We start from the raw sequence: 115,343 nt of genomic DNA, 5'->3' as shown, positions 1-115,343 counted from the left end.
ACACCCAGCCCGGGGACTTCGGGAACCAGTACTGCATCAAAAGCGCGGCGGTCGAGATATCGGTGGCGCCGGCGATGGCCCAGTTGAGCCAGTAGTCCCAGCCCATCGCGAAGCCGAGCGCCGGGTCGACGTATTTGGAACTGTAGACGGCGAACGATCCGGAGACGGGCATGTTGGTGGCGAGCTCGCCGAGGCTGGTCATCAAGAAGTAGATCATCACGCCCATGGCCGCGTAGGCCACGAGTCCGCCGCCAGGCCCGGCTTCGGCGATGGTGCCGCCGGAGGTCATGAAAAGGCCGGTGCCGATGCACCCGCCGAGTGCGATCATCGAGATTTGTCGGGTCTTGAGCTTGCGCAGGACGTGGTTGCCTCCGCCATGCTTTTGCGGTTTGCCGGTTTCCCCTGTGCCGTTCCCACCTTTTGTGGCGTTACCTATTATTGTGCCCGACTGACCAGTCATGTGGCGCTCCTCTTTCACGGGATTCCCTGCTCGTGTATTACGTGTCGCGCGTTTCGGCGCGGCGCTTTGACGGAAATAGACCACGCGGGTCGTTCGACCGTGATTGGCGGCTGGCGTGTGCGGCTCGTTTGAAAATTTCCCCAACATTTCGAAAGTCTAAGGCCGTAAGGGGATATTTGCGTTGGTTGGTTCGGGATTTGGCGAGAGCATTCTCGCGCTCCAGCAAGTAGACTCGTTTACTTGTCCCGTTCCGCTCGAGCTGTTTTGGTTTATTTGGAATATAAATTCTCATTTATGTTGTGGAATGGTCCACGTTATGAGACGGAGCCCAAAACCTTTGCATTTAGTCTGAAAGTGAGTGATAAATACTGAAATGTCGCATTGTCTAAGGGGGAATGTCGAATTATTTTCACTATTTTTTATCACATATTGCCATTTTGTGGGTAATAAATCCCTTCGGGCAGTGCCGTGAAACCTTGATGTCATCTCTCGCGGCGTACTCTATTCTCTATTGCGCGCATAAGCGGCAAGTAGCGAAGGAAGGATGATGACACAAATGGATGAAAGCAGGAATGCTGCAGCCAATGCCGATATCAACGCCAAAGCTGCAAACGGTTCGTCGGCGAACGCGGCGAACGACACCTCGGGCAATGTCGGCGGCGGTAGCGTCGGCGAAACCACCAACCAGCTCGAGCGTGGCCTGAGCAATCGCCACGTCCAGTTCATCGCCATCGGCGGCACCATCGGCACCGGCCTGTTCCTGGGCTCCGGCAAGTCGATCGCCTTCACCGGCCCCAGCATCATCCTGGTCTACATCCTCGTCGGCCTGATGATGTTCCTCCTGATGCGGGCCATCGGCGAGCTGATGTATCACGATCCGGACCAGCATACCTTCATCAATTTCATCGGCCGTTACCTCGGCTCCGGCTGGGGGCATTTCGCAGGCTGGACCTACTGGATCGTCCTTATCCTTATGGGCTTGAGCGAAATAACCGCGGTCGGCACGTATTTCGTCACCTTCTTCGACACATTCGGCTTCGATCTGCGCGCGTGGCAGCCGCTGATCGAGGTCTGCTTCCTCGCATTGCTCGCGATCATCAATCTCATTGCGGTCAAAGCGTTCGGCGAGACCGAATTCTGGTTCTCGATGATCAAGATCACCCTGATAGTCGGCCTGATCGTCACCGCCGTGGTTATGGTCATCGTCAACTTCCACTATCCCGCCGTGCAGGTCCACGGCGTCGACCATATCAGCCCGGCCGGCCATGCGGGCCTAGACAACATCTTCAACGGCCTGACCTTGGCGCCCAACGGCTGGGTCGCCTTCCTCATGGCTTTCCAGATGGTCTTCTTCTCCTACGAGATGATCGAATTCGTCGGCGTCACCGTCAGCGAGACCAAAAACCCGCGCAAGGTGCTGCCGAAAGCCATCAACGAGATCATCATGCGCATCCTGATCTTCTATGTCGGCGCGCTGATCGCCATCATGCTGATTGTGCCGTGGCAGTCGTTCAAGCCGAACAAGGACGGCTCCTTCGCCTCCCCGTTCATCATGGTCTTCCAGTACGCGGGCCTCAAGTGGGCCTCGGCGCTGGTCTTCTTCGTGGTCATCACCGCTGCGTCCTCCGCGTTGAACTCGCTGCTCTATTCCGCCGGTCGCCACCTCTTCCAGCTCGCCGAGGTCTCCACCTCGCCCACGCTCAAGAAGCTTGGCGTCGTCTCGAAGAACAGGGTTCCGGCCCGCGCCATCGTGGTCTCCGCCTGCTTCATCCTGCTTTCGCCGGTCATTAACGCGATTCCGCAGATTTCCAGCGCGTTCGTGCTCTTCGCCTCGGCCTCCAGCGCCGCGATCATCTTCATCTACATTCTGACGATGGTGGCGCACCAGTGCTATCGCCGTTCCGCCGATTTCGAGGCCGACGGTTTCGTGATGCCGGCCTACAAGCTCACGAATACGCTGACGATCTTCTTCTTCGTGTTCATCTACGCTACGTTGTTCTTGGCTCCCGACACCCGTGGTTCGGCTATAGCCGGGCTGGTCTGGCTGGTGCTTTTCGGCGGTTACAGCCTGATTCGGTATCGAGGGAAAAAGGCCGAGCTTTTAGTCTGAAAAACTGCCTGCGCCCTCGAATATGTTCAGTTGGAACGTTTGATGAGGGCGCCTCCGTCCTGTCTCAGGCTGATTATGCTGAGAGCATGATTTTTTTTTTTTTAAAAAGGTTTTACCTCCCAAAAGTATTGCAAATAATTTTACATTAGTGATATTTTTTATCGGAACGTGATTGCGAAAACCGTTGTGAGAATTTGGAAATCGGGCTGCCAAATCTGAATATTGTATTACTTTGAAATATAAAAACGTCGAGAAAAAACTTACATCAATGTCGTTTGTGCGGCAATAGTTGGCTTGCAATCGGCCTCGAATCTGTTTCGTCAGACGCCAAAGTGATACAATATTTTTATCTGTAAAGCAGATTTTCGCGAATAATAATGGAGGTAGGAAATGGCTAAGGCGGTTAAGGCACAGCATGGGGTTCGTCAGCTTCAAGAGCGTACTTGGTGCGTTCGTGCGACGTCGGAGCTCGCTGATTGGGTTCTTTCGGGAGCGGCGGATGAAGAGGTTCGTCCTTCTGTACTCATTCGTGAGGCGGTCGGTGAGTATCTCAAGCGTCATCATGCTGATCTTCGTCCGGTTGCAAAGGCCTGAGCTCGGATTCAGGTTTTATAAGATTCTGTGTCTGCGCCTGAAAACGTAGGCGCCTGCCACTCGTCGCTTATACGACGGGTGGTTTTTTATTGCCTACAGGCGGGTCGGTTCTTTTCCTCTAAATGCCGGGCCAAGGTTTGTTCAGTATTCATATGGCACGACCGTTTTCAGCATGGAGCAATAGCGATACCGGAACGATCGGATATTGTATCCAGAATATGATGTTTTTCACAATTAGTAGAATATTAATAGTGTTAGCTATTCAATGGTGTTAGCATTACGTATGCATTAATCGTCAGCATTAATTGTCAGAAACGGAACGGTCATGGGATTCGAACAGGAAGCGCTTCAATCGCTGCGTGATACGGTGCATGGCAGCAAATCGGCCATGTGGCATCAGGTCGAGGGCGCAGGCAAGGGCGAGCCCTTTGTGCTGCGTCATCTGCTCAAGCATGGCACCCAAACCCCCTCGCGTCTGGCCGAAGCGTTACATGCAAGCTCCGGCAGGATCTCGGCGTTGCTGGGTTCCATGGAGAAAAAGGGCTATATCACCCGGAAGATCGATGATCATGACCGACGCAATATCTTGGTCTCGCTGACGCCGAAAGGCACCGAGCAGGCCGAACGCGACCGCGATGACATCGATTCGGTCGTCCGCTGGATATTCTCGCAGATGGGGGAGCGCCGCACGCGCGAGTTCGTCGAGCTCTCCCAGGAGTTCATGACCTATATGTCAGTGTGCAAGCCTGGCGCTCCCAGGCCTAGCGCGGAAGAAGTCACCGCAGCGTTCGCCGCCAAGCGTGAGCAAAGCGAAAAGCGGAAGGCCGAGGCCTCTTCTTCACAGGCCGACGGGTAATGGGCGATTTTTCGCATAATTGAATAGGAGCGCTGAAAGTCGTCCGCTTGGCGATTTTCGGCGGCCACTTACTGGCATAACGAAGCAAATGCTATGAATCGGTCGCTTGGAGATTGTCGGTGACCGTTTTCTAGCGGAATTCGTGCTAAATGCTATAAACGGCGTTTGGTTCCGCGCGTTCCTACGCGTTGGGTGAAAAGCAGACACAATCCAGCGGCCGCGAGTATTGTACGTTCAGTCAACAAAATATTTAACATCGTTAATCATTATGGGTGCTCGGTAATTACGACTCCGAGGCCACAACAAATATGAAAGGGGATCCATGCTTCGTATCAGCAAATACCTCTCCAAAACGGAGATCGGTCAGATGCTGCTCAGCCTTGCCTTCATCGCCGGCCAGGTCTTTTTCGATCTGAAGTTGCCGGACTACATGTCGCAGGTCACGGCGCTGGTCGAGACGCCGGGCAGTAAGATGGCTGACATCTTCAAAGAGGGCGGCAAGATGCTGCTCGTCTCGCTGGGCTCGGTGGTCTGCGCCATCGCCGTCGGCTACTTCATGGCCCGCGTCGGCGCCTCGTTCAGCCAACGCCTGCGTTCGCTCGAGTTCCGTAAGGTCGAGTCCTTCGGGCCGGCCGAGATGAGCAGATTCTCCACGGCCTCGCTCATCACCCGTTCCACCAACGACATCACGCAGATCCAGATGTTCATCACTATGGGCGTCCTGCTGGTCTTCCGCGCTCCGATCATGGCGGTCTGGGCGGTGTGCAAGATCGCAGGTAAGGGCTTCCAATGGACGCTCGCCACAGGGATCGCCACCGTCGCGATGCTGGTGTTCGTCGTCATCATCATGACTCTGGTCATGCCGAAGTTCCGCTCGATGCAGCGCCTGACCGACAATATCAACGCCGTCGCCCGCGAGAACCTGACCGGCCTGCGCGTCGTCCGCGCCTATAACGCCGAGGACTATCAGGAGGCCAAGTTCGCCCGCGTCAATGACGACCTGACCCGCACGCAACTGTTCACCACCCGCGCGATGGCCGCGATGATTCCGGTCATGTCCAGCGTGATGAACGGGCTGGGCCTGGCGATTTACTGGATCGGCGCCTACCTCATCAAGGACGCCGCGCTGCCGGCCGACAAGCTTACCGATTTTTCGAATATGGTCGTCTTTTCCAGCTACGCGATGCAGGTCATCATGGCGTTCCTGCTCCTAAGCATGGTCTTCGTACTGTGGCCGCGCGCCGACGTCTCCGCCCAGCGCGTCATGGAGGTGTTGGACACCGAGCCTTCCGTCAAGTCTGGTTCCGTGCGCGAGGGCAAACCCGGCGAGACCGGCACCGTCGAGTTCCGCAACGTCGGCTTCGCCTACCCGGACACCCGCGACGAGATGCTGCGCGGCGTCAGCTTCACCGCCCGCCGTGGCCAGACCGTTGCCTTCATCGGCTCCACCGGTTCGGGCAAATCCACGCTGGTCAATCTCGTGCCGCGCTTCTATGACACCACCGAGGGCGAGGTGTTGATCGACGGCGTCAACGTCCGTGATTACGACATCAAGGCGCTGCGCGACAAGATCGGTTACGTGCCACAGCAATCGGTGATGTTCAAGGGCACTGTGGCGTCCAACGTCAGCTACGGCGACCAGCCCGGAGATGCCGAAACCGTCGAGGTGGCCGACACCTCAACCGCGGCTGGGCGCAAGCGCGAATTGGAGTTGATTGCCGGTGAAAGCCAGCGCGACGAGCTGAGCGCCGAGCAAAAAGCCGATGTCCGCGCCGCCAGTGAGGTGGCGCAGGCCGGCGAGTTCGTCGACCGCATGGAAGGCGGCTACGATGCGCCGATTGCGCAAGGCGGCTCCAACGTCTCCGGCGGCCAGAAGCAGCGGCTTTCCATCGCCCGCGCCGTCTACCGCCACCCCGAGATCATGGTCTTCGATGACTCGTTCAGCGCGCTCGATTTCAAGACCGACCGTGCGGTGCGCGACGCCCTGAAGGAGCACGCGGCCGACGCGACCAAGCTCATCGTTGCCCAGCGCGTCGGCACCATCATGGACGCCGACCAGATCGTCGTGCTCGATGATGGCAAGGTCGTCGGCCTCGGCACGCACAAGGAGCTGCTCGCCACCTGCGAGGTCTACCAGCAGATCGCCGAGTCCCAGCTGAGTCCCGACGAGCTGGCTGCGTAATGATTAAGGGACGGCAGAAATGTTGCGAAATTACGATATGCCAATAAATATCGGAATGAAGCGTTCGCCTTCCGCCCTCCCATCGTCAGCCAAACCGATTATGAAAACAAACAAAACGTTAGATTTATAGGAAAGTAGCCAAAATGCCAAGAATGAGGGGACCGGTCGAGAAGCCGGCCGATTTCGGCGGAGTGATGGCCAAGCTGGTGCGGTACTGCAAGAAGTACGTGCCCGCTATCGTCGTCGCGCTTGTGCTGGGCGCCGCCGGCACTATCTGCCAGATCATCGGGCCTGACCAGCTGAAGAACATGACCAACGCCATCGCCAAGGGGCTGCCCGCCATGGTGCACGGCAAGCCGGTGATGGGCGCGGTCGACATGGGCGAGGTCACGCGCATCGCGTGGCTGCTGGTCGGTCTGTACGCGGGGTACGCGGTGCTGGGCTACGTCCAGCAGTGGATGATGGCCACGGTCACCCAGCGCGTCGGCCAGAGCCTGCGCCGCTCGATTAGTGACAAGATCAACAAGCTGCCGCTCAAGTATTTCGACAAGACCAGCTATGGCGACGTGCTCTCGCGCATCACCAACGACGTCGACGCCATCGGCCAGACCCTGGGCCAGTCGCTGGGCATGCTGATCACCTCGGTCACGCTTTTCGTCGGCTCGCTGGCGATGATGTTCTACAACAACGTCATCATGACCGTCTGCGCCATCGTGGTCTCGATTCTGGGCATCGTGGTGATGATGCTCATCATGAAATACTCGCAGAAGTACTTCGCCCAGCAGCAACTCGCGCTCGGCGAGGTTAACGGCCATGTCGAGGAGATGTACGCCGGCCACACCGTCGTCAAGGCCTACAACGGTGAGGCCGACTCCATCCGCCGCTTCGAGAAGTACAACAACGACCTCTACGATTCCGCGTGGAAGAGCCAGTTCCTCTCCGGCCTGATGGGCCCGATGATGAACATGATCGGCAACCTGAGCTTCGTCGCGGTCTGCATTGTGGGCGGGGCGCTCGCCATCGACGGCAAGATCGAGTTCGGCGTCATCGTGGCCTTCATGATGTACGTCCGTCTCTTCACCCAGCCGCTTTCGCAGTTCGCACAGGCCTTCCAGAACCTGCAGCGTTGCGCCGCCGCATCCGAGCGCGTCTTCGGCTTCCTCGAGGAGCCCGAGATGAGCGACGAGAGCAAGAAGCCCGCGTTGCTCGGCCGCGACCCGAAGACCGGCAAGCCCGCGCGTGTGCGCGGCGACGTCGAATTCAAGGATGTCAACTTCGGCTACGAGCCCGGCAAGACGATTATTCACGACTTCTCTGCGTCGGTGAAGGCGGGCCAGAAAGTCGCCATCGTCGGCCCGACCGGGGCCGGCAAATCCACCATGGTCAATCTGCTGATGCGCTTCTACGACATCGACGGCGGCTCCATGACCATCGACGGCATCGACACCTCCACCGTGCCGCGAGCCAACGTACACGAGCAGTTCTCGATGGTGTTGCAGGACACGTGGGTCTTCCATGGCACCGTGCGCGAAAATGTCGCCTACGCCAAGAAAGGCGTCACCGATGAGCAGATCGAGCAGGCGTGCAAGGCCGTCGGGCTCGATCATTACGTGCGCTCGCTGCCGCAGGGCTACGACACCGTCCTCGACGACAACACCTCGCTTTCGGCCGGCCAGCGCCAGTTGCTGACCATCGCCCGCGCGATGGTGCAGGACGCGCCAATCCTGATCTTGGACGAGGCCACCTCGTCGGTCGACACCCGCACCGAGGAGCTGATTCAGCAGGCGATGGACGCGCTGACGGTGGGCCGCACGAGCTTCGTGATTGCGCACCGCCTCTCGACCATCAAGGACGCGGACATGATCCTGGTGATGAACCACGGCGACATCGTCGAGCGCGGTACCCACGGCGAGTTGTTGGCTGCCGGCGGTTTCTACGCCGACCTCTACAACAGCCAGTTCTCCGAGTTGGTCGAGTAAGATTCGTCGATAAATTCAGGGGTTTTGCAACAGTAAAAGGTAGCGGAGTTAAGTCCCATCTTAAAGGCCCATTCACTGCGTAGGACGCAGTGAATGGGCCTTCCGCGCGTGTAGATTTGTTTCAGTTTGGTCGGAATGTTCACAAATTGAAGTTATGGGTCAGAATATTTGGTTTATGATTCGGGTTTGACCTTGTGGGAGTAGCGTTTCGCTGTGTTATTTCTCGGCGGATTCTAAGCGAGCTTTCCCAGTAGGTCCGAACGGTGTGAGGGCGAGGTCGAGGCATGGCGGCGGGACCTCGGAGGTTCGGCAGCGCTGGTGCTGCCTGGAATGCTCGACCAGCCGGGTACCCCTCAACTACAAGGGCCATGCAACGCTGCGTCGCGAGCTGGATGTGTCCTCACGTGGCTGCTCGGCGGTCATATCTTTGCCGAGCAGGGTGATCGTTCCGGCACGGCCGCCGGTGATGACGGCGGGTCGGAATGGTGATCCCCATGCCCGCAGCGGGGTGGCTGGGAACTAGGTTGTGGCGCTGCCTAGGGCGCTCACAGCTACACGAATCTCAACCTTACCCACCAGCCCAGGATCCAGGCTGCCAAGGAATTGCGGAAGCTGTAATCCCGGCTGTTCAGGGTGCATGTGACCGAAAAGGCGGCGAGATTGGACGAAGGCCTCAATGCGTAGTACGAGCGGTGGAAGGGAACCGTCAATGAAGTGCACCATGGCGAAGGGCGATTCGGCGTATGCGGCTGGAAGGAAGCGGTGGTGGGCGCATGAGCGGCTCCTCCGCTGCTGTAAAAGGCCCGAGCCCCTTTTCTGCGGCCGGAGCCTGTTCCACCTCATACTTACCGCCGGCCATCGTTTCCTTTTCTTCGATCTCGTCCTCACACGGTTCAGGACTACCGGAAAAGCTCGTTAAAATCCGCCGGAAAATACCATAGCGAAATGTTTGCTCCCACAAGGTCAAACTTGAATTGTGAACCACATAGCCTGGCCTATAGCCCGCAAACTGATGTATTTCGTCTTAAGCGAAAAATGTGAACTTATCAGAATCTTCACAAATTTTTTTTGTCGCATTTCATTTAAACCCTTTGACGTAAGACCCTTGGTTTTTGTAGCTAATTTTCATGTCGAATAATTTTAATTATATTAAGATAATGTACATTTTAAATTTGTCTGTTTATTTTTGTTGAAAAATAAAGGGTTTTTGTTGTATTCATTGCTAAATTGATTTGTATTATGAGTGCTATTATTAAAAACGAATTACAGGAAAAGAAAGATGTCAAAGGTTTTCTTTTGGCATTGAGAAACTCGAGAATTGCACTAGTAAATAGGCAATGACAAGGTAACGGACTTCAACAAAGTCGGCAACTTTGTGATGAAAAGAATATTTAGGGAAGTTGATTGAATGAAGCGTCAGAGGCTCCTTACACGACTGATAGGGCTCGTAGCTGCCGTCGTACTGACGGTTACAGTTGCGATAGTCGCAGCGAAAGTACCCGTATCAGCTGATAACCTTGGGGTGAGCAGCCAAAGTGGCATGAGTGTCCGAGGCGGCGGGGTCGGGCCGCAAGCCAACAACGATTGGAAGTGGCAGTCCGTAGACCCGATGCACAACGGTGCGTCCCGCAAGCCTGTGTTGTATAAGCTTCTGGCTAATAACAATAAGATCGATACGTTGCGTGATGAAATGCGTATGGATTTCGTGGTCCGTGTTGCACATGGCGAAGTCGATCCCACAGTTGCGACCAGCGGCGATACTGGTCTGAGAATAATATACGATTACGGCGATGGTGGTGTCAGCAGTAACGGAGATCTTTATCCGAACTATGCTCATAAGGTCAGGTATCTAAATACCATTTTTAGGAGGCGACAAAAAAGCCGGAGCGACGAAATGGGCTGAAAATAACCAAGAATATTATACTATTCTTTCCGTGCAGAGCTCGGGTCCTTATGATTTCGTCACGGTTTCCATTGAAGGGGATATGAACATTCCCGATGAGCAGAGCACCTATTGGAACCGGGCCAATGCTCATGGAGCCGTATGGAAACAGCACGTTTGGGCTCTTGTAGGCCCGGTGGACAGGAGTCCTGATAGTTCGGGATCTAGCGCATATAATTGGCTCAACGCGTATGTCAGCAGCAGTCTTAGTGGCAGTTGGAGCGGCCAGAAGGCTTCTGCGATTAATACTTACCTCACTTCAGGTGACGGAGCGCCGTTTGCTTCGAATGTAGCTACGGATGCTGATCAGACTGCATACCCGGGCATTTGTTACAATGGTTCATACAATCATGGTTGCAATATTCCTCAATCGTGGGTTGGGTTCGATGAATGGCCCATGCTTTGGAGTGATGTCGGCGGCCAGGGTGGTGGGCAGTCGAACTGGGGACTTACTACCGATAACGGATTCTCGGAATCGCGTGCCGGTGTCTCTACCGGACCAGGAATTGCTCCGCCAAAATCTTTCTTTGTCCGTTGGTATGATTCAGCGCTCAACGGAAAAAACGCAAACGATCCATGTTCGAAGGTCAGTGGTTTCAAATACCAGTGGATAGGTTTGCAGGACGGGAAAAATTGGGTTCCGGTCAAAGACCTCACACCTACTGCTAAGGAAGTCAATAATGTGCCATTGGTTGGTTACTATCCAACGAGTGGTACGGAATTTACCATAGATGCTTATAACAATGGTACTCGGAAGCATATCGGGGATCAGCCTACTTTTACTGGACTGACTGCATTGAATTCTCCTAACAGTAATGGCAACACCCTGATGGTAGATGATGCCGGCAACGCGAATTCCGCGATGAAATCTGATGGCAGCATTGACTTTAAAAAAGCCAAGGACGATCAGAAGCTCGACGGTTATTTCAAACTGGTCACTTGGCCTGTTGTCGATTCCAGCTGCACTGCGACCGATCCTTTGGCTAATCCTAACCTTGAAGCCCACGGCATCGATGACACGATGGCCGTCAATAATCAAACAGCTGTTCAACAGCAGATTGATACAGGTTGGACTGTCGGCACTGCATTCTACAAGTTCGACGTCGCTCGTCCTAAAGCACCTACGATTCTTCAGGTCTCGGATGATAACGAAGATACAACGGCCCAGCGCCAGAACTTTGTAGATTTCCCTAGCGATTCTACAGATCCACAACTTTCATTGGGAGATAACAAAGCATGGTCGCATGCCAGCGAGCCGACGATTCGTGGTGATAACGCCGTGGCCGGTGACATTGTGCACCTTTATTATGACGTTCCCAATCGTACCGATTCAAGCGGGACCCTTACCAATAGAATCATGAAGAAGAATGAGAGTGGTTCTAACGATAACGGTGACCAATATGATAACCTTGGTACCGAAGTAGGCACGGCGACAGTCGCGGCGGATGGAACTTGGGCGATACAGGACACTACCCAGGTTGATAATACCAAAAAGGGCGAACGAGTGCGCCGTTATCATGCCTATGAAGTAGATCCCACTGACCAGATGCAAGTCTCTTCGCATGTGTCGGACATTTCGATAGTCGATTTCTATTCAGGTCCCGACGCCGCTCCGACGTTCAATGCAATCATATCGAAGCCGGATGGTACCCATCTCAACTCCGATGTGCCACATACGGTACTAAACACTTCGACTAATACGGCGGCTTTGCCCACGGGCTCCAAGGTAAAGATTTCCGGCACCGTTTCCTCGACGGACGGCGGATCTGCGTTGCATATCTATGCCAAAGGCAAGGTGAAACCATCGAGCAGTAGCCCAAACGGCACGGAGCTGACGGGTAATTCGAAGGTTTCGTGTTCGATCGGCAACACTTCGAGCAGCTACAGCATCAATAATCTTCCGCAGGGAAGCACTACTTGGCAGTGCGTCATCGACCCGAGCTGGTTCGCCGACAACGTGGGCACCGAAGGTGACCAGTGGACGTTCAGCGCGATTTCGAAGACTTCAGATGGTACCGAATCCGCCGCTGCCACCCAGGCCTCAGAAGTCAATGTTTTTGCGCCGAAACCGGGTATGATTTCAGCCGATTGGCGGGGTGTGATCGGCACTGCCGTCCCCGCGGACTCCAATGCCGTGACCGGAGGCGTCAATGAAGAAGGTGCGACGGTCACCGTCACTTGGCCCGACAATACAACGTCAACTACGACGATTGACAACTCCTCCAGTGGCAAACCCAAAGGTTATTGGCAGATTTCTTTGCCTGAAGGTATGCGCAAAGGTATTGTCAAGGTCAAGGTCACCGATAGCTCCACTAACCAATCCGTTGAGGAAGACCTCAGCATGAATCCGGAGCCGGCTCTCAGCAAGCTGCCGTTCACCGGTGGGTTCTCGCGATGGACGCTACTGCTGGCACTGGCGGCCGTGGTCATCGCAGTCACAGCTTATGTCGTCTTCCGAAAGGCGCATTCCCGTTTGGTCCATAAGGGGGTGCACGCGAAGTGACGTATGTGAATTCCGATCCCATGCAAGGAGGTAAACGACTTGACACTGGGTAAGTAATGAACTTATGCCTCGTCGAACCATCGCGTGGCACATACGAAAAAGAACAATTTTATTCGAGCAATCGAATGCAAAAAGGAAATAAAGGAAAAGGAAGGCATTCCATGAATAGGAAAGTCAGTCTTCGTGCGTTTGTAGGTGCAGCGGTATCCGCCGCCACCCTTCTCGCACTGGCACCTCTCGGCGTCGCAAACGCTGCCGAGACCAACATCGACATGGGTACTCAGGTAGACAACACCAAGAGCACGATTACCATCAATGGCAACGGCCACAGCATAACCGGACACAAGTTTGCCGCGGTCCAGATTGGCACTTACGACAACGCGACCGCCGATCTGAGCACAAACAAACTGACTTCTGTGTCGGTCGGCACTGTTGCGGGTGTGGAAACCGACGCGGCAGCCGCATTGGTTACCACTAAAAGCGATTTGGGTGTTTCAACGGATGAGGATGCTGGCTTTGCTGGCAACCCAGTAGGTGAAGTTGCCAACAAGTGGCTTGGCTACGGCAGTAGTGGCGAAGATACGGCTTCGAATACCGAAGCTAAAGCCTGGAACGGCAATCTTCGTAAGTTCGTCACCAATCTGACCGATACCTCCGGCTGGAACGCGAAGTTCACTGGGTCGAGTCTTACCACCGGACCTGTGGCTTCAACCGATCCTGCTACTACTGAGGCTACGATTACCGTGGGCACTCCTGGCATCTATCTGGTAGAGGACATCACTTCTGACTTCTCGGCGACCACCACCGCTCAGAAGAACTCGATCCCGATGTTGGTCAGCACTGGCATCACGACTAAGGCTGATCCTTCCACCTCTACGCCCAGTTACGTTCTCAACACGCTGGGCACCACCGAGCTTGGCAAGATCAACATGAAGGCCGATGAATCGTCGATTACCAAGAAGCTTGATACTTCCGCGACCAATGATCCCTCGATCGGCGGCAAGCTTCATTATGAGCTCGACAGCACTGTTCCGCTGACCACCGGTTATAAGCACTACATCTTCAACATGACTGATGCTACCTCGCAGGCCGGCCTGACCTATACCGGAACCGGCGACGTAACCGTGACCATTGGCGGTACCGAAGTACCTGCCACGGATTATGAGATTAAAGAAGTCAAGTATGATGCTCCGTCCACCAGCACCAAGCTGCTTGTCTTCGATTTCACCAAGTCCATTCGCTCCAAGACTTACAAGGATGCGATTGTTATCAAGTTCGCGATGCAGGTCAATGACGAGGCCAAGGGCGGCGCGCTCCTGAACGGCGCTGTGCTCAATACCTCGAATGACACCAACCATCAGCCCGATACCGACGCTGCTCCGACGCCGAACCCTGACGGTACTGATACGAACTGCGTCGTTTCTTCTTCCAGCTGCACCAACGGCACCATCAGCAACGAGGTCATCAGCGGTCAGGACAACTCCGCGTCCTCGGCCTACTTCCGTGACTTCGATCTGCAGAAGGTCGCCAAGCTCAGCGGGACTGGTCTGACCGGTGCGACGTTCAAGGTTCTTGACTCCCATGACAACCCGATTTACTTCAAGCAGGTCGGCAATGGCTCCTATAAGAAGTCTATGACGCAGGCTGCCGGGACCGGTATCTACACCGAACTTAGTGTGTTCGATGACTCGAGTAGCGTTGCTGCTGATCCTGCTACTGACGCTCCTTCGGTCAAGGGCCAGCTGAAGGTCGACGGTCTTGCCGAAGGCACTTACAAGGTCGAAGAAGTCACCGCTCCTAGCGGCTATTCCGCCACCTTCAAGCCCAGCTTCTCTGTGACCCTTGGACATGATTCCTCTCATATGGACGTGAACACGTTCACCAATACCGCTGATACCTGGGGTCTTGTTGACGCCACTGCCACTGCCCACTCGGTAAACTTCACCGACGGTTTCGCCAAGGTCAAGAACGTGAACTCGGTCTCTCAGCTGCCGTTGACTGGTGGTGCTGGTGTGGTGCTGGCGCTGCTCGTGGTCGTGGCACTCGGTGCCCTGACTGCAACGCTGATTGTTGTGCGCCGTCGTCTTGGTGCCAATGACAACGGAAACGCGAATGTCGCCGTTGCCGCGTGAGCGTGTGACCGTAAGACATATATGAGTTGAGGGCATTGTTCGTTCGGTCTGACTGAAGGTTCGATGCCCCGGACTCCCTAGCCGGTCGGTTTGGTGTGGTCTGCTTTCCGACTCGGTAAAAGTTGATGGGGTATGTCCTGTGTAACCGCAGGTCATACCCCATCCGCGGTCTATCCGTGAATAAATTTTGTAATAATAATCCATATAAGTCGATAATTCATGATTATTCGACATTGATTATTGATGCCTGATAGCAGATAACCAATAATCTTTTCATTCTTGATCGGTACATAATAATTAATTTTTATGCCGATGATAAATAATTCATAGTCAAGGAGCGACAGATGACGTCAACACAGGAAGAGGTCAAGCCTCAAACGGCTGTTGCGCCTTCGTTTGACGACATTGTTTCGGCGGGCGTGGGGAAGATTAACAAAACACGCAGGATTATCATCATCATCGTTGATGTCATGATTGTCATCTGCCTGATAGCGCTCCTCGTCGCCGCGGCATGGTTCCCGGCCCGCTGGATGTTCAATATGTATAAGGAAAGCACCCAGGTCCAAGATTCCATCAGCCGTGTCGCCCAATGGCCGCAAGGCAAGATTGCCGACGAATACCACCGCGCGCAGGCCTATAACGCCCGTATTGCTTCTTCAGGCCAGCCGCTGCTCGGCGAGTTCACCGATCCGTTCGATACCGGTAACCCCAACGCCAAGCCAAAATCTGAGAAAGACCAGGAATACCAGTCGCTGTTAAATGACGGCACCGGGGTGATGGGTGTCATCCGCATTCCCAAGATTTCGGTGAAGATGCCGATCTACCATGGCACCTCCGATGAAGTGCTGCTCCATGGCGCGGGCCATCTTTACGGCACGAGCCTGCCGGTGGGAGGCCCTTCGACCAACGCCGTGCTGAGCGGGCACACCGGCTTGTCGAGCGCACTGCTCTTTACCCGCTTGGACGAGCTGAAGCAAGGTGACGTCTTCTACGTGCAGACCTTGAACCGTACCATGGGCTACCGCGTGGTCGGCATCCATGTCATCAAGCCGAGCGACACCCATCTTTACAAGGTGGTTCCGGGCCGCGATCTGGTCACGTTGATGACCTGCACGCCTTATGGGGTCAACACGGAGCGTCTGATCGTCACCGGAACCAGGCAGCCGATTCCTGAACCGATTCCTGAGCCGGACAATGCCAAGGGCGATCCGGTGGTGTTCGGTGTACTCGTAGCGCTCGCCGGGTTGGTTCTGGGGCTTGCGGCGGTACGTTCGCTGCACCGTAAGCCGTGGCTGATTCAGCACTCCGAAAGCGCGATGCGGCCGCCATATACATGGTTGTGGTGGCTTTCCCAGCGTATGTCGCAAAAGAAGTTGCCTCGACACGAGGATTAGTACAGTCTTTTGTAGAGTCTTTTTGGGGTACGAAAGGCTGGCGAACTCCCTGCATGGTATGCGGAGCAGCGGGATTTTCCGGTGGGGAAGGCCGGCGGGATTTACTCCAGTTCGTCGGTTGGCGGTCTCGCTTTGAACTGATGTCCCGCTGAGATTCTGTAGTTAAGTATTCGAGACTGCGATTACTTTATTATTTGATTATCGGATTTAATTATTTATCGGTTTTATCGGTTTTATTTCTCCGATTTTCCGTCTTTTCGTTTTCCGAATTATCTTCTGATTCAGATTCCGAATCATGGTCCTTGTGGATGACCGGTTTAATGTTTTCCGGGCGCTGGGGGAGGGTCTGACCGACCGGAATCTCCACAGTGATCATAGGCATCGGCATGGTCGAAGTGTCGATCTTCGGGTTCTGCTCCTGGGTCAGCACCAACTCGCGTGCCTCTTCTTCGCTACCTACCGTCGGCATGGATCCGGGCAGCGGCGAAGCCGAGGATTCGCGCATCACGATGCAGGCGATGCCGCTGAAAATGGCGAAGAACATGATATAGAAACCAGGCATGTCGTGATTGCCGGTCAAAGTGATCAACGCCTGAGAGACCAGCGGCGTGGTGCCGCCGAAAAGCGAGACCGCGAAGTTATAGGAAAGTCCCATGCCGGAGAAGCGCGATTCGGTCGGGAACAGCGCCGGCAGCGTACTCGCCGAGACTCCGGCGTAGAAGGCCACGGGGATGGCGATCATCGCCAAAGCTCCCTGGATGGCCCAGAACGTGCCGTGATGCAGCAGCTGGAAAGCCGGGTAGATCAGGACGAACGTTGAGATCACGGCGATGGCATAGATGGGTTTGCGGCCGATGATGTCGGAAAGGTGGCCGATCAGCGGCAGGCACAGGGCCATGATGATGAGTACCGGCACGGTCGCAGCGGCGGCCATGGTGGGCGTGGTGCCGACTTCTTCACGCAGGTAGGTCGGCATGTAGCTGGTGAGCACGTAACCGGCGGTGTTGGTGGCTGCGACGATGGCGACGGCGATGAGCAAACGGCGCCAGTGGCGCTTGATGACGTAAAGCATGGTGCCGGGGCGGTCCCAAGGTGATTCCTGCCTCCACGCGGCTTCGCGGGCCTCGTGCGAGAGTTCGGCCTGTTCCTCTTCCTGGCGTTCCTGATGCGCCGCGAACTGCGGGGTTTCGGGGATATGGGTACGCAATGCCATGGCTAGAATGCCCAGCGGGATGGTCAGTAAGTAGGGGATGCGCCAGCCGCCGTTGACCATGGCGTCCGCGCCCCAGCCGTGTTCGGCCACGATGGTGGTGATGGCCACCATGGCCGCGCCGAACGCCGAGCCGATGTAGGAGCCCATGTCGAGCCAGGCGCTGTAGAAGCCACGCTTGCGATCGGGTGAGAATTCGGAGATGTAGGTGGTCGCCCCGGAGTATTCGCCGCCGGTCGAGAAGCCTTGCACCATCTGCAGCGCATAGAGCGGCACAATGGCCCAGGTGCCGATTTGATGGCTGGTAGGCAGGATGCCGATAAGCGCGGTGGAGACCACCATCATGCCCATGGTCAGGAACAATACCTTCTGCCGGCCCACGCGGTCGCCGAGCGGGCCGAGAATAATGCCGCCGAGCGGCCGGACGAGGAAGCTGACCGCGAAGCCGAGCAGCATCACGATCAGGCTCATGCTTTTCGGCAGCCCGCTGGTGAAGACGCTGGCCATCGTTACCGCCAGGTAGCCGTAGATGCCGAAATCATACCATTCCATGAAGTTGCCGACCACGGTGCCGGCGATGGCCTGTTTCAGCGTCTTTTCCTCAACGACGGTGATGTCTTTGGCACGCAGGAAGCGACGGCGAACATGGACCTTCTGCATCGTTGGCTTGTCGGTTTTGCCTTGCGGCGAGCCTGCTCCTATGTGCATCACCTGTTTGACGCTTTGTATCGGATGGACCCCGTGTGAGGCACGTTCCGCATTCGCCGCACTGCGGTTCCGGTTCTGCTTATTCGGTGATGACATGGCAAATCTGTCCTCTCGATGCGCGTTTCAAATCGCCTGTGAGCGTGAACGCCGATTACACCATGATAGCTCTTCACCTTTTTTATTCTCTTGTAGGGCTTAATCGTCAATCTGTCTATTGACGACGAGCGGATTCTAAAAACAGTATTGGACGGCTTTGAAGAACCGACGGGCTTGCGGCACATTCGGCCAGAAATGGTTCTTTTCGAGGATCGTGAGGCAAGCGGCTGGAGAGATATGGTATTCCCGCATAATCGCGCAGATCAGTTCCGAGCGACGCTTGCCCGGTATGGTGGCGCCGCTCATCAGCGCGATGTCGCATGCCGTTCTGGTCGGCGAGGTCACTTTCAGGCCCGCGATGGTGCTCATGTGCCCTTCGGGGACGCAGCGATCGTATGTTTTGATCGGACGGCCATAGGCCATCGAGCGGAAGTGCGATCCGGAGATGATGTCGATGACATCGGGGAAACCGTCGCCCATCCATACCCACAGGGCACTGCGGCCGCAGGCGATGGCGTGGCTCGGCACGACTTTGGTCATGATGATCCCTCTGCCGAAAAGCGTGTCCGAGTATTCGGCGAGATAAGCGCTGATGTCATCGAGACGGTGCAGGGCGCCGAAATCGTCAAGCCGGTTCATGCTTAACGGGCCCGGCAGATCGCGATTGCTCATGAGCATGGGCGTGCTGCGGTTTACGGGTGTCGGCGTCATGACCGTGCTGACGTTGGTGACGCCTATGTTCGGTTTGCGGGTGGTCGGGAGATTTTGCTCGAAACGCTTTCCTTCGAGGGCTGCGTCTTTGCGGTCCGGTTTGCGATTGCGTTGTCTGCGCCCAAGAATGCCGGGGCGGCCGTTGCTTTTGATTTGATACATGGACGGTCTCGCCGCGCTTGGCGGCGGCCGGCCGGTGCCGAAGTTCTCGCTGCGTTTTGCGGCCCCGCTGGCAGTGGAATGGTTGATGTGCTGTGTGGTTATGGTTGTAGTGTTCATGTTGTGCAATATAGATAGGTCGACCGGTATCGCCAAATCGGAAAATGCAAAAGGTGGACATGTGGACAGCTGGCTGTCGCATTGGCGCAATTGTGGATGACACGGTCAACAAGTGCTTCAGTTCCGCTTATCGCCTCGAATCTGTTGGCTGGCTTGAAGGCAAAAGCCCCTCGCTGTCCCCGCTGGGCCCAATAATCAGTAGTTATGACTCATATTTTGGTGAACGTTGCATGGCCGTATGCGAACGGTCCACGCCATATCGGCCACGTTGCCGGTTTCGGCGTGCCTTCCGACGTATACGCGCGTTACGAACGTATGAAGGGCAATGATGTCCTGATGGTTTCCGGCACCGACGAGCACGGAACCCCGATTCTGGTCGAGGCGGACAAGGAAGGCGTGAGCCCGCAGGAGCTGGCCAACCGCTACAACCGCGTCATCGCCAAGGATCTCTGCGATCTGGGCTTAAGCTACGACCTCTTTACCCGCACTACGACGGGCAACCACGAGCACGTCGTCCAGGAGCTGTTCAAGCAGTGCCTGAAGAACGGCTATATATATAAAGGTACGCAGAAGGTCGCTATCTCGCCTTCCACCGGCCGTACCCTGCCCGACCGCTACATCGAGGGCACCTGCCCGATCTGCGGGGCGGACGGCGCTCGCGGCGACCAGTGCGACAACTGCGGCAACGAACTTGACCCGGACGAACTGATCAACCCCGTCTCCAAGATCAACGGCGAAAAGCCGGAATTCAAGGAGACCGAGCACTTCTTCCTCGACCTGCCGGCGCTCGCCGAGGCGAACTTGGCGTGGCTCAAGACCCGCAAGGGCTGGCGTACCAACGTCATCAACTTCTCGCTGGGCCTCTTCAAGGAAGTCAAGCCGCGTGCCATCACCCGCGATATCGACTGGGGCATCCCCGTGCCGGTCGACGGCTGGATCGACAACCCCAACAAGAAGCTCTACGTCTGGTTCGACGCGGTCATCGGCTACTTGTCCGCCTCCATCGAATGGGCCCGCCGCAAGGGTGAGCCTGACGCATGGAAGAAATGGTGGAACGATCCGAAGTCTCCGGCCTATTACTTCATGGGCAAAGACAACATCACCTTCCATTCCCAGATTTGGCCTTCCGAGATGCTCGCCTACAACGGCGAGGGTTCCAAGGGCGGCGAGCCGGGCGAGTTCGGCAAACTCAACATGCCCGAGCAGGTCGTGGCCAGCGAGTTCATGACCATGGAGGGCAAGAAGTTCAGCTCTTCGCGCGGCATCGTCATCTATGTCAAGGATATTTTGGCGCGGTACCCGGTTGACGCCGTTCGCTACTACATTTCCGTGGCCGGCCCGGAGACCTCCGACGCCGATTTCACCTGGTCGGAGTTCGTGCGTCACAACAACGAGGAGCTTGCCGCCAGCTGGGGCAACTTGGTCAACCGCGTCGCCAACCTTATGTACAAGAACTTCGGCGAGATTCCGGTGCTTGACGAGGATTCCATGACCGCCGAGGATCGTGCGCTGCTCGAAGAGACGGCCACCGCTTTCGACACGGTCGGCGGGCTCATCGAGCATCACCACCAGAAGAACGCCCTGAACGAGGCGATGAAAGTCGTCGGCGACATCAACAAGTACATCTCCGCGGTCGAGCCTTGGAAGATCAAAGACGACCCGAAGCGTCTCGGCACCGTGCTGCATACGTGTGCGCAGGCGGTCTCGGATGCGAACCACCTGCTTGCCCCGTTCCTGCCGCAGGCCGCGCAGAAGGTCTGGGAGGCGCTCGGCGGCGTGGGCACGTTCTCGCCGTTGCCGCATATCGAGGAGGTCGAGGATCTCGACAAGCCCGGCTTCACCTATCCGATCATCACCGGAGACTATGAGCTTGGACGCACGGTTCATCCGTGGCGCAGCGAGCCGTTGATCGTAGGTACCGCGATTCCGAAGCCCTCGCCTATCTTCCAGAAGATTCCGAAAGAGGCCGTCGACGAAGAACTGGCGCGTTTTGAAGCCGATCTTGCCGCCCGCAAGGAGGCCGAAGCCGAACGTCTCAAGGAGGCCAAGGCAAAGCTTGCCGATGAAAAGAACGACAAGTAACGGTTTCTTGACGGCTGATAGCTCGGTAGGGGCTTAGAGCCTCATGATGCTAGATGGCAACCCCGTCCGCGACATGTGTCGTTGGCGGGGTTTGTGCTTTGAGCTGAGCTTTTGCGATTACGGTTTTCGTCGGTAAAGCGACAGTTGCTTTCCGTATGTCGATGAGTTGGGCTTGATTTATTCGGTTAAAGGCATATAAAGGTGTCCGCGGTCACATATTTCGACATATCGTTGCATAATTGTTACAATTTTCACAGGCTTCTTTGAGTTCCGGACATCATTTTCCCAAGGAAGATGCTGCTATATTAGAGGTGTCAGCGGTTCAACCGCTGGCGAGATTCTTCTCTGAATCCCATAATTGAACCTTCTTCTCTCTTCTCTCGCCCGGCGGCCTTCTCTCCGCCGGGCATCTCTTTTTTACACGCTTTCTTTGTTGGTTTGTCGGGTACCGTCAGTGTTTTCAGCGCAGTGGGGCCGTGACCAGGAAGAAAAGCGCCGGATTACCCTTAAAAAGGTGCTTTTCTGCGGTTGCCGTCTCAGTCGCAACGAGCGCTGAGCACCTGCCACGGTTCAAGGATGGTAGGTTCGCTGGCCGTTGCCTTAAGTGTGTTCTCGTCCAAGAACTCCTTGCGGATGATGACCTCGGTGACGAACTGGTCGAACCATTTGCCGTCGGCCACGTAGTAGCCGTCATCCCCGTTGTCTTTGCCCCAGCTGTTCTCGATCTTCCAGCGATTGGGCTGGCCGTCTTTGTCGAGATTGACCCCGGTGATGGTCATGGCGTGATTGCTCGGATAATCGCCGTATTCGAGGCCGTGTGCCTTGTCGATGCTGAAATCGGTTCCGAACAGCTCGTCGACCCGCACCGCGTCTTTGCTGAAATATCCGCTGTCGCGCAAACTGTATTGCATGCAGTCGCAAGCGAACCAGATCGGATGCCCGGCCTTCACCTGGTCGACGGCCGCCTTGCGCAGCACATCGATGGGGACGTTGGTGAAGTCGAGATTGCCGGTTTCGGCGACGTTGGTCGAATATTTGAGCTGGAAATGCGTATAGAACGGGCGGCTCGGCATCGGGTTGTTGCACACCGTCACAAAATCGTCGACATCGACCGGGACGTACTTGCGGTAGAACTCGAGCGGTGTGATGCCGATTTCCACGATCTGTTTGCGCTCGTCGATGCCGGATTCGCCCTTGGCGTCTTTGGCTGCGAGCGTAGTTGCGGATTTGTCTTCGCTCGATTTGGAATCGGTGCCGATGTTGGCAGCGGCCTTGCTATTGGCTTTCTTTTTATCGGCCGAATCCTTATCGTCGTCGCCGTCCTTGACGCGCGCTCGCCAATCGAACGTGGCAGGCGGCTCGCCGAGCGCAATCGCGCAGATACGATAGATGTCCTCCATGTATTTCTTCTTGAACGCACGCAGCTCGTCGATGCTGGCGCCCTGCTCGTGATGGTTGCGCAGTTCGATGGCAAACTGGCGCAGCTTGGTGGTCAGGTATTGCGTAAAAGCGTCGGAATTCTTGGAATTCGCGGATTCCGGATAGGCGGATTTCGGTACCAGCCCGTACTTGTCGACCAGATTGACGAACATCTGCCACCAGCCGCCGTCATCGGCCGGATAGCTGTTGATTGCCTCGAAGGTGCGGCTGTCGGTCGGCTCATCGAGTGTGGCCAGCACGTTTTCCAGATAGGTGTTCGACTTCTCGAACTTGTCCCAGAAGAACAGATAGGTCTCGGAGAACTCGAAGTTTTCCAGCTTGAAGCGGTGCATCAGCTCGTAACGCAGGGTGTTGAGCGCCGCGAACATCCAGCAGCGGCCGCTTTGGCGCTGGTTGGTGATGGTGCCCTGTTTCAGCTCGATCGAGAAATCGTGCGCAAGTTCGCGTGTGCCGGCGTAACTTGTCGCCGCTTTGATGACCCCGTTCTTGACTGCTGCATTCGCAGCGACATGGTTCGCTCGCGCCGCGCTGCCCGTGTTGTAACTTTCGCTATACTGACGCACGTCTTCAGCGTCTATCGCCTTGGCGTCATTGTCATTTTCGGTCACCTTGTCTGTGCTCATCATTCCTCCGTTTTCGTATGTTCATATTCTATCGTGACGTTTCTTCGGTCGGAAAAGTGTATGAAAATACATCGCGATGGGCATTTCGCGGTCACACCTTAGACTGGGGTTATTGACGAAATGCCAAGGAAGGTGCAAATAATGAAATATAGCGAACTTGGAACGTCGGGCGTGAAGGCCTCGCGCGTGGCCCTCGGCGCGATGCGAATGAATTCCAAGAGTGCCGATGAAGCGCGTGAAATCGTGGGTACAGTGCTGGATGGCGGCGTGAACTTCTTCGATACGGCGGATTGCTATACCGCCGGAGAGAGCAGCCGTCGGCTTGGACAGGCGCTTAAGGACGTGGGCGTGGACCGCGGCTCGATCTATGTCCAGACGAAGTTCGGCATTTACCGCGATCCGAAGAGCGACGACATCACCCGTTACAACTTCTCGAAAGACCATCTTCTCGCCGCGCTCGACAGCGAGCTGAAGAATCTGCAGACCGATTACGTCGATTCGGTGCTGCTGCACCGTCCGGACCAGCTGATGGAACCGGAGCAGATTGCCGAGGCGTTCGACGAGTTGCAGAACTCCGGCAAGGTGCGTCATTTCGGCGTCAGCAATTTCAGCCCGATGCAGGTCGAGATGCTGCAGAGCGGCCTCGATCAGAAGCTCGAGGTCAACCAGCTGCAGTTCGGTTTGGGCCACACCGGCATGGTGCGTCAGGAGATGCACGTCAACATGACCGATGCGCCGAGCGTCGACCATGACGGCGGGCTTATCAGCTACTCGCGTTTGCGCCACATGACCATCCAGGCGTGGAGCCCCTTCCAGTTCGGCTTCTTCGAGGGCGTCTTCATCGACAATCCGAAGTTCCCGGAACTCAACGAGGTGATGCAGCGCGTGGCCGATGCACACGGCGTGACCAAGAATGCGATTGCCGTGGCGTGGATTCTGCGCCACCCAGCGCATATGCAGGTGTTGCTCGGTTCGATGACGCCGAGCCGTCTGACTGAGATGGTGGCCGGGGCCGATGTCGAGCTGAGCGCGCAGGAGTGGTACGACCTCTACGTCGCAGCCGGTAACGACCTGCCGTAAAGCAATCAACTGTCAAGTGGACAACTGCCAGCTTGCAAAACCGTTCATCTGCCTCTGCGTAGTGAGCGGTTTCTTGCATTTTTGCGGATAGGACATATATGCCCGAGAGGTGTTCAGTTACCGTCGTTCAGTGACCGTTTTCTCGCGCATATGCGTGCGTAGATGCAAGAAAACGGTCAGTGCGCTGTAATCCCGCATTGCTAGGGTGGATACGTGCACTACTTCACGCCGAAACGTTGCGCCAGCTCGCGCAAGATCATCTACCACGACAAGGCCCAGGCCGAGCGCGCAGCTCGTCAGGCTTTTATCGAGCGTGATGCCGAGCTGTGGGTGTATCGATGCGAGTTCTGCGGTGGCTGGCACTTGACTCATCACGATCCCAAAGAGGAACAGTTCTTGCGTGGTGTCAGCGCGCAAGCTGCCGCGCGACGTGCGAAGCCTCATTCGCGCAAGCGTGGTTTCAAGCCGCGGCGACGGTAGAGCAGAAAAATCCGTATCAAAAATTTGCAGATTTGCAGATTTCGATACGGATTTTATTATGTCGGTTATCGATAATTTCAGCGGTCGAAGCGGAAGTGCTGGTCTTCGGCTACTGGAACTACCGAGCGGCTGAAGACGCCGCGGTCGACCGAGTTGTTGGCGATTTGGTCGCTGAAGGCGTCGACGGGGCGGTCGGTGTTGCGCAAATCGTAATACTCGTGGACGGTGTTGTCGAAGGCATCGAGCCCGTGGAGCAGTTGCGCGTCATCGGCAGGGTAGCGGTCGACGAAGAACTGGTCGTCACGCTCCATGCGTGGCTTCAGCGCAGGCGACTGGTCGGGCTTGCCGATAGCGAGGCCGAGCACCGGGTAGGTGAATTCCGGCAGGTGCAGCAGCTCGATGAGCTTGCGCGGGTTGTTCAGGACGGAGCCGAGGATCACGCAGCCCAGGTCCAGCGAATAGGCGGCCGTCTCCATGGCGTGCAGCGCGAGAACCGCGTCGTTCTGCGCCTGGGAGAAGCGGTAGCTGGAGTTCAGAGTGAATTCATCGGAATGGACGTCGACGCCCTTGCGCTCGGCGATGGCGGCGTTGCGATGCTCGTCGGCGACAAAGAGGTAGAGCAACGGGGCTTCGGCCACGTAGGTCTGGTGGCAGATCTCGGCGATGGCGTCCTTGATGGCCTGATCCTCAACGCGGATGGCCGACCAATCCTGCAGATACTGGCTTGATGCCGCGTGCTGCGCCACGATTTCCAGCGTCGCAACGGTTTGCTCGTCGATGGCATCCGACTTGAACTTGCGGATGGAACGGCGGTTGAGCAGCGTTGTGATGGTTTCGTTTCTATGTAGATTGTTGTGTGTTTCGGTCATAAACATATTCTTTCAAACGGAGACGAAGTGATCCGGCAATTTTTCGCTCTGAGTAACGCGACAAATGTGAGATTGGTATCTATCTGAATCAAGCGATATCTCGATGAGCGATTTCTTCTGTAAGTTGTTGGCGATATGGAAAGTCGTTCGCCAATCGGCTGTAAACGGGCGGTTTCCGACATGTTTAAAGATGTATGCAACGGACAGTTCCGCGGCCATTTGCCGGCGCATTTTTCTTGCGACTTACCGCCCCGTGTTTTAGCGGTTATTTCCCGCTGCGCCGATTGTGCCGGCGCGTGACCAGCGCATTCGATCCACGAACGCTGAGTTCGGAGATTACCGCTCCCAGCGCCGCCGAAAGTGCGGCAAAAATGATGCTGCCGACAAGACCTTGCTGTTGGGCGTCTTCCTCTGCCGCAGCGGTTCCCGCCGTGCGCTTACCGGACGAACGATCTTCCCAAAGACTCTTGAAAAGTTGGCCGGCTACGGTTCCGACGGTGAACGGGAAAATCATTTTGAAAATCTTGTCGCCCAAGGTGTCGGGGTCTTGCAGACGATGTTGGCGCATGGTTTCTACTTTCTTGTCGACGCGATGGAGGCTTTCAACGATGTGGTCGGCTGAGGAGGGGGACGATGAGGGTGAAGGCGTAGGCGACGAAGGTGACGGTGTGGGTGCTTGCGGCGCTGAGGGCAAAGGTGACAGTGCAGATGTTTGCGGCATTGACGATGAGGATGATGCCGAAACTGAGATGGGGGACGCAGACGGTTGCAACGCCGACTTCGGTGCCGAGGGTCCGGAAGCCGACGGTTCATGACCCGTGGAACCGGCTTCGGGAGATACGGAAGGCATAAAAGAATCCCATGCGGGTGTGCTTGGAACCTTCGTGGCTTCCTTTACTGCGGTTTTGCTGTGTCTTGCGTGCATCTTTCCATAATAGACGCGGCACTGTCCCTGATGCTCTCAACGCACTCAATGGGTTGAGGATTTTGCCGGTTCCGCCGGGTAGTAGGTAAATGCCGGTGACGGGGCGGTGGCGTGGGTGCGGTGGTGTCAACGAAAATATGCATTACAAATTATGGGTGGGATGATTAGCGGATTATGCCTGGTTGATTTTGCGCGTCTTGACGGCCTGCGTTAGAGTTGCACTATGAGTGATTATCTTACTTCAGGCGAGGATGCCTCGAAACCTGGTTACTTGGTGTTGCTGCGTCACGGTCAGACCGCATGGAGTGTCAGCGGGCAATATACAGGGCGCACGGACGTGCCGTTGAACGCAGAGGGGCGGCGGCAGGCAATGGCCGGCGGAAAACGATTGCGCGAGGCTTTCCCGGACGGTTTCGGGCGTGGGCATATTTTTTCGAGTCCGTTGCATCGTGCAAGCGAGACCGCACAATTGGCGGGTTATTCGGATTTCGAGACGCTTGACGATCTCGAAGAGTGGGATTATGGCCCCGCAGAGGGACGTCGGCGTGAGGAAGTCGGCTCGGCGATCGGACACGATTGGTGCGTGTGGGAAGAGGGGCCCGAAACGTTGCCTGCGCAATTGCAGGGTGATTGGGTCTGCAGCCTGCCAAGCAAGGAAGCAGTCAATGTTCACAGTGGTACTGGCGAAACGGTGGACGAGGCGGCCGCCCGCGCTCGACGAGTCATCGAAAAAGTGACGCCGTTGATGCTTGCTGGCCACAATGTCCTGCTTGTGGCGCACGCCCATATTCTGCGTATCGTCACCACACAATGGCTGCGTGCCGACCCACATTCAGGCCGTTTCCTGCGTCTTGACACCGCCCATCACTCAGTGCTCGGATACTACAAAGACGACCCCGTCATCATCCGCTGGAACGTCTGAAAGGTGACTGCAAAGAACCACGATCCTCTTGTCGTCGCCGCTGTTGCCGATCAGAAGACGAATAAGCAGCAGGTGAACTGAGACTTCACCATGATGCCGCCTCATGCTATTCCGTAGCATTTATGGTTGAGTGCTGATAGGATGAAGAACAGCATTTTTACGGAAGATCGTGCACCGGCGTTGTCTGCACAAAACCTGTCGGGTATGAGGAGAAGATAAGCAATGGTCACCATGCAGGATGTGGCGGATGCGGCAGGGGTCTCAAAGGCGACGGTTTCGTATGTGGTATCAGGCAGCCCTTTGATTTCCGAGAAAACTGCAAGCAGGGTACGTGCGGAAATGGAAAAGCTCGGGTACTCCATTAATCATGCCGCGCGTGTGCTTTCGACCTCGAAGACCGGGGCGATCGGGGTGTTGTCTTCGGCCGAGCAAAACGCGTCATTCTCCCTTTCCCTAAGCGCCTATTTGTATGGCATCGCTCGTGCCGCGGGCGATATGGGCTACGACACCATGCTTCTTGCGGGTGCTGATGGCGCAAGTGCTTTGAAATCCGCGGCGCTCACCAAGCGCATAGACGGCGCCATCATCCTCGACGTTCGCAACGGCGATTCGCGGATTCGCGCAGCCGTCCAATCCGGGTTGCCCACAGTCTTGCTCGGTGATCCGGAGGATTCGATGGGCCTTGATTCGGTGGACGCGGATTTTGAGGAAATCAGCACTACTCTGGTCAATCACCTGTACCGGTATGGCCATAGGGATTTGATTTTCATCGGTTGGCCGAAGATGACCTATGAAAGGCGGCTGAGCTACGCAATTCGTTTTAGGTCAGCGATGGTCGAACAGGCGCGCGGCGTTGGGCATGAAGATTCATTGCATCTACCCTGAAAACAGCATGGCCGATCTGTTGCGGCGATTGAAGCGTGCGGTGGAGGAATACGGCGATGCGACCGCCATACTGATTCATAACGATGCAGCCGTTATCGAGGTGTCCCAAGCTTTTTTGAGCCTCAATATCAAGATTCCCGAGGATTTCTCCGTTGTCGCCGTCATCCCCGACAAAGTGGGCGTTGGCATGCAGATTCCTTTCACCGCCATGAGTCTCGACATCAACGCGATCGTCAAGCGCACCGTGGGCACGCTTGTGCATCGGATAGAGTCACCGGATGGCCCGGCCAGGCGTGTGCTGGTCGGTCAGCATCTCCTGCTGGCCGATTCCGTAAAACGCATATCGCGATAAAAGATCCCGTGTCGGTTCGTTTTGCATAGGCCGACAGTTCGAGCCAGCTTGACAGCGCGGCCAAATCGAATGGATCAATCCAGCCAAGACCAGGCGATTGTGTGTAACCGCGATGGGTGTGAACGTTGAAGCGGACTTCCGCTTATGGGCCGGTTCCAGTCCCTTAGCGGCACTTTATTCAATGAATTGAATTTTTGAAAAGCATGGTATATGATGGTTATTGAACCGATTAAATAGCTGGTTTACTTTGACTTAGAAGTGACGGAACAAAGGGGTCTGAATTGCACGTGAATCAATTTTCAATGAGTTCCGACGGACATTCCCTGTTCTGGACGGGCGGGGGCGAATATCTGCGCATTGACGCGTGGGGCCCTAACAGTGTGCGGGTCCGTTCCCGCCAAATGCATGAGCCGATCGAAAACCTGGACTGGGCGCTTCTGCCCGTGCATGAGGGTGAGCCGGCTACCGTCACGATTGACGACGACGGTTGTGTGGCGACGTTGGTCAACGGCGATATCAGCGTTCGCGCAAAGTCTCACCATAACGTTTATGAAGGTGCCGGTTATGAGCAGTTCCATTGCGAGCTGAGTTTTTATAATGCCGACGGCAAGCTTTTATTCGAAGAGAAACCGATTGGCGGAAGCCTGAATCTCAAGGCCCGTGATTTTGAAGGCATCTGCGGAGGGGATTTCTCCGTGACGGCTTCCTTCGTGGCACCTGTTGACGAGCATCTCTATGGAATGGGCGAGTATCAGCAGAACGTCCTTGACCTGAAAGGCTCGACGTTCGAGCTGACGCATCGTAATTCGCAGGCATCGATTCCGTTCGTCGTCTCTTCACAAGGCTATGGGTTTTTATGGAATAACCCTTCCATCGGCACGGCGACGTTCAGCAAGAACGAGACGGTCTGGCGTGCGCAGTCTGCGAAGCAGCTGGATTATTGGGTGACTGCCGGCGGCACCCTGCGCAGATAGAGCGGCAGTATGCCGATGCCACCGGTCACGCCCCGGTCATGCCGGAGTGGGGTCTGGGATTCTGGCAGTCGAAACTGCGCTATTGGAATCAGCAGCAGGTGCTGGATGTCGCCCATGAATTCAAGCGTAAAGGCATTCCGCTCGACCTGATTGTCATCGATTTCTTCCATTGGCCCCACATGGGGGATTTCCGCTTCGAAACCGAGTTCTGGCCCGACCCCAAGGCGATGTGCGACGAGTTGCACAGCATGGGTATCAAGGTCATGGTTTCGGTATGGCCGCAAGTGGCTTTGAACTCCGAAAACTATCTGCAGATGAAGGCCGAGAATCTTTTGGTCGGTACGGATACCGGCGAAGATATCGGCATGATGTTCGAAGGCCCTAGCCAGTTCTTCGATTCCACCAACCCTGCCGCACGTGATTTCGTATGGGATACGTGCAAACGCAACTATACCGATTATGGCATTGACGCTTTTTGGCTCGATGAAGCCGAGCCGGAATACGGTACGTACGATGTCAAGAACTACCGTTATTACGCTGGTCCGGGCCAGCAGGTCGGCAACATCTATCCGGTCGATTACAACAGGTGTTTCTATGAAGGTCAGGTCGCGCAGGGCCGGCAAAACGACGTGGTCAATCTGACTCGTTGCGCCTGGGCGGGTTCGCAGAAGTACGGTGCTTTGGTATGGTCCGGCGATGTCGGTTCCACCTTCGAAGACCTGCAGTGCCAGATCACATGCGCGGTCCACATGGGCATGGCGGGCATACCCTGGTTCACCACCGATATGGGCGGGTTCCACGACGGCGATATCGACTCGGACTATTTCCGTGAGCTCTTCCTTCGCTGGGCGCAGTTTTCCTGTTTCAGCCCGATTATGCGCAACCATGGAAGTCGTTCGGGCCTGCAACCCGACGGTTCCATGAAGGAACAGGTCAGAAGCGCCGACGGAAGCCCGCGCTCGCTTTCCGGAGTCGGCAACGAGCCTTGGAGCATGGGCGAACAGGTTGAGGATATAGTCGTCAAGTTCATCAAGCTCCGGGAAGTGCTGCGTCCGTATACGCGCACGCTGTTCGAGACGGCCCACGAGGATGGCCAGCCCATCATCAGAGGGTTGTTCTACGAGTTCCCGGACGACGAGGCGGCGGCCGACATTGCCGACGAGTACATGTTCGGTCCTGATTTGCTGGTGGCCCCGGTGACCACGCTAAAGGCGAGGTCGCGTGAGGTCTATCTGCCCGGCGATGCTTCGGTTTCTTGGACCGACTTGCGTGACGGGCGGGCGTATCCGGGCGGTTCCACCATCGATTCGCCGGCTCCCCTTGATTCTTTGCCGGTGTTTGCAAAGGCAGGAAAGGATTGGGGACTGTTGAAGCGGTTGTGATTGTTCGGTGCTCGTGTCGTTTCCTGTTTGGGTTTTCGCTATTCGTACGCAAAAATAGGACATACGAATAAGAATTGTAGAAAGGAGTGTGAGCTACAAAGGGTTTCAAGCAAAGGGAGGACTATCCGGTGAGATCCAATGCGGCTTGTCCCTATGGATTACATTCATAAGGACCGTCGCCGAAGTCCGCTGGATATCCGTGTGGTAACGCTGAATATGGTTCAGCGACAATTCAGTAATCTCGATGAACGAGAGAAGGTACAAAGATGAACCGTAAAATCAAGTCGATAGCAGTGTCGTTTATCGCGGCCGCTGTATCTGTCGGAATGCTTGCGGGCTGCGGAAGCTCGAAGTCGTCCGACGACAATGGCAAAGGCAAAGTCTATTATCTCAATTTCAAGCCCGAAGTGGCGAAAGAGTGGAAGGCGTTGGCTTCCGAGTACACCAAGCAGACCGGCGTGCAGGTCACGGTTGAGACCGCGGCTTCGGATACTTACGATCAGCAGCTCAAGAGCGAGATGTCAAAGAGCGAAGCGCCCACGCTTTTCCAGATCAACGGGCCGGTGGGCTACGATGTATGGAAGGACTATACCGCCGATCTGAAGGATACTGAGGTCTATAAGCAGCTTCAGGATCCGAGTATGGCGATCAAGGATGGTTCGAAGGTTGCCGCCGTGCCGTACGTCACCGAAAGCTATGGCATCATCTACAACAAGAACATTCTCGACAAGTATTTCGCCATGAGTGGCGCGAAGATCAAATCCATCAAGGATGTCAATTCTTTCGCTTCGTTGAAGACCCTCAGCGATGATCTCCAAGCGCACAAGTCCGATTTAGGCATCAAGGGCGCCTTCACCTCCGCCGGTTTCGATTCCAGCTCCGACTGGCGTTTCAAGACCCAGCTCGCCAATGTCCCTCTGTATTATGAATTCCAGAAGGATCATATCACCAAGCAGCCCAAGACGGTGAAGGGCACGTATCTGCCGCAGTTCAAGGATATCTTCGATCTGTATCTGAAGGATTCCACGACCGAACCGTCGCAGCTGAGCTCGAAGACCGGTGATGACGCCAATTCCGAGTTTGCGCTTGGTGAGGCTCCTCTCTACCAGAACGGCACCTGGGCCTGGTCTGATTTGCAGAAGGCCGGAGTCAAGCCCGACCAGCTCGGCATGCTGCCGATTTATATCGGCGCCCCTGGTGAAAAGGATCAGGGCCTGACCACAGGTTCGGAGAATTATTGGTGCGTCAATGCCAAGGCTTCTTCGGCTGATCAAAAGGCTACCGAAGCGTTCCTGAAATGGGTGATTACCTCGAAGGACGGCAAGCAGGGCATCAGCAAGACAATGGGCTTCAACACCCCGTTCAAGTCCTTCAGCGACGTCAAGGCCGATAACCCGCTTATCGAGGCTGCAACCGAAAACCGCAAGGAAGGAAAGAAGCAGGTGGATTGGGACTACACCATGATGCCTTCCGAGCAGTGGAAGAACGATTTGGGCAACGCATTGCTCGAATATGCCCAGGGCACCGGAAAGTGGGATCAGGTCAAGACCAATTTCGTTGACGGTTGGGCCAAGGAGTATCAGGCGGCCCACTCCAAGTAAATGATTTGGTGATGGGATGATGCGAGGTGTTTGAAATGGTGTTTGCGGTTTTAACCACCTCGCATCACATAATGAAATGTCTCGAGACGTAATTTTTGATTTTGGGCGCTTGTAATCGAATGTAACAGTTATGAGAGAACGTTTTCATTTTCTGTTTCTTTTTTAACATATCGGTTCTATGCCCTATGTTTCGCTATTTTCAGGATTTTCCTAATCTCGACATTCTGATTTCAAAATGAGCTTGACTTGATAGCTGAAATATGCTAATGTAAGCGTTTACTGGTTTGATATGTTATCACGGACGCACATATTGGATGCAGCAATATCAAAAATTGAATCCGTTTGCAATTTTGCATGCGCACTCGAGGAGGAGAAAGTGGGCGTGAAATGATTTCAATGGCTGGAAAGACGATTCGCAGGTGGTGGGCGTTATTCGCATTGCCTACGTTTGCGGCTTTTGTTATTGGCTTTGTGATTCCGTTCGTGATGGGCATCTATTTGAGCTTCTGCAAGTTCAGTACGGTGACCGATTCGCAATTCATCGGTATGGCGAATTATTCGGCGGCAATCAAAGACCCCGAATTCTGGCACGCGCTGTGGTATACCGTGGCGTTCACCATCGTAACGGTGCTGATTATCAACATCTGCGCGCTTTCGCAGTGGCGTATATGCTGACCAAGGCGATCAAGGGCTCGACGATTTTCCGTTCGGTATTCTTCATGCCGAACCTCATCGGCGGCATTATCCTGGGCTATATCTGGCTGCTGCTTTTGAACGGCATCCTGGCTCATTGGAGCAAGTCGATCACCTATTCAGGAACATATGGTTTCTGGGGCATGGTTGCCTTGTACTGCTGGCAGCAGATAGGCTACATGATGATTATCTACATCTCCGGTCTGCAGTCCCTGCCTGGTGACGTCATCGAAGCGGCGGCGGTCGACGGGGCAAATTCCCGGCAGACGCTGTTCCGGGTGACGATTCCGCTGATGATGCCTTCGATCACCGTCTGCACATTCCTGACGATGACCAACGGCTTCAAGATGTTCGATCAGAACTTGGCATTGACCAATGGCGCACCTTCGAATACATCTGAAATGCTGGCGCTCAACATCTACCGTACGTTCTACGGACGTGCAGGGTTTGAAGGCGTCGGCCAGGCCAAGGCGGTGGTGTTCTTCATCATCGTCGCGATTCTGGCGATTATCCAGAACAAGTTGACCACGAGCAAGGAGGTAGAGGCATGAGCGACAAGGTAAAGCATTCTGGTCTGTGGACGCTGTTCTTCACGATAGTGAGCTTGATCTGGATCTTCCCGATCGTGCTCGTTGTTATCAACTCCTTCAAGCAGAAGGCGTATATTTCGCGTAATGCGTTCTCGATTCCTCGCGGTAGCGAGTTCGTAGGTCTGGAAAACTACCGGAGGGGCGTTGAACAGACTGATTTGTTCGCGAGCTTCGGGTGGACCGTCGTTGTTACTGTCGGTTCGGTTCTGCTGATTCTGGTGTGCACTTCGATGTGCGCATGGTGGATTGTGCGAGTCAACAACTGGGCGGCGAAGGCGCTGTATGCGCTCTTCCTGTTCAACATGATCGTGCCTTTCCAGATGGTCATGTTTACGCTTTCCAAGTTGGCCGATATGTTGGATCTCAACACTCCTTGGGGCCTGTGGATTATTTACCTTGGCTTCGGCGCGGGCTTGGCAGTGTTCATGTTTACCGGCGTCATCAAGGGAATCCCGCAAGAGCTTGAAGAGTCCGCCATGATCGATGGTGCTTCGGTTCCTGGAATCTTCTTCCGTATCGTGGTGCCCATTATGCGCCCCTCGATCATTTCGGTTGCGATTCTTGAGGCCATGTGGATTTGGAACGACTTCCTGCTTCCGTATCTGACACTGGATATGCGCAAGTACAAGACCATGTCGATCGCCATTCAGTACCTCAAGGGTGGCTATGGTTCGGTTGATATGGGTGCGATGATGGGCTGCCTGGTGCTGGCCATCATCCCGATCATCATCTTCTACCTCTTCTGCCAGAAGTACATTATTAAAGGTGTAATGGCTGGAGCGGTGAAGGGCTAACGCCCTTCACAAACAACAGCCCAGTGGGCTGTTGTTTAGCTCCAGCCTGAGCGAGGCCGAAAGGCCAAGCGAAGGTAGTATTGAGCGAAACCCGCCCGCAAGGGCGGGTTTCTCCGTAATTGCAGGGCCGGAGGCGGAGCGGTGAAGGGCGGAGTTGTTGACGGGTGACAGTCGTGTGGTTGTTGTCTTCCAGCCTAGTGAAAGGCCGTAAGGCCGGGCCGAAGGCGGTATTGAGTCGAAACTCCATCCGCAAGGGCGGGTTTCTCCGTAATTGCAGGGCCGGAGGCGGGGCGGTAAGGGGCGGAGTTGTTAACCGCTAGCAAGTCCTGTGGTTATTGTCCGGCTCCGGCTGATGAGAGGCCGCAAGGCCGAGCGAAGACTGTATTAAGTCAATTTCCATCCGTAAGGATGGATTTTCTGTAACTGCAAGGCCAAAGGTGGGGCGGTGAGAGTTGGAAGCCTTTCGCAATTAGCAGTCTTGTGGGTTCTTCTGTAATTGCAACGCCAGAGGCGAGACAGCAAGAAGGGCCGATCAGGTTTTTAAAAATATAAAAGAAGGGCCACCTACATATAGCGGGTGGCCCTTCTTGTGTTGTTTGCTTTATACGGTTCGCAGCAATTGCTCCGATACCGCGCGAGCCACGGTGTCTGGCAGCTGCAAGTCGCCGGGGGCTTCTTGCAATGCGTGCAAAGCGGTCAGGCCGTCCTTGCCGTATTGACGAATGGCGTCGTAGGCCTTTTCTTTGGCCAGATAGTTGATCTGCGCATCATAAAGCACTTTCATCGCATCATCGACCGTGTTTTCCGCGCAAGGGCGAAGCGGCGAATCGAAGTCGATGCTTACGTCCGAATCCCGCGCGATGCCCCGTAGCGCAACGGAAAGGCTTTGGCTCTCGTCATCATACCTGCATTCTGCAGTCTGGTATTTTTTACCGTCTACCGATACGGTCGGTGCCACGTCATCTTTGGCGACTCCGCGGAAAACAACGGTCCAGTCTCTTGTCGCCGGCAAGCAAGCTGTATTACCTTGTGGCCGACCGATGGTGAAGCGGGCGTTGTCCCCATTGCCGTTTCCGACGTTGAGCAGCAGGGTGGTGGTCGTGCGTGCACTGTCGTCAGCGTGTGCGCCGTCGTCTTCGATCAGATCAAATCGACCATCGTCACCTGGAAAGACCACAATCTCCAAGTGCTTCGGATTCTTTACATTGTTGACCGGTCCGTTGGCTTCGTCCAAAGTCTGCATCGGCACGATGGCCCCGGCCTTTGCAAAGACAGGAATATCGGCAAGATCGCGCCAGAGTTCGAAGTTTCTTCCAGCCGATGCGGGCGCATCGTAACGTTTGCCGGTGAAGAAGTCGAACCATTGTCCTTGCGGGAGCCATGCTCTGGCAGAGCCCTTCTGTACTTCACGTACCTGAGGGGTGACGATGGGGGCCACCACCAGTTGCGAGCCGAACCTGAACTCATCGGGGACGCGGTAAGCGTCATCGATTTCAGGGCTCTGCCAATACATCGGCTCGACGAGAGGCCTGCCGTCAACGTGCGCCCGCCAATTCATGCTATAGAGATAGGGGATGAGTTGTTGGCGCAAACGAAGCGCTTCGGTCATCGCAAGTCGGGTCTCCGTATGGAAGTTCCAGGGTTCCTTGCCGTTGAACGGGGAATCGGTGGAGTGCAGGCGGTTGATCGGGCTGAAGGTGCCGAGCTGGTACCAGCGCGCTTCCAGTTCTTCGTCTCGGTAGCCGAACATGTGCCCGCCGATGTCGTGGCTCCACCAGCCGTAGCCGATGTTGCTTGCGGTGGCGGTGAAATATGGTTGGAATTGCAGGGATTTCCAGGAGACGACGGTATCGCCGGAGAACCCGACGGGGTAGCGGTGCGAACCAGGGCCTGCATACCTTGAGAAGGTGATCGGCCAACGGCCGTCACGTCCGGAATCAAGATAGTGCAGGTGGTTAAGGATCCACAGGGGGTCGAGCCCCTTTTGCCGGGTCACGCCTCCCTGTTGCCAATCGATCCACCAGAAGCTGACGCCTTCGTCTTCAAGGTGATGGTGAAGGTTGAAATAGGTCTGCATGAATTTCGGGCTGGAAGGATCGAAGACGATCGGCTCCTCGCTTTTGGGGTCGACGCCCATCTCCTCGGCCACTTCGGGGTAGCAGTCTTCGAAGGCCCTGATGCCGTCGCGCGGATGGATGTTCAGCGTCACTTTCATCCCGTTTTGGTGCAATTCGTCCATGAATTTTCCCGGATTAGGGAAGAGTTTGTGGTTCCATGTATAGCCGGTCCAACCGGAACCGTATTTGGGATCGATGTCGTCGACGCGGTGCCAATCCATGTCGATGACCGCGGTGTTGAACGGTATCCCCTCCTTTTCGAAGCGCTGCATGAGGTTCAGATATTCATCGCTGCTGTATTTGTGGTACCGGCTCCACCAGTTGCCGAACGCGAAACGGGGAAGCAACGGTGTCTGCCCGGTAAGGCGATAAAAGTCCTGGATCGCTTCGATATAGCGGTGTCCGTATGCGAAGATGTAAAGGTCGATGCCCTTGTGATTTCTGGGTTCGACCCACATGCCGAAGGGGTTGGCCTGCCCTTGCACCGAGTCGGTCTCCACCAATTCGTTCGACGAGGAATCGTCGAGGAGTGCCCATCCGTTTCTGGAGATGATGCCTTGGCCCAGCGGTATCTCACCGTCGGCCTTGTCGAGGGTTCGGGCGGTTCCCCTGAGGTTCCCGACAGGTTCGGCGCCGAAGTTCCAAGTGTTCCTTTGGCTGTCCCGCAATCCTTTGACCACCACGCTCAGTCCCTCTTTGCTGAACGGTTGCATGTCGTAAGTCAGCCTCAAGTGGGGAGTTTCGACAATCAGTTCATCGTCTTTGATCCTCTTGGTGAATTCCGGTTTTGCATCCCAATTCCGGCACGTTACCGTCTGCGTGGCATGGTCTTCGAAAAAGCCGTCATCCTGCCATTCGAGACGGATCAGTGATTCCGTAATGACCCCGATGCGCCAATTGTCGCCGGCGATAGTAGTCGCTGGGTCCAGCGCTGGTCGAGTGGTCAATCTGGGGAAGGATGGCATCTTTGTTCTCCTTTGTGGTGCAATTTCTTGAACTCTTGTCGTATTAAGTTTAGTCAAGGGCCCTAATCTCTTTCGCTGTTTCAAACGGCAAAAAGAACAGCCCGTAAGCTCTCGAAATGAAGGCTTAAAGGCTGTTCTTTCAGCATTCTGGATTGATGTTAATCCTCGAACTTTGTGGCCTTGGGCAGCATGCCGGTGGCCTTCTGGTTATCGGCCCATTCGCTCTTCCAAACGTTCAAGTATGTACTCTTGACGTTGTCCCAGCCCTTGGTGCCCTGGGTGTATTCCACCAAGGCGTTACCGATGCCGTCTTCCCACTGCATGCCGGGAATCGCGAAGCTGCGTAGTGGCTTCTTGCCCTTGGTCTCCCATTGGCGGGCTGCGGTAGTGATCGGGTTGTCTGGCTGATACTTGGCATTGTCGAAGCCCTTGAAGGGGGCGGAGAAGCCCATTTCCTTGGAGAGGACCGACTTGCCCTGATCGCTGTTGACCATCCACTGATGAAGTCCAGCGTCGCTTTCCGGTCGGCTGCGCTGATGTTCTTGTTGACGGCCCAAGCGGCATCATAGATGGACGGCGGTGCGTATGCTTCTTCGCCCTTGATACCGGTGAAGTAGGAGGGCAGCATGCCGATGTCACTGTCCGCCACCTTGTTCTTGCGGATGTTGGTGTAGGACCAGACGCCGTTGGTGTAGAAGGCTACCTCGCCGAGTGCGAATTCGCCGGCGATGTCATCGGACGTTTTGGAGCTCAGCATCGTTGCCGGAGTCGGGCTATTCTGCACCTGCAGGTCGATCATGTTCTTGTAGTTGTCGAGATAGGTGCCTTTGAGTTCTGGCTTGAACGTGGTGTTCGAGTCCTTGTACTCGAAGAACAGCGGGATTCTCGAAAGATGTGCGGTGAAGCGGTATTGCGCCGAAGCGTCCAGGCCCGGGGTCGCGAACGCTCCCTTGATGCCCAAATCGCCCTTATGAGACTGGATGTCCTTGACGACCTTCGTGAAGACGTCCCAATTCTTGATATCGGCATCGCTCTTGATCACGGCATAAGGCTTCGAGCAATAGTCCTTGATGATCTTCTTGTTGTAGATGATGCCGTACCATTCGGCTGCATACGGCAGCGTGTAGGCGTTTTTGCCGTCGCGATAGGCGTTGGTCTTTCCGGCGTCATTGAGCAGTGAGAAGACTTCGGTGTCTTGCAAAGGTGCCATGTGGCTCTTGTATTTGGTGAAATCGTCGTAGCCGCTGATGCTGAACATGGTCGGCGGTTCCGATTTTGCCAGCTCGGAAGCCATCGTCTCGTCCATTTCCTCTGCGGAAGACGTGCTGATTTGTACTTCGACGCCTGTCTTTTCGGTGTATTTCTTGGCAAGAGCCTTGAACTGGTCGGCGACTTCGGTTTTGCCGTTCAGGAAGTAAACGTGGCCTTTGCTCGAATCAGTTTTGGATTTCCCGCCGCAGCCGGCCAAGCCGGTGGCGATAAGGGCAACGCTCAATACTGTGACTGTTGCCTTTTTTGAGAAATTCATAATGATTTCCTCCTTCTGTTTCTTCGATTATGCATAGTCGAAATGCAACTTGGGATAGTGATTATCTCGTTTGCCTTATTTGCTGCTGTGCAAACTCCTCTTCGGTGAGTCATGGAGCACGATCTGTGGTCCAAGAAAAGTCTCAACAAAAAGTTGAAGCTTCTAAATTAAATATAGCACTATTAGTAAATTCATGTGACTATTTTAGTAATTTTCCTTTGATTTCCGGTTTGATCATAGCCGGCAATGCCCTCAAGGCGTGTGATTGCAAGTCATGGGCATGGTTAGACTGTAAGCTAATTGTTCTACGACTGTACTTTTCCACATTCCAAGGGAGGGCCCGATGTCGAGAGAAAAAGATCAGCAGGCTCAAAGCAATGGCCAAGAGACCAATGACGATGAGCATGAAATGATACTTGCCGCATTGATGCAATTGGTCGATCCGCTCTCCCGTATTCTTCCTGATTCCGAAGTCGTGCTTCATGATTTGCGCAAGATGCCGAACACCATCGTCGCCATAGCGAATTCTCTGACCGGTAGGGGAGTGGGCGACCCGGCAACGGATCTCCTGCTCGCTGAAGCCGCGCAGGGCGACGTGCACACAAAGGTCTCCTATCGCACGACCTTGCCGGATGGGCGTGACTTGCAATCCACCACCATCGCGATTAAAGACCGCAATATGAAGACTTTTGCAGCCCTTTGCATCAACAGTGACGTCTATATCTGGCAAAAGCTCTCGAATATCTCCAGTCTGATGCTTGGCCAGACGGTCAAAGGGGAGCGGCCGGCCGAAGAGAATTTCGCGAAAAGTGTCGACGAGCTCGGCAACCTGATTATCGATGGGGCGATTGCCAAGCAGGGAATCCCGGTCGAGCTCATGCAAAAAGAGCACAAGATGAAAGTCGTTCAGGACGCCAAGAACGGCGGTGTTTTTCTGCTCCGGGATGCCGCCGATACCATGGCCCAAAAGAAGCTCGGTGTTTCAAGGTTTACCGTCTATAACTACCTCAAGGAACTGGACGCAGATTCAAACGGGGAGGACGCCGGAGCGTCTGAATCCGCATGATGCGCAACCCAAAACGGATGTGCGGAAACGGCTCGGCAAAAGCACGGGCGAACTGAATCCGTATGCATCTTGCCCGTATTCTTTTCTGGTTGGCGAAATATGAGCAATCAGCACCAACGTCATCGGAAAGGCCGCCTGTAGTTGGTCGGCAGGTGGCCTTTCCGATAGGTTCTGAGTCGTTTACTTGGTTGTCAGCAGCCAGACGGAGGCGTCCTGAGGAAGCTTGCCGTCGGCATCCAGATCGGCCGAGGCCATCAGCTGTGTCGCATTAGCGGGCAACGCGACAGGCGCTGCCCCGAAATTCGTGATGTTGACGAAGCTGTGTCCGTCGGCATCCGCGGCAGGACGAGAGTAAGCGATGACGTCGTGGCCCATGTCCAGCATCGTGATGGCATCGTGGTCGCCGGTGGCGGTGAGCAGCTGCGCGCGGTCCTTGAGGATCTCGCGGTAGAAGTTCAGCATGCTCTGCGGGTCGGCCGCTTCCTTGTCGGCGGCGAAATCCTTGAACCAAAGCGGTTGCGGCAGGTGCGGCTCGGCGCTCGCGCTGCCGTCGGCCTTTTTGGCCGGGGAGAAGCCGAACGAGGCGCCCTCACCGAAAGCCCCGTTCTCGCTCCAGCTGGCGGGCTTCGGCTCGTCGCCGGCAATCCATGGCAGCGGGACGCGGCAGCCGTCGCGGCCCTTGTCGCTGAAGTTGCGCGCGGTGCGGAACGGCGTCGGGTCCTCGAGGCGGTCCCATGGGATGTTCGGCACCTCGAAGAGGCCGAGTTCCTCGCCTTGGTAGATGTAGACGGATCCGGGTAGGCCGAACTCCATCATCGCGGCGGCGCGTGCGCGGCGGGTGCCGAGCTCGCGGTCCTCGATGTAGGTCTTGCCGTCGCGCAGCAGCCAATCGGTGGCGATCTGGTGCTGGCCGTTGGCCTTGACTTGCGGCAGGCCATAGCGGGAGACGTTGCGCGGGATGTCGTGGTTGCTCATCACCCACGTCGAAGTGGATCCGCCGCTCTGGGACGCGGATTCGAGGCCTTCGGTGATGGCGGTGCGCATCTCGTCGACGTCCCAGTTGGCCTTGGCGAACTCGAAGTTGAAGACCTGGCCGAGCTCGTCGGGGGAGGCGTAGAGATGCTGGTGCTCGGGGACGACCCAGGCCTCGCCGACGGCGAAACGCGGCGGGTTGTACTCGTTGAAGACCTGGCGCCATTCCTTGTAGATCTCATGGACTTCCGGCCTGTCCCACATGGGGTTCTTGCCGTCGTGGTTGACGTTGTTTTCCACGCTGTATTCGCGGCCGAGCTCTTCCAGCGATTTGCTGTCGAAGTCCTTGGCCAGCCCGTGTGCCACGTCGATGCGGAATCCGTCGACGCCGTGGTCGCTCCAGAAACGGAAGGTCTGCTTGAATTCCTCGTGGATGTCCGGGTTCTTCCAGTTGACGTCGGGCTGCTCGGCGGCGAAGATGTGGAAGTACCACTGGCCGTCGTCGACCTGCTGCCAGGACGGGCCTCCGAAGAGCGACTGCCAGTCGTTCGGCGGCAATTCGCCGTTCTTGCCGCGGCCTTCGCGGAAGATGTAGCGGTCGCGTGCGGCGCTGCCGCGTCCGGCCTTGAGCGCCTCCTTGAAGAAGCGGTGCTTGTCGGAGGTGTGGTTCGGCACGATGTCGACGATGACTTTGATACCGGCCTTGTGCGCCGTGGCGACCATGTTGTCGAAATCGCTCATGGTGCCCAGACGCGGGTCGACGTTGCGGTAATCGATGACGTCATAGCCGCCGTCGGCAAGCTCGGAGGGGTAGAACGGCGAAAGCCAGATCGCGTCGACGCCCAGCGCTTTCAGATAACCCATTTTCTCGGTGATGCCTGCGATGTCGCCCAATCCGTCGCCGTTGACATCCTTGAAGCTACGCGGATAGACCTGATAGACGACGGCCTGCTTCCACCAGTCGGCGCGTGTGTTGTTGGCGGTCATTGGATTCCCTCCTTGGAGAGTGCAGTACTACCTTATTCATAAGTACCATGACAACGTTATCAAATCTATCATAATCCCAGGAGTGAAACAAGATATCTGGGCATGTCTGCTAAAGGAACGCAAACAATAGAAAATGTTTTCATTGCGCATGATGGCGTATGCTGTTGTATGGAGTTCATGATCGATCACATTTGATACTTAAAGATTAAAGGCGGAATATGAAGTGGCTTTCACCTGATTCAGGGTTCATGCGGGGGCTGTCGGATCTTACCGATGCCGTTTGGATCAACATCCTGATGCTGGTTACCTCCATTCCCATCATCACCATCGGTGCGGCCCTGACCGCCGGCCATGACGCGTCGAGGCGCTCGCTTATCGGGGAAGGGCACGTCACCTCGAACTATTTCAAGGCCTTCAAATCAAATTTCAAGGCCTCGACCATACTCTGGTTGCTCTTCGGCACCACCGGCGCGGCGATTGCCTGCAGTTGGGTGTTTTTGCAGATCACACCGCTACTGATCCCGAAATTCGCGTTCACGATCGTTTGGCTGATAGGTTTTGAATGGATTTGGGGGCTTCAGGCCAGGTTCAAGAACTCCATCGGCGGCACGTTGAAAAACGCTTTTGTGTTCGGTGTCTCCTACTTCGGCACCACTCTCGCTTTGGTTGTTGTAGACGTCATTTTCGTCAGTCTTATAGTCGCCTCGTGGTTCTATATGCCGCAAGGCGAGTTCCTTCTTTTCGTTTTCGGTTATGGTTCGATGATCATGATTCATATCCCGGTATTGGAGCATGTTTTCAAGCGTTATCTGTAGTCTCTTGCAGTCCTGTTGGCGGCAATCGGTTTTAGACAGCTCCCGGTGGATGAGTACAGTGGTTGCCTATGGGACGAGTGACGCTTCAAGATGTGGCAAAGGCAGCCGGAGTTTCAACGGCGACGGTTTCCTGGGCTGTAAACGATAATCAAAAGGTTCGTATTCCCGAAGTCACGCGTAAGAAAGTTCGTAAGGTCGCGCGCGAGTTGGGCTATCACCCCAATGCGCTCGCAAAGGGGTTGGCGCGCGGAGAGTCTTCGCTGATTGGGTTCATCAGCGACGGCGTGGCGACCACCCCGTTCGCTGGTCAGGTCATTCGCGGGGCCCAAGATGAGGCATGGCGTAACGGCAGGATTCTGCTGATTGTCGATACCGGCGGAAAGGCGTCGATCGAGCATTCGGCTTTCGAATTCATGCTCGAGCACCAGGTCGAGGGAATCATCTATTCCACATGGACCCACCGCGTGATCGTCCCTCCTTCCGAGCTTCGTCCTTCGAAAAGCGTTTTGGTGAATTGCTTCGACAAGAACCATGATTTCCAGGCCGTGGTCCCCGATGAACGCCAGGGCGGACGTGCCGCCACGCAGCTGCTGCTTGATCACGGGCATAAACGAATCGCTTTTCTGAACGATCCCAATCCTTCGCCGGCCTCTTCGGGGCGTCTCGAGGGCTATCGCGATGCTCTTGAAAGGGCGGGAATCGTCTTCGACCCCTCTCTCGTCATCAACGCTCAGGCCGACCAGGAAGGCGGCTACGGTAGCGTCGACAAGCTGTTGGACACGCATGCCACCGCCGCTTTTTGCCACAACGATCGTTTGGCGATGGGCCTTTATGATGCGTTGCGCGAGCGGGGTCTCAAGGTGCCCGAGGATATTTCATTGGTGGGCTTCGACAACCAGGAAGTGGTTTCGGCCCATCTTCATCCGGCGCTGAGCACTGTGGGTCTGCCGCAATACGAGCTCGGTGTGTTGGGGGTTCGTGCCCTGATCGACCTGGTCGATGAGGGCAGTGATGGCGGGCAGCCGGACGGTCCCTTGCTGGTCGAATGCCCGCCGGTGCTGCGTCACTCGATTGCGAGCGCTTGACACCATCAAACAGTGTGCTATTATTCAATTAATGTTTATTGCTTAAGCGATTAAACATAAGCATAGGAATGGTTGTTGTCGTATGGGATTTTGGCCGTGCAAAGTCTTGTGCGCCCGAGCCGATGCCGATGACGGCATCAAAGAAAGGTTGAAATGAAGCTGTATTATCAATTCCCGGGCACATGGTTTGGCGACTGTATGCCGTTCGGCAAGGGGGATGATTTCTTCCTCTTCCATCAGCGGGATAACCGTAATCCTGGCCCGTTCGGCGAACCTTTTGGCTGGTCGTTGGCCACGACCAAGGATTTTGTCCACTACAAGGACTGTGGTACGGCGATTCCGCGTGGAGCGGACGATGCCCAGGACCAGTTCATCTATGCGGGCAGCGTCTTTGACGGCGAAGGCCAGTACCACGCTTTCTATACCGGCTATAACCGTGATTATGAAGCGCAGGGCAAGGCGTCTCAGGTATTGATGCATGCCGTAAGTGATGATCTCTATCACTGGACGAAAACCGAAGACAAGCTCACCTTCACGCCGCAGCCGGGCTATGACCCCGACGACTGGCGCGACCCGTGGGTGATCCGCGATGATGAGCATGACCAGTACCTGCTGATTCTCGGTGCCCGTAAGATCGGCCCCAAAACCCAGCAGACCGGCCGCACCGTCAAGTTCACTTCCAAGGACCTCAAAAACTGGAAGTTCGAAGGTGATTTCTGGGCTCCTGGCCTGTTCACCATGCATGAGATGCCCGACCTGTTCAAGATGGGCGATTGGTGGTATCACATAGTCACCGAGTACAGCGACAAGCACGGCATGGTCTACCGCATGGCCAAAAGCCTTGAGGGCCCGTGGATCGCGCCTGTCGATGACGCTTTCGACGGCAGCACCTATTACGCCGGACGCACGTTCGAGCTCAATGGCAAGCGCGTGCTTTTCGGCTGGGTCGGCACCAAGGAAGACAACGACGATACCAAGAACTACGAGTGGGGCGGCACGTTCGTGCCCCACGAGGTCTATCAGCGCGCCGATGGCACGTTGGGCTGCCGTCCGGTCGATACGCTCTGGGATGCGTTCAACGAGCGCGAACCCATCACTGATGTCACCATCGATTCCCCCTACGAGCGCAAGGAAACGACCCTCGTGCACAATGCCGGGGATCTGTATTCCTTCGAAGCCGACGTGACGTTCGGCGAAGGCACCCGTTCGTTCGGCTTGCGGCTGCGCAAGAATGAGGAGGACGGCAAGTCCTACCAGTTCATCTTCAAGGTGGGCGAGAACCGCTACCTCTTCGAGGGCAGCCCGAACATGCCGTGGTTCACCAATATGAACATCGGCGTGGAGCGTCCGATCCAGCTCGAGGCCGGCAAGACCTACCATGTCCAGGTTGTCGTCGACGACACCATCGCCACAATCTATGTCGATGGAGTCGCGCTGAACGCCCGGATGTACCAGAAGCCTGGTGATGATCTGACCATGTTCGTCACCGATGGTTCTCTGAAAATCACCAATGCGTCTGTAGCGCGTGGAATCAAGGAGTGATGATTGCCTTTGGGCGACCGCGGCCGGTGTAGTACCCCTCTACGGCGATTGCTCATAGACAAACAACATTTAAGTGGATAAGATTTTTCTTATCTGCTTAAGCGCTTAATTTTCATTCGCTAGTTCGGATCGCGTGTCGATCCGAACCAGCGGATATTAGTTACAAAGAAGTAAGAGTCATTGGAGGTAATGATGAAACGAATCACGAAAGTGATCGCCCTGGCCAGCGCTGCGGCGATGTCGCTGGGAGTGCTGGGAGCCTGCGGGAGCTCGAGTTCCAGCTCGAGCAAGGGCCATGTGTACTATTTGAGTGCCAAGCCTGAGCAGCAGGACCAGTTCAAGGAAATTGCAAAGAACTTCACCAAGGAAACCGGCATCCCCGTCGATGTCTCCGTGGCTTCCTCCGGGTCCGCCGACCAGACGCTGAAGAGCGAGCTGGCGAAGTCCCAGGCGCCCACCATGTTCGATGTCGACAACAACGATTTCGACAACTGGAAAGACTATTATGCCGACATGTCCGGCACGTCCATGTACAAGGATCTCGAGAAGTCCGATTATGCCATGAAGAACGGCGACAAGATCGGCGCGGTTCCCTACGTCATGGAACGCTACGGCATCATCTACAACAAGGCGATCCTCAAGAAGTACTTCGACGCCGATTGGTCAACCATCAAGTCCATCGACAAGGTCAACAACTTCAAGGCGCTGAAGACGGTGGCAGATGAGATTCAGAAGCACAAGGACGATCTGGGCGTGAAGGGTGCGTTCTCCTCCGCCGGTTTCGATTCCAGCTCGAGCGGCCGTTTCGGCGATCAGCTGGCGCACATCCCGGTGTATTACGAATACAAGGATCAGAACACCACCGTCGAGCCCCCGACTGTGACCGGCAAGTATCTGCCGGGTATGCAGAACATTTTCGATCTCTACATCAAGGATTCCACGGTGGCTCCTTCGCAGCTTTCCGGAGCGACGATGGACGATTCCAACTCGGAGTTCGCACTCGGTGAGGCCGCCTTTATTCAGAACGGTACCTGGTCGTACCCCCAGCTCAAGGGCCAGAAGGTCGCTGACAAGGACATGGGTGTGCTGCCGATCTACATCGGTGTTCCCGGCGAGGAGAAGCAGGGCCTGACGGTCAGCTTCATGTACTTCGCCATGAACAAGAACTCCTCCGAGGCCGACCAGAAGGCCACCAAGCAGTTCCTGGACTACATCCTGAAGAACAACTCGGCCCGCAAGATCGTCACCGACGAGATGGGCTTCGAAACCCCGTTCAAGTCCTATGCCAAGGCCGGATTCAAGAGCAAGAACCCGATTCACCGTGCCAACGACGCTTATGCCAAGGCCGGCGACTACGAGACCGTGATCTACCCGCTGCCTACCCAGCAGTGGAAGAACGGCATGTCCGACGCTCTGCTTGAGTACGCTCAGGGCACCAGCAAGTGGGATAAGGTCAAGACCGCGTTCGTCAACGGTTGGGCGACTGAGTACAAGACGGTCAACCACAAGAAGTGACGGCATTCAAGCGGTGGCGGATTTGATCCGTTGGTATCGGATTGTTTTCGCCGCCGCTTAACGAAATGCCTCTTTTATGTGGGTAGGATATTGTGCCTTACGGCATGAATGTCCTACCCACGTTTTGTTTTCAAGACAAACACGAAGAGTGACTAGACGGCAGCGCGGGCACAGAAACTTGAGAATTCGGCACAGAACAGGGATACGCGGACTTCTGTGATTCGGGATTTCGGTGAATACGTGCGTTCGTATCGAACGCCTAGGTATCTTCCGTTACTCCTTGCGCGGTGGGGCGGTGGAGGTGCGGAACACGATTTGCGGGTCCAATGTTTCGTGTTTGATTGAGGTTTTTTCGCCGTTGAGGAGTTGAAGGGTGGATTGTGCGATGGTGGCTCCCATTTCCTTGGGATTTTGATGCACGGTGGTCAGGCCGACCTGGGAAGCGTAATCGATGTCGTCGAATCCCACGATGGAGATATCTTCTGGGACCCGATAACCGAACTGCCGTAAGCGTGCCATCAGCGGCACCGCAAGAGAGTCCTGTTGGCAGCATATGGCCGTCGGCATGTGGTCAAGCGCAAACAGTTTTGCCAAAGCGCTGTCGACAATATGCTCGTCGTTGGGGATGTCGATGACCACCGGGTTGATTCCGGCTTCCTTGCATGCGTTTTTGAACCCTTCCTGTCGAAGCATCGCGCTGAAACGCAACATTCCCGAGATTTTGGGGAAGAAGGGGAAGGTGATGAACACGATATCCTTATGACCTATCGAAATCAGATGCTTCGTGATGAGCTGCATCGCTCCCAGGTCATCGACGGAAATCGAGGCGGAAAACGCGTCTTCGGGTATTGCGTTGATGCCGGTGATGGGCACGTTCATGCTGTGCAGTCGAGGTGCCTCGTCACGGTTGATGTCGAAGGAAGTGACGATGACGGCGTCGACATTGCGACGGATGGGGAGGTTTTCGAAGAATGCATGCCGCTCGTCGCTTGAGAGGATCTGATAGAAGGCGATATCGTAGCCCGCAGGTTGGAATACGCTGTTCAGGCCTTCGTAGACCTGCGCATTGAACCAGGTTGAGGACCGGTCGTTATTGAGCATGGCTATCCGGTAGGTCTGCCCGGTCTGGAAAACGGAAGCCGATCTTGAGATTGAGAAATCCAGCTCTTTCGCGGCGGCGGTAACTTTGTTTTTTGTCTTTTCGGCTACGAGATCGGGGTGCTTGAACGTTCTGGAAACGGTTGCAATGGAAACGCCGGCAAGCTTGGCTACATCTTCAATATTAGTTTGCATCAGGCCTCCATTGTGTAAATGAGCAAGATACCTATCAGAGTACACTCAAAATCCTCTTAAAACTACCGAATCGTTTATTTCCTTTCCTGTTTTCGCCATAACCAAATGGAAAAGCGAAAAAGGAAGACGAAAATCAGTGGAATTCCGAATGGATTTTTCTTGCTGGTTGTATTACCGGTTGACAAATTTTTTGAATGCGTTTACAATTTTTGAACGTCAATGGTAAAGAAGCCATTGCGAGGAAATGGGTTTCAAGGAGGAAAGTATGAAAAAGGGTTATTCGATTCTGGCCGCAGGGCTTGCGCTGGCTATGTGCGCGAGTATGGCGGCTTGCGGATCGAGCTCGAAAGGCAAAGATACCGCGGCTGCTGACGGTGTCTACTATCTGAACAACAAGCCTGAAATCGCCAACAGCATGAAGGATCTGGCAAAGGCGTACACGAAGGAAACCGGAGTTCCCTTTACGGTGCAGACCGCGGCTTCCGGCACCTATCAGCAGGCGTTGAAGTCCGAATTGGCCAAGAGCGCGCCGCCCACCCTCTTCCAGGTTGAAGGACCGGTCGTCCTCAATACATGGAAGGATTATGCCGCAGAGATGAGCGACACCGAGATCTACAAGCAGTTGAAGGACCAGTCCTCGGTCCTGCGCTCGCAGGATGGCAAGCAGGTGCTTGCGGTGCCGGTGGTCACGGAGACCTATGGCTTGATTTATCGCAAGGATCTTTTGAAGAAGTACTTCGATATGCCGGGTGCGAGCATCAAGAGTGTCAAGGACATCAAGGACTTCAAGAGCTTGAAGACGGTGGCCGATGAGATTCAGGCCAACAAGGACAAGATTGGCGTCAAGGGCGCGTTCACTTCCATGGGCTTCGACAGCTCGACCAACTGGCGTTGGAACATTCACCTTTCCAATATCCCGCTTGCTTATGAGTTCGAGAAGGACAACATCACCAAGCAGCCTGAAGCAATCAAGGGCACCTATCTGCCGCAGCTCAAGCAGATCGCCGATCTGTATCTGAAGGATTCCACGGCGGCCACCAGCGAGCTGAGCGGCAAGACCATGAATGACGCCGTCGATGACCTGACCGCCGGCGATGCAGTGTTCTTCCAGAATGGTTCGTGGGCTTGGCCCGACTTGGTGCAGGGTGGCCTGAAGGCCGACCAGGTGGGTGCGATTCCGATTTACATTGGCGCCGATGGCGAGAGCGAGCACGGCATGGCCACTGGTTCGGAGACGTTCTGGAGCATCAACAAGAAGGCGAGCCCGAAGGCCCAGAAGGCCACGAAGGACTTCCTGAAGTGGCTGATTACCTCGGACACTGGCCGTAAGACCTGGTCGAAGACGATGGGCTTCACCACGCAGTTCAAGACCTTCACCGGCAAGTACGACAGCGGAAACCCGATCATGAAGGCCTCCGACGCCTATAGGAAGGCTGGCAAGAAGAACGTGGCTTGGGACTTCGTCTACATTCCCAGCGAGGAATGGAAGACCGATATGTCCAATGCGTTGCTTGAGTATTCCCAGGGCACCGGTTCGTGGGATAAGGTCAAGTCGGCCTTCGTCGACAATTGGGCCAAGGAATACAAGGCTGCTGCTTCGAAGCAATGAAGCAGCTGACCGATAATTCTCAAAGGCACCGGCAGATCCATATATCTGCCGGCGCCTTTTGTCTGAAGGAATTGCGGATCGTGCGGCAGGTAAGTGGTACGGGATTTCGCGCTTGAAATAAAATCGAGGAGGGATACCGGTTTTCTCGAAGGGTTCGAAAGTAAATTCGTTTAGAATTCAGTGCATTATATGGAAACGATTTCAGTCTAAGATCGTTAATTCCCGACCCGTCTTCGATACCGCAGGGGCGCGTTCCTGATTGTCAGGAAAATGAAGATTGCCGGATGGGTATATACCCTTTTAAATCGTTGATATTTCAAGAGTTCTTCGCAATATTATGTTAATAATAATATATTTATCCGGTTAAATGTAAAAATTTAATAACAGAGTCGTATTTGATATATAGCAATGGATTTTATTGTTAGTTGACAATTTTTTTGAATGCGTTTACAATTTCTTGAAATTACCTTTTCGCAGTGACGGATTGTCGCTATGAAAGTATTTCAAGGAGGAAAGTATGAAAAGGGGTTATTCGATTTTGGCTGCCGGGCTTGCGCTGGCTATGTGCGCAAGTATGGGGGCCTGCGGATCGAGCTCGAAGAGCAGTGATACCGCCGCTGCTGACGGTGTCTACTATCTGAACAACAAGCCTGAAATCGCTAGCAGCATGAAGGAACTCGGCGAGGAATACACCAAGCAGACCGGTGTTCCGTTCACGGTGCAGACCGCGGCTTCCGGCACCTACGCGCAGACGCTCAAGTCCGAGCTGGCCAAGAGCGCGCCGCCCACATTGTTCATGGTTGAGGGCCCCGTCATGCTCAATCGCTGGAAGAACTACGCCGGTAATATGAGCGACACCGAAGTCTACAAGCAGCTTAAGGATCAAACCGCCGCGCTGAAGTCCTCAGACGGCAGCCAGGTGCTTTCCGTCCCCGTCGTCACGGAGACCTATGGCTTGATTTATCGCAAGGATCTTTTGAAGAAGTACTTCGATATGCCGGGTGCAAGCATCAAGAGCGTCAAGGACATCAAGGACTACAAGTCCCTGAAGACGGTGGCCGATGAGATTCAGGCCAACAAGAACAAGCTCGGAGTCAAGGGAGCGTTTACCTCGATGGGCTTCGATCCGTCTACCTCTTGGCGTTGGAACACGCATCTTATGAACATCCCGCTTGCCTACGAGTTTGAGAAGGACCATATCACTTCCCAGACTGCGACGGTCAAGGGCACCTATCTGCCGCAGTTCAAGCAGATCACCGATCTGTATCTGAAGGATTCCACGACTCCTGCCAGCGAATTGAGCGGCAAGAACATGAACGACGCAACCGATGATCTCACTTCCGGGCAGGCCGTCTTCTTCCAGAACGGTTCATGGGCTTGGCCCGATCTGGTGCAGGGTGGCATGAAGGCCGACCAGATCGGCGCGATCCCGATCTACACGGGTATCGAGGGCGAGAGCGAGCACGGCATGTCTACCGGTTCTGAGACTTTCTGGTGCATCAACAAGAAGGCGAGCCCGAAGGCTCAGAAGGCCACGAAGGACTTCCTGAAGTGGCTGATCACTTCGGATACCGGCCGCAAGACCTGGTCGAAGACGATGGGCTTCACTACGCAGTTCAAGACTTTCACCGGCAAGTATGCCAGCGACAACCCCATCATGCAATCTTCGGAAGCCTATAGGAAGGCCGGCAAGAAGAACGTGGCTTGGGACTTCGTCTACAACCCCAGCGATCAGTGGAAGAACAACCTCTCCGACGCCATCCTTGAGTATGCTCAAGGCACCGGAAACTGGGATAAGGTCAAGACAGCCTTTGTCGACAAGTGGGCGACCGAATATAAGGCCGCTGCCGGCGCAAAGAGCTGATCTGATCCTACTGATATAAGCAAATTAGCCAAGATGGATGGGCGCTGCGGGAATTTTCCTCGGCGCCCACCTATTTCAAGCCCTTGCCGCAGGGTCGCCGAAATTGCGCTTGAGCCAGTTGATAAACAGCGGCAACCACTGTTGCACGCCCTCGTCGACACCAGTCGGATCGCCGGCCCCTGCCACGTCGGCGTTCGCCAGCGAGAGGCCGTGGTGACCGGTGGGGAAGAAGTGGGCCTCGACGTCTGTTCCGGCGTGTACGCAGGCGGCGAACGTCATTTCCGCACCCTCAACGGGCACCAGTTCGTCGGGCACGGTGTGCCAGATGAAAGTCGGCGGGGTCTTGGCGTCGATATGCTTGTCGATCGAGACCTCCTCAAGCAGCGCCGGATCGTTCTTGCGATCGGCTCCAAGCAGTTTGTCGAAGCTGTCGCGGTGGGCGTACTTGCCGGAAGTGGTCACGGCATAGCCGAGCATCAGCCCGTTCGGCCGCACCTCGTCCGGGTCATAGCCGTGCGCGCGCATGGTCTCGTCGCCTGCGGTGGTGGCGAGATTGCCGGCGAGATGCCCGCCAGCGGAGAATCCGGCGACGATGATGGCGTCGGGCTTGATATGCCAGGCTTCGGCGTTGCTCCGCAGCAGTTTCATGGCTTCTGCGGCTTCGAGCAGTGCGGTGGGATAGACGGATGGGGCGCAGGAATAGCGCAGGATGGCCGCGTTGTAGCCGGCAGCTAGAACCTTGAGCGCAATGGGCTCGGCTTCGCGCTCGCTGGTAAACACGTATCCTCCGCCGGGGATGACGAGCACGGTGGGGCGCCGACGTTGCGGATTCATTTCCTCGCTGTTGTCGATGGAATAGACGGTGAGCTCGGCTTTGCTGCCGTCAATGCCGTCGATGGTTTTGTTGATATACTGCATTGTTTCCAGCCTTCTTGATGGTGTTGTGGTTCAACCGGTGTTACGCATCGTTGGAATATGATCTGTCTAATTGATCATTATGCTGTTACGAGCAGACCTTGAGCTGCGGTGAGCAGTTTTTGCGGCATGCGCAACCTCCGTTAAGCCTTCTGCGACGGGTCCATGTGCGATGATGTAAAAACCGGCCGAAAGTTGTGGATGCCCGCAGAACATGGATTGGGCAGTGCAAAGATACGGGCATGGTGCGTGCCATCGCGTGGTTGCTGCTTTATTCTAGTAGTTTTTAGTATTTTATAACATTCACCTTCTGGCCCATATTATGGAGGCTATCAGAAGGATTTAAGGTTTGCGGATAGACTTGTCTCATTATCGCCTGAGAAGTGATTGAGGCGCGAAAAGGCACGCATTCAGGCAGATAACAGCGGCGAAAGAAGGATTTTATGACAAGCTCGCAAACGCAAGCAACATCCGATCGCGGTTCGGTTTCCCAGGGCGCTGGCGCTGATACGCCAGGGGACATTAGCGGCATTACCGGGGAAGATTACCTCGGCTACCGGCCTGTCGGCGACGGAGCCGGCGTCGAGATCGATGGCGTTCCGAACTCTCGTGGCATCGGCGGCTACCCGACGGCGGACGGGCACAAGTTGCGCGGCGGGCTGTTCTTCCGGACCGCTGGCCTCAATTTTTTGGGTGAGCACGGTATCGCTGATTTGCACCGGCTGAATGTCAAGGAAGTGGTGGATTTGCGCGATCCGCTTGAAATTGAGCAATGGCCGTATACGCTTCCCGATGACATCCACGTTGACCGCGTTCCGCTGCTGAAGACCACCATGACCGAGAACGGCGGCATGAAGAACGTGGCCAAAGGCATCGATATGGCCGAGATGTACCACGATATCGTCTTCGGCTCGGCCGAGCAGATTGTGCTTATCCTGCGCAAGCTACTGAAGGATGACGGTCATCCGATGCTCATCCATTGCACCGCTGGCAAGGACCGCACCGGCATCACCGCGGGCATCCTGATGAGTTTGCTCGGCGTGAGCGACGACATGGTGGTCTCCTGCTATGCCCAGTCCGGCGCGAATCTCGGCGACGCATTCAAGAAAGCCGTGCTGAGTGGCCTGACCAGCGATGAAAAGGGCGTCGGCCAGATCACGGCGGCTCAGACCGCGATGCTCGCCTCGCCGCCGGAGCTGATGCGTGGCGTGCTCGTCGGCATTAAGAGCGAATACGGAGACGTGGAGCAATATTGCCTGCAAAACGGCATGAGCGCGGACGAAGTGGCCGGTTTGCGCGCCCTGTTTGTGCTCTAGGTAATGGATTTATCGTCATGTTGCCGGAATTTGCAAACCGTGGATTCCAGCAATGTGGGGCATTCCACGTTTTCTGAGCGCAAGAAGGCGCAGGTGGATATAGACTTAGAAGGTATGCGTTTGGACTCCAGCGAAGTCCTGGACGCTAAGTGCTTAGGCGGAATGAGGGAGAATCGGAAAGATAAATCGGTTGCCTTTTCCGCTGAAGAAAAGTCAAGTTGAAAGGCTAACAATGACGGAAGCTGTAGCAAATATCGGAGTCGTCGGTCTGGCGGCAATGGGTTCGAACCTCGCAAGGAATCTCGCGCATCATGGCAACACCGTGGCGCTTTACAACCGCCATTATGAGCGTACCGAAAAGCTTATGAAGGATCATGGCGACGAAGGCAAGTTCGTTCCCGCTAAGACCATTGACGAGTTCGTGGCCTCCCTGACCAAGCCGCGTACGGCCATCATCCTGGTCAAGGCCGGCGCGCCGACCGACGCGATGATCGAGGCGCTCGCCGATGCCATGGATCCGGGCGACATCATCGTCGACGGCGGCAACGCCTACTTCAAAGACACCATCCGCCGTGAGAAGGAAATCCGCGCCCGCGGTCTGCACTTCGTCGGCTGCGGCGTTTCCGGTGGCGAGGAAGGCGCGCTGAACGGCCCGTCCATGATGCCCGGCGGCACTGATGAATCCTGGAAGACCCTCGGCCCGATCCTCAAGTCCATCGCGGCCAAGGCGGAAGGCGAGCCCTGCGTCACCCACATCGGCGAGAACGGCGCCGGCCACTTCGTCAAGATGGTGCACAATGGCATCGAGTACGCCGACATGCAGCTCATCGCCGAAAGCTACGACCTGATGCGTCGCGGCATGGGCATGACTCCCGACGAGATCGGCGACGTGTTCGAGTCTTGGGACAAGACCGAGCTCAATTCCTACCTCATCGAGATTACTGCCGATTTGCTGCACGAGAAGGACAAGAAGACCGGCAAGCCGCTGGTTGACATCATCGTCGACCAGGCCGGTATGAAGGGCACCGGCACCTGGACGGTCCAGACCGCCCTCGAGATCGGCACCCCGGTCACCGCGATTGCGGAAGGCGTGTTCGCTCGCGGCCTTTCCGACCAGACCGAACTGCGTGAAGGCGCCGCCAAGCAGAACCTGACCGGCCCTGACGGCAAGATTACGTTCGCAAACGACGACGAGCGCAAGGCCTTCATTGAAGACATCCGTCAAGCGCTCTACGCCTCCAAGATCGTCTCCTACGCCCAGGGCTTCCAGGAGATCAGCGACGGAGCCAAGCAGTACGACTGGAAGATTGATCTGGCCGCGGTTGCTCGCATCTGGCGCGGCGGCTGCATCATTCGTGCCCAGTTCCTCAATGTCGTTTCCGACGCGTTCGAGTCCGGCGAGGCCAATGTCTCGCTGCTCTTCGCTCCGTACTTCAAGAACGCCATCGAGAAGGCACAGGCTTCCTGGCGTCGCGTCGTCGGCAAGGCCGCGAGCTGCGGCATCCCCGCACCGGTCTTCTCGACCTCGCTTTCCTACTATGACGGCCTGCGCTCCAAGCGTCTGCCCGCCACCATCATCCAGGCCCAGCGTGATCTCTTCGGCGCGCACACCTACGGCCGCGTCGATGAGCCCGGCGTCTTCCACACCCTGTGGGCCGAGCCTGGTCGCCCGGAAGAAAAGATGAGCGACTGATTGCGGACTCGGACTCTTCGACCGGCTTGGCTGGCTGATTAATCAGCTGGTTGGTTTAGTTGGCCGGTAATGTTTGTGCCTCCGTTCCTTTTGGGGAGCGGAGGCACAAATCGTATCGAGGGTAAATTCATTTCATGATGTATTGCAATCAATAATTACGATGTAATTTTTCGTCATTGACGCGTAGTTTTTTTCATCGTCCAATGTTTTTGATGTCGTTTTTACAACTTCGTCACCGCATCAGATGTAGTAAACCAAGCAAACTCCTCAGTGCCGGTGGCGAAGCTGGCCGGGTAGTCGGGGTTGTTGGGCTGCGCGAAGACGGCGGCGGTGGCATCGGCCTTGCCGGCCCCGCATGTGAGCATCCAGGTGCGGCGGCTGCGGGCGAGCATTGGTGCGGTCATCGAGACGCGCAGCGGTGGCATCTTGGGGGAATGCGAGTCTCCCACGACCAAGCGCGACGGATCGGTTATCTTGATGCTGTCGTGGTTCGGGAAAAGTGAAGCGAAGTGGCCGTCTGGCCCCATGCCGAGAATCAGCAGATCAATTGTCGGCTCATCGCCGAGTTCGCGTTTGAGTTCGGCTTCGTAATCCGCTGCGGCTTTGTCGACCAGAGCTTTGTTTTCCTCGTCGCTGGCGGCCGCGATTGCTCGGGCGTACGGGTGTCCGTGGCCATCTCGTGGATGTTGGATTCGGGGAGCAGACCGTCGGCGACCAGTTTGCCGAGGAAGCGTTGCCGTGCCTGCCAGGAGCTGCGGTCCTCGTCGGTCGCCGCCACGAAGCGGTCATCACCCCACCAGAAGTGCACGCGTGCCCAATCGATGGCTTCGACCAGCGGATTTGAAGCCATATAGCTCAGCGCCCGCAAGATGTCGGATCCGCCGGTCAGCGCCACATCGTAGCGGCTGCGAAGCGGTTTGCCGGATTCGTCGCATTCGTTCAGCGCGTCCAGAATGGCGAGCAACGTGCGTTGCGCGGCGGCCTGCGCCACGGTTTCCGGGTCCTTATATACTTCCAGTTTCCGATCAGCCATAATACTCCTCATTATTACGCACAAGTCGGTAGATAGATATTCTGGAATGGCCGTTTTTCGCCAATGTCAAAAACCTATCTGCCGACTTGTGCGCTGTCTCAGTCCTGAATCATGTCCCAGCCCTTGGTGATGACGTCGGCGTAGACCTCGTCCGGGTCGATGCGGCGCAGTTCCTCACTCAGGCAGTCCTCGAGCGAACGCAGCGGCATGGCGACACGTTGCGGCGTCTGCCCCGGCTGGCTGATGACGGCCTCGCGCGAATCCGGGCGTTCCAACGCAATCGTGCCGTCGGAACGGTTCAGATAGACGCCGGTAATGGCTTCGGCACCAGTGACGTAACCGAGCTCGACCGGCACGTTGAGCTTCAGCGCAAGCCACGCGGCGAGCAGTTTCAACGGCAGGTAGTCGGGCTGGCCAGTGACCTTGACGGACTCGATCGGCAGATGCGGCGGCTGGTCGATGGTGGTGGCCAGCATCGCGCGCCAGACGGTCAGGCGCGTCCAGGAGAAGTCGACGTCCTTGGGCTCCCAGTTGGCGCGGAGCGTGTCAAAGGTCTTGTCGGGATCGTCCGAACGCAAGGCGTCGGTGATGCGGCTTCCGGCCATCGCGCCGAGCGGGTCCTTAGAAGGGTTCGCCGGCGGATTGGTTGGCCACCAGGTGACGACCGGTGTATCGGGCACCAGCAGCGGCATGACCAACGTATCGGTATGCTGGCACAGCCCGCCGCGCGGACGCAGGATAATGACTTCGCCTGCACCGGCGTCCGCACCGAAGCGAACCTGCGCATCAAGGTCGGTCTCGACGTCGCCGGAATCGGTGACATAGCAGTCCGGCTCCTTGTCGACGTCGCAGAACGGCAGTTCTTTGCTGTTCGGCACGATGGCGATGACGCGGCAGGGGTGCTCACGCCCCGCGGAATTGGCGATTTTCAGCGCGTTCTCAAGCTCGCCCTCATCGGTTGAAATGATCAGCGTCAGCACACGGTCGTTGCCGGCCTCGCCGCGCTCTTGATGAAGCTCCTCGATTTTGCGCGCAACGGCGTTGGTCTGGGTATTCGGCATTTTGATGATCATGGCATCCTCCAATGGCGTCCATCGCGTGCGAGCATTTCGTCAGCTTCTTGCGGGCCCCAGGTGCCAGCGCGATAAGGCTGCGGCTGGCCGAGCGTGGACCAATATTCTTCGATCGGATCGAGGATCTTCCAACTCAGGTCGACCTCGGCGGTGGTCGGGAAGAGCGGCGGGTCTCCGAGCAGCACGTCCAAAATCAAGCGCTCGTAAGCTTCCGGCGAATTCTCGGTGAACGAACGCCCGTAGCTGAAGTCCATCGATACGTCGCGCACCTCCATGGCGGTGGCTCCCGGCACCTTCGCGCCGAAACGCATGGTGACGCCTTCGTTGGGCTGTACGCGGATGACGATGGCGTTGTTGCCGAGCTCGCGCACGGCGGTCTGCTCGAAGGGCAGATGCGGGGCGCGCTTGAAGACCACGGCGATTTCGGTGACGCGCTTGCCCAGGCGCTTGCCGGTGCGCAGGTAGAACGGCACTCCGGCCCAGCGGCGCGTGTCGACGTCGAGGGTGATGGCGGCGTAGGTCTCGGTGGTGCTGGACTTGTCGATGCCCTTTTCGTCGAGGTAGCCGCAGACCTCCTGCGAACCCTGCCATCCGGCGGAATACTGGCCGCGGGCGGTGTACGCGCCGAGGTCACTTGGCAGGCGAACGGCGGAAAGCACCTTCGTCTTTTCGGCGGTGAGGTCGCTGGCGGCGAAGCTCACCGGTTCCTCCATCGCGGTCAAAGCCATCAGCTGCAGCAGGTGGTTCTGGATGACGTCACGCGCGGCGCCGATGCCGTCGTAGTATCCGGCGCGGCCACCGATGCCGATATCCTCGGCCATGGTGATCTGCACGTGGTCGACGTAATTGGAGTTCCAGATTGGTTCGAACATGGAGTTGGCGAAACGCAGCGCCAGCATGTTCTGCACGGTTTCCTTACCGAGGTAGTGGTCGATACGGAAGACCGAGCTCGGGTCGAAGACCTCGGAGACCACGCGGTCGAGCTCCTTCGCGCTTTCAAGGTCGTGGCCGAACGGCTTCTCGATGATGACCCTGCGCCATGCGTCGTCGTTGGAGCGCGCGAGCCCGGAATCGGCCAGTTGCTGGGAGACGATGGGGAAAGCGCTCGGCGGCACGGACATGTAGAAGGCGTGGTTGCCGCGGGTGCCGCGGTCGCGGTCGAGCTCCTTGACCGTCTGGCTCAGGCGCTCGAAAGCGGCTTTGTCATCGAAGGTGCCGGTGACGAAGCGCATGCCTTTGGCGAGGTTGGCCCAGGTCGATTCGCGGAACGGTGTGCGGCAACGCTCTTTGACGCAGCCTTCCACGAAGTTGGCGAACTCTTCGTTGCTCCATTCGCGGCGTCCGAATCCGATCAGCCCGAAGCTCGGCGGCAGCAGTCCGCGGTTGGCCAGATCGTAGATGGCCGGCAGCAGTTTTTTCTTCGACAAATCACCGGTGACGCCGAAAATCACTAGGCTACAGGGTCCGGCAATGCGTGGCAACCGCAGGTCTCGCGGGTCACGCAGAGGGTTCACCCAAGTTTGTTGTTCACTCATAACGCCTAGTGTAGTGGCAAGTCCCGTATCAGTCAGCGTAAAACCAGTGCCATGGTCACCTTTGTCGCCCTAATCACAGTTACGTCGTCGTAACGTGTGTTTCGTAAAGTTCGGTCTCTGTGCTTTTGCTATGAATGACCATAAATGTAGCGCGTTTGTCGATTGATGAACTACAAAACCGCCAGAACGTTGGTTCTGACGGCTTTAGAGGAAGCGAAGCAGCTTGTTTCGTAGCCTTGATCATCCGCCGAGGTGGAAGAAATGGCCGATCTTTTGAGCCGCGTTCTTTGCTGTATTCGCGATGGCGCTCACTGTGTTCTTGACTATATTTTTGGCGCCGTTGACAACCGCTGTGGCAGCATCGCCGACAATGTCGACGACTCCCTCGGCGATATTAACAACTTGGTCGATCAGAGACAGTTTGTGCTGCGGGGCGGATCCCGTGGCCGGGTAGGCGGTCTGGTCATTGTGCCAGTTGGCATAGAGGGTGATGTCATCTGTCACCGGCGTATTGAAGTTGTAGTCTTTGTATTCCGTCTTATTGTTCGAAGCGGTTCCTGAAGCGCCGTTCTGCCCGGACTCGACGGCAACCTGCCAACCGAGGAACGTGTAGCCGTCGCGTTTTGGATTGGCGGGTTGGGTGGCGGTCTTGCCGTCGGCGACGGTCTGGCTGGCCACGGCGCTGCCTTCGTTGGAGTTGAAGGTGACGGTGTGCGACCTCGCTTCCGGGGCAAGGTAATCGCGCGTGATGGTGCCGCTGAAGTGGATGCTGCCTCCGGCAATGCGGATATAGTCCGAGAAATCCAGTGACAGGTTGGCGTGATTGCCTGCAGCGAGTTGCGTCCAGGTGACGGTGCCGGTTTTCGGGCTATAGTTGCCCGACGCGGGCTTCAGGTTCGTGGGACTGATCGGTGAGCCGTCGGGGGCCACGGCGGTTTGGATGCTCGCTGGATTGGCGGATGGAGTGCCGGCCGAATTCGATTCGTTTAAATTCCTGGATTGGTTCTCCAAGCTTCCTGTGGAAAGGTTCGGCAATTTGGACAGCGGCCTGGTGTCAACGATCATGTTGCTGCTGAGATCCAGGTAGGTCAGGCCGGTAAGCCCTTCAATACCCGAAAGATCGGCGATGCGATTGTGCGCAGCGTTCAGCGAGTCGAGCTTTTTGAGCTGGCTCAATGGCTTGAGGTCGCTGACAAGATTGCCTTGGCTGATGTCTCCCAGATTGAGGTAGGTGAGGTCGGTGAGTCCGGACAGTGCGGAAATGTCGGAAATCTTGTTGCCGGCAAGGTTCAGATTCGTCAGCTTGGTCATCTTCTCCAATCCGTCCGTCGATGAGATCGCGTTGGAATCGAGATCGAGACCGGTCAGATTGGTGAGTTCTTCCAGTGGGGTCACGACGGAAATCTGGTTGTCTTGCAGCTGGAGCTCGTTAAGTGCCGAAAGCCTGCTGAGTCCTGAGAGGTCTTTGATGCTGTTGCCGCTGAGATCGAGGTAGGTTAGGCTGGTCAGGTTTCCGAGTGCTGAGGTGTCGGTTATCTTGTTGCTGTTGGCTTCAAGCGTGGTGATTGCCTTCAGGCTGGCAAGTCCCGAAAGGTCGTCGATCTGGTTGCCGTTCAGTTTGACATCGGTGAGGCTGGTGAGTCCGGCAAGGGGTTTGGTGCTGGTGACTTTGTTGTCGCTGGCGTCAAGGATTTCCATGGTGGGCAGCGTCTCGAGGCCGGAAAACGCAGTGATCTGGTTGTCGTTGATTTCAAGTTCATTGAGCTTGGTGAGTCCGGACAGCGCGCTGACGTCGGTGATCGCGTTCCGGCCCAGGTTCAGGCTGGTCAGCTCTTGGTGGTTGCGCAGCGGGGTGATGTCCTCGATCTTGTTGTTGCTCAGGTCGACGACCGCCAACTTGGTGAGTCCGGTCAGCTGGCTGATGTCGGTGATGTTGTTGCTGGCCAGGTTCAGCTGGCCGAGGTTGGTGAGGTATTGAAGGCCGTCAAGGCTTGCTGTGGGCGAGTCTGGGTGGTCGTAGCCGCCGTCGTTGACGGTGGTGGTGTTGTCGATGACTTTTTGGGTGAATGTCGAATTGGTGGCGATGTTGATGCCTGTCGTGGCACTCGCGGATCTTGCGACGGCTTCTGCCAGGCTTTTGTCGGGGAAGCATTGGGCGATGGTGCTTTGCCCGGTCACACAGCCCTGCGCGGTTTCGTCCGCTTCGGCCGAAAGCGGTGTCAGCGTCGCGATGCCGACCAATGCCGCAACGCCGATGGTGCAGACTTGCCTGACGGTATGGGACAGTTTTGAAATGTCGTTTGTTGGATTGCTCATGGTTCGAATCCCCAATTTATGATTCCAAATAAATGATTACTATCACGTTATAGTAATAACCAATATTGATTGGCTTTGCTTCAGAGTGAAATCTTGCATCCTGGAGTATGGATTTGCGCTAAACGGAAGATGGTGCGTCACGGGGCAATGGAAAAACGGGAAACGGTAAAGAGGATGGCGATTATTTCGTCGTGTCCCGATTGCCGTTTCCCGTTTCTTACTATCTGCTATTTGCTACCTGATTTCAACTGAACTGGCTATTCGATTGCTGATCGGCTTCATTCTTTTGTGATGAAGCTGAAAGCCGTCGCATGATGATAATCGTCAGGCCCGCAGCAATCAGCAGTAAGGCCAGCACGGCTACAGCGGCTATCGCAGCTCCTGTGGAGGCGATCCTTTGGCCGGTACGCCCGTGGGCTTGCGGCGAGGGAGCGCGGCCGATGTGCTTCTGGGTTGAGGCTGGCCCCTGCGCCGGCTTCTGAATCGGCTGCTGGCCGGGCTGCGCCGTGCCTGGTTGCGCGGGAGCGGAAGAAGATCCGGAACCGGATTCTGGCGCCGAGAGCTTAAGCGTGATGACGCCGCTGACGATGCCGCTTGCGCTTCCCAACGCGCCGGTTTCGCTGAAGTTGAGTGTTCCTTCCTTCGTGCCCTCCGGGTAGCTCACCTTCACGCTGTAGCCGCTGAGACTCTGCGGGGCGATGACGGAGGCCGAGCAGCCGCTGGGCGCGCAGGTCGCTTCGGCGTAGTCGACCCGGTTCATCGCCGGAAGCTCGATGGTCGCCGGCGAAAGGGATCTCACCGTGACGCTCGAGTTCTGGTCCTTGAGATTGAACGTGGTGAGGCCACTCAGTCCGGTCAGCGGAGCAGTGTCGCTGATGTGGTTGCCGTCAAGGCTCAAGTCGGTCAGTCCGGCCAGACCGGCGAGCGGTTTGACGTCCCCGACCTGGTTGTTGTCGAGGTTGAGCGAGGTGAGCTTTTTCAGACCGGACAAGGGGCTGATGTCGGCGACCTTGTTATCGGCGATATTCAGCTCGGTCAGATTTTGCAAATCGCTGAGCGGGGCGACGTTGTCGATCTGATTGCCGGAGATATCCAAGTCGGTCAGCGAGGTCAGGCCCGAAAGCGCGGACGTGTCGGTGATGCTGTTGCCGGCCAGATTGAGGTCGTGCAGCGCCGCCGGCTCGTCGCTTTGGGTGCCGATGAGCGCAGACGGCGACGAGGCCAGCGACCGAGTCCTAGGCAAAGTCGTTGTCTGGCCTGCAAGCGCTCTTACGGCAGCCTTTCCGTCGCCAAGTCCGGCAAGTGGGGAGATATCGCTGATGCGGTTGTGCGAGAGGTTCAGCCATGTAAGCTTGCTGAGGTTGCCGACGGGAGTGATATCGGTGATCTCGTTGTCGGAGAGGTCAAGGTAGGTCAGGTTGACAAGCTGATCCAAGCCGGTCAGATCCTTGATTGTTTCATTGGTGCTGGAATTCCCGAAAGAGCTGAGGCGTGTTGTATGGTCGACCATCACCTGTGTAAACGTGGAGGAAACGGAAACCGTGTCGTCACTCTGAGCCTTTGCAACGGCTTTTGCCAGCTGTCGGTCGGGGAAGCATGCGGCAATGCTGGTGTGGTCGACTACGCAGCCAGACAACTCAAGCCATGCCGCATGCAGGGTGATGTCGCCGGTTACGGGTGTGCCGAAATCGTAGTCAGTAAGCCTGCCGCCTTGATTGGTCTGCCACTTCTGGAACAGATACCCGTTGCGGCTCGGATCTGCAGGTGCGGTAGCAGTTTTCCCAGAGACGATGGTCTGCGACTTTACGGGTGTGCCGCCATCTGTGTCGAAGGTGACGGTGTAGGTGTGTCCATGTGGCGTAAAGCGTGATGTCACTGGTCAGGACCTTGCCGAAGTCGTAGTCGACGAGTTTGCCGTTGTTGTCCTTGATCTGCCAGCGATTGAAGACGAACCCTTCGCGTGTTGGCGGGTTCGGTTCGATGGCCTTATCGCCGGTGTTGATGATTTCCGAGTTCACAGCACTTCCGCCGGTCGAATTGAACGTGACGGTGTGCGTGGCCGGAGTCGGTGTCGTCCCGGATCCGGAGCTGGTGATTTCCTGTGAGATGGTCCCACTGAAAATGGCGTTTGCCGTGCCTACTTGTATGTTCTGATTAAAGCTCAGCCCAATGTGGTCGATTCCGTTGAGCTGTTTCCAACTCACCAATCCGGTGGTCTTGTCGTAGATTCCCGAGTCGGGTGTTATTGTCATGGGCTGCAAGTGTGTGCCGTCGAGTCCTCTTGCTGACTCGACGGTCATGGTCGGTGTAATTGCTGCACTTGGCAGTGAGATGTTCTGTTTTCCAATCGTTAAGCTGCTTAACTTGGTGAGTCCGGCAAGTGGTGTGGCATCGCTGATGTGATTGTTTTCAAGCCATAGGTACCGCAGATTAATCAGATTTTTCAACGGTGTAATGTCGTCGATTCCGTTGCCAGACAGATAGAGGTATTTTAGCTGCTGAAGCGAAGCGATCGGTGTGATGTCGGCGACCTGATTGGAGCAAAGGTCGACGGCGGCGAGACTGGCCATGGTACGCAGTGCTGTGATGTCTTTGACCTTGTTGTTGCTAAGGAAGAGGTTAACTATTTCACGATTACCGGCCAGTGTTGAAATGTCGCTGATACGGTTATTGGTGAGGAATAGACCGCCGACATTGTTGTGCGCGATGGGTGAAATGTCGCTGATTTGATTGTTGTCCAGTCGCAATTCGTTGATGCAGTCATATTTGGCGAGCGGCATCAGATCTTGGATTCGGTTGTTCTTCAAATCCAACGAGCCGTTGAACTTAGTGGTGGTCGAAGGCTCGACAATGCGCTCGATCTGGTTGTCCTCGGCGATGAACGACTCAATGCAGTGGAGTTCCTCAAGCGAAGGCAGGGAGTGAATGATGTTTCCGGATACATCGATTTGCCTTATACGGTCGAAGCGTGTCAATGCGGTGATGTCGCTGATTCGATTGCCTCTCAGATAGAGTTCGCTAAGATTGTTGAGTTCGCCAAGTGGTGTGACATCCGAGATTTTTCCGACCCGATCTCCATTCTGAGGTTCGCTGCTGAGATCGAGTTTGCTGAGGGAAGTCATGGTTGCCAGTGGTGTCAGGTCGGTGATGGCGCTGTTGTTTAGGTAGAGCGTTTCCAGCTTGTTGAGGTTTTTTAGCGGTGTGATGTCGCTGAGTGGCTGGTCTATAATGCAGCCTTGGTCGTTTCCGCACTGGTCGTTATTGTCCCATGATCCATCGGTGTAGATTTGTTCGAAGCGGAATCCGCCCGGATTGTTTGGGTCAGGATAGGGTTTGTCTGTATAGTTCCTGCTTCCAACACCGATGTAAAGCTGTTGAAGGTTTGTGAGCTTGGAGAGCGGGGTAAGATCGACAGATTGCGTTCCGGTAAGGTTGAGTTCAAACAGATTGGTCAATCCGTTGAGTGGCTTGAGGTCGTTCACGTGGTTGAAACCCAGTCCCAACGAATACAGATGAGTGAGATGGGCAATCGGGGCGAGTACAGGTTTCTGCCAGGTACTGCCTGATTCGTCTTGCAGACGGTTCTGATTAAGGTTGAGATAAGCGAGACCGTCTTCTGAAGGATTGAGCGCATTCAGGAATTGAATGTTTCCGATCTGGTTGAAGCTGAGGTCAAGGTATCTCAGATTTCTCATGGTCGAGAAGGGGTTGGCGTTGGCGTTGTCGAGAGAATCTGTGCCCAGTTCCATGATGCGGTTGTGGCTGAGGTTCAGCTGTCTGAGAGGAAGACGACTCAGTGGAGCAAAGGAGCTGATGAAATTATTGTTTTTATCGAAGAGCGGGAAGCCATTTAACTTGTTGAAGCTCAGATCCAGGCTGTCCAACATGTTGAGATGAGCCAGCGGGTCGAGTCCGTTTGCCGAATTGTTGCTATCGTTGTATTGGTGGTCGATGATCTTGTTGCGGCTGAGACCCAGAAGTCTGAGATTGGTGAGTCCGGCGAGCGGTGTGATATCGCTGATTTGGTTGTTGCTCAGATTAAGTGTCTGAAGGTTGGTCAGTGTTGAGAGTGTGCTGATATCCGTCAGTCTGTTGCCGCTGAGGTCAAGCTCGGTGGCCTCGGGGTCGAGGTTTCCTGCGGAATTGCCTTGCGTGGATGTGCGCAGCATGGATTTTACGTCCGGTTTGTCGCCATGCCCGAGATTGGTGAACAGCTGCAGGCCTTCGATTGAGCTTATCGATTTGTTGCCCAGGTCGAGCTTGGTGGTCTGGTCGATCATCTGCTGGGTGAAAGTGGACGTGGTCTTGACCTTTTCCTGTTCGGCCACTGCCTTGGCAAGGTTCTGGTCGGGGAAGCATTGCGCGATGGTGCTTTGGCCGACGGTGCAATTGCCGGAGGGTGAGGGGGCCGCGGGTGCAGGTGCTTGCTGAGAGTTGCTTTGCTCTTGTGGCGTTGACTGGGCGGTTTGCTGCGACGTTGACAATGGTGTCGTTTGCTTACTTTGCGCCGGTTTCGGCGTTGTACTCGTTGAAGGGGTGGTTTGATCGCCGTCCGTGGTTGTTGGGGTCGGCTCCGTTGTCGATGAGGACATGGGAGAAGAAGGCGATTGGGGCAACGGGGAGTTTGCCTGTGTCTTTGTGGTTGATGGCAATGGTGTCGTTTGCTCCGATGGCGGCGTCGCCGAGACGCTCGCGGCTTGCTCTGAAGACTGGCCGGAGCGGAGCATGGCCGGTTGGTCTGCAGCCGATGCGCTGGGTATCAGCATCGCCATACTGATGATTGCCGCGCAACCTGCAATGATGGTTTTACGAAGGCCGTGTGGGCCAGTTGTTTTCTTCATTGGTTCTTCTCTCTATTCTTCTGATGAGCTGACAGATGTAAACAATTCGCCATTCAAATCTGTTTCACATTTAATTACTTTTAACTAAATATGATAATACATATTTTTGTTATTTGTTTGGTCATGCGCGATTGATGAGAGGCTTGATTCTGGCCTGCGACCTGATAGCTGCGTGCCGCAAGCCAGAATCGAACTTTTTGATTGTGCTTGTTTTAGGGTTTATTGACCTTCTCGGTGTAGGACTTCGGTGCTGCGTTGAGCAGCCTGGCTCGAAGCGGTTGGTATCAGCATTGCCATACCTGTGAGTGCGGCTACGCTTGCGACGATTGCTTTACGAGCCTTTTGACGAAATGCTTGTTTCCCTGTACTCATAGTTTTCCTCGCGTCGTTCTCTCTGTTCGACTGATGCAAATTCGCGCTACATCGCCGCGAAAATAACATAATGTAATTAATAATATCTCAATCTAGTTACAAAATGTGTCAGAAATGCGTTTATGGCTTTTTGAGATTGTAAAATGAAGTAATTTTAATATATTTTTGATACAGAAGTTGAGAATATTATTCATCTCTATTGTCGGCGAACGTGGCCGAATGCAAAAATGCAAAAGCTTTAAACGAACTCAGTATTAATCCCGGATTCTCTTTTTGCGAGCATGGTGGTCGCTGCACTCGGAGCTATAGCCGGCGTCGTATATAGCAAGGTCAGCTCAGGCTGGCTTTAGGGATACAAAAATGCCTCCGGCACCAGCGTCCCGAATCTGTGCTGCAAGAGATTGCGGTTGCGCTGGTGCCGAAGGCGTTTTGAAAGTTGGCTGGGCGAACAGGCGGCTTGCCGCGCAAGGCCCGAAAGCCAAGCCAACAGATGAAACTTCAGAGCGCCGGGTCGATCATCACCTTGACCTGGCTCTTGTCGGTGGCCAGGGCCTTGATGCCTTCGATGGCGTCATCGAGGCCGAGCTTCTTGGTGATGAGCGGCTTGAACTGCTCCTTGTTGGCGGCGATGATGCCGAGTACCGTGTCGAAGCAGTTCTCGTAGGCAAGCGTCGTGGTGATGGTGAAGCCCTGCATGATCACGTCATCGGTGAAGTTGACGTTCAACGGCTTGCCGAGCGCGACGAGCTGCACGGTGCCGTTGCGGCGGGTGACCTGCAAAGCGGTGTCGAACGTGGCCTGCACGCCGCCGCACTCGAAGGAAACGTCCACTCCGTCGGGGCAATCCTTGCGGATGACGGCGTTGACGTCGTCCTTGGTCGGGTTCAGCACGTCGGTGAAGCCGAGCTTGCGGGCCATATCCAGACGCACGTCGGAGACGTCGGAGATGTAGACGCGGGGTGCACCGGCGATGCGGGCCAGGATAGCGGTGGTCAGGCCGATCGGGCCTGCGCCGAGCACTGCGACGGTCTGGCCGACGCGCAGTCCGGAGCGCTTGATGCCTTCGAAGGAGACGGAGGTGGGCTCGCAAATCGCGCCCAGCTCATAATCCAGGCCTTCGGGCAAGTGATGTGCGAAAACGTCATCGATATTGGCATATTCCGCCATGCCGCCGTCTTCGGAGAAGCCGAGGAAGTTGCCGGCGCCGTCTTCTGCCACGACCTTGTCGCAGAAGTTGTAGTTGCCCGAGCGGCAGTTGGCGCATTTGCCGCATGCGATCAGCGGCTCTACGGCGATGCCGTCGCCGACCTTGAAATCGGTAACCGCGCTGCCGACCTTGACGACCTCGCCGGAGAACTCATGTCCCAGCGTGATCGGTACGGTCTTGCCGGTCAGCGGGTGCGGCTGCGTGGGCAGGCCCCAGGCCACCGAATAGGCGTGAAGGTCGGAACCGCAGATGCCGCAGTCCTTCACCTTGATTTGCACTTGGTTCGGCTTCGGATCGGCGATGTCGATGTCTTCGACGCGTACGTCTTCTTTGCCATAAATACGAACAGCTTTCATAGTCATTCCTTTTTCTTTACGAAGGCTTTGTTGCCTTCGTCACAATATTTATTATAGAAAAAATGTTATTTAGTATAGACAATAAATTGTTAGCGTTAACAAATATTTGATATAATGATTGAGAGCATGATTCGGAAGTTCGGATAAGTAAAAAGGGTGTCTAACAGACAAGAAAAGGCCGAGAAACAAAGGATAAGGAACATTTTCAAATTCCGTCTTGTCTCTCGGTCTTTTGCGTTGCCGGATTAGAAATCCGAATCTTTGTCGAAAGGGGCTTCATCGATTCTGTCGTCTTGTGTCAGATTCTTGAATCAGGAGCCCCAATCAACTGTTGTCAGAACTGCTTCTTGCGGCGACGCAGAATGATGACTGAAGCGCCGGCAGCTGCAATCAGGGCGATGGCGGCGACGCCGAGGACGGCACTGCCGGTCTGGCCCAGCCGTGCCGGGCCACCCTTGGCGTCTTTATTTCCATTCGCGCCGTTGCCGTTGTTCGCTTTGGCGCTGTTGTTCCCCCTGGCTCCGTTGTTGCCGTTCGCGCCCGGTGCGGTGCCGGCAGCCCCTACCGGGTTCCACTTGGCGTGCAGGGTGATGTCGCTGTTGATCGGGGTGGCGGGATCGAAGTCGACGAGGTTGCCGTTGCCATCATCGATCTGCCAACCGCCAAAGTCGTAGCCCGGCTTGGTCGGATGGGTGTCATCGTTGATGGTGCCGCCCGGCGTCACAGTCTGGTCGGGCACGGGGGTGCCGCCGTTGGAGTCGAAGTGCACGGTATCCTCATGCACTTTCCACTTGGCGTGCAACGTGATGTTGCCGGTGATCGGGGTATTGAAATCGAAGTCGACGAGGTTGCCGTTGCCGTCATCGATCTGCCATCCGTCGAAGTCGTAACCCGGTTTGGTCGGATCGTTCGGCTTCGTGGCATGGTTGCCATAGGTCAGACCCGTCTGGTCGGGCACGGGGGTGCCGCCGTTGGAGTCGAAATGCACCGTATACTGGTCGGCGCGCCATTTGGCGTAGACGGTCGTATCGTGGGTGATGGGCGTGTTCAGGTTGAAATCGGTAGTGCCATTGGCGTCTGTAGCCCAGCCTATGAACGTGAATCCGGGGCGGGTCGGCAGCGGACTGGGCTCAACGGCCGTGTGATGATCCTGGACTTCCTGGTTCGAAGTGTTGAATTGGCCGCCTCCGATATTGAAGGTGCCGCCGTTGCCGTCAAATATCACGTTCCAGTTGTCGGTTTCCTTGGGCTGATTAATGGTCCCGGTATAGATGAAGCTCCTGCCGTTGAGGGTGAAGGATTGGTTGAGGATCAAGGAAATGCCTGTGGTGTGCGGGGTCAGGCCGGTCCAAGTGACCTTGCCGGTAGAGCTGTCGAATGTATGAGAAGTATCTGGCTCGTAATCGATCGGCATGATCCAGCTGCCGTCGACGCCCTTGGCGACGCTCAGACTTCCTGTGGTCGCGGTCGTGGGCAGTGGGGTCGGTATGTACACCTGCTCGTTTTTGACCGAGAGGTTGGTGAGGTTTCTCAGTCCGGCCAGCGGCGTGAGATCCATGATGTGATTCTGGTCGATGTTGAGATCGCTAAGCATCGTAAGTCCGCTGAGCGGTGTCAGGGTGTCAGCGGTGTTGTGGCGCAGGCTCAGGGATACCAAGTTGTTCAGCCCGGAAAGTGGTGTGAGGTCGGAAATCGTGTTTTCATCCAAGGTCAGTGAAGTCAGTTCGGTCAGACCGCTTAGCTGGCTGATGGTGTCGATTCGGTTGCCGGTTACGTCGAGAATCTGCAAATGGGGCAGATGCTGAATTCCTTCAAGACTGGTGATTTTCGTCGATGCGTCGGCCAGCGAGTTGTGGGTCAGGCTGGTAATCGCGTTTTGATCGGCGGTGGTGAATGTATCTGTGACGTTTTTGCCGACTTTTTGAGCTACGGTGCTCGCGAGGTTTGCATCCGGGAAGCAACTGCTGATGCTGCTGGTGTCGGGGGTGCAAGTGCGTGGTTCGATGGCCTGTGCGTTCGATGGCACCAGCATTGCCAAGGATGCCAAGGCTGCCGCAGCTAAGGTCAGGAGTTTGCCCCCTCTCGGAGCTGTTTGAGAGTGCCGTAACGATGATGTGTCTCTATTCACTGCTTTCTCCTTATCTTCTTACATTCTTGGTCGTTTATTCAGCACGCTTGCAAGCGTGAAATGCGCGTTGTTGAGCATGCCTATTGGTCAGCATAACATAAAAGATTACTAATTATTACCCTGGGTTATTTATTTGATGAATCAATTTTTCTTCTAAAACCGCTGTTTCGTGGTTCTGTTGAAAATTTACGACGGACTGACCGTAGATAGATGGTTTTCGTTGTTGCGTCAGGTAAAACGTAGCCCGGGTTGGCAGTTGTAAATGCAAATTGCCCGACCACATGTTGAAACACATGGTCGGGCAATTTCGGGAATTTTTGAAGGACTGAGGTTTAGAAGTCCCAGTCCTCATCGTCAGTGGCCTCAGCGTTGCCGATGACGTAGGAGGAGCCGGAGCCGGAGAAGAAGTCGTGGTTCTCGTCGGCGGACGGCGAGAGCGCGGCGATGATCTCGGGGCTTACCTTGGTCTCGGCGGCGCTGAACTTGGCCTCGTAACCGAGGTTCATCAGCGTCTTGTTGGCGTTGTAGCGCACGAACGCCTGCACGTCGTCGATGAAGTCGAAGCCTTCGTAGACCTGGTCGGAGTACTTGACCTCGAGGTCGTAAAGCTGGTTCAGCAGATCGTCGGTGTACTTCTTGAGCATTTCCTGGTCGGCCGCGGTGCGGTGCTCGAGGTGGCGCTGGTACTTGTAGCCGGAATAGTAGCCGTGGATGGCCTTGTCGCGCAGGATCAGGCGGATCATGTCCGCGGTGTTCATCAGCTTGGCGCGGCTGGAGAAGTAGAGCGGCAGGTAGAAGCCCGCGTACAGCAGCAGCGAGGAGAGCATAACCGCCGCGACCTTGCGCTTCAGCGGGTCGGTGGACTGGTACTGCTCCATAACGATGCGCACGCGCTCCTGCACGAGGTCGTTGCCCACGGCCCAGCGGTAGGCTTCGTCAATCTGCTCGGAGGAGCACAGCGTGGAGAAGATGGAGGAGTAGGAGCGGGCGTGCACCGACTGCATGAAGGCGATGTTGGTGTAGATGGCCTGCTCGTGCTCGGTCAGCGCGTCGGGGATCTGGACGAGTTCGCCGACGGTGGCCTGCTCGGTGTCGAGCGTGGTCAGACCCGCGAAGACGCGGACCGTGGTGGTGCGTTCGTGCTCGGTCATGGAGCGCCAGGTCGGGATGTCGTTCGAGAGCGGCACCTTTTCGGGCAGCCAGAAGTTGGCGATGAGGCGGTTCCACACCTCGAGGTCCTTGTCGTCCTGGATGTTGTTCCAGTTGACCGGGCGGATGCGCATGGAGTTCGGATCCGCGCCCTTGGCGAAGGCCGTCGACCACTGCGGAGGTGTCAGCGAATCGGCCATCATCTTGTCATCGGCGAGTTTGACCTCGTTTGTCATGAGTGTTCCTTACTTTTATGCCGTTCTGTATTCAAGTTTTCCGGTACCCGCGTTGCGCTTGGGCAAGCTGCTCGCGAATACGTTTGAGACGTTTCATTCTCCCGTATTCCATTGACATAGAGCGATTGGTTTCCAACACCGGCAACACTACATCTAGTGATTGGGCAATGCGATACCGCTAAATATAGTAGTCGGTGGGACGTGGCTTCGCAGGACGGCACGCGGGATATCGCTGTGATGTAGCTAACACGGAATGCGATGTGGCAATCGTACAAGGAGCCTGGCGGCGAGTACTCCGCACCTGGCTGAAACGGTGTGAATGCCGCCGAGACATATATCACTATGCGAACTGATAATACGTCATACAGATGGGATGAAGTACCTTGATTTGTGCAGAGCAGAGAATCGAAAGTGCACAGCAAAGCTGGCGCTATTAAATACGATTTGACATGTTTCGTTGATAATAATCAAAAATGAGGGTGAGTAATGGCGAGTATCAAGGAACGTATTTTCCGAAAAGAGGACCCCAGCGTCTATGAGCAGAAGGATGCCCATCTGAAGCGGACCCTGCGGGTGCGAGACTTTTTGGCCCTGGGCCTGGGGACCGTTTTATCCACGGCTATCTTCACGCTGCCCGGAACGGTGGCGGCCCAGCATGCGGGCCCGGCGGTGGTGCTTTCCTTCATAGCCGCCGGTGTGGTCGCCGGTTTGGTGGCGTTCGCCTATGCGGAAATGGCTTCGGCGATGCCGTTCGCCGGTTCGGCGTATTCCTGGATCAACGTCGTTTTCGGTGAATTCTTCGGCTGGATTGCCGGCTGGGCCCTCTTGGCGGAGTATTTCATCGCCGTGGCTTTCGTCGGTTCGGGCTTGTCGGCCAATTTCCGCGGCCTGATCGAGCCTTTGGGCTTGACGTTGCCGAAGATGCTGGCCAACCCCTTCGGCACCGATGGCGGAATCATCGATCTGGTCTCCGTGGTCGCGATTCTCGCCGTGGCACTCCTGATTTCCCGAGGAGCCAACCAAACCAGCCGTGTCGAAAATGTTCTGGTGGTTTTGAAGGTAATCGTCATTCTGCTGTTCATCGTGGTAGGCTGCACGGCTATCAAGCCGCAAAACTACGTACCGTTCATTCCCAAATATCATCCCAATCCTGATGGGTCGGCCTTCGGTGGCTGGCAGGGAATCTATGCCGGTGTTTCGATGATCTTCCTGGCATATATCGGCTTCGATTCCATCGCCGCCAATTCCGCTGAAGCCAAGGACCCTGCCAAGACAATGCCGAAAGGAATCATGGGTTCCCTGCTGATCGGCGTCGTATTGTTCGCGGCCGTCTCGCTGGTTCTGGTCGGTATGTTCCACTATCCGCTCTATGCCAACAACGCCGAACCGGTGGGCTGGGCTTTGCGCAAGAGCGGCCATGTGATCATTGCCACGATCGTGCAGGCAGTGGCCTGCCTGGGTATGTTCGCAGCGTTGATCGGCATGATGATGGCCGGTTCCCGCCTACTCTATTCCTTCGGGCGCGATGGCCTGCTCCCGCGTTGGCTGGGCAAGATCAACGAGAATCATCTGCCGAACAACGCTTTGCTCGCACTCACGGTCTTCGCCGTGATCATCGGCTCCATCTTCCCGTTCGCATTCCTAAGCCAGCTGATCTCGGCCGGCACTCTGATCGCCTTCATGTTCGTCTCGCTTGGCATCTACGGCCTGCGCAAGCGCGAAGGCAAGGATATCGCCGAACCCGGCTTCAAGATGCCGTTCTATCCGGTGATGCCCGCTCTGGCTTTCATCGGTTCCTTGATCGTATTCATCGGGCTGAGCAACGACGCGAAGATCTATGCCTTGGGCTGGTTCATCTTCGGCCTGATTCTGTATTTCTGCTACGGAATGAGACATTCCGCTTTGAACAACAAGAAGTAAAGGAGGAGAGAAGTTGGACAACAATCAACAGTTACTGGCTCAGGAAAATGAGGTCCTGTCTCCTGCGGTGCGTATCCAATATTTCGATATCGTCATCCAAAAGGCCAAGGGTGCGCTGCTGAGAGATGCCGATGGTCGTGAATACATTGATCTGCTGGCCAGCGCGTCGGCGACCAATACCGGCCATTGCCACCCCCACGTCGTGGAAGCGATCCAGAAGCAGGCCGCCAATCTGATCCAATACACGCCGGCCTATTTCGCCAGCGGGCCCGAGATTGAATTGGCCCAGCGCCTCGCCAAGCTGGCGCCGATGAGCGGGCCGGTGAAGGTTGCTTGGGGCAATTCCGGTTCGGACGCCAACGACGCGATCATCAAGTATTCGCGTGCCTATACCGGCCGTCAGTACATCGTCAGCTTCACGGGCGCCTACCATGGTTCCACTTACGGTTCGATGTCCATCTCGTCGGTCAGCCTCAACATGAGCCGCAAGATGGCCCCGATGCTGCCGGGGGTGGTGAAGGTGCCGTATCCCGACATCCATGAGCGCCTGCCGCACGAGAGCGAGGACGAGTTCGTCGAGCGTATGATCGCCGCCTTCAAGCTGCCTTTCGAGACTTATCTGCCGGCCGAGGAAGTGGCTGCGATCGTCATCGAGCCGATTCAGGGCGACGGTGGCATCGTCAAGGCGCCGCAAAAGTATATGGACTTCCTCTGGCAATTCGCCCACGAACACGGCATTGTGATCGCGATCGACGAGGTCAACCAGGGCATGGGCCGCACCGGCAAATGGTGGTCCATCCAGAACTTCGGCCTCGAGCCCGACCTGATGACCGTCGGCAAGTCCATCGCCTCCGGGCTGCCGTTGAGCGCCATCATTGGCCGCGCTGAAATCATGGACGCCTTGGGCTCCCCGGCCGTCACCTATACCACGGCGGGCAACCCGGTCACCACGGCGGCGGCGAACGCCACGTTGGACGTTATGGAGCAGGAGCACTTGGTCGAGCGTTCGGCGAAGTTGGGCCCCCAGGTCAAGGCCTACTTCGAGAAGAAACGCGAGCAATACGATTTCATCGGCGACATCCGCTTCTACGGTCTCGACGGCGGCATCGACATCATCGACCCCGAAACCGGGAAGGGTGATGAAGAGGCCACCACCAAGCTGATCTATCGCATGTACCAATTGGGTGTCATCATCATCAGCCTTCGTGGTTACATCCTGCGCTTCCAGCCGCCGCTGGTTATCACCGAAGACCAGCTGCAGCAAGCCTTCAAGGCCTTTGACCAAGCGTTGGCCGAGCTGGCTGCGGGCAAGTTGAGCCTGCCCGAGGATGCCGGCAAGATCGGCTGGTAAACAGGCTGCTGAGTCTCTTTAGGCGGGTCGTCGACCTTGAGTGGTTGGCGGCCCGCCTTTTTGGCTGTTGATTTGCATCATCAGTTGCAAGACAGGCCACTGGGAGATAATGAGCGGCTTAAATATGGCAAGGAATAATTATTCCTCCATAAATGGGCCGCTGCAGGATGCTGAGTGGCTTGAATGTGGCGGAAATGGTTGTGCTGCGCCATAATCAAGCCACCGAGAGATGCTAAAGGGCCCGAATGTAGCGGATTAATATTTCCCGCCATATTCGGGCCCCTTGGGTTGAACCAGTGGCTTATTTATGTCGCAAACCTGCTTAAGATCGGCTTACTCCAGTCCGATGCTCTTGAGGTCGTGGACGGTGAGCCGGTCGACGGCGAGGACGCCGGATTCGGCGGAAAGCTTGACCGCGCGCTTGCCTTCGGACGGGTAGCTGTAGGAGCTCAGCACGTGGCGGCCGTCGTTGACATAGACCTCGACGGATCCGCGGTCAACGTAGACGCGCAGCTTGAGCTCGTCGGCGGCCAGTTCGGCGTCGGTCAGCTTGGCGGCGCGGTAGCCTCGATCGCCACGGGCCGCGGCCTGACGGTCGACGACCACGGTACCGGCCTGTGCGTCGTAGGCGACATATGTATAGGAGCCATCAGAGGTGGCGTGGACCTTGAGGCCCGCGCGCTCGGCGGTGGTGTCTTTCAGGTTGATGTCCAGTTCGATCTCCACCGCCTCGGCATCCTCGTCGATCAGCATTTCCTCATTGGCCTCGATGGGGCGGGCGACGTGGTCGAAGGTGTTGATGCGCAGCTTGTCGATTTCCGTGACAGGCACGGTGTGCAGGTCGCCGTCCTCGCCGAGATAGCATTCGCGCGGCAGGGTCATCTGGCCGCACCAACCGTCGGACTGCATGGGCGCGCTTTCGCTGAACGGGCTCATCCAGCCGTACATGATGCGGCGGCCGTCGGCCTCGAAGGACTGGGGCGCGTAGTAATTGGCGCCGCAATCGAGCAGGCGGAATTCGGTCTCAGGCTTGAAGGCCTCACCCGGCTTCCAGGTGCCGATCATGTAGCCGGCGTTGTTTTCGTTGCGGTTCATGTAGCCCTTGGCTTTCGAGCCCATGGCGGAGAAGACGATGACCCACTTGGTATTGCCGTCCTTGTCCTTCAAGGGGAAGAAGTCGGGGCACTCGAGCATGAAGACGTCCGGGTCCGGGTCATCGTAGAGCACGTTCTGGAATTTCCAGTTGATCATATCGTCGCTGGTGTAGGCCCAGATTTGGCCGCGGTGGTCGGCGGTGGAGACGCCGTGGATCAGGTGCCAGACGCCATCGAGCTTGAAGACCTTCGGGTCGCGGAAGTGGGAATCGACGCGCTCGCGCGGACAGTCGATGACCATGCCTAGTTTGTTGAGCTTGGTGGCCTCGTCATCCTCGGCCTCGGCGAGCATCTGGACCTGCCACTGGCCGTCGGTATCGTCCTTGCCGTTGGTCCAGCGGTGGCCGGTGTAATAGAACTTGAGTTTGCCGTTGTCATCGATCACAGCCGAGCCGGAGAAGACGCCGTCCTTTTCCTGCTCGAGGCTGGGGGCCATGGCGATGGGCTCGCGGCGCCAAGAGACCATGTCGACGCTGGAGACGTGGCCCCAGTGCATCGGGCCCCACTGGGTGCCGTAGGGGTGCAGCTGGTAATAGACGTGCCAGCGGCCCTTGTAGTAGCACAGACCGTTCGGGTCGTTGATCCAGCCGCCGTTGGAAGCGATGTGGAACTTGGGATACCAACGATCCTCGCGTTCGAGGGCGAGCGTCTCGACGCCGGCTTCGGCTTTGGCGAGTTCCTCGTCATGGTCGCGAATCGGGGTGTAAACAGGATATTCGGTAGTCATCTTTGATGCCTTTCTCATAACTATCATATGGTGATTGCTCTTTATTCGCCACAAGGCCCCCACGCCTGAATTGATGGGTGCGGAGGCCTTGTGACGCTATGGAATTTTGCGGGAAGCGCCATGCGGAGGTAATTGGGCACGGCGCCGATTTGATAATCAGGCAGGGAGCTGGTCGCTGGCGGCTTCGGCCTGGATGGCCTCGCCCTGAGCCTCGGCCTTTTTGCGGTCGCGCACACGAATGAACGGGTCGCCGCCCACCTGCTGATCGTCCCTCTTGATCACGAAGAACCCGTAGATCAAAGCGAGCAGGACGATGCCGGAGATGGTGAAGAAGGTCTTCTGCGGGCCGAGGGCGTCACGCAGCGAGCCAAGCGGGTGCGACATGATGACCTGCCCGACCTGGGAAGCGATCTGGAAGCCGACCATGTAGAGCGTCGCCGAAAGTTTCGTATCGTAATGCAAGGTGAAGTAACGGAAGGCCGGCAGGCAGAAGAGCGGGGTTTCGATGGCGTGGAACATCTTGACCACGGAAATCATCACCGGGTCGTGGAAGACGCCGCACAGGCCGATGCGCAGGAACATCGTCACCGCGCCGAGCAGCAGCGAGTTGCGCACGCCGATATGGTCCATGATCACCGGGACGACGCCCATCATTGCGGATTCGCAGAACACTTCGGCGGCGTTCAGGATCGAGTACCATTCCGCGCCCTGGGCCGGGGTGGCGAAGAGGCTCTTGTAGTAGCTCGGGAACATCTGCTGGTCGAAAACCGTGTAGAAGGTGTTGGTGAAAAGCATGAAGATGATCAGTGCCCACAGCGAGCCCATGCCGAGCACGGAGATCATTTCCTTGGCCGTCGGGTTGGTGCGCGGGGCGTTCGGGTCGGCTTCCTTCTTCAGCTCCTCCTGCTGCTCGGCCGGGCGCCAGAACAGGTAGACGCACAGCATGCCTACGCCGAAGAGCGAGCCCAGCCAGAAGTTCCACTTCATGTCGATGTTGAAAAGCGGGCCGGCGATGAGCGCCACGATGGCGTAGCCGAAGGAGCCCCAAGCGCGGGACTGGCCGTATTCGAAGCCGAAGTGACGGCTGTAGCGTTCGGTGATGGCCTCGATCAGCGAGCAACCGGCCATGAAGCCGGCGGAGAGGACGATCGAGCCGAGCAGAACGCCGATGAACTTGGTGGTGCCGCCAGCCAAGAGCAGGGGCTTGTAGACGAACTGCGCGAAGGGGCCGACGCATGCGGCGATGCACGAGACGACGATCACCAGGCGGCGCTTGATGCCGAGGTTGTCTTGGATGATGCCATAGAAGAACATGATGAACAGTGTCACCAGTGAGTTAACGGAGTAGATGTCGCCTTGCTGGGCGGCGGTCATGCCCATGCCTTTGGGAGCCGGGCTGGTCAGCCAGATCGAGAAGAAGGACCACCAGATGCCCCACGAGCAGAAGAACATGAAGATACCGGTGGAGCTCTGAAGATACGAGGGGTTTCGGTACGTCTTGGCGCCTTTAATTGCCATTTCATCACCTTTCTTTTCGGCATTGCTGCCACGCGATGCCTTTTTACTGTCGTCCTTGCCGAATTCTGCGGCATTGCCCTGGGCAAGAAACTGGTAAAAATATACGGCGAGAAACGATTTACGTCAAATTGTAAATCGTTTCCGGCGTTTTCGGATAAAGAGGAACCATATATTTGGATTATCTATAATTACTTGTCTAATTATGATCATCGTGTGACTGCTACTGACAGTCAGGCGGTTGGGTGGTGGGGTTGGTCGGTTGATTGGCTGCCGCGTAGGAACCTTCATTGTCACGTTTAGCGCATATGTAATCGGGCGTGCGCTAAGGGCGACGCTTGCGTGTCGTCATCGTCGTGTTCTGCGCATAACGCGGAGTGGATGGTGATAAATGGGGCTCTGGTGTGTTGTGAGCGTCGCCTTTATCGTATTTCGGGCGAAGAAACATGGTCGACAGCAGTTCCCCGGGTTCCGCGATTGGCCACGGACCCGCGTTCGAGCAACGTACAGCGGATGCGTACTGGATTCGGTGCGTCGAGTGCCGGGATTGCGGCGACGGTTTTCTTGTTGTCGGTCGGGCGCAGATCGCGGTCTTCGATCATCGAGATCAGCTTGCGTGCGCCCCAATAACCCATTTCGTAATGGGGCAGCGCGATGGTGGTCGGTCGCGGCTCGAAGGTCTCCTTGATGATGCGGTTGTTGTCGATGCCGACCACGGAGATGTCGCGGCCAATCTCAAGCCCGCGTTGCGCGGCGCACTGGTAGACGTACCAAGTGCGGGCATCGTTGAAGCAGAAGAAGGCGTCGGGGTGCGCGCGATCGAACAGCTCGGAGACGGCCTTGAGCGCGACGCCGTTGTTGGCCACGCTCGCGATGAGTTCCGGGTCGAAGGGCAGTCCCGCTTCTCTGAGGGCCTTTCGGTAGCCTCTCAGGCGCAGCGGTTCGGCAAGGAGATTTTCGCAGCAGCCGATGTAGGCGATGCGCCTGGCGCCTGATTCGATGAGGTATGTGGTGGCGTCGTAGCCCATGGCGACTTCGTCGGGGACAATGTACGGCACGCTTTCGTCCGATGACGTCGCGTCGATGAGGACGGTTTTTTCGTGGGAAAGAGGCTTGGGGATGCTCGATATTCTGTCGTACATTTTGGCGTAAAGATAGCCGTCCACGCCGTATCGTCTGAGCGCGTCGATCTCGCCGGCTTCGTCGCCTTCGTCGTCCGCGTTGACCAAAAGCATCATGTATCCCAGCTCGCTCGTGGCGTCCTGAGCGCCCAAAATCATCTCTCCGGCGTACGGGGTGGTGGCGATTTCCTCGCTGATGAAGCCGATGGTGCGCGTGTGGCTGGTGCGCAGGGAGCGGGCGAGGGGGTTGGGGCGATATCCCATTTCCTTGGCGATTTTGCGGATATGCTTGGCAAGTTCTTTCTTGACGTGCCCGTTCTCCCGGTGGTTCAGCGCCATTGAGACAGCGGTCACCGATGCTCCCGCCTCTTTGGCTACCTCTTTGATCGTGGTCATGGTTTGTATAATAACGTTCACCCGTGATGCGGCAGGACTGAGGTGTTGCTGAACATCATTGACGAAACTTGGCGTTGGCTGTTAGTCTCGTCCGTGTTCGTTAGGGAATATCAAAGTTATAGAATGATGGTAATTAATTGGTGGAAATGAAAGACGCGACGCAAGTGCAGAAAACTAAGAAATCGTTGAGGGCTGTTTTGGGCGTTGTGATGGTGGCGTTGTTCACCTTGGCGCTTGCCGTTAGCGTCGCTCCCGATCGGGCGCTCGCGGATACCGCGGCAGGGGATGGGCAACTGGCCACAACTGTGCTGGAATCGTTGCCGCTCAAGGGACGCGCGCCCAAAACGGGCTATAAGCGAGCCCAATTCGGTAAGGCCTGGGCCGATGTGGATCGCAACGGTTGCGACACCCGCAACGACATTTTGGGGCGCGACCTCAAAGACAAGAAGTTCAAGGCCAGGACCAAGAATTGCAAGGTGATGTCGGGTACGTTGCAGGACCCGTATACCGGCAAGACGATTCGGTTCAAGCAGGGCAAAAAGACCTCGTCCAAGGTGCAGATCGACCATGTCGTTGCGCTCTCCAACGCCTGGCAGACCGGGGCGCAGCAGATCAGCGCTGGCCAGCGCAAGCAGATGGCCAACGACCCGTATAATCTGCTGGCCGTCGACGGGCCGAGCAACCAGCAGAAAAGCGACGGTGACGCCGCGACTTGGCTGCCGAAGAAGAAGTCTTACCGTTGCTCCTATGTTTCACGCCAGATCGGCGTGAAACACAAGTATGGCCTGTGGGTTACCAAGGCGGAGAAAGCCGCGATGCAACGCGTGCTCGCTTCGTGCCCGACGCAGACGGTGCCGGTCGATAACGGTCCGTTTAAATAAAAACATAAAGACGTAAAAGGTTTTAAAGCAAAATTACGCAAATAGTGCATTTATATATAGGTATTATATTGCCGATCCTTTATGTGAGATTATATACATCTCTTAAAAACGTTGATATTTCAACGTTTTCAGCGTTTGCTAAACAAGTATCATAACTGTATAATTTCTTACGTTAATTCAGCCCCAGTGTTGGGGCAGAAACGATAAGATAGCGATGTTTGAGCATTCCATTTCAATGCTTTTGTAAGTAATTGATTGCTTATGCCTACGCCATCTCACCGATATGAAAGGACAGCTATGAAAGCCGTTGTATTTAAAGCGTATAAGACGTTCCCCTCACTTGAAGAAGTGGACAAGCCGACCCCAGGGCCGGGCGAGGTGCTGCTGAAGGTCGCCGGCGCAGGCTGCTGCCATTCCGATGTTTCGGTGTTCCGCGACTATGACGAGGTCACCGGCGCGCAGACCAAGCCGTCGTTCATCCTCGGCCATGAGACCTCCGGCTGGATCGAAGAGGTCGGCACCGGCGTCACCGGTTTCAACAAGGGCGATGCCTACCTGGTCTACGGCCCCACCGGCTGCGGCCACTGCAAGCGCTGTGTCGCGGGTGAAGAGAACTACTGCGAGAACATGGCCACCAACAAGTCGCTGGCCATCGGCCTCGGACGCGACGGCGGCATGGCCGAGTACATGGTCGTCCCCGCACGCAACCTCGTGCCGCTGGGCGACGCCGACCCGATCGCCGCGGCCCCGCTCGCCGATGCTGCGCTGACTCCGTATCATGCGATCAAGGCTGCGCTGCCTCACCTGCAGGGTGGCGGCAAGTACGCTCTGGTCATCGGTCTGGGCGGCCTGGGCCAGATTGCCATCCAGATTTTGAAAGCCATCACCGGCGCCACCATCATCGCCACCGATATGAAGCCGGAAGCCATGGCCAAGGCCGAGGAAAAGGGCGCCATCACCGTCAAGGGCGATGAGCACGAGGTCGAGAACATCCGCAAGATCACCGGAGGCCACGGCGTTGACGCCGCCTTCGATTTCGTGGGCATCGCGCCGACCATCGCTGCCGCGCAGGCCGCTTCCGCCATCGATTCCCGCGTGACCATCGTGGGCATCGCCGGTGGCAAGGCTGAGTACGACTGGTACAGCAACCCGTGGCAGCAGGAGCTCACCAGCGTCTACTGGGGCTCCATGCCTGAGCTGCACGAGGTCGCCGCGCTCTATCGCGAGGGCCTGATCACCCCCGAAATCGAGACCTATTCGATGGACAACGCGCTCGATGCCTACCACAAGCTGGTCGACGGTAAGCTCTCCAAGCGCGCCGTCGTGGTGCCTCACATGGGTGAGTGAGTGGCAGCGAAAGCAAATATTGTGAGTTAATCGGTCCTGACTGGATTTGATTGAACGAATGGCGGGATGCCCCAAGCGGGTGTCTCGCCATTCGTTGTTTTTCAGCACTTGTGTGGTGTCGGAATTGCTACGCTTGCAACGAGCGATGTTGATAGTGGCGGTCAGGCGCTCTATGATTTGAAGTATTGGTATTGAGTTGTTTGTGAAAGTGGGGAATTGGTATGCTTTGGGCATGGATGCATCTGGTTGTCGGCGTGGTGCTGATCATCGCGGTGGCCGTGGGGCTGCTGGGGCCGGCGAAAATGACGAAGATCTGGGCGATGATTGCCCGAGTCTGCTATATCCTCATTATTTTGAGCGGCGTCGTGCTGATTGTTCACGCCTGGCCGCATATCAGCGTGCTGCTGGTGGTGAAGATCGTGCTTGCGCTCGCGTTGATCGCGCTGGCGGAAATCGGGTTTGCGAAGAAAAGCAAGGATACGGCATCGGCTGTGGCCATCTGGGTACCGATTGTGCTGGTAGTCGTCGTTACGGTGGTCGGCCTCATCGTCTCCCACGGTTTCCCGCTCGTCATGCTGAAGTAAGGCAGGATTTCCGAAAGAAAGAGCCGAATAAATTTCTTAGAGGCGAAACGTCACTGATTGGCGCTTCGCCTTTTTCGTTCCTATTGCATATGTTTCATATGAAGTTTTGCGACGGATTTGGTGAAAATCCATTCAAAAATCATCATAATGGCATGTTTTCCTGTATAAACTGACCGAGGGATCGCTACGGAGCGGTTGTCAGTTGCCGGAGGAACGGGAGAAAAGACATGCGTGTTTGGCGTTGGCTGCATATTATTTCGGCCGTGGTGGCGATGGCCGCGATGATTATCGGCGTGCTCGGGCCGCAAAATATGGTCGAAGTTTGGGCCGGCGTGGCTCGCGTCTGCTATATCGTTTTGATTGTAAGTGCAATCCCCACGATTCCTCACGCCTGGCGCGCGAACTGGCCAATGGCCATCGTCAAAATCGTTGCGGCAATTGGGCTTATCGGTATGTGCGAGGTCGCGTTCGTCCACCGCCTCCACGGTGCTTCGCCGCTGCAGACGCTTTGGATGCCGTTGCTTTTCGGCGTCGCGGTTTTCGCGCTCGGGCTCTGGCTCGCGCGTGGTAAGCACCGCGGAAAGAAGTCGGCGGCCAAATAATCGATGCTATGCGATGATTTTCGACCGCCGGAGCGACCGTTTTCTGGCATCGCGGGCTTTGCTGTGCTGGAAAAGGCTCGCTGACGTTCTCTGAATGGCCGTTTTAACATATTGGCCGCATGACGCTAGAAATCGTTCACTGACAGCGGCCAGATACGAAAGCTCAATGCCCTTATTATTGCGACACGCAAAACTTGACACGCAAATCGAGAAGTGGCTGTATAATAGTGTTCTGTTGCCCCTCTGGCTCAATGGTTAGAGCAGCGTCCTTTTAAGTCGTGGGTTGTGGGTTCGAGTCCCACGGGGGCACGTGCAAGGTACCGTCGTTCGGCGGTGCCTTTTTTTCGTCTGCCTCGCAACTGCAACAGAAGTTTAGATAGAGCAGAAGCCAGCTGTAGTTTAGTTGAATCCGATAATGTTTTCCGCAATATGATAACCCTTGCGGATGATCCAACGACCGAGTGAACCGGGCAGATTGATGGCGCGTGCAGGCAGCTGGCGGCGAACGTCGCGCGAGATTTGCGGCGAAACGGCACGCAGGTTCTCCCAGAGTTCTCGCTTGATCTGGTAGTTCGCGGGGTTGCGGGAGAGGATGAGAAACACGCTCGCGACGACACTCTCGATGGAGAGAAAGTGGATCATATAGCGGTAGAGGCCGTCGGAGACGTTCTTGCGTTCGGGGGTTGCGGCGACCATAGCGCGGTTGACGCGCACCAGCTGGTCCACGCGCCGGATCATCACGTCGGTCTGCACGCTCTGCCCGTCGCGTCCGATGAAATAGTGGTAGAACGGCGTGCTGATGTACATCAGCGATTTGACCCACGGGAACGGCTGGTAGGCGTAGATGAAATCGACATAGAACGTGTGCTCGGGCAGCTGGGTCTGGGCCTTGCGCAGGACATCGGAGCGGAAGATGAGTGCGTGCATGATCATGTATTGTGTGATACCAAAATGCTTGAGATCGTCCCAGCCCAAACGCTTGTCCGCGTCCATCACGTTGTCGAATTTGACGATGTGCTTGCGCTTCTTGCCGACTTTGTCGTAGACATAATCGGTGACGAACAGGTCGATCGGTTCGCTGGCGTTGCGTTGCCGGCGCATGACGTCCATCAGCCGGCCAAGCGAGGCTGCACCCACCCAATCGTCGGCGTCGACGACCTTCAAATACATGCCTTCGGCGTTGGCGATGCCGGTGTTGACCGCGCCGCCATGACCTTTGTTTTTCTGGTGGATGACGTGGATGATTCCGGGTTTTGCTGCGGCGAGGCGATCCGCGAGTTCCGGCGTGCCATCGGACGAGCCGTCATCGACGATCAGCACCTCGATGTCATCGCTGTCGGGGTTTGCGGTTAACGATGAAACACAACGCTCAAGGTAGGTGTCCATATTGAAGGCGGGCACCACGAAGGTGAGCGTTTTTGGGTTTGGATGTGGCATGTTTCCTCGTTTTGGGTATTCGCGGCGTTGGTGCTACGAACAAAAGCCAATTTAGCATGCAAACCCGAGAATGGCAGATGGTTGTGCGTGATTTACGACACTCTGACGATTACGGCGCATGAAAATATCGTTAGTTGAAAATAAATGTTGCTGTTTATTTTTTCATATTTTCAGCGCCATCAGAACTTTCGGCGTCTTCATTGTCGGTATTTGCCTGTGTAGAGGTGCCGGTTCGGTCGCCGGCGTCTGGCTGTGTCTCGTTGCTGTCACCCTCATGTTCCAGATCGCTCTCGAACCGCAGTTTCGGTTTGGCCTCGAGGCGTGAAAGGCCGTACCAGGCAAGGTTGACGATATGCGCGGCGAGCTGTTCCTTGTCGATCTTCTTCTGGTTCGCGGCCCAATACTGGCCGGTGAAGACGGTCATGCCCACCAGCATCTGCGCATAATACGGCACACCTTTGGCTGGCAATTTGTGCTGTTTGAATGCCTTTGTGAGGATTTCCTCGACGCGCAGGCTCACGTCGCCCAACAGCGAGCTGAACGAGCCGGCCGGGTCGGTGGTGGGGGAGTCGCGCACGAGCACGTTGAAACCCTCCGAGTTTTCCTCGATATAGGTGAGCAGAGCCAGGGCCGTGCGCTCCACGATCTGGCGCGGATGGATGTCGCCGGCGGAAAGCGCGTCGATCAGCGTGCTGGTGAGTTTCTGCATCTCGCGGTCCACGATGACGGCATAAAGGCCTTCCTTGCCTCCGAAGTGCTCGTAGACAATGGGTTTCGAGACCTTCGCTGCGGCCGCGATTTCCTCGACGCTCACCGCTTCGTAGCCTTTGGCGGCGAAAAGCCCGCGACCGATGGTGATGAGCTGCTCGCGTCGCTGGTACGAGGTCATTCTGGAAGCATTCGACATAGTTACATTGTAAAGTGTCCGGTTCACAATGCCATCGGTTTTGGGATTTGCGGATAAACAAGCGTATTTCGAAAGCGCTCGCGGGAATATGCGTTCCTGAATCGGCGATGAGGCGTTTTCAATAGCATTGAATGCATTATTGACGGGTTTGAGCTTCTGTGCTGTAGGAAATGATGAAGTGAATTTTAGAACGTTGATATTACAAGGATTTATCATTTGGATATTTCTGATTCGTAGCAGGGAACCGAGAAATCCAGGTTAAAAGGACTTAGTGCTACAAATTCTTATTGATGATTACGGAACCATTACAAATGACACTGCCGAATATCGTCATTGTCTGGAGATTCGAAAAGTTGCAAAAATTCTCTCGTGGATGGGAATGCGTCGGGTCTCGCCAATAATCTTAAAGCATGAGTCTTACTATCAATCCGATGCTTATCGTCGCGGCGCTGGTTGTCGTCGCCGTTGTGCTCATTGCCGTGGCGGTGCTGGTGTCACATTCGCATAAGAAAAATAACGCGAACGCGCAAACTACCAATGTTTCCGAGGACGCAAAAATCGCTGAAACCGGTACATCGAGTGGCACTAAGGATGAGGAATCGTCTGAAACCGCAAAAAGTGCTGGGAAAAATACCGACAAGCCAGGCAAGGCAAAAGCCGGCGAAATGCGAGAAAGTGCGCAGGAATCCGAGGGCAAGAAGACGGCGGAGCCCGATTCGTCTGTGCAAAGTTCTTCTGATGAAGAAACTTCTGTCAAGTCGGATGTCGAAACGCCGGAGCCCAAGGCCTCGCGCGTTGTTCGGCTCAAGGAGAGGCTCAGCAAGTCATCGAATCCGTTCGGCCGTGCGCTCTTCAACATTCTTGCCAAGGACCAGCTTTCCGAATCCGACTGGGAGGACGTCGAAGACACGTTGTTGCTGGCCGATGTTGGCAGCGTTGCCAGCGAAAAGTTGGTGGACGAGCTGCGCAACGACGCCCGTATCACCGGCACCTCAGAGACGAAGGCCGTGCGTGAGGCCTTGCGTTCCAAGCTGATCGACCTGGTCGATTCCCAACCCGACCGCGCGCTCGAGGCCGACAAGCCCGACGCCAAGAAGCCGAGTGTCATCATCATGGTCGGCGTCAACGGCACCGGCAAGACCACGACCGCCGGTAAGCTCGCGCGCCTGTTCGTCTCGGAAGGCAAATCCGTCATGCTCGCCGCAGCCGACACCTTCCGCGCCGCCGCCGCCGACCAGCTTGAGACCTGGGGGCAGAAGGTCGGCGTGCCCGTCGTCCGCAGCGCCAAAGAGGGCGGGGATCCGGCCTCGGTCGCTTTCGACGCCTCCAAGCAGGCCAAGGAGAACGGCACCGACGTGCTGATCATCGATACCGCCGGCCGCCTGCAGAACAAGGCCAACCTGATGGACGAGCTCGGCAAGATTCGCCGTGTGACCGAAAAGAACCTGCCGGTGAGCGAAGTGCTGCTCGTGCTCGACGCAGTTACCGGCCAGAACGGCATGGAGCAGGCCAAGGTCTTCGCGCAGGCCATCGGCATCACCGGCGTGGTGCTCTCCAAGCTCGACGGCTCGGCCAAGGGCGGCATCGTCATCTCCGTGCAGCAGGAGCTCAAGGTACCGGTCAAGCTCGTCGGTCTCGGCGAAGGCCCCGACGATCTCGCCCCCTTCGACCCGGAAGGCTTCGTCGACGGCATTCTCGCCTGAGCCGCAAGAATCGTAAACGTGCGCTAACACAGCAGCCGCATGCCATCCCAAGCGGGTTGCGTGCGGCTGTTGCGTTCTGCTGAGCAGCAGGCCAGCCCAAAGTCGAGCATGCGAGAGAAATCAGCGTTTTAGTCCCGTTTCCTTGATTTTGCTCGCATGTTCGATTGAACATGCGATGCAACTCAGGGTTTAGGGCCGATTCCGCTGATTTTCATCGCAGGTTCGAATCCACAGTATGTGCCACGGACGTGCCGGATGCAAGCGTCAACCGCATCGAGTGCAAGTAACCATTATGTTTCGATAACACCACGAGTTTTACATCGCTGTAATCTCGCGTCAAACTTCTCCTTACGTTCCCCGTGTTTCATAGCCACATACGGTTCAAGGCGCGTCGAGCCCCGGCGCGCACAACAGGCCGGAGGAGAGGAAACGCGACATGGATACAGGAAATGCCGCATGGATGCTGATCGCGGCGTCGCTCGTCTTTCTGATGACGCCCGCGGTGGCGTTCTTCTACGGAGGGATGGTGCGCCGCAAGGCCGTGCTGAACATGCTGATGCTCTCGGCCGGTGCGCTCGCGGTGAGCACCATAGTCTGGGCCTTGTGGGGCTGGTCGATTTCCTGGGGAGGCAAGGATATCGGCGGCATCTTCGGCGAACCGTCCACCGGTTTCCTGCTTGGCGACACGATGAAGGCCGGCAAGGACGGCGTTTTCACCGCCACCGGCCTGACCCCCAACGGCAACAAATATCCGGTGAGCATCGATGTCGCCTTCCAGCTGGCGTTCGCGATGATCACCGTCGCCCTCATTTCCGGGGCGCTCGCGGAACGTATCAAATACAGCACATGGATGATTTTCGTCGCCATCTGGGTCACGCTCGATTACGCACCCATGGCCCACATGGTCTTCAACGGCGGCCTGCTTTCGGCGCACGGCCCGATCTCCAGATTCATCGGCGCGCCCGTCCATGATTTTGCCGGCGGCACCGTCGTTCATATCAATGCGGCCGTGGCGGCGCTGGTCATTGTCCTCTTAATCGGCAAGCGGCGCGACTTCGGCAAAGCCCCGATCCGCCCGCACAACGTTCCCTTCGTCATGCTCGGCGCGTTCCTGCTTTGGTTCGGCTGGTTCGGCTTCAACTCGGGCTCGGCGTTCGCGGCCAACGGTGCCGCCGGCTACGCGTGGGTGAGCACCTCGCTTTGCGCTGCAACGGCGATGCTGAGCTGGGGGTTCACCGAAAAGATTCGCACAGGCCACTACACGGCGGTCGGCGCGGCTTCCGGCATGGTGGCCGGCTTGGTCGGCATCACCCCGGCGGCCGACGTGGTCTCTCCGCTTTGGGCCATGGTCATTGGTGCGATCGTCGGCGTGCTTACCTGCCTGGCATGCGGTCTTAAATTCCGTTTCGGTTACGACGATTCACTGGATGTGGTCGGCGTGCACGGCGTCGGCGGGCTTGCCGGCACCATCCTCGTCGGTTTCTTCGCTCAGGGCGCAGGGTTGTTCGCCGGAGGCAACTGGCGTCAGCTTGCGGTGCAGGTAGTGGTGGCGCTCGCCGCAGTCGTCTATTCCGCCGTGGTCACGTTCGTCATCGCTTTTGCGCTTGAAAAGACCATCGGCTGGAGGGTAGGCGAGAATCAGGAGCTGGCCGGGGTCGACCTTGCCGACCAAGGCGAGAGCGCGTACGATTTTGTAGGTAAGGCCACGGCTCTCCTCAAGGAGATGGAACGATGAAACTGATAACAGCGATTATTCAGCCGGCGAAGTTCGAGGAAGTCCGGGACGCTCTCGCGGCTGCGGGCGTCGAGGGCATGACGGTCAGCGAGGTCAACGGTTGCGGCGAGCAGCACGGCTACACCGAGGTCTATCGCGGTGCGAGTTATTCGGTCAACCTCATCCCCAAGATCCGTGTGGAGGTGGCGGTGCGCGACGCTGATGCCGATACGTTGGTCAACATCATCGTGCGTGCCGCTCGGACGGGTACCATCGGCGATGGCAAGGTATGGGTCGTGCCGCTCGATTCGGTCGTCCGCGTGCGCACCGGCGAAACAGACGTCGACGCGATATAGGAGAGATGAGCTCGGAGCAAGTTGCTGAAAGCATTGGTTTCGTTGCTTGAAAATTAAAGGTTACCAAGGCATCGGTCAGTTGATCGGTGCCTTTTGTGTTGCTGGTATAGAAAAATTCGCTTGCAGTAATAAAACGTTTGATGTTTTATTAGCAATATCACATTTAAATAACACAAAACAGAACATTTTATGTTCAATTGATGTGTTTATACAGTATAAATATGCATCATGAAATATTTGGAAATACCAACAAAATAAATAGTTTTATATAAATAAAGGCGTCGTCAACTATGCTCTTTAAATGAGACAAATATCATACTAATGTTTAAATATGTCTAATTTTTCCTGAATTTGCATGTCTTATGGAACCCGCAGACTGGTATGCGTTTATTTCCTTGCGCAATGTTTAACCGGTAAACGCGCGTATTGCCTGGAACGACAATTTGATGGATTGAACTTGAAAAGAATGACATTTATACGCATGTGCGAATAAATATAAAACTTTAAATTTCGATGTCATCCGATGTTGGGGAGGTGATTGCGATGAAGTCGAACGATTTTATAAATAAACAAATATCTGAAAAGCCGGCCGCAGTCTCGCATTTTGGCCATTTTCTTTTGGCAGTGGCCATCGCAGTGTCGCTGTTGCTGGGAAGTTGTGCGTTGAGCCCGGATATCGCTGCTGCGGTTTCCGGCAATATCAATACGTTCGCGCAAAACGTCGCGGCGCAGGACGTAACGGCGACCCAAAACGTCGCTGAGACACAGGACGGAGTGACGAACCTTGCTTCCGGCAACAACGAGGCTCCTGATGCCGGCAACGATGTGACGATTGACGATTACCCTGCCCTGTGCGTCCAGGACACCACCAGCTCGGTTCCTGCGGACAAACGCGTCGATTGCAAGCCCAAGCTTTACAAGTTCCTTGCCAACAATGACAAGATGCAGGGCGACAATGTCGACGACGAGTTGCGCATGGATTTCGTGCTGCGCATGCCGCACGGTATGGTGAACCCCAACTGCGTGGCTGTATCAGCTATTTCCGATATTGGCGGCAACGGCGACTACAAGAAAAAGTACGCCAACGGAGAGAATCCGAGAATCGACTGCGGCATGCAGATGCTGGTTTCGCTCTCCGGCGCGCCTGGTACCGATCCCGGCACTCAGCTGACGAGTTTCCCGTATCTCAATACCTACGGCGGCGACAGCGACCGTGCTATAGACACGAATGCGCAACAAGCCGCCCTCAAATGGGCGCAGAACGCGGAAGAGCGCTACACCATCCACAATGTTCTGGTTTCCGGCGACTATGATTACCTCACTATCTCCATCGTGGGCAACATCTACTACACCGGCAAGGACTTGGCTTCGGGCAACGTCGGTGGTACCGAGCACGACCAATACATCTACGCCGTAGCGGCGCCGGGCAGACAAATGAACGGGAAAATACCGGACAGCAGCCCCTGGGGTGGAGTGTATTCCTATTCCAAGCTCGATCCGCGCTACGTCACCAATATCAGCGAAGGCGTGCCTTCGTATATGTACACCAGCAGCTGCAATTGGCCGTCGGGAACGGCGGCGCAAAGGGTGCAACAGTGCAATGGCCCGACCGCCCACGTTGGCTTCGACGCGCACCCTGCGTTGTGGAGCGGCGGGCAGGCCAACTGGGGGTTGGTGACCGATTATGGCTTTCCCAGCCAGAAAACCGGCGCGGGCGTCGCCCCAGCCAACTCGTTCTTCGTCTACTGGTACAACATCGGCTATAACTACTTTCCCTGCTCGCAGATTACCTCGTTTTATTACCAATGGCTCGCGTTGAAAGGCGGCAAGGACTGGGTGCCGGTGCAGTCGCTGACCCCGACTGCGCAACGTGTTGACGGACAGCCGCCTTACTCCAATTACGGTGGTAACCAAAGTTATTCGGCATTCAACAGTCCTGATAACGCAGGCAACAATGGCAATCCGAACCACTTGATGGTCATCGGCGCTGGCAAGGATCCGGACAAGCTGCAGGACGCCAAAGGCAACATCGATTTCGGCGCGATACAGAAGAAAGAAGGCCTCGACGGCTATTTCAAGCTCGTGACCTGGCCGATTTCCACCAACCCGGGCGTCAAGGATCAGAACAGCGCCGCAGCCTACGAAAACTGCACCGTGCAGAACACGCCGACCGGCGGACAGACGAGAAGCGTCCATGACGCTTACAATCCGCTCTACAACAACGCCGATCCGACCAAGCCGCTGAGCATCGACTCCAGTTCAACGCAGGAAGAGATCAACAAGCTGGTCGACGTCGGCTGGACCATCGACACCGCATTCGCCAACTACAGCATTCCGCGTCCGGACCGCCCGACGATCAATCCGTTCAACGGCTATGTGCCGACCAGCTCGCGTACCATTACGGGCACGGGCATTCCCGGCGACACAGTCACGGTTTTCGCCGAAGATCAGTCGCATATCATCAACCTCAACAAACCCAACGATCCTGCGACCCGCGGTATCAGAATCGGTTCCGTACCGGTGAACGACAAAGGCGAGTGGTCCATCCAAGACAATCGCGAAATCGATACCAACCTGCAGCACTCCATCCGCTACCATGCCTGGCAAACCGACAGCAACGATTTCAAGATATCTTCGCTCTTCTCAGATGTCGTCCAGGGCAATTTCCTGCTGGAAACGAACAAGAACCCCGAAATCAAGCAGCTCAAGGTGCCGCACACGGTGCGCAACAAGGCCGGTAAAAGCGAGATGCCGGCGGACGCGAAGGTGAGCATCAAGGGGTCTGTGGAATCGCTGCACGCCAATGATTCGCTCAAGCTGTACGCGGTGGCCCAGTCCGGCCCGATTCACCACGACACCGCCACCGGCCAGCCCTACGACGACCCGAACAATCCACAGCCGCCTGCCGATGCGTATCTGTTGAAGGATTTCGGTCCACTCGACTCCGCGCACCTGACGCAGCAGCAGCGCGGGGAGCACTGGTTCACCGATTGGAGCTGGCAGGGGCTCGTGTCGACCTTTATGACGGGCAATAACGCCGGCAAGATTCTCTATACGGTCGTCGCGGTGCTCAAGAACTCGGGCACGGGCGTATTGTCCTTCGGTCAGGTGCGCAACCAACTGATCGACATGTATCCAACCGCGGTCCAAGTCACATCCATCAGTCGTGAAGATGGCATCGACGGCATCGTGACCGATACGGCTCACACCGGCCTCGATCCGACACCGGTCAGCAAGCTCACGGGGATGGAGGGCAACCACGTCACCGTGAGCTGGCCGGATGGCAGCGAAACCAGCATTACCACGGACAAGGACGCGAAATGGCATGTCGATGTTCCGACGTTCATGCCGCCAGGGGAGTTGACTATCACCTCGATGGATCGCGCCGGGATGCTGGACTTCGTCTACAACATCAATACGCTCGCTGAGATCTCCGGCAACGAGCCAGGCAATCAGTCGGATGCGATAACCGCCGAGTTGAGCGAGCCGGAACCTGTTTCCGCGTTGCCGTTCACCGGTTGGCGGCGTTGGTGGCTGCTGGTCGTCGCGGCCGTGGTAGCGCTTGCCAGCGCGGCGGGATACGTCTACCTGACCCGATTCAAAAAGAAGGTCGGGGCGCACGCCAAGCGATGAGTTCTCGTCATCGGTATTTAAAGATTTGACCTGACGAAACCTTTGAGAACAAAGGCGACAAGGGCCGATAACCAATATCCGTACCAAATGAGGAAAGAAAGACAAGGTATATGAGTTTCAAAACCACCATGCACAAGCTTGCCGGGGCTGCGCTCGCCGCTGCCACGTTGCTGGCTTTGGCACCGTTGGGTGCCGCAAACGCAGCAGGGGACGGGGCGATTTCCGTGCCGGCCGCCGTTGCGGGATCGTATACGGGCGAGAACATCACCATTCAAGGTGACAAATCCATGATTGCCAACCACAAGTTCAAGGTCGTGCGTATCGGTACGTATGTGAACGCCAAAGGCACTGTGAACGAGGATGGCAACACGGGCGTGCTGAACGCCGTGTCCGTCGGCACCGACCCGCAAATCGGAGCCGAAACCGAAACCGCGTTGAAAGCCGTCAAAGGCGGCGATACGGACGTGCATTATCAGGGCAATCCCGTTGGCGAGGTCGCAGCCAAGTGGCTCGGCTTCGCGGGCCAGGCGAACGGCGATACCGCCAACGAGGACACGACTTCCAACAATGGCAGCGCTGGCCAGGCCTGGGACGGCAAGTTGCGCCAGTTCGTCAGCAACGTCTTTTACAGCGCGAAGTTCACGAGTCTGCTGGGTGCGGCTGAGGCAAAGTCCGCTGCCCCTTCCGATTCTGGCAACAAGATGACCATGACCATTTCCGGCCTGTTACCGGGTATCTATATGGTCGATGACGTCACCGGCGAGGCGGACGTGACCGGCAAAGCCGGTTCAACCGACCCGACGACTGTCGGCAACTCCATCCCGATGCTCGTGGGCACCGGCATCACTTCTGGCGGCGTGACCTACAACAAGATTGGCTCCGCGGGCGAGACGCTCGGCTTGGTCGATATGAAGAACGACGCACCGACGGTCAGCAAGGAGCTTGACGCCTCCCAGCACAACAACGCTTCCATCGGCGGCGAACTGCACTACAAACTCACCGGCAGTGTCCCGCTGACCACCGGTTTCCGCCATTACATCTACACCATGGTCGATCGTCCTTCCGGGCTTGGCCTGCATTATGTCGCAAATTCCGAGAAAGTGATGGTCGGCACCACCCAGCTTAATGCCGGTAAAGGCGATTACAAGGTCACCCCGCACGCCGCAGCCAACGGCCAGTTCCAGAACATTGATGGCGACGACTCCACCGATTACGTGGTCTTCGACCTTTCGCCGAGCATCATGAAGTTCCATTATCGCGACTCGATAGTCATCACCTACACGATGTCGATTACGGACGATGCCGACGGCGGCCCGCTCGGCAACGGTGTGAAGCTGAGCTATTCGAACGATATCAACAATCAGCCCACCACCACGGATTCGAACGGATCCACCGCGGCCACCATCGACCCTTCCACCGGTAATGTGGCTGGAGGCGCCGGCAACGGTTCCGTCTCCTCCAACGCCACCAGCCCGCAGAACCCTGCCTCCCTCGCAAGTTTCCGCAAGTTCTCGGTGATCACCAAGCCCAAAGTGGCGTGGGACGCGGCCAAGGACGAAAAGGAGCAGGACGCCATCGCCGGGTTGAAGGGTGTGAAGTACGAGCTATCTGCCGCTGCCTCGGCTTCTCAGGCCAAGTCCGGTGAAGCGTCTGCCTCTGATGGTGCGCTCAAGTTCATCAAGTTGGGCGACGGGCATTATAAAAAGGTTGCGGCTCAGAACGCCGGCAACACGACCTTCGTCAAGGATCTTGAAGTCGGTTCCGACGGCATACTCACCTTCGACGGCTTGGGCGAAGGTGATTACTCTGTCAAGGAGGTCACCCGTCCGGCCGGCTACTCCGACACCTTCATGCCTACGTTCAAGGTGCATGTCAAGGCTGACGCGGCCGATGCCGCGAAGTCCTCGTATACCAACGAAAGCGACACCTGGCATTTGGTCGAAGCACATGCCACGACGGTTTCGAGCGAAAAGCCGATTGTTGTTTTGGCCATCACTTCGATCTCGCAGCTCCCGCTGACCGGTGGCGCGGGTATTGTCCTCGCGCTGCTCGTCATCGTGCTATTGATGGTGGCAACTGCCATGCTGGTCTTCGTCCGCCGTCGCTTGCGCGAGGAGTAAAACTCGACGGAGAGCCGAAGTCATCGTATTCCGATGATTCCTGGCTCGTGATATCGGCATAAACGTTAAGAGCGCAGCGCGGAACTGCATAATTGAACAAATTGGGGCTTCCGTGCTGCGTACTCGTTGTATCTGCCAATTCGGAAAATCGACTCGTTGGAACTCCAATGAGTCTCGAATGAGTAATATCGCAGGCGATAGCATGGAAGTTCAGATTGACCAGGATGTTGCTTCAGTGCTCGGTTTTCGTGAAGTATTGTCGTAAAAGGCAGCACGGAACGAAAAATCGATTGAAAAGTTATCTTTGTGCTGCGATTTGGCGAATATTTCGGGAATTCAAAAGCACGGAACTGCGAATGAATCACGAATGTTGCTTCAATGCTGCATTTTAGATTCTCATAATTTTCAGATAGCCGAGAATTGTTAAAATTCCAACGTTTCTCAAATTTACAGATTCCCTGTTCATAGCACGGAATATGAAAATGCCAGCGATATGCGTTGAATGCTGAGTTTCAGTGCCAAATTCTCGATTTTTCAAACCGATTACTTTATATTCATCCACCAAGCAGTCAGGTATTGGAGGCCGAACTTGCAATTTAGCGATTTCGGTGCGATTCTGCGCGGAGAAACTACTCAGACAAGCCGCTCCCGCAAGATTGCCATGCGTATCGTCGACGTGCTGCTGGTGTGCTGTGCCGTTTCGCTGGTCGTTGCCATCGCGTGGTTCCCGACGGTTTGGACGATTCAGACGTATCGGCAGAGCAGACTTGTCGACGATTCCGTCAGTCGCGTCGAGCGCTGGCCGCAGGGCAAGGCCGTCGGCGAATATCATCGCGCGCAAGCCTATAACCGGCATATAGCAGCTTCCGGCCAGAAGACGTTGGGGGAGTTTGCCGATCCGTTTGCGAATGATGAATTTTCGGGTTCGTCCTCAGCCAAGCCGAAAACGCAAAGTGATGATGATGGTGAATACCAGAGTCTCCTGAACGTCGGCGACGGAGTGATGGGCAATGTGCGCATTCCCAAGATTTCGGTGAAGATGCCGATCTACCATGGCACCTCCGATGAAGTGCTGCTCCATGGCGCGGGCCATCTTTACGGCACGAGCCTGCCGGTCGGCGGCAAATCAACGAATGCTGTGTTAAGCGGCCATCGCGGCCTGAGCAGCGCTTTGCTATTCACCCGCCTCGACGAACTCAAGCGAGGTGACATCTTCTATGTCCAGACGCTGGGCCGCACGATGGGCTATCGCGTCACCGGCATCCACGTCATCGACCCGCAAGATACTCGCTTTTACCGTGTGGTTCCCGGCCGCGATTTGGTGACGCTGATGACCTGCACGCCCTACGGCGTCAACACCCAGCGTCTCGTCATCACCGGCACCCGCCAACCCATCCCGGACCCGATTCCCGACCCCAACAACGCCAAGGGAGATCCCATGCTCATCGCCATCCTCGTTGCCCTGGCCGTCCTCGTCGTAGGCCTAATCGTCATAAAACTGTCGCGTCGCAGCCTCATTCCGGCTCATCATCGTCGTGTGAATCCCTTCTTCCGGAAAATGAAAAAGCACAACAAGTCTGCAATCGATCCGGAGGATATTCTTTATTGATTATGGGCGGGAAGGTTTCATCAGTTGCGAACATATCTCTAACGAAGTGACCAATCAGTGCTGTTCTGATGGGATCAAGCTAATGAAGATGCAGGCCAGAATCATCGGCGTCGAGCCCACATTTACGACCGTTTTTGGCATAACCTAAGAAAGATGACTACACCGTTTTGTGGCATAAAAAAATCCCGGAAACCTTGATATTCAAGGCTTCCGGGTTACTGGCGGAGAATACGAGATTCGAACTCGTGAGGCTGTTACACCAACACGCTTTCCAAGCGTGCGCCATAGACCACTAGGCGAATTCTCCAGCATGCATATTACCAAGCCTGCAAGCAGACTCCATAACACACAACTTAACTAAAATACCATGAGCCCGCGAGGTTTGCAAGCAATTTTGGTGTCGGCGTGGCGGTTGGAGGTTTGGCCGGTTGCGTTGAACGTAAATATCGTGAGATAGCGAGACGTTGAAGTGCGTTGAGAATAAAAGCGAAGGTTTTGTCTGCAAAGTAACGGACATTGTCGATTCGCAAAAATTGCCTGCCCGGCTGCCAAACCGTTATGAACGAACAACGGCACGTTCCGGAACCGAAAATCAGCTCGAAACGTGCCGTCGCTATTACAGATATTAAATGAGATTGAAAATTACTTACTTTCAGTCTTCCTTGAACTTGATGTCGAAGTTGCGCTCATAGTGCAGGAACATCGTGGCGCCGTAACGGTCGACATCGCGGTGGGTGAAGAGCATACGGATCGCAAACGCGGTCTGGGCGTCGTAAGGCAGGGACTTGAAAGCCGCGTGCGCGTCCCAGTTCGGCGGCGCGATGGCCTTGTCGGGGACGTAAGCATAGCCGTAGCCGTCCTCGTCGATATAGCCCATAAACGGCAAATCCCAAGCGTTATGGTCGGTCAGTTCCTTCTTGAAATCTTCGACTTTGGCAAGGGCGTCGTCCCCGATGCCGAATTTGCGGGCTACCTTGTTGGCTTCTGCGGTTTTCTCGGCTGCTGTTTGGCCGTACAGCCCCGGATCGACGACGATGGTTTTGTCATCTGCCATGATGCATTCCTTTCCTATCGACTTAATTGTCAATAGACACAAGTTATTGTGTTTGACGGATGTTATAGTGAACACCGTTTTTATGCGAATAACTCATTCATTTTTTCCGACACTTTGACGTGCCGACTCATTCAGTGTAGCACATGACAATTGGCGTGAGATTCTGTGTTTTGTGGAATTTGCCGAGGTGGTACTTATTTGCCATAATTCCGACAAAATATAATCAATTGGTGGTTTAGGGCTTGGAAAATGTGTTGAAAATAACATTTAGAATGTTCTGTTTTTGGATTTACCGAAGTTGGACAGCATGCTGGGATTGCCACTAATCAAACGCGTCCGGCAGAGTCTAAGACGAAATATAAGAGGATGATTCCTGCTCAACTGCGATTAACTGTTATGATTTCGCTAATATTTCTGCCGTTTACCCGCCTTTTTTATCAACGGCATTACCATTGCATTAGATTGGACAGATTTGCCCTTATCGAAGGGGCAACGTCCGTTTTGTCGGCTAAAAGAATGAAATGAAAGCAAAAAGGTGCTAAACATGTCGAGTCGGGAGCCATTGCGGGATGTGTATAGGACGGATACGGGCAAGCCGGATTCTCGATTGACGTCGACTTATATGAACGTGAAGGGCAAGAAGATGAAGAACAAGCTAGTGGGCCCGGTTACCAAACTTGTGGCTGTGTTGGCGGTTCCGGCGCTGGGATTGGCACTGACTGCGGTTCCGGCGCTGGCGGCGAGCGACACGAACCTGAGCGGTTTCGACCAGGCCGGTTTCGGCTCCGCTACATCTAGTGCATCCAACGGTGGGCAGCAGAGCGGATTCGGCACCAAGACCATCGGCAACCAGAAGGTGTCGCCGGCGGCCGATACGTCGAACGATGCCATGCCCGATAATCCAAGCCAGAAGCTGCCGGACAAGGTCAGCGCGGCCGTGCCAGACGACGCGACGGTGGTTTCCAAGGATCTGGCCGTGACCAAGGACGGCCAGATCAAGAATCTAGAAACCGGCAAACCCGTCACCGACCCGAAGTTGGTCGGTACACAAGATACTCCGCCTGACCCGTTGGCCAAAACGGATGGCAAGAAATTTATTCCGGTAGAAGCCAGTGAAGTAAAGCGGTCCGTGCAAAAGAACGGCGGTGACGCCAATGCAACGGATAGCGATGACAGTACCAATGGCAGCAATGCCTCTTCGCCGTCTTCCAAAGTGAGCGGTGCCGCAGACATCGAAACCGGAAAGAAAGCAGTCTCTGGGAGTGTTCACAATGTTGCGTTGGAAAACAACCAATACGGAGCTTACTGGGGCAGCTATAACGGCACTCAGGCGTTCTTCGAGCGGGGCGGCAATCTTTTCGCCCAGCAGGCGAAAGGCGTGGTCGATGTCTCCGAGCACAACGGCACCATCGATTGGCAAGCCGCCAAAAATGCAGGTGTTGAGGGTGCCATTATTCGCCTTTCATATGGTTGGTACAACCGGTACGATTATCAGGCTTTACGCAATATTAGCGAATGCAAGCGTTTGGGTATCCCGTTTGGCGTCTATATCTATTCCTATGCATATGACAGCAATTGTGCATGGGGCGAAGGTGATGATACCGCCAAAAAGCTTTACTATGCTGGCGTGAGTCCAGGAGATTTAAGCTATCCGGTCTTTTATGATCTTGAGAACTGGACCTGGACCGGTCATACCCCGCCTACTAATCCCGGAGTTTATGACGACATCGTCAACAAATGGTGGAGCCGCATGCAGCAGAGTGGCTACAACAACCTGTCTGTATACTCCTATACCTCGTATCTCAATGGTCCGCTCAATTCATACAACATTCGTAGCAGCACACGTTGGGTTGCCAGTTATGGAGCGCGCACAGGCTTCGGTTTCTCTACTAACGATCGTGGCTGGCAATACTCCGATAACGGGTGGGTCAATGGTATCGGCAACGTTGATCACAACGCTTTCGGCAATTATTACTATTCAACAAGCGGCATGGGCCAACCTGCAGCAATCGAATTTGATGGGACTCCGTTGTCGTCGTTGGGCACGCAGGTGAGGGATATCCGTGAGGGTGATTATCGCATCGCTTCGGCGTACAGCGGTTTGTATCTGGATGTGAACGGGGCGTCGCGTTCTGAGGGCGCTCGTCTGATCACGTGTATCCTCAACGGCGGGGCGAACCAGGTGTTCCATATCCGTCCGGTGGGCGACGGGTCGTATACGATTTCTCCGACGCATTCCGGTCTTATGGTGGATGCTTCGGGCCCGTCGTTCGTCAACGGGACGGTGGTCGCTCAGTACCGCGGCAACGGCGGTGGCAACCAGCGTTGGCGTTTCTACCGTAACGGGCAGGGGCGGATGCTGATCGAGTCGGTGTATGGCGGCTCGCATAACAAGGTGCTGCAGATTCATGGTCTGAACCCGAACCCGCTGGGGCAGATTGACGTGTGGTCTGCCGACGGCGGCCCCAACCAACAATTCAGCCTCGAACTCGTAGATTTTGATGGGACTCCGTTGTCGTCGTTGGGCACGCAGGTGAGGGATATCCGTGAGGGTGATTATCGCATCGCTTCGGCGTACAGCGGTTTGTATCTGGATGTGAACGGGGCGTCGCGTTCTGAGGGCGCTCGTCTGATCACGTGTATCCTCAACGGCGGGGCGAACCAGGTGTTCCATATCCGTCCGGTGGGCGACGGGTCGTATACGATTTCTCCGACGCATTCCGGTCTTATGGTGGATGCTTCGGGCCCGTCGTTCGTCAACGGGACGGTGGTCGCTCAGTACCGCGGCAACGGCGGTGGCAACCAGCGTTGGCGTTTCTACCGTAACGGGCAGGGGCGGATGCTGATCGAGTCGGTGTATGGCGGCTCGCATAACAAGGTGCTGCAGATTCATGGTCTGAACCCGAACCCGCTGGGGCAGATTGACGTGTGGTCTGCCGACGGCGGCCCCAACCAACAATTCAGCCTCGAACGTCTTTAGAAGAGAACAACATATTTATTTGATATAGTCTTAAGTTGTATGGTTTTTCGCCATGCAACTTATTCATTTCATGAAAGAAACAGCTATGCATCGAATGGAATCCTGGCTACGCAATCATATGTTTTTGGCTGCGGGGGCCGTCCTATTGGCTGTTCTATTGGTGGTTCCTTTAACCCGGACTACTGCAATCAGCCTATCCGGTTTGATTATTTTTTATGCGCTGATTGCGTTTATCGTGTCTCGAACTTCCACTTGGCAGGTTTTGAAGTCAACCTCTTCCATCGACAAGATCTCACTTATCTTGGTTTCTGCAGTATTCCTGGTATTCGGAGGGTGGTATTTTACCCGTTATCACTTCATTCCGATTTGGGATAATGCTTTCTATTGGATGGCGACTCTCAGTTTTAATAACACATTATTCAGCATCCCCCACGACACCATTGTGCAGATGTTCGATTCCGTTAATAAATCGGACTACAATCAGCTTCTTTGTTGGGTGATGTCGTTCCCTGTTCATCTTTTTCCTAACTGGACAGGGACTTTCTTCACTGAATTGATATTGGCTGTTATTCCTGCTTCGTTACTAATGGCAGCGTTTTTGTGGGATAAAGTAGATGTTTTTCTTGGTCCCAATAAAAAGCCGTTGCCGATGTGGGTTTTTTATCTGCTGGTTCTGCTGACTCCGGTTGCGCTACGGCCCGTATTCAGCGGCTATCTGGATGGAATGGGCTTCCTCCTCTTTGTCGCCTTATTTGTGAGCCTTTTTGATAGCGATTTGCCCAACCGTCGTTTTGGCGCTATCGCTATAGGGCTGGGCTTGTGCTGCGTTTTCTTGATTCGCCGTTGGTTCGTCTTCGGTGTTATAGGACTGGCTGTCTCAGTAGTCATTTATTGGGTCTGCCAGATTATTCGGTCCAAGGCTCAGGACCGTCTCTTGTTATTCAAAAAACTCGTGTTACGGGCCATTACCATTGCTGTGGCTCTTTTTGCTCCTGTTCTGCTGTTTTTCCAGGGATTCCTGAATCGATCCTTCGGCGGTGATTATTCCCAGTCCTATCATTCTTGGACACTATTCAATTCTTATAGTGCGAAATTCGCTAATCTTTTTGAAGAGTTTGGTTGGCTCTGGTTTGCGCTGTCGTTGATTTCAATAGCCGTCATAGCATGGATGTATCTCAAAAAGTCTCAAGTGGCTGAGGGCCTTGATTTTGCGGGTCTGGCAATGCTCGTGATTTCTTCCTACGTCGGTGTTCTTGCGTCATTGCTGGTCTTCTGGCGTATTCAGGACTTCAGCCCCCAGCATTGGTATATTGTCATACCTGGCCTGTGGATTGCCGTTCTGCTGCCTCTGCTTCTGGCTTTCTCGATTCCCGTGTTGGTGTCGAGACGTGCGATAACCGGCACAATCGCAGTTGTCCTTTCGATTGCCAATTGCGCGACAGGTCTTTCTGCAGTGTCGGCTCCAGGAATATTGGGAAAGGTCATGAACGCTCCGATTCAGACTCCTTTTGTCCAATCGGATGTCGAGCAAAAAAGCGCTTTTGTCGAGTATTTGAAACAAAAAACGCAGGGAACCGATATGGTGTATTTCGCGGCGGCAAGCTCTGATCTCAATTCCACGCTTCCGCAAACGTATTTCCTGCCTTATGCTTATATCCAGCCGTTCCCGGTTGCCTCTGCCGATGTCGATTCACGCGATGGCTTCAACACGCAATTCTTCGATTCAAAATACGTGGTCACTTCGAGTCCTGTTTCGGTGCATATGACCAAGAAGAACGAGCGTGTGGTGTGCGAGTTGAATGCTTTGGTTCGCGATAAGTCGAGTTATCTGGGCCGGCACTATAAGCAAGACCGTTCTTTCCAATTCAGCAAGAAAACGACCGTTACGGTGTACGAAAAGATTTCCCCGATTGAGAAGGATGACGTCGTTCGGTTGCAGCAGTATTTCACGAGAATCTATCCGGGTAGTAATAAACTCTTTAAGGACAGGTTTGATGAATATCTGCATGCGATGGATAAGAATAAAACGGCTGCCATTGGATGATTCCAAGTGGCTGTCGCTGAGTGGAGGCTTGGACGTTGGATCAACAAGAGACCGTGATTCCTGATTCAGAAAACCGCAAGAAGCCGGTCGTCTTTTTCGTGCTCCCTTGTTATGAAGAGGAGGCGGGCTTGCGGCATACCGCCGAAGTCCTGCTTAAAAATATCGGCATCTTGTTGCGATGGAATCCATTAGTCCCAAGAGCAGGATTCTCTTTGTCGATGACGGTTCTCACGATAAGACGTGGTCCATCATTGCCGATTTGCATAAGTCGGATGAATCGATTTTTGGCGGTGTCAAGCTGGCTCATAACCGTGGACACCAGAACGCGCTGTATGCCGGTTTGATGGTCGCTTTGCGCAGCGGATGTGATGCTGCGATTTCCATGGATGCCGACCTGCAGGATGATGTCGATGTCGTGGATGATTTCATCAGCGAATATCAAGACGGCAATGAGATTGTGTATGGGGTCAGGTCGAAACGCGCCAAAGACACTTGGTTCAAGCGGACCAGCGCCGAAGCTTTTTACAAGGTTTTCAATTGGATGGGTGCAGAAACCGTCTACAACCATGCGGATTATCGCTTGATGGGCCGCGCTTCGTTGCAGGCACTGTCTGAGTACCATGAAGTCAACCTATTTTTGAGGGGTATCGTACCGACACTCGGATTCAAAACGGCGAAAGTCTATTACGAACGCGGTGAACGCGAGGCCGGCGAGTCGAAATATCCGCTTAAGAAGATGATTTCCTTTGCGATTCAGGGCATTACGTCGTTTTCGACCAAGCCGCTCTCCCTTTGTGACCGCTTGTGGGGTGGCAGCTATTCTGGTCGGTATCTGCATCTTCGTGTATGTACTCGTCTCGATATTCGGCGGCAAGTCCGTGGCCGGCTGGGGTTCGTTGATGTGCTCGATCTGGCTTATCGGCGGTTTGCTGATGGTCTGCCTCGGTATCGTCGGCAATTACGTGGGCAAGATTTACTTGGAGTCCAAGCATCGTCCGCGTTTCTATATCGAAGAACAGTTCTGACTAAGTATGTCACGGAGTTTGTAAAACCAGCCAGACAGGATTCTTGGACGAATCCAGACTGGCTGGTTTTACAAGCCGATCAATAAATCAGGCGGTTTCCACTGATTTCGGATTTTTGTGTGTGGCTTCTTTCCGCAAAATCACATTCTCCAACGGGTGCACTATGCAGGTGTCAAGCAGGAACGCAATCAACGACATCGCCAGATACACGATTACTATGATGGCAATGAAAATCAGCACTGTCGAGACAATGGAAGTCGGTGTCGGGAACAGAGATGTCATCGCTGGCCATATCAACCTATACAAAAACATGTTCTCATGCAAAAGATAGACACCAAATGTGGATGCCGCGAGTTTCAGTACGAAATTTCGCAGGATTTTCGGCATTCCTGACATGTTGATTCGGTCTACAAGTATGAATACCGCGGCCGCGACAATCATCGGCAATATCTGAATCCCCTGTTTGGTTTGGGACTGCCAGCCCAAAAGCCCGACTAGGTGGGATCCGTTTGCCGAGATGTAATTGAAAGCGGCCATGCCTGCAGTTGAAAGCAGTATCGCCACAATAAGATACTTGGTCTGCAGCATGCGGGGATGGTTTTTTGAATAGTTGCGAATCCAGCCGCCGATAAGATAGCCCAGAATGGCATATGTCACGTTGTCCCAAGGCGACACCCGTCCAAAGAAGAGAATCCAGATCGAGAACAGCGCAAGCAGCATAATAAGCGCGTTGATGTATTTTTCTTGGAGATTGTCAAACAGGCAGTTGAGGAACGGCAAAAGCAACAGCATCGCGATATACGCGGTGATGAACCAATAGCTGTCATAGAGGAACGGGAAGAAATTCCAAACCAGCGTGGTCACGAGATTATCGCCTTGGAAAAGAGGGACGATGCCTCCCGGTTTTGCAAAAGCTGCCACCAAAGCGATGACAGCGAGTATCAACAGGCTGTAGCAGAACATTTGGAACCATGTCTTGAAGATTCGTGTCCAATTGAATTTTTTGGTTACCAGAAAATATCCCGAAATAATAAAGAATATGGTGACTCCTACTTGACCATATTGCACTACGAGATATGACAGGGCATACCGCCAGCCGGGTTTGAACGTAAATCCCTGATCGACATTCAGCATCCAATGGATATGCAGAATCCCGTGGCATGCAACGATAAGAAACATCGCAACTATGCGAAGTACTTCGACGTTCAGGTTCCGCGTTTTCCTTGTATTTGGCACTGTTCCTCGATGCTATTGCTTAAAGTTTCCAGACGATAACAGAATACACGAATGCCTGCTACTTTGTTGCATAAAAGATGCTTTCAAAGTGGAAACTGCTCATATCTGTTCACTTCATAAGCAGGAGCCATTTCCTGACAATTGGCACCAGAGAAAGCAGCTTGGCGATAAGAACCGATCCGAAATAGCTGACAAGCAGGCAGATAAGGAAAACCATGTATTGGTTTGTCATGTTAATTGGTGGTTTCGCGAGCAATGACATGCTCAGATCATAGAGCCAGACATGAATCATGTAGACGCCAAAAGAAAGTTTGGAAAATTGTGCATTGAGCGGGAGGAGTTTTTGCGAAAAACCGGACGAGAACTTGAAAATTCTATGCAAGAGCGGGAAGAGAGCCGCAGAGGAAACGACCAAGGCGAGATTGGCGTAGTAAGGGTCGCCGGCGAAATTGCTCTTCCAGGAGCAGATGTGCAGCAAGGCCTTGAGCGCGAAAAAGACGATGAAGATGACGGTGAGTACCCACGTGGGTATGCGCTCGATGGTTGAGCTGAAGTGCTTGAACACAAAGCCGAGTAGCAGATACAGTATCCACACCGACGCCCCCAGATGTCGGTGCCGAAGATGTTCATTTGCAACACGCTTGTGATCTCATGATGACCGGGGACCCAAGCCAAAAGCTCCGTGCAGGTGGGAATGACCGTGCCGAAGAAAACAGCGCAGAAGATAAGGATATACAGATAGGCTCGGGATTGTTGGGAGATGAAATAATGCAGGGCGGAAGAGACGATCGGGATGCCGAGATACAGGGCGAAAATCATGGGCAGGAACCAGAATCCTGTGCCCGAGTCCCCGGTGAACGTGGCGACTTTGAGCAGTGTGCTCACCCGCATGGGCGTGTTGCCGATGAAATGGCTGAGGAAGAACCAGATGACGTTCCAAGCCTCAAGGCTGACGAATAGCGGCAGTAGATTCCGTTTGAGAAAACGGCGAATGTATGTCGCGTCGTAAGTGCGGTCAAGCATGAGATATCCGGTAAGCATGACGAACAGCGGCACGCCCAATGACCCGAGTGCTACAAGGATTTGCTGGATGATGCCAGCCGGGAATGATCCGGCAGCAATATGACAAATGACGATATCTAAAATCGCGATGATTCGTATGGTATCCAAAGCATGGTCACGCTGCTTTTTGGTGGAGGTTGATGCCATTTTTCTTTGGTCTCCTAAGAATCGTCAAGTTTCCCGCAGAATATATTATAAATTGACTTTAACGGATTGTCGATTCTATTAAAAAGTTGACTTTATCGGGAATTGATGATGTGTTCTGACTTCGAGTACTTGACATGCTTTCATTCGAGCTTTGCGCACGTCAGTCAACCGCATTTGCCTTTTTGGAAGAGTTCATGAATCGTTTCATGGCATTTACGCTCTGTTCCGACTCAATATAGTCGTCGGCAACGTGCTCGTGGGAATTGGTGTCTTTCGGGATGGCCATATAGTCACCGTAAAGTCTCGAAAGATATTGCTTCCATGCGTTCGGCACGGGAACTTCAAGATTTCGGAAGCGAAGATGATCGACGGGCAGCCATTCTTCGATCGGGTAAGGTCCGGAGGGGTGTGCGTCGTCGATGTTTTCCGGCCTTCGACCAGGCATGTGGCTCCCTCTTGGCTCGGGAGGATGTCGCACGTCTGATCGAGATTTTCCAATTGCGCGTCGAGCGCCGCCTCGAGCTGTGGGGCCAATGGGTTCGAGCCCGGCAGATTAGATGTTTCCACTCCTCGCTCGCTCATTGTTTTCAACATAGCGCAAAATTCGCGGTTTGTCGTTTTACATTTGGATAGTGCGGAGTATTGGTATCTATATCCGACGAATGCACGTTTTTAAACGCCTTCGAGTATCATTGGTCATTATGTGTGATTTTTTTAGGATTTCCGCAGGCGATCAAGGCAAACTCGACTCGCTCAGTGAACGGTTGCGGCGCCTTGTTGTGGGGGCGATGAATTACAACGCGCTGATTCAACCCGGCAGGACGCTCGTCTTCAAGCTGTATATGGGGCAGAAGTGGCAGTACCCGAGGCTGACGGATCTGACCACGCTTAACGGCTTGCTCACCTCTAAAGAGGGTCTTGAGCCTTTTGAGGAATTGTCCATGACCTCAACCGTCGAGCCCGGGTCCGCATACCCTCCCCAATATTTTGATCAGGACCAACAGGTCGTCGATACAGGCGTCCGTTATTTGTTGCTGACTCCGGATGGCGCGACGGACAAGGATGTGGAAAGCAAGCATCCCAACGATGGCCCCAGAGCCAAGCTTTATAACGCCCTTGAGTTGTCGTTCCCCACACAGTTCGACGTTTTCCGTGACACCAAGCGCAGCATCCGCGAATATCTCGGCAGAAAGCCCGTCAAACCGTGGATTCCCCGGACCGTGGAAAGGGAAAACGCTTGGTCTGGGCACCATCATCCGGTTGTGGAGATCAAACCAGGCAAGGCTCCCGCCGGTGCGAAGAAGGCGGTCATCATCGCGATGCACTGGTTCCAGGCCGGTGGCGCGGAACGTTGGGCCTTGGAGACGGTGAAGCTGGTCAAGCAAGCCGGTCTCTACCCGATTGTCATCACCGACAGGGATGGCCACCAGCCTTGGATCACGCGGCCTGAGTTCGATGACGCGTTGCTGCTGCCACTTACCGCGCCTTTGCAGGAGCGTCCCGGCGACGCCCCGTTGTTGCGTGCGCTTTTCGAGCATTTCGACATCAAAGGGATCCTGATTCACCATTGCCAGTGGATGTATGACAGGGCGTGGTGGGTCAAGAAGTACTTCCCGCGCACGAAGATTGTCGATTCCCTCCACATCGTGGAGTATTTCTTCCGTGGCGGCTATCCACACGAATCGGCGATCCGTGACCAATGGATCGATCTTCACCATGTCATTTCCCCGCAGTTGCGGCATTGGCTGGTCGATATCCACCATCTCGATGCCAAGAAGGTCATCGTGGCGCCTCTGGTCGGATTGACTGTGGACAGCGAGAAAGCGAAATTCAAGCCTCGCGATACCGGCAAGCCATTGACTGTCGCGTTCGTCGGCCGTATGGTGCGCCAGAAGCGTCCTGAGGCGTTCATTCTTACCGCTCATGCGTTGCAACGGGCTTATCCCGGCAAGTTCCGGTTCATCATGCAAGGCAATGGCGACATGGATATTTTCGCCGATACCCTGATCAAGCGCTACAATCTGGGCAAGGTCCTCGAACGGCGCTCCATGAAGGTCCCCGTGGCGAAAACCTATGAGGACGCCGACGTGTTGCTGGTCTCCTCGATCAACGAAGGCATCACGTTGACGACGATCGAGGCGCTTTCCGCCGGTATTCCGGTGATTTCCGCCGATGTCGGCTCGCAGTCCACGCTGGTCCCCAAGCAGGGGCTTCTGCGGCGTATGACGTCAAAGATGGTGCACGACGCCAAATCCGCGTTGGCGCATCTGGCAAACAGCGAAGATGAGCGAAAACGGCTGTGGACGGCTGAGGAGAACAGGCTGGAGAAGTTCTCGCAGCTCGAATCGGCGGATGCTCTGTTCGCACGAATGCTCAAGGGATGGAACAAGTAAAATGACTGAAGACAAACGAAAAATAGCTGCGGTCGTGGTGACCTTCAATCGTCTTGACAAACTCAGGACCGTGCTTCACTGCCTGGAGACGCAGACCCGTCTGCCCGACCAGCTCATCATCGTCAACAACGCGGCGACCGATGGCACCGACAAATATCTGGAAGAGTATCGGGCGGATTTCAAACTTAGCGACAAGACCCAGCTCGATATCGTCACCTTGCCGGAAAATGTCGGCGGCGCGGGCGGTTTCTCGGCCGGTATGCGCCGTTCCTATGAGCTTGGCGCCGATTTCGCCTGGATTTTCGACGACGACGGCTACCCGCAGCCCGATGCGTTGGAAAAGCTGGTTGACGGCTACGACGCAGCCTCCAAGAAGATGGGCACTGATATTCCCTTCGCATGTTCGCTGGTCAAGTTCATCGACGGCACGATTTCCGAGATGAACAATCCGGTCACCACATGGGACTGGGGCAGGCTTATGGCCCAAGGACTCAACATTGCTCTCGTCAGCCGTTGCTCGTTCGTTTCCGTGCTTATCCCGCGCTGGGTCATGGAGGATTACGGCTTGCCGTACAAGGAATACTTCATCTGGTTCGACGACGCGGAATACACCATGCGCATCACCAAGGCCTGCCCTGGCATCCAGGTGATGGACAGCGTCGTGCTGCATGATATGGGCTCCAACAAGGGCGTCAACTATTCGATGATCGACGACAAGAACATCTGGAAATTTGAGTATGGCGCTCGCAACGAGGGCTCGTTCCACCTTCACCACGAAGGCGTTTATCAGTATGCGCGCTTTGCCGCGATGGTGAGGAACAACATGCATCGCGGTCATGTGGCCAAGCCTCTGCGTAAGCGGATCTATAAGAAGCTTCGCGAGGCGTGGGGCTTCAATCCGGAGATTGACTATCCGCAGGTCCCGGCGAAACGGTAAACGCATTTGTTGCAATGCTGACATTGGCATGCCCCCTGAAAATTCGATGACAGGGGCACCGGCATCGAAAAAGAATGGTTCTGAAATCTTCAAGCATTTCAGAACCATTCTTTATATCAGGTCGTAATTAATCGTGATCAACCTTATCCGGCCGTGACCGTCTGATTCAAGGATCTGACGGTCGTTCCGTTGCGTTACCTCGGCGAACCCACCTGAGTAATCTGCATAACGCGGTTATTGATTAGTGCATAATCGCTATTCTTTGAATCTCGGATAGCGAACGCGCAGGAATTGGCATCATTGGTGAATGCCACCATATCCGTGGTGTCGGGGTTCTTTTTTGAAAGTGTGCGCAGTGAAGCGACCAGTCTGAAATCGCCGTTGTTGAACAGGTTGAGAGGCATCTTGAATTCGACGATATGATGTCCGTGTGCTGAATATTTCAGTGTTTTCGAACCGGTATCGAACGCGACGCCGCCGCGACGCAGGTCGTGCAGCGCGATGGCGAGGTAGAAGTCCTCGGGCTCGTTGAAATCGTATTCCACCTCGAAACGGAACGTGTCGGAACTCTTGCAGATCTGATGGGAAAGCGGCTTCACCTTGAGCACGGGGCAGCGGCTGTTGAGACCGTCGGCGTATTGGCCGTTCTTCTGTTCGATTTCCTTCTTTTCGGCCTGAAGATTCTCGAGCGTGTACTGGTTGGCGGCTTCCTCTTTGTTGCCGTTGACGATGATGTCACCGTCTTTGATGAGGATGGCCTTGTTGCAATACTTTTTGACCGAATCCATGGAATGGGTGACCAAGATGACCGTCTTGTTCGGGTCCTTTTTCACTTCGGTGAAGTAGTCGTCGCATTTCTGCTGGAACGCCTCGTCGCCGACGGCGAGCACTTCGTCGAGCACCAGGATATCGCCCTGGGCCTTGATGGCCACGGAGAACGCCAGACGCACCTGCATGCCGCTGGAGTAGTTCTTGAGTTTCTGGTCCATGAAGTCGCCGAGTTCCGCGAAATCGACGATATCGTCATACATTCCTTCGATTTCTTCGCGGGTGAAGCCGAGCAGGGCGCCGTTGAGGAAGACGTTTTCGCGGCCGGTCAGTTCGGGGTTGAAACCGACGCCGAGCTCGATGAACGGCACCAGTTTGCCCTTGACTTTTACCGTGCCGCCATCGGGTACGTAGATGCCGGAGATGATTTTGAGCAGTGTCGATTTTCCGGATCCGTTGCGGCCGACAATGCCGAAAAAGTCACCTTTATGGACGTCGAAGGTGATGTCGTTGAGCACCTGCTGCTTCTTGTAGCCTTTGATGCCCTTCGTCCAGTTGATGAACGCCTGTTTGAGGCCCGTCGCCTGTTCGGTGGGCAGCTTGAAGTATTTGCCGACGTGGTCGACCGAAAGTACGACCTCGCTGTTTTCCTTGGGCTTGCCCAAAGAATCGATAAGGGAGGAGTCCTTGACGGAATTGGATGAATCGGTTTTGGAAACCATTGATTTTGAAGAAGTCATCATGCCTCGCTCACTACATGATTTCCGCGAATTTGCGGCTGTACTTACGGAAGACATACACGCCGAGAGCCAGGAACGCGAACGAAAGGATATAGGGGATCAGGCACACCAGCGGGTTGTGGATCTCGCTCCAGATGATCTGCACGTTTTGCGGGTCGATGAGGTTGTGCCGCGCGTCCTGGAAGGTCTGGGCTATCGGGCTCATCAGCATCAGCTTGGCGATAATCGGATAATTGTGCTCGACCATGGAAAGCGGGTAGATGATAGGCGTGGCGTAGAAGACGACCTGGCTGACGACTTCCCAGATATGCTGGATGTCGCGGAAGTGGACGTACATCGTGGCAAGCAGCAGGGCGCAACCAAGCGCGAAGATATAAAGCTCGATGAGGTTCAGCGGCAGGAGCACCACACGCCAGGTGAAATGCGCGCCGTTGACGACTGCGAAGATCAGAATGACAACCAGGTTGATGCCCAAGCTGATCAGGGCGCCACAGGTTGCGGAGACGACGATGATGTAGTTGGGGAAATGAATCTTGCGCAGGATGTCGCCGCGATCGACGATGGAGCGCAGGCCGGTGCTGGTCGCTTCGGAGAAGAACTGCCACAGGCAGTTGCCCATCAGCAGCACGACAGGGTATTGCGGGGTGCCGTCGGTGAAGTGCAGGAAGCGTACGAAGACCATATACATGATGCCGAACAGCATGAGCGGCTTGATGACCGACCAGGCGATGCCGAGGAAGGAACCTTGGTATCGCAGTTTGAAATCGGTCTTGACCAGCTCTTTGAGAACGACCCACGAATAGTGGTATCTATTCTCGAGTTTTTTCACTAATGTCTTCACAAAGGTCTTAGTTTAGCAACGACTATGGGATTATGCTGGGAAAACGAGCAGTTTTGCATAAGGTTTACGCAGTTATCGCATATTCTGCCCCAGCGAAGTTATACTGAAAGCTATGGCTCAAGCAAGTTCTGCACAAAAGCAATGGGACACGGTCAACCGGGTGGTGTTCCCGATTGACGATCGAGAGTCCGTCATGCCGCTCTATGCGGTGCGATGGACGAGGCCTCATGTCCCGGAATCGGTGTTCGACAGCGTTTCGCAGTTGCAACGTGCCGATGTGGCCTCATTGAATCCCGTCGGTTTCGATAAGACGATGCGTGAAGCTACCGCCGATGCAGGGGCCGCGCGCGACGAACTTTCGGATTTCACGGTGCTTTCGCGCGGTTCAGCTCTCCTTAAGCCTGGTGCCCATATATCTTTCTGCACGTATTTCAACGCATTTCCGGCGTCGTATTGGCAGCGCTGGACGAATGTCCGTTCAGTCAGGCTTGTCATGCAGGTGTGTGGCGAAGGCGAAATCAATGTGTTCAAGTCGACCGCGCGAGGTCTGTTTTCGACGGTCAAGACGCTTGAGCTCCATAGTGACGATGATGATAATACGGTTGATGGCCTGCAAGCCGATCAGTCGCAATCGGATAATCCGTATACCGGTCATTCGGGTCATGATGCTTTGCGGATTGTCGATTCGCAAGCAGGGGTTATGGCCGATCTCGGAAACGGTTGGAAGCAGATAGCTCTTGAAATCCCGCTTTCGGGTCTGTTGGACGGCGGGTATTTCTGGTTTGACGCGTATTGCCGTCCCATTATGGGCAGCGGTAGGGCTGGGTTCCCGGCTTTGACGATTCGTAACGCGGGTTGGCAGGTGCCGATGGCTGATCTGCCGCGCTGCGAGCAAAAGGGGCAAGATGGTCCGGATGCTCAAGGCGCCGATTCCGACTTTGCGCAAGTCACAGAGGATGACGAGAGCAGCCATCGTGATGGCCGATATAGCGCGAGTGCTGTGTTTGCCTATGAAGCGACGCATCCCTCCTGTTCCATCGCGATTACGACTTTCAACCGCACTCCTTACTGTCTGCGTCAGCTGAAAGCCATCGCCGGCGAGGGTGAGCTGCGCAAAAGGCTCGACACGGTCTACTGCATTGACCAAGGCAGCGACAAGGTCTGTGAACAGGACGGATTCGACGAGGTCTCTGCGGACTTGGGCAGTCAACTTACTTATATCCAGCAGGCCAATATTGGCGGTTCCGGTGGATTCTCCCGCGGTATGCTCGAGTCGATCGACGCGGGCCGAAGTGCCTACACAATTTTGCTGGACGACGACGCCATCATGGAGCCGGAATCGTTGCTGCGCTCGATTCAGTTCGAAGATTATGCCAAACATCCCGTTTTGGTGGGCGGCGGTATGTTCCATCTCGACGACCGGACGATGCTGCACGTGCAGGGCGAACGTTTCGACCGCGGCAGCCTGAAACCGTGTCCGCCGGCCGGAGCCAGTTATAATCACGATTTCGCCGTTTCGCCGCTTCGCGATTCGCTGGAACTGCATGCGCGTTTCGATTGCGATTACAGCGGTTGGTGGATGTGCCTCATCCCCAATTCGGTCATTCGCGAGATCGGCCTGTCGCTTCCTCTGTTCATCAAATATGACGATGTGGAATACGGCCTGCGTGCTCGCGAACACGGTTATCCGACGGTCGGTCTTCCCGGGGTCGCCGTCTGGCATCAAGGCTGGCACGACAAGGACATTTCGCGCACGTGGGAGGAATACTATGCCCAGCGCAACCGTTGGATTTGCGCACTGCTCCACTTCCCGAACGCCGGGAAACGCTACGTGTTCCGCATGATGTACGAGGATGCCCATCTCGGCGTCAAGCTGATGTATTCGGGCATGAAGCTGCACCATATGGCGCTGCGCGACGTGATGCGCGGGCCAGACAATCTCGTTGATACGCTTTTGACCAAGTTGCCTGATGTTCGTGAGACACGAGAAGGATTTGATGATAGCAAGGTTTCTCAAGATCTCGAGGCGTTCCCTGCTCCTGTGGCAGTGTTCGAGAACCTACGTCCGACATTATCTGGTGATGAGCTCGCCAAAGCCGCAGCAAAGGAAGTGGTGAAAGCGGTGTTTTCGCGGCAGGACGGGACTCACGATGCCGCGCCTCAAGTTGCGATGAAGTCCAAAGACGCGGTCTGGCCGTCGTTCGATGGGGTGAGCTCGGCTTTGGTCACTACTTCCGATGGCAACGGTGCGGCGTGGCTGAAACGCGACAGCAAGCTGTACCGCAGGAATCTGCGTGAATGTTATCGAATCGCCAGATCGCTGGTGCGGCGGTGGGATACGCTTGCAGATTCCTATCGTTCCGCCGATTTGTCGAGCCCCGATTTCTGGCGTGTGATTTTTTCTTCGTAAGAGTGATTAATGATGAAAACCAAAAGAATGGAGGATAACAATGTTCTGCTTGGGATTGTAGAGAATATGTCTTCTTTTATGGTTTTACAGCGACAGCGTTGTGACAAAGAAAGATGCTGCATATGTGAAGAATTGCGGAATCCCAATAGTGGCAAGTGACTTAACGATTTACATCTCAGTATAAAAGTAAGTTTGAGAACAGAAATCAGTCAAGAAGATTCGGAATTGTCTCTGGGGGCTATTCAAAAATAAA

General features: G+C 55.4%; 76 protein-coding genes, 2 tRNA genes and 4 pseudogenes (1 of these 82 cut by a window edge). 50 read left to right on the top strand and 32 right to left on the bottom strand.

Going from position 1 to position 115,343, the window contains the following annotated elements; translation table 11 throughout:
* Positions 1-460 carry the 5' end (the start) of an amino acid permease gene (locus tag OZX74_RS08700; protein WP_277156514.1) on the bottom strand. 1,133 nt of this gene lie to the left of the window's left edge, so only the first 460 of its 1,593 coding nucleotides appear in the window; the start codon lies at positions 458-460; the stop codon falls past the left edge of the window.
* 547 nt (positions 461-1,007) lie between these two features.
* Between OZX74_RS08700 and OZX74_RS08695 the strand changes: the two genes are divergently transcribed.
* From OZX74_RS08695 to OZX74_RS08655, 9 genes are all read left to right on the top strand, one after another.
* A complete protein-coding gene (locus tag OZX74_RS08695) occupies positions 1,008-2,570 on the top strand; it encodes an amino acid permease (RefSeq protein ID WP_277156513.1) in 1,563 nt (520 codons plus the stop codon).
* 390 nt (positions 2,571-2,960) lie between these two features.
* Positions 2,961-3,164, top strand: a complete 204-nt coding sequence (locus OZX74_RS08690; RefSeq protein WP_277146035.1) for a hypothetical protein — start codon at positions 2,961-2,963, stop codon at positions 3,162-3,164.
* Between the two features lie 325 nt (positions 3,165-3,489).
* Complete coding sequence (locus tag OZX74_RS08685; RefSeq protein ID WP_277156512.1) at positions 3,490-4,020, top strand: MarR family winged helix-turn-helix transcriptional regulator; 531 nt, start codon at positions 3,490-3,492, stop codon at positions 4,018-4,020.
* A gap of 322 nt (positions 4,021-4,342) precedes the next feature.
* Positions 4,343-6,202, top strand: coding sequence for an ABC transporter ATP-binding protein (locus OZX74_RS08680; protein ID WP_277156511.1), 1,860 nt, complete (start codon positions 4,343-4,345; stop codon positions 6,200-6,202).
* 143 nt (positions 6,203-6,345) lie between these two features.
* Positions 6,346-8,181, top strand: coding sequence for an ABC transporter ATP-binding protein (locus tag OZX74_RS08675; RefSeq protein ID WP_277156510.1), 1,836 nt, complete (start codon positions 6,346-6,348; stop codon positions 8,179-8,181).
* 1,408 nt (positions 8,182-9,589) lie between these two features.
* Entirely contained in the window at positions 9,590-10,084 is a 495-nt protein-coding gene (locus tag OZX74_RS08670) for a hypothetical protein (protein ID WP_277156509.1), read from the top strand.
* A gap of 82 nt (positions 10,085-10,166) precedes the next feature.
* Positions 10,167-12,626 (top strand): hypothetical protein, encoded by a 2,460-nt coding sequence (locus tag OZX74_RS08665; protein ID WP_277156508.1) that lies wholly within the window; start codon positions 10,167-10,169, stop codon positions 12,624-12,626.
* A 161-nt stretch (positions 12,627-12,787) separates the two neighbouring features.
* Entirely contained in the window at positions 12,788-14,758 is a 1,971-nt protein-coding gene (locus OZX74_RS08660) for an isopeptide-forming domain-containing fimbrial protein (protein WP_277156507.1), read from the top strand.
* Between the two features lie 344 nt (positions 14,759-15,102).
* On the top strand, positions 15,103-16,152 hold the full coding sequence (locus OZX74_RS08655) for a class C sortase (RefSeq protein ID WP_277156506.1): 1,050 nt from the start codon (positions 15,103-15,105) through the stop codon (positions 16,150-16,152).
* 211 nt (positions 16,153-16,363) lie between these two features.
* Here OZX74_RS08655 and OZX74_RS08650 read toward each other — a convergent pair whose 3' ends face one another.
* Both OZX74_RS08650 and OZX74_RS08645 read right to left on the bottom strand, forming a co-directional pair.
* Complete coding sequence (locus tag OZX74_RS08650) at positions 16,364-18,166, bottom strand: MFS transporter (protein ID WP_277156505.1); 1,803 nt, start codon at positions 18,164-18,166, stop codon at positions 16,364-16,366.
* 135 nt (positions 18,167-18,301) lie between these two features.
* Positions 18,302-19,156, bottom strand: a complete 855-nt coding sequence (locus OZX74_RS08645; protein ID WP_277156504.1) for a hypothetical protein — start codon at positions 19,154-19,156, stop codon at positions 18,302-18,304.
* A gap of 204 nt (positions 19,157-19,360) precedes the next feature.
* Between OZX74_RS08645 and metG the strand changes: the two genes are divergently transcribed.
* On the top strand, positions 19,361-21,238 hold the full coding sequence (gene metG, locus OZX74_RS08640; protein ID WP_277156503.1) for a methionine--tRNA ligase: 1,878 nt from the start codon (positions 19,361-19,363) through the stop codon (positions 21,236-21,238).
* A 536-nt stretch (positions 21,239-21,774) separates the two neighbouring features.
* Here the strand turns inward: metG and OZX74_RS08635 are convergent.
* Positions 21,775-23,304 carry a C1 family peptidase gene (locus OZX74_RS08635; protein WP_277156502.1) on the bottom strand — a complete coding sequence of 510 codons (1,530 nt, stop codon included), beginning with the start codon at positions 23,302-23,304 and terminating at the stop codon, positions 21,775-21,777.
* A gap of 138 nt (positions 23,305-23,442) precedes the next feature.
* Here OZX74_RS08635 and OZX74_RS08630 point away from each other — a divergent pair, with 138 nt between their 5' ends.
* Both OZX74_RS08630 and OZX74_RS08625 read left to right on the top strand, forming a co-directional pair.
* The gene (locus OZX74_RS08630) at positions 23,443-24,381 is read left to right on the top strand and encodes an aldo/keto reductase (protein WP_277156501.1); all 939 of its coding nucleotides are present in this window, start codon (positions 23,443-23,445) and stop codon (positions 24,379-24,381) included.
* Positions 24,382-24,594: 213 nt separating this feature from the next.
* Entirely contained in the window at positions 24,595-24,861 is a 267-nt protein-coding gene (locus OZX74_RS08625; RefSeq protein ID WP_277156500.1) for a hypothetical protein, read from the top strand.
* A gap of 77 nt (positions 24,862-24,938) precedes the next feature.
* Here OZX74_RS08625 and OZX74_RS08620 read toward each other — a convergent pair whose 3' ends face one another.
* The gene (locus tag OZX74_RS08620; RefSeq protein WP_277156499.1) at positions 24,939-25,730 is read right to left on the bottom strand and encodes a nitroreductase family protein; all 792 of its coding nucleotides are present in this window, start codon (positions 25,728-25,730) and stop codon (positions 24,939-24,941) included.
* A gap of 265 nt (positions 25,731-25,995) precedes the next feature.
* Positions 25,996-26,298, bottom strand: coding sequence for a DUF4235 domain-containing protein (locus OZX74_RS08615; protein ID WP_277156498.1), 303 nt, complete (start codon positions 26,296-26,298; stop codon positions 25,996-25,998).
* Positions 26,299-26,338: 40 nt separating this feature from the next.
* Between OZX74_RS08615 and OZX74_RS08610 the strand changes: the two genes are divergently transcribed.
* The 9 genes and pseudogenes from OZX74_RS08610 to OZX74_RS08570 all read left to right on the top strand — a co-directional run bounded on the left by OZX74_RS08610 (position 26,339) and on the right by OZX74_RS08570 (position 34,848).
* Entirely contained in the window at positions 26,339-26,545 is a 207-nt protein-coding gene (locus OZX74_RS08610) for a hypothetical protein (protein ID WP_277156497.1), read from the top strand.
* 333 nt (positions 26,546-26,878) lie between these two features.
* Positions 26,879-27,577 (top strand): histidine phosphatase family protein, encoded by a 699-nt coding sequence (locus tag OZX74_RS08605; RefSeq protein ID WP_277156496.1) that lies wholly within the window; start codon positions 26,879-26,881, stop codon positions 27,575-27,577.
* 222 nt (positions 27,578-27,799) lie between these two features.
* Positions 27,800-28,462, top strand: coding sequence for a LacI family DNA-binding transcriptional regulator (locus OZX74_RS08600; protein WP_277156495.1), 663 nt, complete (start codon positions 27,800-27,802; stop codon positions 28,460-28,462).
* Positions 28,463-28,469: 7 nt separating this feature from the next.
* Positions 28,470-28,814 (top strand): substrate-binding domain-containing protein, encoded by a 345-nt coding sequence (locus OZX74_RS08595; protein ID WP_277156494.1) that lies wholly within the window; start codon positions 28,470-28,472, stop codon positions 28,812-28,814.
* 302 nt (positions 28,815-29,116) lie between these two features.
* Positions 29,117-29,788, top strand: coding sequence for a hypothetical protein (locus OZX74_RS08590; RefSeq protein WP_277156493.1), 672 nt, complete (start codon positions 29,117-29,119; stop codon positions 29,786-29,788).
* Positions 29,755-31,170, top strand: coding sequence for a TIM-barrel domain-containing protein (locus OZX74_RS08585; RefSeq protein WP_277156492.1), 1,416 nt, complete (start codon positions 29,755-29,757; stop codon positions 31,168-31,170). The genes OZX74_RS08590 and OZX74_RS08585 overlap by 34 nt, the downstream gene beginning before the upstream one ends.
* Before the next feature lie 266 nt (positions 31,171-31,436).
* Complete coding sequence (locus OZX74_RS08580) at positions 31,437-32,771, top strand: ABC transporter substrate-binding protein (protein ID WP_277156491.1); 1,335 nt, start codon at positions 31,437-31,439, stop codon at positions 32,769-32,771.
* 387 nt (positions 32,772-33,158) lie between these two features.
* Positions 33,159-34,015: pseudogene (locus OZX74_RS08575) on the top strand (sugar ABC transporter permease).
* Positions 34,012-34,848: a carbohydrate ABC transporter permease gene (locus OZX74_RS08570; RefSeq protein ID WP_277156490.1), complete on the top strand. Its 837-nt coding sequence runs from the start codon at positions 34,012-34,014 to the stop codon at positions 34,846-34,848. Before OZX74_RS08575 ends, OZX74_RS08570 begins: the two are co-directional and overlap by 4 nt.
* 601 nt (positions 34,849-35,449) lie before the next feature.
* Here the strand turns inward: OZX74_RS08570 and OZX74_RS08565 are convergent.
* Positions 35,450-37,930: a TIM-barrel domain-containing protein gene (locus OZX74_RS08565; protein WP_277156489.1), complete on the bottom strand. Its 2,481-nt coding sequence runs from the start codon at positions 37,928-37,930 to the stop codon at positions 35,450-35,452.
* Positions 37,931-38,165: 235 nt separating this feature from the next.
* Positions 38,166-39,458, bottom strand: a complete 1,293-nt coding sequence (locus OZX74_RS08560) for an ABC transporter substrate-binding protein (RefSeq protein ID WP_277156488.1) — start codon at positions 39,456-39,458, stop codon at positions 38,166-38,168.
* Between the two features lie 343 nt (positions 39,459-39,801).
* Between OZX74_RS08560 and OZX74_RS08555 the strand changes: the two genes are divergently transcribed.
* The gene (locus tag OZX74_RS08555; RefSeq protein WP_277156487.1) at positions 39,802-40,524 is read left to right on the top strand and encodes a PAS domain-containing protein; all 723 of its coding nucleotides are present in this window, start codon (positions 39,802-39,804) and stop codon (positions 40,522-40,524) included.
* 180 nt (positions 40,525-40,704) lie between these two features.
* On the opposite strand, the gene OZX74_RS08550 is transcribed toward OZX74_RS08555, so the two are convergent.
* Positions 40,705-42,483 carry a glycoside hydrolase family 13 protein gene (locus tag OZX74_RS08550; RefSeq protein WP_277156486.1) on the bottom strand — a complete coding sequence of 593 codons (1,779 nt, stop codon included), beginning with the start codon at positions 42,481-42,483 and terminating at the stop codon, positions 40,705-40,707.
* A gap of 218 nt (positions 42,484-42,701) precedes the next feature.
* Here OZX74_RS08550 and OZX74_RS08545 point away from each other — a divergent pair, with 218 nt between their 5' ends.
* The 4 genes from OZX74_RS08545 (at position 42,702) to OZX74_RS08530 (ending at position 47,440) form a co-directional block, all read left to right on the top strand.
* Positions 42,702-43,298 carry a YesL family protein gene (locus tag OZX74_RS08545; protein WP_277156485.1) on the top strand — a complete coding sequence of 199 codons (597 nt, stop codon included), beginning with the start codon at positions 42,702-42,704 and terminating at the stop codon, positions 43,296-43,298.
* Between the two features lie 68 nt (positions 43,299-43,366).
* Positions 43,367-44,383 (top strand): LacI family DNA-binding transcriptional regulator, encoded by a 1,017-nt coding sequence (locus tag OZX74_RS08540; RefSeq protein WP_277156484.1) that lies wholly within the window; start codon positions 43,367-43,369, stop codon positions 44,381-44,383.
* 153 nt (positions 44,384-44,536) lie between these two features.
* On the top strand, positions 44,537-45,925 hold the full coding sequence (locus OZX74_RS08535) for a glycoside hydrolase family 32 protein (RefSeq protein WP_277156483.1): 1,389 nt from the start codon (positions 44,537-44,539) through the stop codon (positions 45,923-45,925).
* A gap of 189 nt (positions 45,926-46,114) precedes the next feature.
* A complete protein-coding gene (locus OZX74_RS08530; protein WP_277156482.1) occupies positions 46,115-47,440 on the top strand; it encodes an ABC transporter substrate-binding protein in 1,326 nt (441 codons plus the stop codon).
* 273 nt (positions 47,441-47,713) lie between these two features.
* Here OZX74_RS08530 and OZX74_RS08525 read toward each other — a convergent pair whose 3' ends face one another.
* Complete coding sequence (locus tag OZX74_RS08525) at positions 47,714-48,733, bottom strand: LacI family DNA-binding transcriptional regulator (RefSeq protein WP_277156481.1); 1,020 nt, start codon at positions 48,731-48,733, stop codon at positions 47,714-47,716.
* Positions 48,734-48,998: 265 nt separating this feature from the next.
* Here OZX74_RS08525 and OZX74_RS08520 point away from each other — a divergent pair, with 265 nt between their 5' ends.
* Both OZX74_RS08520 and OZX74_RS08515 read left to right on the top strand, forming a co-directional pair.
* On the top strand, positions 48,999-50,342 hold the full coding sequence (locus tag OZX74_RS08520) for an ABC transporter substrate-binding protein (RefSeq protein WP_277156480.1): 1,344 nt from the start codon (positions 48,999-49,001) through the stop codon (positions 50,340-50,342).
* A 517-nt stretch (positions 50,343-50,859) separates the two neighbouring features.
* On the top strand, positions 50,860-52,206 hold the full coding sequence (locus OZX74_RS08515) for an ABC transporter substrate-binding protein (protein WP_277156479.1): 1,347 nt from the start codon (positions 50,860-50,862) through the stop codon (positions 52,204-52,206).
* A gap of 75 nt (positions 52,207-52,281) precedes the next feature.
* Here OZX74_RS08515 and OZX74_RS08510 read toward each other — a convergent pair whose 3' ends face one another.
* Positions 52,282-53,124, bottom strand: a complete 843-nt coding sequence (locus OZX74_RS08510) for an alpha/beta hydrolase (RefSeq protein WP_277156478.1) — start codon at positions 53,122-53,124, stop codon at positions 52,282-52,284.
* A gap of 440 nt (positions 53,125-53,564) precedes the next feature.
* Between OZX74_RS08510 and OZX74_RS08505 the strand changes: the two genes are divergently transcribed.
* The gene (locus OZX74_RS08505) at positions 53,565-54,437 is read left to right on the top strand and encodes a tyrosine-protein phosphatase (RefSeq protein ID WP_277156477.1); all 873 of its coding nucleotides are present in this window, start codon (positions 53,565-53,567) and stop codon (positions 54,435-54,437) included.
* 232 nt (positions 54,438-54,669) lie between these two features.
* Positions 54,670-56,130, top strand: a complete 1,461-nt coding sequence (gene gndA / locus OZX74_RS08500; protein ID WP_277156476.1) for an NADP-dependent phosphogluconate dehydrogenase — start codon at positions 54,670-54,672, stop codon at positions 56,128-56,130.
* A gap of 221 nt (positions 56,131-56,351) precedes the next feature.
* Here the strand turns inward: gndA and pgl are convergent.
* From pgl to OZX74_RS08470, 6 genes and pseudogenes are all read right to left on the bottom strand, one after another.
* Positions 56,352-57,163: pseudogene (pgl, locus tag OZX74_RS08495) on the bottom strand (6-phosphogluconolactonase).
* A gap of 98 nt (positions 57,164-57,261) precedes the next feature.
* The gene (locus OZX74_RS08490; protein WP_277156475.1) at positions 57,262-58,236 is read right to left on the bottom strand and encodes a glucose-6-phosphate dehydrogenase assembly protein OpcA; all 975 of its coding nucleotides are present in this window, start codon (positions 58,234-58,236) and stop codon (positions 57,262-57,264) included.
* Positions 58,233-59,771 (bottom strand): glucose-6-phosphate dehydrogenase, encoded by a 1,539-nt coding sequence (gene zwf, locus OZX74_RS08485; protein ID WP_277156474.1) that lies wholly within the window; start codon positions 59,769-59,771, stop codon positions 58,233-58,235. The genes OZX74_RS08490 and zwf overlap by 4 nt, the downstream gene beginning before the upstream one ends.
* Before the next feature lie 240 nt (positions 59,772-60,011).
* On the bottom strand, positions 60,012-62,087 hold the full coding sequence (locus OZX74_RS08480; RefSeq protein WP_277156473.1) for a leucine-rich repeat domain-containing protein: 2,076 nt from the start codon (positions 62,085-62,087) through the stop codon (positions 60,012-60,014).
* Positions 62,088-62,331: 244 nt separating this feature from the next.
* Positions 62,332-63,879 (bottom strand): leucine-rich repeat domain-containing protein, encoded by a 1,548-nt coding sequence (locus OZX74_RS08475; protein ID WP_277157481.1) that lies wholly within the window; start codon positions 63,877-63,879, stop codon positions 62,332-62,334.
* On the bottom strand, positions 63,782-66,367 hold the full coding sequence (locus OZX74_RS08470; protein WP_277156472.1) for a leucine-rich repeat domain-containing protein: 2,586 nt from the start codon (positions 66,365-66,367) through the stop codon (positions 63,782-63,784). The genes OZX74_RS08475 and OZX74_RS08470 overlap by 98 nt, the downstream gene beginning before the upstream one ends.
* 310 nt (positions 66,368-66,677) lie before the next feature.
* Here OZX74_RS08470 and OZX74_RS08465 point away from each other — a divergent pair, with 310 nt between their 5' ends.
* Positions 66,678-67,016: a hypothetical protein gene (locus OZX74_RS08465; protein WP_277156471.1), complete on the top strand. Its 339-nt coding sequence runs from the start codon at positions 66,678-66,680 to the stop codon at positions 67,014-67,016.
* A gap of 782 nt (positions 67,017-67,798) precedes the next feature.
* Here OZX74_RS08465 and OZX74_RS08460 read toward each other — a convergent pair.
* The 3 genes from OZX74_RS08460 to nrdF all read right to left on the bottom strand — a co-directional run bounded on the left by OZX74_RS08460 (position 67,799) and on the right by nrdF (position 72,376).
* Positions 67,799-68,863 carry a 2,3-butanediol dehydrogenase gene (locus OZX74_RS08460; protein ID WP_277156470.1) on the bottom strand — a complete coding sequence of 355 codons (1,065 nt, stop codon included), beginning with the start codon at positions 68,861-68,863 and terminating at the stop codon, positions 67,799-67,801.
* A gap of 334 nt (positions 68,864-69,197) precedes the next feature.
* Positions 69,198-70,895, bottom strand: coding sequence for an InlB B-repeat-containing protein (locus tag OZX74_RS08455; protein ID WP_277156469.1), 1,698 nt, complete (start codon positions 70,893-70,895; stop codon positions 69,198-69,200).
* Positions 70,896-71,323: 428 nt separating this feature from the next.
* Positions 71,324-72,376 (bottom strand): class 1b ribonucleoside-diphosphate reductase subunit beta, encoded by a 1,053-nt coding sequence (gene nrdF / locus OZX74_RS08450; RefSeq protein WP_277156468.1) that lies wholly within the window; start codon positions 72,374-72,376, stop codon positions 71,324-71,326.
* Between the two features lie 486 nt (positions 72,377-72,862).
* Here nrdF and OZX74_RS08445 point away from each other — a divergent pair, with 486 nt between their 5' ends.
* Positions 72,863-74,296 carry an amino acid permease gene (locus OZX74_RS08445; protein ID WP_277156467.1) on the top strand — a complete coding sequence of 478 codons (1,434 nt, stop codon included), beginning with the start codon at positions 72,863-72,865 and terminating at the stop codon, positions 74,294-74,296.
* A gap of 13 nt (positions 74,297-74,309) precedes the next feature.
* Complete coding sequence (locus OZX74_RS08440; RefSeq protein WP_277156466.1) at positions 74,310-75,647, top strand: aspartate aminotransferase family protein; 1,338 nt, start codon at positions 74,310-74,312, stop codon at positions 75,645-75,647.
* A gap of 333 nt (positions 75,648-75,980) precedes the next feature.
* Here the strand turns inward: OZX74_RS08440 and OZX74_RS08435 are convergent, their stop codons facing one another.
* The 3 genes from OZX74_RS08435 to OZX74_RS08425 form a co-directional block, all read right to left on the bottom strand.
* Complete coding sequence (locus OZX74_RS08435; RefSeq protein ID WP_277156465.1) at positions 75,981-77,528, bottom strand: glycoside hydrolase family 32 protein; 1,548 nt, start codon at positions 77,526-77,528, stop codon at positions 75,981-75,983.
* A gap of 156 nt (positions 77,529-77,684) precedes the next feature.
* A complete protein-coding gene (locus tag OZX74_RS08430; RefSeq protein WP_277156464.1) occupies positions 77,685-79,046 on the bottom strand; it encodes an MFS transporter in 1,362 nt (453 codons plus the stop codon).
* A gap of 419 nt (positions 79,047-79,465) precedes the next feature.
* Positions 79,466-80,560 (bottom strand): LacI family DNA-binding transcriptional regulator, encoded by a 1,095-nt coding sequence (locus OZX74_RS08425; protein ID WP_277156463.1) that lies wholly within the window; start codon positions 80,558-80,560, stop codon positions 79,466-79,468.
* Between the two features lie 227 nt (positions 80,561-80,787).
* On the opposite strand from OZX74_RS08425, the pseudogene OZX74_RS08420 reads away from it, so the two are divergent.
* The 5 genes and pseudogenes from OZX74_RS08420 to OZX74_RS08400 all read left to right on the top strand — a co-directional run.
* Positions 80,788-81,429, top strand: a pseudogene (locus OZX74_RS08420) (HNH endonuclease family protein); the annotation flags it as partial.
* A 309-nt stretch (positions 81,430-81,738) separates the two neighbouring features.
* A complete protein-coding gene (locus tag OZX74_RS08415; protein WP_277156462.1) occupies positions 81,739-82,788 on the top strand; it encodes an NAD(P)-dependent alcohol dehydrogenase in 1,050 nt (349 codons plus the stop codon).
* 221 nt (positions 82,789-83,009) lie between these two features.
* Positions 83,010-83,372: a DUF1516 family protein gene (locus tag OZX74_RS08410; RefSeq protein WP_277156461.1), complete on the top strand. Its 363-nt coding sequence runs from the start codon at positions 83,010-83,012 to the stop codon at positions 83,370-83,372.
* 227 nt (positions 83,373-83,599) lie between these two features.
* A complete protein-coding gene (locus OZX74_RS08405; RefSeq protein ID WP_277156460.1) occupies positions 83,600-83,974 on the top strand; it encodes a DUF1516 family protein in 375 nt (124 codons plus the stop codon).
* A gap of 237 nt (positions 83,975-84,211) precedes the next feature.
* Positions 84,212-84,283: transfer RNA gene (locus OZX74_RS08400), tRNA-Lys, on the top strand.
* Positions 84,284-84,373: 90 nt separating this feature from the next.
* On the opposite strand, the gene OZX74_RS08395 is transcribed toward OZX74_RS08400, so the two are convergent.
* Positions 84,374-85,411, bottom strand: coding sequence for a glycosyltransferase family 2 protein (locus tag OZX74_RS08395; RefSeq protein ID WP_277156459.1), 1,038 nt, complete (start codon positions 85,409-85,411; stop codon positions 84,374-84,376).
* Positions 85,412-85,565: 154 nt separating this feature from the next.
* Positions 85,566-86,318 (bottom strand): TetR/AcrR family transcriptional regulator, encoded by a 753-nt coding sequence (locus OZX74_RS08390; RefSeq protein ID WP_277156458.1) that lies wholly within the window; start codon positions 86,316-86,318, stop codon positions 85,566-85,568.
* A gap of 410 nt (positions 86,319-86,728) precedes the next feature.
* On the opposite strand from OZX74_RS08390, the gene ftsY reads away from it, so the two are divergent.
* The 6 genes from ftsY (at position 86,729) to OZX74_RS08360 (ending at position 97,453) form a co-directional block, all read left to right on the top strand.
* Positions 86,729-88,021 carry a signal recognition particle-docking protein FtsY gene (gene ftsY, locus OZX74_RS08385; protein WP_277156457.1) on the top strand — a complete coding sequence of 431 codons (1,293 nt, stop codon included), beginning with the start codon at positions 86,729-86,731 and terminating at the stop codon, positions 88,019-88,021.
* Positions 88,022-88,457: 436 nt separating this feature from the next.
* Positions 88,458-89,756 carry an ammonium transporter gene (locus OZX74_RS08380; RefSeq protein WP_277156456.1) on the top strand — a complete coding sequence of 433 codons (1,299 nt, stop codon included), beginning with the start codon at positions 88,458-88,460 and terminating at the stop codon, positions 89,754-89,756.
* Positions 89,753-90,091, top strand: coding sequence for a P-II family nitrogen regulator (locus OZX74_RS08375; RefSeq protein WP_277156455.1), 339 nt, complete (start codon positions 89,753-89,755; stop codon positions 90,089-90,091). Before OZX74_RS08380 ends, OZX74_RS08375 begins: the two co-directional genes overlap by 4 nt.
* A 543-nt stretch (positions 90,092-90,634) precedes the next feature.
* Entirely contained in the window at positions 90,635-93,724 is a 3,090-nt protein-coding gene (locus OZX74_RS08370; protein WP_277156454.1) for a hypothetical protein, read from the top strand.
* 110 nt (positions 93,725-93,834) lie between these two features.
* The gene (locus OZX74_RS08365) at positions 93,835-95,844 is read left to right on the top strand and encodes an isopeptide-forming domain-containing fimbrial protein (RefSeq protein WP_277156453.1); all 2,010 of its coding nucleotides are present in this window, start codon (positions 93,835-93,837) and stop codon (positions 95,842-95,844) included.
* Between the two features lie 589 nt (positions 95,845-96,433).
* Entirely contained in the window at positions 96,434-97,453 is a 1,020-nt protein-coding gene (locus OZX74_RS08360; protein ID WP_277156452.1) for a class C sortase, read from the top strand.
* A 219-nt stretch (positions 97,454-97,672) separates the two neighbouring features.
* On the opposite strand, the gene OZX74_RS08355 is transcribed toward OZX74_RS08360, so the two are convergent.
* Together OZX74_RS08355 and OZX74_RS08350 are read right to left on the bottom strand one after the other, a co-directional pair.
* Positions 97,673-97,760, bottom strand: a tRNA-Ser gene (locus OZX74_RS08355).
* A gap of 345 nt (positions 97,761-98,105) precedes the next feature.
* Positions 98,106-98,507, bottom strand: a complete 402-nt coding sequence (locus OZX74_RS08350) for a glycerophosphodiester phosphodiesterase (protein WP_277156451.1) — start codon at positions 98,505-98,507, stop codon at positions 98,106-98,108.
* 889 nt (positions 98,508-99,396) lie between these two features.
* Between OZX74_RS08350 and OZX74_RS08345 the strand changes: the two genes are divergently transcribed.
* From OZX74_RS08345 to OZX74_RS08335, 3 genes and pseudogenes are all read left to right on the top strand, one after another.
* On the top strand, positions 99,397-101,487 hold the full coding sequence (locus tag OZX74_RS08345) for an RICIN domain-containing protein (protein ID WP_277157480.1): 2,091 nt from the start codon (positions 99,397-99,399) through the stop codon (positions 101,485-101,487).
* A gap of 52 nt (positions 101,488-101,539) precedes the next feature.
* Positions 101,540-103,531, top strand: coding sequence for a hypothetical protein (locus tag OZX74_RS08340; RefSeq protein WP_277156450.1), 1,992 nt, complete (start codon positions 101,540-101,542; stop codon positions 103,529-103,531).
* Between the two features lie 53 nt (positions 103,532-103,584).
* A pseudogene (locus tag OZX74_RS08335) lies at positions 103,585-104,556 on the top strand (glycosyltransferase).
* Between the two features lie 87 nt (positions 104,557-104,643).
* On the opposite strand, the gene OZX74_RS08330 reads toward OZX74_RS08335, so the two are convergent.
* The 3 genes from OZX74_RS08330 to OZX74_RS08320 all read right to left on the bottom strand — a co-directional run bounded on the left by OZX74_RS08330 (position 104,644) and on the right by OZX74_RS08320 (position 107,446).
* Positions 104,644-105,792 (bottom strand): acyltransferase, encoded by a 1,149-nt coding sequence (locus OZX74_RS08330; RefSeq protein ID WP_277156448.1) that lies wholly within the window; start codon positions 105,790-105,792, stop codon positions 104,644-104,646.
* A gap of 288 nt (positions 105,793-106,080) precedes the next feature.
* Positions 106,081-107,001: an acyltransferase gene (locus tag OZX74_RS08325; protein ID WP_277156447.1), complete on the bottom strand. Its 921-nt coding sequence runs from the start codon at positions 106,999-107,001 to the stop codon at positions 106,081-106,083.
* 160 nt (positions 107,002-107,161) lie between these two features.
* Positions 107,162-107,446: a hypothetical protein gene (locus OZX74_RS08320; RefSeq protein ID WP_277156446.1), complete on the bottom strand. Its 285-nt coding sequence runs from the start codon at positions 107,444-107,446 to the stop codon at positions 107,162-107,164.
* A 256-nt stretch (positions 107,447-107,702) separates the two neighbouring features.
* On the opposite strand from OZX74_RS08320, the gene OZX74_RS08315 reads away from it, so the two are divergent.
* Positions 107,703-109,394 carry a glycosyltransferase family 4 protein gene (locus OZX74_RS08315; RefSeq protein WP_277156445.1) on the top strand — a complete coding sequence of 564 codons (1,692 nt, stop codon included), beginning with the start codon at positions 107,703-107,705 and terminating at the stop codon, positions 109,392-109,394.
* A 1-nt stretch (position 109,395) separates the two neighbouring features.
* Positions 109,396-110,331, top strand: a complete 936-nt coding sequence (locus OZX74_RS08310) for a glycosyltransferase family 2 protein (protein WP_277156444.1) — start codon at positions 109,396-109,398, stop codon at positions 110,329-110,331.
* 194 nt (positions 110,332-110,525) lie between these two features.
* Here the strand turns inward: OZX74_RS08310 and OZX74_RS08305 are convergent, their stop codons facing one another.
* Together OZX74_RS08305 and OZX74_RS08300 are read right to left on the bottom strand one after the other, a co-directional pair.
* Positions 110,526-111,821 carry a polysaccharide ABC transporter ATP-binding protein gene (locus OZX74_RS08305; RefSeq protein WP_277157478.1) on the bottom strand — a complete coding sequence of 432 codons (1,296 nt, stop codon included), beginning with the start codon at positions 111,819-111,821 and terminating at the stop codon, positions 110,526-110,528.
* Positions 111,822-111,852: 31 nt separating this feature from the next.
* Complete coding sequence (locus tag OZX74_RS08300; protein ID WP_277156443.1) at positions 111,853-112,680, bottom strand: ABC transporter permease; 828 nt, start codon at positions 112,678-112,680, stop codon at positions 111,853-111,855.
* 112 nt (positions 112,681-112,792) lie between these two features.
* Here OZX74_RS08300 and OZX74_RS08295 point away from each other — a divergent pair, with 112 nt between their 5' ends.
* Entirely contained in the window at positions 112,793-115,090 is a 2,298-nt protein-coding gene (locus OZX74_RS08295; RefSeq protein ID WP_277156442.1) for a glycosyltransferase, read from the top strand.
* The last annotated feature ends 253 nt before the right edge of the window (positions 115,091-115,343 follow it).

It is taken from the genome of Bifidobacterium sp. ESL0798 (genome assembly GCF_029395415.1).
Taxonomy (GTDB): domain Bacteria; phylum Actinomycetota; class Actinomycetes; order Actinomycetales; family Bifidobacteriaceae; genus Bifidobacterium.
This window is presented reverse-complemented; position numbering and strand designations above follow the sequence as displayed.

Coding starts and splice junctions, on each gene's coding strand:
- OZX74_RS08695 (WP_277156513.1), top strand. CDS start 1,008: ATGACACAAATGGATGAAAGCAGGAATGCTGCAGCCAATGCCGATATC.
- OZX74_RS08690 (WP_277146035.1), top strand. CDS start 2,961: ATGGCTAAGGCGGTTAAGGCACAGCATGGGGTTCGTCAGCTTCAAGAG.
- OZX74_RS08685 (WP_277156512.1), top strand. CDS start 3,490: ATGGGATTCGAACAGGAAGCGCTTCAATCGCTGCGTGATACGGTGCAT.
- OZX74_RS08680 (WP_277156511.1), top strand. CDS start 4,343: ATGCTTCGTATCAGCAAATACCTCTCCAAAACGGAGATCGGTCAGATG.
- OZX74_RS08675 (WP_277156510.1), top strand. CDS start 6,346: ATGCCAAGAATGAGGGGACCGGTCGAGAAGCCGGCCGATTTCGGCGGA.
- OZX74_RS08670 (WP_277156509.1), top strand. CDS start 9,590: ATGAAGCGTCAGAGGCTCCTTACACGACTGATAGGGCTCGTAGCTGCC.
- OZX74_RS08665 (WP_277156508.1), top strand. CDS start 10,167: ATGAACATTCCCGATGAGCAGAGCACCTATTGGAACCGGGCCAATGCT.
- OZX74_RS08660 (WP_277156507.1), top strand. CDS start 12,788: ATGAATAGGAAAGTCAGTCTTCGTGCGTTTGTAGGTGCAGCGGTATCC.
- OZX74_RS08655 (WP_277156506.1), top strand. CDS start 15,103: ATGACGTCAACACAGGAAGAGGTCAAGCCTCAAACGGCTGTTGCGCCT.
- OZX74_RS08650 (WP_277156505.1), bottom strand. CDS start 18,166: ATGTCATCACCGAATAAGCAGAACCGGAACCGCAGTGCGGCGAATGCG.
- OZX74_RS08645 (WP_277156504.1), bottom strand. CDS start 19,156: ATGAACACTACAACCATAACCACACAGCACATCAACCATTCCACTGCC.
- metG (WP_277156503.1), top strand. CDS start 19,361: ATGACTCATATTTTGGTGAACGTTGCATGGCCGTATGCGAACGGTCCA.
- OZX74_RS08635 (WP_277156502.1), bottom strand. CDS start 23,304: ATGATGAGCACAGACAAGGTGACCGAAAATGACAATGACGCCAAGGCG.
- OZX74_RS08630 (WP_277156501.1), top strand. CDS start 23,443: ATGAAATATAGCGAACTTGGAACGTCGGGCGTGAAGGCCTCGCGCGTG.
- OZX74_RS08620 (WP_277156499.1), bottom strand. CDS start 25,730: ATGACCGAAACACACAACAATCTACATAGAAACGAAACCATCACAACG.
- OZX74_RS08615 (WP_277156498.1), bottom strand. CDS start 26,298: ATGCGCCAACATCGTCTGCAAGACCCCGACACCTTGGGCGACAAGATT.
- OZX74_RS08610 (WP_277156497.1), top strand. CDS start 26,339: ATGTGGTCGGCTGAGGAGGGGGACGATGAGGGTGAAGGCGTAGGCGAC.
- OZX74_RS08605 (WP_277156496.1), top strand. CDS start 26,879: ATGAGTGATTATCTTACTTCAGGCGAGGATGCCTCGAAACCTGGTTAC.
- OZX74_RS08600 (WP_277156495.1), top strand. CDS start 27,800: ATGGTCACCATGCAGGATGTGGCGGATGCGGCAGGGGTCTCAAAGGCG.
- OZX74_RS08595 (WP_277156494.1), top strand. CDS start 28,470: ATGGCCGATCTGTTGCGGCGATTGAAGCGTGCGGTGGAGGAATACGGC.
- OZX74_RS08590 (WP_277156493.1), top strand. CDS start 29,117: ATGAGTTCCGACGGACATTCCCTGTTCTGGACGGGCGGGGGCGAATAT.
- OZX74_RS08580 (WP_277156491.1), top strand. CDS start 31,437: ATGAACCGTAAAATCAAGTCGATAGCAGTGTCGTTTATCGCGGCCGCT.
- OZX74_RS08570 (WP_277156490.1), top strand. CDS start 34,012: ATGAGCGACAAGGTAAAGCATTCTGGTCTGTGGACGCTGTTCTTCACG.
- OZX74_RS08565 (WP_277156489.1), bottom strand. CDS start 37,930: ATGCCATCCTTCCCCAGATTGACCACTCGACCAGCGCTGGACCCAGCG.
- OZX74_RS08560 (WP_277156488.1), bottom strand. CDS start 39,458: ATGAATTTCTCAAAAAAGGCAACAGTCACAGTATTGAGCGTTGCCCTT.
- OZX74_RS08555 (WP_277156487.1), top strand. CDS start 39,802: ATGTCGAGAGAAAAAGATCAGCAGGCTCAAAGCAATGGCCAAGAGACC.
- OZX74_RS08550 (WP_277156486.1), bottom strand. CDS start 42,483: ATGACCGCCAACAACACACGCGCCGACTGGTGGAAGCAGGCCGTCGTC.
- OZX74_RS08545 (WP_277156485.1), top strand. CDS start 42,702: ATGAAGTGGCTTTCACCTGATTCAGGGTTCATGCGGGGGCTGTCGGAT.
- OZX74_RS08540 (WP_277156484.1), top strand. CDS start 43,367: ATGGGACGAGTGACGCTTCAAGATGTGGCAAAGGCAGCCGGAGTTTCA.
- OZX74_RS08535 (WP_277156483.1), top strand. CDS start 44,537: ATGAAGCTGTATTATCAATTCCCGGGCACATGGTTTGGCGACTGTATG.
- OZX74_RS08530 (WP_277156482.1), top strand. CDS start 46,115: ATGATGAAACGAATCACGAAAGTGATCGCCCTGGCCAGCGCTGCGGCG.
- OZX74_RS08525 (WP_277156481.1), bottom strand. CDS start 48,733: ATGCAAACTAATATTGAAGATGTAGCCAAGCTTGCCGGCGTTTCCATT.
- OZX74_RS08520 (WP_277156480.1), top strand. CDS start 48,999: ATGAAAAAGGGTTATTCGATTCTGGCCGCAGGGCTTGCGCTGGCTATG.
- OZX74_RS08515 (WP_277156479.1), top strand. CDS start 50,860: ATGAAAAGGGGTTATTCGATTTTGGCTGCCGGGCTTGCGCTGGCTATG.
- OZX74_RS08510 (WP_277156478.1), bottom strand. CDS start 53,124: ATGCAGTATATCAACAAAACCATCGACGGCATTGACGGCAGCAAAGCC.
- OZX74_RS08505 (WP_277156477.1), top strand. CDS start 53,565: ATGACAAGCTCGCAAACGCAAGCAACATCCGATCGCGGTTCGGTTTCC.
- gndA (WP_277156476.1), top strand. CDS start 54,670: ATGACGGAAGCTGTAGCAAATATCGGAGTCGTCGGTCTGGCGGCAATG.
- OZX74_RS08490 (WP_277156475.1), bottom strand. CDS start 58,236: ATGATCATCAAAATGCCGAATACCCAGACCAACGCCGTTGCGCGCAAA.
- zwf (WP_277156474.1), bottom strand. CDS start 59,771: ATGAGTGAACAACAAACTTGGGTGAACCCTCTGCGTGACCCGCGAGAC.
- OZX74_RS08480 (WP_277156473.1), bottom strand. CDS start 62,087: ATGAGCAATCCAACAAACGACATTTCAAAACTGTCCCATACCGTCAGG.
- OZX74_RS08470 (WP_277156472.1), bottom strand. CDS start 66,367: ATGATCGACCAGACCACCAAGCTCGACCTGGGCAACAAATCGATAAGC.
- OZX74_RS08465 (WP_277156471.1), top strand. CDS start 66,678: ATGGGAGAAGAAGGCGATTGGGGCAACGGGGAGTTTGCCTGTGTCTTT.
- OZX74_RS08460 (WP_277156470.1), bottom strand. CDS start 68,863: ATGAAAGCTGTTCGTATTTATGGCAAAGAAGACGTACGCGTCGAAGAC.
- OZX74_RS08455 (WP_277156469.1), bottom strand. CDS start 70,895: ATGCTGGTGCCATCGAACGCACAGGCCATCGAACCACGCACTTGCACC.
- nrdF (WP_277156468.1), bottom strand. CDS start 72,376: ATGACAAACGAGGTCAAACTCGCCGATGACAAGATGATGGCCGATTCG.
- OZX74_RS08445 (WP_277156467.1), top strand. CDS start 72,863: ATGGCGAGTATCAAGGAACGTATTTTCCGAAAAGAGGACCCCAGCGTC.
- OZX74_RS08435 (WP_277156465.1), bottom strand. CDS start 77,528: ATGACTACCGAATATCCTGTTTACACCCCGATTCGCGACCATGACGAG.
- OZX74_RS08430 (WP_277156464.1), bottom strand. CDS start 79,046: ATGGCAATTAAAGGCGCCAAGACGTACCGAAACCCCTCGTATCTTCAG.
- OZX74_RS08425 (WP_277156463.1), bottom strand. CDS start 80,560: ATGACCACGATCAAAGAGGTAGCCAAAGAGGCGGGAGCATCGGTGACC.
- OZX74_RS08415 (WP_277156462.1), top strand. CDS start 81,739: ATGAAAGCCGTTGTATTTAAAGCGTATAAGACGTTCCCCTCACTTGAA.
- OZX74_RS08410 (WP_277156461.1), top strand. CDS start 83,010: ATGCTTTGGGCATGGATGCATCTGGTTGTCGGCGTGGTGCTGATCATC.
- OZX74_RS08405 (WP_277156460.1), top strand. CDS start 83,600: ATGCGTGTTTGGCGTTGGCTGCATATTATTTCGGCCGTGGTGGCGATG.
- OZX74_RS08395 (WP_277156459.1), bottom strand. CDS start 85,411: ATGCCACATCCAAACCCAAAAACGCTCACCTTCGTGGTGCCCGCCTTC.
- OZX74_RS08390 (WP_277156458.1), bottom strand. CDS start 86,318: ATGTCGAATGCTTCCAGAATGACCTCGTACCAGCGACGCGAGCAGCTC.
- ftsY (WP_277156457.1), top strand. CDS start 86,729: ATGAGTCTTACTATCAATCCGATGCTTATCGTCGCGGCGCTGGTTGTC.
- OZX74_RS08380 (WP_277156456.1), top strand. CDS start 88,458: ATGGATACAGGAAATGCCGCATGGATGCTGATCGCGGCGTCGCTCGTC.
- OZX74_RS08375 (WP_277156455.1), top strand. CDS start 89,753: ATGAAACTGATAACAGCGATTATTCAGCCGGCGAAGTTCGAGGAAGTC.
- OZX74_RS08370 (WP_277156454.1), top strand. CDS start 90,635: ATGAAGTCGAACGATTTTATAAATAAACAAATATCTGAAAAGCCGGCC.
- OZX74_RS08365 (WP_277156453.1), top strand. CDS start 93,835: ATGAGTTTCAAAACCACCATGCACAAGCTTGCCGGGGCTGCGCTCGCC.
- OZX74_RS08350 (WP_277156451.1), bottom strand. CDS start 98,507: ATGGCAGATGACAAAACCATCGTCGTCGATCCGGGGCTGTACGGCCAA.
- OZX74_RS08345 (WP_277157480.1), top strand. CDS start 99,397: ATGCCCGATAATCCAAGCCAGAAGCTGCCGGACAAGGTCAGCGCGGCC.
- OZX74_RS08340 (WP_277156450.1), top strand. CDS start 101,540: ATGCAACTTATTCATTTCATGAAAGAAACAGCTATGCATCGAATGGAA.
- OZX74_RS08325 (WP_277156447.1), bottom strand. CDS start 107,001: ATGGCATCAACCTCCACCAAAAAGCAGCGTGACCATGCTTTGGATACC.
- OZX74_RS08320 (WP_277156446.1), bottom strand. CDS start 107,446: ATGCCTGGTCGAAGGCCGGAAAACATCGACGACGCACACCCCTCCGGA.
- OZX74_RS08315 (WP_277156445.1), top strand. CDS start 107,703: ATGTGTGATTTTTTTAGGATTTCCGCAGGCGATCAAGGCAAACTCGAC.
- OZX74_RS08310 (WP_277156444.1), top strand. CDS start 109,396: ATGACTGAAGACAAACGAAAAATAGCTGCGGTCGTGGTGACCTTCAAT.
- OZX74_RS08305 (WP_277157478.1), bottom strand. CDS start 111,821: ATGGTTTCCAAAACCGATTCATCCAATTCCGTCAAGGACTCCTCCCTT.
- OZX74_RS08295 (WP_277156442.1), top strand. CDS start 112,793: ATGGCTCAAGCAAGTTCTGCACAAAAGCAATGGGACACGGTCAACCGG.